Here is a 112,356-nt window from a genome sequence, read left to right as displayed (position 1 = left end):
TATAAATTTGCCAGTGTATCTGACACATCATATTATTCGAGTAATAAAAAAAATTATTCTGAGCATTATTAAAAGCATTCTTGTATTAACAAGGCTTTTTAATAAAGCACAGAATAATAAATTGATCGGTATAATCCTCGTTATTTTAATTTAAGAATAACCCGCTGAAAATGCCATTCGTCCAAATGTTATTGGTCGCAAAAACTGGCTCTTCTCCGTGAGTGAAGCAGGTGCTAATGCGAATGCCATTTGTTTGAGTTTGGCTGAAACGGCCAAAGCAAACGGAATTGATTTTTATCAGTACTTGGTAAAGCTGATGACGGAATTACCTAATATATCGTTTCATCAACACCCTGAGATTTTACATAATTACATGCCATGGTCAGAGAATATTCAAGCCACATGTGCAAAATAGCCAGCTAACTGAAAAGAATTTCAGTTAGCTGGCCGTTCGTCGTGCGTACCGTGAAGGTGCGCTATTTTTTATATTTCGGGCTTACGTAACAAATAGGAAAAAAATGTTATAAATTTAACTGAGGAAACCTTAAAAATATTTCATCGTTTAATGAAACAAAAGTAATTTAATTTCGTACTTATATTACGGTTAGGTAGGTGAAAGTATTGAGCGTTCATTTGTTTACAGGATTTCCAGGATTTATTTCGAGTCAATTAATACGTGAACTGTTTAGGAAAAATTACGCTGATCATATTTATGCCATTGTTTTACCAACACAAAAAGAAAAAGCACTCGATGAGAGTTTGAAAATAATGGAAATTTTTCCTGGTAGGAGAATAACGATTGTTGAAGGGGATATTAACTTACCTCAAATAGGAATAGCAGAAAAGACACTATCAGAATTTGCAAATAATATTAAAGTAGTTTGGCATTTGGCAGCAATTTATGATTTAGCAGTACCAAAAGAAGTTGCTTGGAAAGTAAATGTTGATGGTACGAAAAATGTAAATGATTTTGTACAAACACTTCCCAATTTAACACGTTATATATATTTTAGTACGGCATATGTTGCAGGAAAAAGAGAAGGAATAATACTAGAGAATGAATTGATTAGACCAGAAGGATTTAAAAATTATTATGAAGAAACAAAATTTGAGGCTGAACTACTTGTTGAGGATATAAAGAAAATGGTTCCAACAACCATTATTCGTCCAGGTATAGTAAGAGGGAATTCCTTAACAGGTGAAACTCAAAAATTTGATGGGCCATACTTCTTTTTAAATATGATTGATAAACTGAAATTTTTGCCTGCCATTCCGTATGTAGGTCGTTCTACTGCACTGATTAATGTTGTTCCTATAGATTTTATCATCGAAGCAAGTGCTTTTATCAGTCAGGAGGATGAAGCTATAGGTAAAACATTACATTTGACAGACCCACACCCACATCCGGTTTTAGAGGTCTATCGAATGATGGTAAAACTAATGACAAGTAAATTTCCAAAAGGAAGATTACCTCTTTCCTTAACAAGACAGTGTCTCAAAATAAAAGCTATAAGGAAGTTATTAGGAGTAGAATTTGAAACTTTAGACTACTTAACTTGGAATGCTTATTTTGATTGCAGTGAGGCAAAAAAAATATTGGCAAAAGGGAAAATTAAATGTCCTGATTTTATCAAATCAATGCCTTCCATGGTGAACTATTATAATAACAATAAACATAAAAAAGAATATCATATTGAAATTAAGTAATAGTTCTTGTGATTTGAATCATAATAACTATTGAGAATAGAATGATTTTTAATGTAGCTAACAATTTTTTCAGTAATAGTTAGCAAGTAATCCAGACTTGATAATTATTTGAAACTAAAGAGGTGCAGTTTGTTCTGTTCCTCTTTTCATATACAAACAATTTCTTATATACTGTAAAGAGTTATTTGATTATAAAAAGAAGGCGACAAAATGGCTCGAATAAAAATAGACCGGAATTATATCATTACTCCGTTCCAACTAATTGTTACATATTACTTTATTGCAATTGCGATTTCATTTTTATTATTACGAATCCCAGCTGTTTATAAAGAAGGGATAGAAGTTTCTTACATTGATAGTCTTTTTACCGCAATTAGTGGTGTAAGTGTTACGGGATTAACCGTTTTTAATTTTGCAGAAACTTTCACACCTTTTGGGATTATTGTTTTACTTTTCATTTGTCAAATTGGTGCTATTGGAATTATGTCCATTGGTACATTTATTTGGCTCTTGTTTGGTAGGAAGATTGGTATGAGGGGTCGACAATTGATTATGATTGACCACAATCAATATAATTTATCCGGTGTCGTTCATTTATTAAAAGAAATTGTTAAAATCTTATTTGTTATTGAGTTTCTTGGAGCTGTAGTTCTTACTGTTCATTTTCTACGTTATTATGATAGTTTTAGCGAGGCTTTAAAGCATGGAATTTTCACTTCCATTTCTGCAACGACTAATTCTGGTTTTACTCTAACTGGTAATAGTCTACAGCCATTTAGTTCTGATTATTTTGTTCAGTTTGTAGTGATGATTTTAATCGTTTTAGGTGCTATTGGTTTTCCTGTATTAGTTGAAATAAAAAAATATTTGTCGAGAATAGATCCATCATTTCGATTTAGTTTGTTTACAAAAATTACAACTGCTACATATGGAATTTTATTTTTAGTAGGTACCATAGGAATCTTTATCGTTGAATCATTTCAATCTTTTCAAGGAATGCCTTGGCATGAAAAAATATTTGCTTCAATGTTTCTATCTGTTTCATCCCGTTCTGGTGGGTTAGCAACATATGACATTTCCACTTTTAATGAGGCAACTGATATATTTTTAAGCTTCTTAATGTTTATCGGAGCATCACCAAGTTCGGTTGGTGGAGGAATTAGAACAACTACTTTTGCAGTAGCTATATTGTTTTTAATCAATTTTGCAAATGGGCGCCACGAGATTCAAGTGTTTGGACGTGAAATCCATTTAACTGATGTATCTCGTTCCTTTGTAGTCATTATTTTAGCAGCATTTATGGTTTTGTTTGCAACTATGCTGTTATTAATAACAGAGCCATACGCCTCTGTAAATCAAGTGATTTTTGAAATAACCTCAGCATTCGGTACGTGTGGGTTAAGTTTAGGGATTACTGAGAATTTATCAGTGGCAGGTAAAATTATTATAATGATATTAATGTTTATAGGACGTGTGGGGCTAATTTCATTCCTCTATTCCCTTGGAGGAAAAGGAAATAAACCACATTATCGCTATCCAAAAGAGCGAGTTATAATAGGATAAAAAAGTGTAGAGGAGTGGTGATAGCCATTTCTCTTTTTTTATTCTGGAATGATGAATTATCCATATATAGGAATATTATTTTATTTTCAAAGTAAATTGTCTCATTTTATGTATATTCACCCTATTCTATTTGTAGATGAACATATGATAGATCAAGGGTGATAAAAATGATAAAAGTGGGATACGATGCTGGCCACGCTGGCTTTGGTGTAACTCCAGGAAAACGTACACCTGATGGAGAGTATGAATGGGATTTTAATAATAAAGTTGCCAAAGCCTTTGCAAATGAATTGGCTCTTTATCAAGGTGTTACTACTAAAAGATTTGACGATCCAACTGGAAAACGTGATGTTCCTCTAAAAGAAAGAACAGATGGAGCAAATGAATGGAGAGCAGATTATTACATTTCTTTTCATCATAATGCGAATACCGGCTCTTGGGGAAATTGGACAGGAGTAGAGACGTATGTCTATTTAGGTAATCGAACAACTGAAAGTGGAAAATTAGCAGAAGCCATACATCCTGCAGTGGTAGAGGCGTATGGATTACGGGATCGTGGCATTAAAGAGGCTGATTTTCACATCTTACGAGAGACGAAGATGCAATCAATATTAATAGAGGGAGGTTTTATGGACTCCACAATTGATATTCATAAACTTAGAGATGATCAGGTATTAGCAAATGCAGGTAAACTAATTGCTCAAGCATTCGCTAAATATGTAGGTTTGACTAGAATAACATTTGAAAATGTAAAGGAAGTGAGTAAAGTGGAATTCTTAAATTCAACTGGTCGAAAAATGGCGAAAGAAATGATTCGGCGTGGAGTGGAAGAGAATCTATTTATCAAAAAACATGAAAATGTAGATGAATATAACGATAGAGAATTAATTAGTTATGCTTTGGCTTATGTAAATCGAAAATTAAAAAATAAATAATTAAAGTGATGATAAATATTTGTCGCAAAAAATGGGTTGGCTCGAATAGTGCCAACTTTTTCATAATTTTCAGAATATTTAGAAGTGTATTAATTGACATTATTTTTATGCTTTAATAAAATCTATATGGGTTCAATATACTAAAATGAATATATTATCTTATACATAATTACTTGCAGCAGTTGTAATTTAGTAACGGTTTATGACTCAAAATCGAAAGTTTTGTTTTGAGAAGTTTATATGAAAATTTACTTTTTATGATAAAAATTTGGATTTGGTGTCATTTTTTAAAGAATAGAATAATAGATTAGTAGTATATGTAATTTTTAATAAAATAATGAAGTACTTGTGGGAGGATTGGTATTAAAAATGGTGAAAATTAATTCTACTTATAAAGATAAATTCCAACTTGTTAACAATCCAATGTTAGTATTAAATACTTCTTGTCAAATTGAGTCATTAAATGAACAAGCTACCCAATTACTTCAGTTAAGTGAATACGACGTTCTCCGTCTGGACGAGCAGTCTGAGATGGTTTGGGAGCGGTTAGTAAAACAAATGTCACAAGATGAGTTTTATCATTGTGTACTAAATATTAAATTACAAGAAAACTTCCAGAAATTTAACTTTGTATGTCATTTTGATCGAAAAAATAGGCTAATCTATGCTCGAATCAAAAAACATCATTCATATAATAGCCCAATCAATAAAAAAATAAATCAATTAACTTCATTGTTTAAAGACCTGAATCATGGTTTGATCATTTCAACTCTTGGAGGTAAAATTATCGATTTAAATGATCAAGCTTCAAAATTCCTTGGATTAGAAAAAAACCAATTAATTAACAACTATCATGATCAAATGTTTGAAAATTTTTACGGTAAACATTTAGTAAGTCAATATTCCTTAGAATTATCAAGTAATGGACAAGCACAGTTTGAGATATCGAGAAAAGTAAACGATTGTATTAAGTGGTATAGGATTGAGTCTAAGGTAAATCTTAAAGTAGAGCATATCTATACAACGATTACAGATGAAACAGAAAAACATGAACTTAAAGAACAACTTAAGCACCAAAGTAATCTTGTAATGATTGGACAAATGGCTGCAACCGTTGCCCATGAAATACGAAATCCTATGACTTCCATTAAGGGTTTCATTGAACTACTAAACATGAATTTAACAGAAGAAAATAATAAATATTTATCTATTATGAAATCAGAGATAGAAAGAATGGATCAAATACTATCTGAAGTATTAACTTTCTCAAAACCAATGGAAAGACAAATGGATGTCTTTTCAGTTACTAAAATAGCAAAAGAATTGATAGAGATTATGAACCCACTTGCGAACAATCACAACATTACATTACAATTCGAAGTAGAAAAACCTATTAACTCCATGATTATGGGGAATGAAAATCGTATCAAACAAATGCTTATGAATCTAGTAAAAAATGCAATTGAAGAGATGGAGACCGGCGGAAAAATTACCATCTTCTTGAAAAATGTGAAAGATAAAATTCAAGTAACTGTTTGTGATGAAGGTAAAGGTATTGAAAAAGAAATGTTAGCCAAGTTGTTTGAGCCATTTTATACAACTAAAACAGCTGGGACTGGCCTTGGCTTACAATTAGTAAAACAGGTTATTGAAGAACATAATGGAACGATTCATGTGAATAGTGTCGTAAATGGGGGAACTTCATTTGTCATAGAACTACCTTTAGCATCAGAATCATTAAAACAACCAATAATATCTTATTAATTAAAAGAATTCCACTAAACTGTTTTAATTTCTGCACATAATTATGAAGGAATTTTGACAAATCTCACAAATAATAGATATAATATTCTTATTAGGAAAAAAGGATGATTTGTCATGACTTCAGAAGAAATTAAACAATCTTTAAAACTTTATATCGTTTTATCACGAGCAAATAAGGCAATTAACGAAGTGACAAATCAATTTTTTCAACAAAACAGTTTAAATCCTACTGAATTTGCAGTACTTGAATTGCTCTATCATAAAGGAAGACAGCCATTACAACAAATTGGTAATAAAATATTACTTGCAAGTGGATCGATTACATATGTAATTGATAAACTTGAAAAACGTGGTTTCTTAGCAAGAATATCTTGCCCTACTGATCGCCGTGTAACTTATGCGGAAATCACCAAAGAAGGCTCTGACTTTATGGATGAACTTTTTCCGGAACATGAAAAACATCTACATGAATTATTAAGTGCACTGACATCAGAAGAAAAAGACATAGCTATTAATTTGTTGAAAAAATTAGGTTTATCGATAAAAGATTTGTCTTATTAATTATTGTTAATATTTCTTATAGTGTCTGTCCTGGAAGTTGATTTCCGGATAGACATTTTTCTTTTTCTACAAAAAAGTGTCCTAAAATCAATTAACAATGATTTTAGGACACTTGATTTATTGTGTAATTGTTATTGAACAAGCCGTATGAGTCATACAGTTAACTAATTAGTTACTTGTAATTGTTAAACCCATTTGAATCATTGCATCTGCTAAATCAACTGATGGTTTATCAAAAATCGTTAAACGTACTAGTTGATTTTCTTTTTCAAATACGACTGAAATTACAACCTGATCTGCTAAGTCGACTTTGTATGCTGCTACGTTACTAATATTTGAATGATTCTTTACTTGTGATTGAATATCAAACTCAGTATATTGTACATTTTCATTGATGACACTCATCATATCTTCTGTGTTTTTAACTAAATCTTGAAAAGTTGTATCATTGGATGACATGTATTCAATACGCATTGAAATCGATTCATCTTCATTTAGATAAAGCAGATCTTTTCCAGGCTCTTCTGCTGTTAAAGAGAAGCCTTTAATCGCTTGAATAGCATATTGTTGTTCATCGCTTGTTAATGTTGTTGTTTCTTCTGTCTTTTCTGTGTTATTTGAAGTATAAGTGATGGTATTATCTTTTTCTGTAACTTGTTCTTCTTTTCCAGTGTTACTACCTGCATTTGTTTCTACCGTTGTAGGTGTTGTAGTTTCTTGTTGATCTGCAGTATTACAAGCAGCTAATGCAAGCATTGCACTACATAGTATTGCAATAAAAGAAATTCGTTTTGTCATGATGATTACCTCCTCAAAGTATTAAACGTTTGGTATTCCATGAAAGTTTCACCATTTTCATAAAGATTTTCTTATTCTTCATTAAGTGAATGGTATTAGTAAAAAGAATAAGATAACAAATACTTCATGCACTACGATAATTAGTGGCATACTTTTTTTCCATTCGTAAAGAGATCCTACTATCAATCCGAATACAAAAATAATCATTCCGTAAGAGAAATATCCTCCAACCATATATGCTCCAGCAAATAGAAGACTAGAAATAACGATGGAAATGAAGGGTGATGTCCAATCTTTAATCCTTTGTTGCACAAACCCTCTCCAAAATAACTCTTCTCCTACGACAACAATAAAAATTAATATTAGATAGTGCCAAATATTACTTGGCCCAAAAGTTGTGATATATTTTGTTATTGAGTGAATCCAATCCTTATTGATAGAATTTAATAGGATATAAAGTAATCGAATAATTCCATAAAGGATAACACCATATCCTAATCCAAATATGAAGCATTTCCAAATTGGCATGTCATCTTTTTGATTCATTGAAACAATGGATACAGCAACACAAATCAAAATGATAAATGGGTATAAATACCAGTAAATCTCAGGCTCTCTGAATGTGTAGGAATGAATTATGAAAAAGAAAACTAATGTAAGTAGGAGTACGATTAAATTTTTTGATATTTTCAAGATGATGACCTCCTCGTTACTATATTAACACAAAAAAAATTTCCCAATCATCTTTTACGATGTAAAGGGAAATAGAATATTAATAAACATCTTTATTGATAATTTTATATCGTTTATGATTTACTACTGTTTTTTCTTCTAGTTCCAGGTCATGAAAGTTATCCATAATAGTTAAATCAACGATTACGGAATTTTCGTTTACTTTTTCTACAATTCCTTGTAATCGTCCGTCTTTAAATTCAATAATATTTCCTACTTCAGCAATTTTCATACCAACAGCAGCTCCTTTACTGGATAATATTTAAAAATATTGCATGAAAAGTAATGAATTGTAAAGGGCTTTTTGAATAATTAATCGATAATAACTAAATTTTATTCTAGTAGAAAGGTGTTTTTATATGGAAAAATATAAAAAATTGATTGAACAGTTAAAAAATGGGGAAATTAGTAGTATAGAAATTGAAAAAGATGAATTTCTTCAATTTAGAGAAGTATTAGTTAAAGATGAGATGTTTAAGCATTTTCATGGTGAAGGTAAGCAAGGCGGAAATGTTGTTTACACTTTCTTAGAAACACCCCGAGCTTAATAAAAACTACTTTTAATATAAAAGGTGGGGTTTTGTGAAGAGTGAATTATTAAGAAAACTTGAATCGAAAAGAAAATTAATGATTCAGTCAGGTATGGAAAACGGATTACAAAATAACAAGACAATACGTTTAAGTCGTGAATTAGATCGTATTATGAATCAATATGAGCTAGAAGTGAATTTCTTAAAAAATTCGATTATAAAATAATTTGAAAATTATTTATGATTGAGTGTTTAATAATTAGATTTTTGGCTATATTATATTTGAACACAGCAACATTCTCATTTCCCCCTTTAAGAGCTGAAAACTATAGGTTTTCGGCTCTCTTTTTTTGTGCCCAAATCTCTTTTTACTAAAATAACTACATCCTTCTCACAATGATGAAATCTTAAAAAATGAATTAACCAACTCCACATTTGTAAAATTGTCGTAATATTTTTTTGAAAATTAAAACAAGTGTCCTATTATTTGTTAAACTACAAGAAAGTTATTCTAATTATTAGTTGAGGTGGTTAAAGATGTTAAAAGGTGAAAAAATCGCTTTTATCGGCACAGGTGTGATGGGGACAAGTATTGTAAAGCATTTACTTGCTGCTCAATATGAAGTAACAGTTTATACACGAACAAAAGAAAAAGCTCAAACTTTAATTGACTTAGGCGCAAAGTGGGCAGATACGCCTGCAAAAGCAACTGAAGAAAAGGATATCATTTTTACGATGGTTGGATTTCCATCCGATGTTGAAGAAGTTTACTGTGGTGAAAATGGTATTTTTCAAGCAGCAAAAGAAGGAGCTATTGTTGTAGATATGACAACATCTGAACCAATATTAGCGAAGAAACTATATTCGATAGCTAAAGAAAAAGGCCTTTCGTCTTTAGATGCACCAGTATCTGGTGGAGATATCGGAGCAAAAAATGGGACATTATCGATTATGGTTGGTGGAGACAAAGAAGCGTTTGATCAAATCCTTCCGATTTTCGAAAAGTTTGGTTCAAATATTGTTTATCAAGGTGAGTCGGGTAATGGTCAACATACAAAAATGTGTAACCAGCTTCTAATCGCTACAAATATGATTGGGGTATGTGAATCAATCGCTTATGGATTAAAAGCAGGACTTGATTTGGACAAAGTTATGCAATCTATTTCAACTGGTGCGGCAGGTTCGTGGTCATTGTCTAATCTAGGTTCAAAAATGTTGAACGGAAATTTTGATCCTGGATTTTATATAAAGCATTTTATTAAAGATATGAAAATTGCCATTGATGAGGCTGAAAGAATGAATCTTGACTTACCAGGAGTAAAGCTTTCTAAAGAGCTTTATAACACATTATTAGATCGTGGCTATGGAGAAAATGGAACCCAAGCGTTATTAAAGTATTATATTGACTGAAACTTGCATATGAAACAAAAACTATAATCATAGAATGATACAAGTCAAAATACAAGGAGCGAAAACAATGGGAAAGTCACTTAAGAAAAAACTGCCAGGTGAACGTAGTCAGCTAGCTTTATATATGTCACTTCCAATTTTGTCTTGGGCTTTTTATGATTTTGCTAATACGATCTTTTCATCAAACATTACGACAGTATTTTTTCCCTTCTATACAAATGAAGTACTAGGAACAGACGAAGTTATGAAACAAGTGGCAAGTACTTTTATTTCTTACGCTAATGCAGTTGCTAGTTTCTTTATAGTATTATTCTCTCCTTTATTTGGAGTATGGATTGATAATACCGGGTATAAAAAACGTTTCATTGTATGGTTCGCTTCTTGTTCAATTTTCTTTACATTCTTAATGGGAATCCTCGCTGAAATTGATAGTAATATTATTGTAGGTGGAATCCCTCTTAGTTTTTTATTAGTTGTTATAAGTTTTGTTATAGCGAAGTTTTTCTATAATTCGAGTTTAGTATTTTACGATGCTATGATGGGTGATCTTGGAACAAAAAAAGAAATGCCGCTCATTTCAGGGTTTGGTGTAGCATTAGGTTATTTAGGTACAATTGTTGGTTTAGTAGTGTATTTACTTGTTACTGACGGTGGATATCATCGTGCATTCATTCCTACTGCAATTCTGTTTCTATTATTCTCTTTACCATTATTTTTTATAAATAAAGATCAACCTGTACCTAAAAGTGAACGTAAGCGATTAGGATTTATAGATGGGTATAAGGAAATTTTTCATACCTTTAAAGAGATGCAAAAATACAAAGCAATTTTTATCTTTATGATTGCATATTTCTTCTTAAACGATGCGATTGCAACAACAATAGCTATGATGACAGTGTATGCAACAGCTATTGTAGGGTTTACTTCGGGAGAATTTATCATTCTATATTTAGTAAGTACTGTAGCTTCTATTATTGGTTCTTTTATATTTGGTTACATTACAAAAGCAATCGGAGCAAGAAAAGCAGTTTCAATAGTTGCTGTCATCATGATCATTGCTTTATTCATTGGGGTTTTTGCTAATGCAAAATGGATGTTCTGGATTGCAGGTAGTATGTTTGGTGTTTCTTTAGGATCGATGTGGGTAACTTCTAGAACGTTAATTGTAGAAATGACACCATACGATAAACGAGGGCAATTCTTTGGCCTATTTGCCTTTTCTGGTAAAGTATCTGCAATTATTGGTCCAGCCATTTACGGAACAATTACACTATTATTCAAGGACTATGGTTCATTAGCAAGTCGGTTAGCGTTTAGTTCTTTAATTGTTATGACAATAATTGGTCTTATCGTTCATTTATCTGCTAGACAAAGTTCAAATCAAAACCATTCAGTTTAAAGTTTTCAATTTGTAATATTTCGAATGAAACATACTTAAATTGTCCTCTATTTAGTAACAAAATAGCTTGTATGAGAAACCAAACGGCTGTGTTACAATTTATGTATTAAGTTAATAGGTATTTTCTAGAAAGGGGCAACACCATTTTGGAACCAAAAGGAATTTTACTAGAAACCGGAACAAATGAATTAGAAATTATTGAATTCCATGTTGCTAATAATCATTTCGGAATTAATGTTATAAAAGTAAAAGAAATCATCCAACCAATCCCAGTTACATTTATTCCACATGCCCATCCTCATGTTGAAGGGATTATTCAACTTCGTGGGGAAGTATTACCTGTCGTTGATATGATTAAAGTATTAGGAATACCTAATGCAACATATGGCGCACAACAAAAATATATCGTAGCGGAATTTAATAAACAAAAAGTAGTCTTTCATGTAGACAACGTAACACAAATACATCGAATTTCATGGGAAGATATTGAAAGACCATCTGATATGTATCAAGGTGGTACATCTCAAGTCATTGGGGTTATTAAACAAAACGACAATATGATTCTAATGCTAGATTTTGAAAAAATAATGGTGAACATTAACCCGAATTCTGGAATTAATGTAGATTCTGTACGTAAATTAGGGAAGCGTAATCGTTCCGAAAAACGCATTGTAATTGCTGAAGATTCTCCATTACTAAGAAAATTATTAAATGATACTTTTAATGAAGCTGGCTATGTGAATTTAGAGTTCTTTGAAAATGGTAAAGATGCCTATCATTACTTAGAAACAATTGCTAATTCAGGTTTTGATATCACTGAAACGGTCCAGTTAATTGTTACGGATATCGAAATGCCGCAAATGGATGGTCATCATTTAACGAAAAAAATTAAAACAAATTCTGATTTACAGAAACTTCCGGTTATTATTTTCTCTAGTTTAATAACAGATGATCTAAGGTTTAAAGGTGAGGAAGTAGGAGCTGATGCTCAAATTAGTAAACCTGAAATTGCAGAATTAATTATTAAAGTTGATGAACTTATTTTGTAATATAGTTCGTCATCTAGAAATGGGTATCCAATAGATATTATATTGAAAATGAAATCAAGTCGGATCCCTATTAAAGGTTTCCGACTTTTTATTTTAAATCCAACAGTTTAATTAGATTAGTATTGCTCTATTCTATACATAAAGTGTGTTTTTATAGATTTCGCAAATGTGCAATTAGAATTAATAATTTATCATCGTTACATATAATATTCTTGGCCAGCCTTCACATTCAACCTTTAAAACCCAATCTAATTTTGCAAGAAGGGAGTAGTGAATAGATGAGAAGATTAAAAACGGCAATTATTGATATAGGTTCAAATACAATTCGACTTGTACTTTATAGCTATGATAAAAATGAAGGTGTTCGTGAATTTGGAAATTTAAAAACAGTTGCGAGATTAAGAAGTTGTATTGAGTCTGACGGTGAAATGTCTGAAGCTGGAATACAACTCTTATCCAATACGTTAACTGCTTTTAAAAAAGTAATCGATGACTATGAAATAACGGACATTAAAGCTGTTGCTACAGCTGCGATTCGACAAGCAAAAAACAAAAATAAAATCATTTCAAGAATGAAAAAAGAAACTGGTTTAAAGATTGAATTGTTATCAGAAGAGGAAGAGGCTTATTTTGGTTTTTTAGCGGTCGTGCATTCAATGGACACACCATCTGCTGTCACAATTGATATAGGTGGAGGGTCTACTGAAATTACCTTATATTCAGATAAAAAACTACAAAAAACATATAGCTTTCCATTTGGAACAGTTTCACTAAAGCAAAATTTTGTAAGTGGCGAATCAATAAATGAATCCGAAAGAAAACTTCTTCGTCAATATATTAAAAATCAATTCAATAGCATTCCTTGGATTCAAAATGTTAATTTCCCAGTAATAGCAATTGGTGGAAGTGCTCGAAATATCGCTCAAGTAAACCAACATCGTGTTGATTATCCAATCTCTGGAGTTCATCATTACGAAGTTTCCAAAGATGAATTGGTAGGTTTAAATGAATTTTTCGGGAACATGTCTTTAGAACAATTGAAACAATTAGATGGGTTATCTTCAGATCGTGCAGACATCATTGGCATTGCTTTAGAAGTCTTTTTAGTGCTGATGGAAGTGGTTGGGTCAATCAAATTCCAAGTAAGTAAAAAAGGATTACGTGAAGGTGTCATTATTAATCGGGTGCTTCAAAGTAATCCAGAGGCATTTGATAAATATAATGTTTTTGAAGAAAATGCCAAAAGACTCGCATATGAATATGGCAGGGGAGAAGAAGAACTCGAAACGCTAGCCTCATTATCAGATCAATTATATAGGGAATGTTGCGAATTAAACTTCTTCGAATTAAATCTTGAAGATTATAAGCTGATTAAAAGAGCAGCATCGATTTATGCTATTGGAGAATATATTGAAATCGATTCTGCACATCAACATACGTTTTACCTGATCGCAAATCAGTCTGTAGCTGGTATCAATCATAAAGAAAAAGTAAAATTAGCTTTACTTGCATCTTTTAAAAATCGTGATTATTTTAGACGATTTGCTACTCCATTTGAATCATGGCTGTCTAAAGAAGATTTAAAGAAATTACGCGATTTTGGTGCATTATTAAAATTTGTCTACGCATTAAATGTTTCCAAACGGAACATTGTCAAAAAGATTAAACTTGTTAAAAACGAGAATGGAATAATTGTCAAATTGGCTGCCAAGAAGAGTGTTGTTGCTGAATTGTATCAAGCTGAGAGACAGAAAAAGCATTTAGAGAGGATCTTTAAGCAACCAGTAACGATTCAATTTATTGAGAAAGGGTGACCAAATGATGAATATGGAGTTTGAGAACGAAACCTTAGATCAGTTCAACGATATTACTGAACAATCTAAGGATCCAAAACAGAAAGATTTGAAGATGTTAGAAGAAATTGCAAAACCGGAATATTATAATAATCGCGAACTTAGTTGGCTAGCTTTTAATGAGCGTGTGTTAGAAGAAGCTGAAGATGAGAATAATCCACTACTTGAACGTCTAAAGTTTATCGGTATATTTAGTGCAAATTTAGATGAATTTTTCATGGTTCGTGTTGCTGGATTAAAAGATCAAGTCCGTGCAGGTTACCATAAACCAGAAAATAAAGCTGGATTAACTCCAACTGAACAATTAACGAAAATTGCAGAACGTACACAAAAACTTGTTAGAAGACAAATGGAAGTATTTCGTCATCTAATCTTTGATCTATTATCAAAGGAAAATGTTTTTTTGAAGGATTTTAAATCATTAACAAGTGAACAACAAAGATTTATTGATGAATTATTTGAAGAAACAATCTTCCCAGTTTTGACACCAGTTGCAGTCGATGCCTATCGTCCATTTCCAACATTACTTGGGAAAACATTAAATTTGTTAGTAATGCTAGAGGATCATAGTGCTGGAGCAGAGCATAGTGATCGTGTTGCAATTGTACAAGTACCTTCTGTATTAGATCGATTTATAGAAGTGCCTAGCCAAGATGGTGAAAAGGTGTACGTCTTATTAGAAGATGTCATTACGAGCCATATTGATCAATTATTCTTTGGCTATAAAGTGAAATCAACGCAAGCTTTCCGTTTAACTCGAAATGCAGACTTAACCATTCACGAAGAAGGCGCACAAGATTTACTAGTAGAAATTGAAAAAGAGTTGAAAAAGCGTAAATGGGGACTTGGAAGCCGTTTAGAAGTGCGTGACGGTGAGATGAATGATGAAGTTCTTGATTATTTATTAGAAGAGTTTGAAATTGAAGAAACGGATGTATTTAAAATTGACGGTCCATTGGATTTAACATTCCTATTTAGCTTTGTAAAAAAAATCTGTGTTGGTCGTGAACATTTAGTATATGAAAGCTTTATACCTCAACAACCGAAAGATTTGGATTCGGATGAGGATATTTTTGAAAAGGCATTAACTCAGGATCTCTTTTTCCACCATCCATACGAATCTTTTGAACCAATTGTGGATTTTGTAGCAGATGCTTCAGTTGACCCAACCGTTATGGCAATAAAACAAACATTATATCGTGTTAGCGGTAATTCACCTATTATACAAGCATTAAAACAGGCTGCTGAAAACGGAAAGCAAGTAACCGTTTTAGTTGAATTAAAAGCTCGATTCGATGAAGAAAATAATGTGCATTGGGCGAAAGAGCTTGAACAGGCTGGCTGTTTAGTCATTTATGGTATGAACAATTTAAAAACACATTCCAAAATCACATTAGTTGTTCGCCGTAGACAAGGAAAAATTGAACGATTCGTACATCTCGGAACAGGAAACTACAATGACGCTACTGCCAAAGTTTATACAGATATGGGAATTATAACAACAGATAAGGAATTTGGAATAGATGCTACTAATTTCTTTAATTATTTAAGTGGTTATACAGATAAACCAAAATTTAATCATATTGTAGTATCACCATTTGATATTCGAGATGAATTCATTAAGTTGATTGATGAAGAAATTGAATGTCATAAAAAGTATGGTAATGGTTTTATCCGTGCGAAAATGAATTCATTAACCGATAAAGATCTAATTATGAAATTTTACGAAGCATCAATTAATGGTGTACAAATTGAATTATTAGTTCGTGGTATTTGCTGTTTACGTCCAGGTATCCCAGGAATCAGTGAAAGTATTACTGTTTCAAGTATTGTTGGACGTTTTTTAGAGCATACAAGAATATATTGGTTCCATCATAATGGTGAAAACAAAGTATATCTCTCTTCTGCTGATATGATGACACGAAATATGGTAAAACGAGTGGAAATTTTATTCCCAATTTATTCAAAAGACATAAAAGAGCGCATTATGAATATTTTCTTGTTGCAATTAGCAGACAATTTAAAAGCAAGAGTACAAGATTCAACAGGAAAATACCATTATAAGAATGAACGAACAAGTGCGAATACAATTAATAGTCAAGAATTATTTATAGAAGAAGTAATGAGCGGAGTTATCGTTGAGGATTAGTTTAATGGTGGATGGTTGTGTAGTCTTTATTCTTAAAAGATTTGTGACTACACAACAATGTTTAGCTCGTCATTCGTAAATACTTGGAGGAAAATTAATGTCACAAAATCATCAAGAACAAGTGGAGCAAATCTTAAATGAAGTCATTAAACTAAATCCATTTGATGCTGTGATCATTGAAAAAAAAAAGAAAGTGGTTGCATTCGAATTGAAATGAATAATCCAAAAGCTGAAAAACTTACAAAGTTAATAATTTTGAAAGAGGAATGCTCGCAAAAGACTGGAACAAATTGACCATGAATATAAAGTACATTTTCAAACGATTTTCAATCATACATTAAATGGTTTTCCAATGGGTATGCCTAAATTGTTGATTGACCATCCTTTATTTAATAAAGAGCCTTTTATTAGTAGAACTTTTCCAACAGGCAAGGATACTTATATAATAAACCTTTACCTGTTACTCAAATTGTACAAGAATACTTCGTCAATTAAGTTAAAAGTTCAATTGACCATTCAATCACTGCATTTATCATTATAAAAAATGAAGTTGCGCTATACTCGAATAAATACAGTCCTTGGTTGAATACTATAAATACTTCAACTAAAGGAGAGTGACATGTATGGATTTGGATTTTTGGACAATACCTCTAATTATTACTGGTGTTATCATAATTGGTATTGCTTACTACATGACTGTTGCCGTTATGAAAAAAACGTCACATCGTGCAACAGTTACTGATACACCAATAAGTAAAAATGTCCGTGAACATCCAATGTTGATGAACCCAATCTTTATTATGTACATTATATTTGGTTTATTTACGGGCATCATGATCTTTTATTATTGGTCACGGTACGGGTATTAATTTAAACGTAAGATGAACGCCATTGAGGGTTGTTTTGAAACTTAGCTTTCAAAACAACCCTTATATTTAATAAATGATTATTATTGTTAGAAAACAGTTTATGCAAAAAGTTTATTAAAGAGGATAGAATTGAAAATGTTTTCAATGTATACAAATTACCCAAGGTTATTGTCATGGTCATAATTTGGTCAAATATGATATGATAATAGTGTAGTACCTGTTCTGAAATAGGGCAGAAAAGGGGCAATGGGGAATGATTTCTTTAAATACTAAAGCTTTATTAGATAGTCCGATTAGTGAATTTATTATTCCATCGGAGAAGGTTGCACATGTCCAAATTGGTAATAGTGCAGAACATGCTCTACTAGTGTTAACCAAAACAGGATATTCTTCTATTCCAGTATTAGATGTCAAATACAGGCTTCATGGATTACTTGGCATAAGGATGATCACAGAATCTATTTTAGGATTAGAACGAATTGAATATGATAAACTTGGTTCCATTAAAGTTGATGATGTTATGGATACAGATGTCGTACATTTAAAAAATACGGATACATTTCAAAGAGCATTAGATTTGGTCATTAATCACGCATTTCTTTGTGTAGTTGATGAGGAAGGTACATTTGTCGGGATATTGACTAGAAGAGTCATATTAAAACAACTAAAAAAGTATATTTATCAAGTTGATTAATAATTTGGTAGAGAAAAATTTCGACAAAATCCTAAGTAATATGGATTTTGTCGATTTTTTTAACGGATAATTAGTTAAAATCTTAAATATAGAACGAATGTGAGACGCTCACTTGTGGGAAGGAGGGTTTTGATGACAGCAACTGAAGCTGAAATTATAAAAATACTTGCAGAAGAAAAAAATATGAGAAAAGCTGCAGAAAGATTATTCCTTACACAGCCTGCATTATCACAAAGATTACAATCAATTGAAAAGGACTGGGGTGCAAAGCTTTTTCTTAGGTCACAAAAAGGGCTAACTCCAACACCGGCCGGAGAACTTGTAATTCAATATGCAATAGATACAATTATTAGAAAAGAGGAAGTCTTTGAAGCAATTCAAGCCATGAATTCAAAGGTCCATGGTACTTTAAAAATCGCCTGTGCATCGATTGTTGGCCAAAATTGGCTTCCAAAGGTATTAAAGGAGTTTGTGACGAAATATCCAGAGGCGAAAATTTCACTAATCACAGGATGGAGTTCTGAAATTATTAAAGCCCTATATGAAGGGGAAGCACATGTAGGAATCGTACGCGGACAAGCAGAGTGGAAAGGGAAAAGAATCCATCTTTTCCAAGATATGATGTATTTAGTAGATAAAGAATTAACAAAGATTGATGATATTTTAACGACAGATCGTCCATTTATTCAATTTAAGAGTGATTCGAACTACTATCAGGAAATACAACTTTGGTGGCAACGTCACTTTAATTCCAATCCAAGAAGACAAATAATTGTAGACCAAATTGAAACATGTAAACAAATGGCGATGAATGGAATCGGCTATGCTATATTACCTTCGATTACTTTAAATGGTGAAGAAAATGTTAATCGAATACCTCTATCAAATACAGAAAAAGATATAGGTTTAACACGTGATACATGGCTAATTGGTTATGAATCTGCATTTGAATTAAGACAAGTAGCAGCTTTTGTCGATGTGGTGAAAGAACATGCAGATTCAATCTATTAATAATAAATGGTAAGGTATATATTATTCAATGAAACTAATTTCGACTGCAAAAAATTATTTATTTTGTAAGAAATCGTAAGGGAATTAAAAGTTATTTCAAAAAAAACGTGCTATTTTGTTCAACTTTTTGTACAATTTTGACATGCTAAAAATTTTTAAAAGTTAGGGGAATTCTTGTGACAGAAAAATTAAATGCTCAACAAATTATTGATTTTATTGCAAATTCAAAAAAAGTAACACCTGTTAAAGTTTATGTTAAAGGTGAAAATGTAGCTAATTTATCATATGGTGAAAATACAAAAGTATTTGGAGAAGGATCAAGTGCTATCGTTTTCGGTGAATGGTCTACAATCGAAGCTGCATTAAAACAACATGAAGATCAAATTACAGACTACGTAGTAGAAAACGATCGTAGAAACTCTGGTGTACCATTACTTGATTTAAAATATCAAAATGCACGTATTGAACCAGGAGCAATTATTCGTGACCAAGTTACAATTGGGGATAATGCCGTAATTATGATGGGTGCAATTATTAACATTGGTGCCGAAATCGGTGAAAAAACAATGATCGATATGGGTGCTGTATTAGGCGGACGTGCTACAGTAGGTAAAAACTGTCATATTGGTGCCGGAACAGTATTAGCAGGTGTTGTTGAACCACCTTCAGCACAACCAGTTATTATTGAAGACGATGTTGTGATTGGTGCTAACGCAGTAGTATTAGAAGGAATTCGCGTTGGTAAAGGTGCTGTAGTAGCAGCTGGTGCAATCGTAATTTCTGATGTAGAACCTTATACAGTTGTTGGTGGAGTACCAGCAAAAGTTATCAAGAAAATTGATGAAAAAACTAAATCAAAAACTGAAATTATTGATGCTTTAAGAAATATATAAGAAGGTGCAAACCATGGATAGTATCATCCAAATTAGAAGAGACCTTCATCAAATACCCGAGCTAGGGTTTCAAGAATTTAAAACGCAAAAGTACTTATTAGAGCAACTAAACGCCGTTCCACAAGATCACCTATCTATTACAACGTGGAAAACCGGTATTGTTGTAAAAATAAGTGGAAGTAATCCTACTAAAACAATCGGATGGCGTACTGATATTGATGGCCTACCGATTGATGAAGAAACTGGCTTACCTTTTGCTTCTATACATGAAGGAAGAATGCATGCATGTGGACATGATTGCCATATGACAATCGCATTAGCACTTGTAAATGCATTTGCAACGAATCAACCGAAGCAAAATGTAATCGTATATTTTCAACCTGCTGAAGAAGGACCAGGTGGGGCAGAGCCAATGCTAGAATGGATAAAATCTGAACGACCAGATCTTCTACCAGATGAAATTTATGCACTACATATTGCTCCAGAATATCCTATTGGTACTGTAGCAACAAAACCAGGTTTATTGTTTGCTAATACCTCTGAACTTTTTATTGATTTAAAAGGTAAAGGTGGACATGCTGCTTATCCACATAAAACACGTGATATGACAGTTGCTACGGCTAATCTAATCATACAATTACAAACGATTATTAGTCGTAACGTAGACCCAATGGAAAGTGCTGTTATTACAATAGGTAAAATGACTTCGGGTACAGTCCAAAATATCATTGCTGAAAATGCAAGGTTAGAAGGTACGATTCGTACGTTAAATGCTGAAGCGATGGATGAAGTTAAACGACGTATTGAAGCAATCTGTAAGGGCATAGAAGCCTCTTTCGAGTGTTCTATTGCCATTGATTATGGTTCTACGTATTACGAAGTGAATAACGATGAAGAATGTGCACAAAAGTTATTATCTTTTGCAGAACAATTTGATAATTGTAAGGCGGTATTAAGCCCTGCTGCAATGACAGGTGAGGACTTTGGATATTTTCTTAAAGAAATACCAGGTGCATTATTTTGGGCTGGCGCAAATTGTGAGTACGGTTTACATCATGCAAAAATTTCACCAGATGAAAGTCTATTATCCGTTAATGCAAACTTTGTAGAACAATTTATTCGCTCGTTATAAAAGAAGGTGAAGAAAACGATTTTGTTTTCTTCACCTTTTATTTTATTGAACTGTGTAACCGCCGTCTAATACGACTGCTTGCCCAGTCATTCCTTTAGCTTCTTCACTTGCAATAAATAAAACCAAATTCGCAACTTCTGATACATCAAGTAAACGTTTTTGCGGTACAAGTGGGTAAATGACCTCTTCTAATACATTTTCTAAAGATACATTACGTGTTTTTGCTAAATCACTTAGCTGATTACGGACTAAAGGAGTATCTACATACCCGGGACAGATTGCATTCACTGTAATACCATCTGTGGCTGTTTCTAATGCAGCTACTTTAGTCAACCCAATAACTCCATGTTTAGCTGAATTATAGGCAGCCTTTCCAGCAAAACCGACTAAACCATTAATGGAAGCAATGTTAATGATTCGTCCGAATTTTTGTTTTCTCATATGTGGAAGAACATGCTTCGTCGTAACAAATGGAGCAGTTAGCATAATTTTAATTAATAATTCAAAGCGATCTGTTGGGAAGTCTTCAATCATTGCGACATGCTGCATGCCTGCGTTATTAATTAAAATATCGATACGTCCAAAATGTTCGATTGCCGAATTAATTGCTGTAATGATTTCTTCTTCGTTCGTAACATCACAAGAGAGTCCTATTGCACGTTCACCAAGTGAATTTGCTGCTTCCTTAACTTTTTCTTCATTTTTATCTGTTAAGACAAGACTTGCTCCCTTTGAATGAAACTCTTTTGCAATTTCGAAACCAATCCCCTGTGCTGAACCTGTAATGAACACAACTCTATTATCTACCAATTAATTCATCCCCCTAAAAGAAGAGCCATTATTCATGGCTCAGTGATTACCCCTAATGATTAAAGTTTATAGGCCTAAACCTAATGAGAATAAAATGATTGCAATTACAACACCAATTGCTGGCGTGACAACTGTTGTTGCTGCTACAGACCAGTAAGCATCTTTATGTTTTTCACCACAGACGGATTGAATCGTAGTTACAACATATCCGTTATGAGGTAATGAGTCTAATGCACCTGAAGAGATAGCAACTACTCGGTGAAGTGCTTCTGGGTTGACACCAGCATCTAAATAACCCGGTGCAATTAATGGTAATGCAATTGTTTGACCACCAGAAGCGGAACCTGTCATCCCTGCAATAACGGATACCGCAACTGCAGCACCGATTAATGGAGAACCAGGAATACTCGTCATTGCATCAACTGCAACTGTAAAGGCAGGTACCGCCTTTGCAACACCACCAAAACCAACAACTGCAGCAGTATTACCAATCGCAACAATTGCTCCAAGTGTCCCTTGTGAAACTGCTTCCCAAGGATTTTTGAAATATTTCCAGCTAACTATGAATGTTGCAATAATTCCACCTAATAATGCAAGAATAAGTGCAGATTGGGCTAAATCATGGTGGAAGATAAATGAGATGATTAATACTACTGCTAATGGAATCATTGAAACAATTGGATTTGGTAAAGAACGGTTCGAATCGATTTTTGGATCTGTATCACGAGCAATAAATCGTTCGCCTTTGTCGACAGCTTTTTTAATAATTCGCTTCAACCACCAGTAACCAAATACCGCCATGAAAACAGCAACGATCAAACTTACTTCCCATCCTGCTAAATGGTTTGTTCCTAAATATTCGATTGGAATCCAGTTTTGAATTTCTGGTGATCCTGCAGAAGTCATCGTAAATGTAACGGATCCTAAAGCTAAAGTTGCTGGAATAAAACGACGTGGTAAATCAGCCTCTTTAAATAATGAAATAGCCATTGGATACACGGCAAATGCTACTACGAAAAGTGAAACACCACCATATGTTAAGATGGCACAGGCAACAACGATTGATAGAGTTGCATATTTCATACCCATTTTATCGACTATGAATTTTGCAACAGCATCTGCTGCACCACTATCTTCCATAACTTTACCAAAAACTGCTCCTAATAGGAACATTAAATACCATGACATAATGAATCCAGTAAACCCTGTCATATAGCTCGTTACAAAGTTTGCAACACCCTCTTCTGCAAGTTGCGGAAACAGAGGCATTCCAGATAAAACAGCAACAAATAATGCCGAAAGTGGACCTACTATAATAATATTTACACCTTTCATCGTTAACCAAATAAGTAGGACAAGACCTCCAATGAGGCCAATCATACTCAAAATCGTACTTGCATCCATTTTGATACCCCCATAACTTATAATTAGTTTTAACAATCTTTTTAGATATTTAAATTAACCAAATTAAATTGCTTAATAATTTAGTAGAGAATGCTTGTCTATTGTTTTATTTTTTTAAAATTCACTCCTTTACATAGATAAAGTAATACGCTTACAATGGGACAAATTCGAAGATACCTCACTATATGCACATAGATGTTTCAAAAATGTGAACAGGAAATTGATATAGAAATCCAGAAAATCGGAAATTGTAATCGAATAGATTGATAAATAGTTCATATCAATGAAATGAAAAATTCCAACATTTCGGAATTCCGTCCGAAATATTGGAATTTAGGTCATAAGTTGTGTTTTTTTATTTTTTCATAAAGTGTGGAACGGCTTATTCCAAGCTTTTCAGCAATGATGCATTTATCTTTTTCAACCCCAAGATATTCTTTTAACACTTGTCCTTCAACATGATCTAAGATCTCCTCCAAAGTTCCGCTAGATCGATTGTAATTCGATTGCCTACGACGTATATGGTTGGGGAGAATGTCTTCAGTAATTTGTTCTCCATCGACTAAGTGGACAATTGCTTGAATAACATTTTGTAGCTCACGAATATTTCCTGGCCAGTCATAGTTTTGAAGAGCCCAATAAGCTTTCCTGTGAATTTTAATTTTACGTCTTCCTGCCTCGGTAGAAAACTTATTTACGAAAGTATCGATAAGCACCGGTAAATCTTCAATTCTTTCTCGAAGAGGAGGTAATTGTAATGTAATGGACTGAATACGATAAAACAAATCTTCTCGGAAAAGTTTTGCTTTGACTAGTTCGATTAACGACACATTTGAACTTAAGAGAACCCTAGTATTAACTGAAACCTCGTCATCTGTTCCTACAGGTTGAATAATTCCATCCTGAATAACTTTAAGTAATTTAGCTTGACTCGTCAGTGGTAATTCATTTACTTCATGGATAAACAGCGTACCGCCATCTGCTTGTGCAATTCTTCCAATTTTTATAGCAGTTCCATCCCATTTTCCAAACAGTTCAATTTCTACTAACTCCTTTGGGATTGTTGAACAATTAATGTTGATAAATGGTTTTTCGGAAAGTTCAGAGAGGCTATGAATGATTTTTGCACACATTTCTTTACCAGTACCGATTTCCCCTTCAATTAAAACAGGAAGATTCGTTTTAGCAATCAAAGAAATAGTTTCCTTTATCTTACGAATAGAGTTTGAAGTTCCAATTAAATCTGATAAACAATTGAATGTATTTTCGCCAGCATGCACGTTTCTTTCTATCTCTTCTAATGTTCTACGTACATGTGAACTTAACTTTTTCCAATCGTTCACATCTCGGAATATGACACTTCCAAATGCTCCAACAATCTCACCATCTACGTAAAGTGGTACACGATTTGCTAGCATATATGTACCCTTAATAAACTGAGGTGCTGCGATATCTGGAGTTCCTTTTTTTATTACAAGGTGCATTTCTGAGTTTTCAATTACATCTCCTACATACTTGCCTATTGCGTCTTCACGTTTCACCTCAAGAAATTGGCAATATTCTTCATTAATATAGAGAATTTTTGCATCTCGATCGACAACAACAAACCATAAAAAGGCGGTTTCAAGTATTTGCTCAATGACGGGTGTAGATAGTTTACTAATCCAATCTTCCATTCAATCACCTCGTATTTCATTCATAGTGTTCTTATTCTATTTTATGAGAGATGTGATAGAAAAGATGAATGTTGTAAAAGAAAAGGGAAGAGTAATTTTTTATGGAAGATCAATGGAGGAATCAATGAAAAAAGCAATCAGAAAAGTTTCCTTTTTTGATTGCTCTTTTAGTGTTTATTTAACTTCTGGTTGTAATATTGTTAGTGCTTTTTTTCTATTCCATCCATAGGCTAAAGCAAAACAGCCTAGTAAAATAATGGCACCTAAAATGTATGGTGAAGGTAAACTCCACTCTAGTAGAACACCTGCTAAAGCCGGGCCAACCATATTCCCTAAACTCATATATGCATTGTTCATTCCCGCTGCAAAACCTTGGTCATGGCCAGCTAATTTGGATATTAATGTGTTTACTGCTGGTCTGATAAAGATCGTTGCAATTTGGAAAAGTGTAGCAACTGCTAAAATTACAAAATATCCATTTACATAAATCATTAGGAACATTGTAATTGCTGCAACGATTAAATTTACTAAAATAACTTTCATTTCACCAAACTTTTTAAATAATATATCAACAATGAACACTTGAAGAATAACACCAACAAAGCCACCAACTGTGATGACAATGGCTATATCTGCTGGCGTATAGTCAAATTTTAATGTTAAAAACATGGAAAGTGTCGCTTGGAAATTCGCAATACCAAAACTAAATGTAAATACGACAATTAATAATATAAAATAAGGTGTTTTAACAGAACGAACTAGTTGTTGCCATAAATTTTCCCTTGGTTGATGTTTTGCCTCTAACTGTTGTTTAGTCTTAAATTCGTGTGGTTTTACATTCGGCAAAATAATAAGTGATAATAGGGCCGCAACTAAAGCTGTAACACCAGATACGTGAAATGGAAAATGTAGATTCACTTCTGCTAAAAATCCGCCAATTCCAGGTCCAATCATAAAACCGAGTGAAATGGCTGCTCCTAAAAGACCCATTCCTTTACCACGTTCTTCATCAGTAGTAATATCGGCAACATAAGCCATTACAGGAGGCATGATAAAGGCTGCACCAAGACCTGTTAAGAACCTTCCGATAAATAAAACCCACACTTCAGTAGCAAGACCAAATAATATTTGGGATATACCATAAATAATGAGACCAATTATAACAAAGATCTTTCTACCATATCGGTCTGATAAGTCACCTGCAATCGGAGAAAATAAAAACTGTGCTAAGGCAAAACTAGCAATTAAAAAGCCTAGTATTTGGCCACCTACACCAAAAATCTCAAGATATGAAGGTAAAACCGGAATAACAATTCCAATACCACCCATCGTAATAAATAGGTTGAACATTAAAATCAGTAATGCTAATTTTTTGGCCTTTTGAGTCAAGAGGCCACCTCCTTTTGTAAACACAATACGGTTTACTTTTGTTTTATCTAATTTTTGAATAGTGGGATAATCGCCCGCATTTAATACAAACTATAGCTTATCATAAGATCTTCCGCATAACTATACTTATGCAAGTGAACATGACGAAATAATCCACCCTTAAGTAGGGTGGATTATTAAACATATTATCTTAATGACATTTTGAATTCTAAAAAGTACTCGTTATATTTTCCTAACCATTCAAGGCCAAGATTTTCGTAAACTTCTAATTTCTCACGTAACTCTTCATTTGGATAGAAGCGTTCATCTTCAATAACTTCAGGATCCATTAATTCCATTGCAGCAGCGTTTGGTGTAGAGTAACCAACATAATCATTATTTTGTGCAGATACTTCAGCATCTAACATAAAGTTAATAAATGCATGAGCGCCATCAATATTAGCAGCTGTTTTTGGAATAACAAAGTTATCAAACCAAAGATTCGAACCTTCTTCTGGAACTGCAAAGTCAAGGTCTTCATTTTCCCACATCATATCAGCAGCTTGACCAGACCAAGTAAGGGCAACAGTTGCTTCATTGTTAATCATAAGTGGTGTAATTTCGTCACCAATGATTGCTTTAATATTTGGGGATAGTGAGATTAATTTATCAGTAGCTTTACGTAATAATGCGTCATCTTTTGCATTTAAAGATTCGCCTAATGAGTTTAGCCCCATTCCCATTACTTCACGAGCACCGTCCACTAAAAATACCTTTCCTTCAAGTGAAGGGTCCCATAAATCCTCCCAAGACTTAAATGTTAAGTGCTCTTCGATTTCATTTGGATTGAAAACTATCCCAACTGTACCCCAAAAATAAGGAATAGAATATTCATTTCCTGGGTCAAATGATAAGTTTAAAAAGTATGGGTCGATATTTTTCAAATTTGGAATTTTCGAATGATCGATTGGTAGTAAAAGATCATCTTCTTTCATCATTTCAATCGCATATTCAGATGGGACAGCGATATCATAAGCTGAACCACCTTGCTGAATTTTCGTCATCATCGCTTCGTTTGAATCAAATGTTTCATAAATGACCTTTATACCAGTTTCTTCTGTAAATTGATCGATTAAATCCGGATCGATATATTCTCCCCAGTTAAAAACGGTAATGGTATCATTACTACCTTGAGTTCCACCAGCTTCTAATTGGTGAGCAACAATGAAAAGAACAATACAAGATACGATAATGGCAATTGTTGCTTGAACTAATGATTTCATTGTCGCACCTCCGCATGTCTAGTTTTCGAGCGGTTCGTTACGAAGTAGTAACCAATTACAATTAGAATCGTAACGATAAAGACAATACCTGAAATAGCATTCACTGTTAATGTAATACCAGCTCTTGCCATAGAGTAAATTTCAACTGAAAGTGTAGAGAAACCATTTCCTGTTACGAAAAATGTAACTGCGAAATCATCAAGCGAATAAGTGATCGCCATGAAAAATCCTGCGAAAATGCCAGGCTTAATATAAGGAAGAATAACTCTTGTTAATACGTCTCTTTTTGAAGCCCCTAAATCTTGTGCTGCATCGATTAAGTTTGTATTCATTTCAAGTAACTTAGGTAATACCATCAATACGACAATTGGAACACTAAAAGCAATATGAGAAACTAGAACTGATGTGAAGCCAAGCTTGACCCCAATCATTGTAAATAAAATTAAGAAGCTGGCACCGATAACAACGTCAGGACTAACAATTAAGACATTGTTAAATGATAAAAGTGTATTTCTCATTTTTTTGTTTTTCACTGAAACAATTCCAATAGCACCTAATGTACCGATAATCGTTGCGATTAAACCTGAGAGTAAAGCTATGATTACTGTATTAATTAAAATAACTAATAGTCTTGAATCCTCAAACACTGCTTGATAATGTTCCCAAGTGAATGATTCGAAGCTATTCATTGTCCCACCACTATTAAAGGAATAGAAAATTAAATAGAAAATTGGCGCGTATAAAACAAAAAACACAATTACTAAATAAATCTTTGCACCAGCTGATAATTTTTTCATTTATACGCGGCCTCCTTTCGATTTTTTCTGTCCTGTAAATAGCATGATAATAACCATGAATAAAATAAGGAAGACTGCGATTGTCGAACCCATACCCCAGTTTTGTGCAACTAGGAATTGTTGTTCAATCGCTGTACCTAATGTAATCACTTGGTTACCAGCGATTAGTCGAGTAATCATGAATAGAGAAAGGGCAGGGATGAAAGTAACTTGTATTCCAGACTTAACCCCTTCAATTGTTAATGGAAATATTACACGGCGAAATGTTGTAATTCGATTTGCGCCTAAATCTCTTGCAGCATAAACAAGTGTTGGATTTAGTTTATCTAAGGCATTGAAAATTGGAATGATCATAAATGGTATAAAAATATAAACTGCGACAAAGATAAAGCTAAAATCTGTAAAGAGAATTTGTGTTGGTTCAATACCGAATACTTCTGCAAATGCGTTAATAGGACCGTACAATCCGAAAATACCGATAAACGCATACGTTTTTAATAATAAATTAATCCATGATGGAATGATGATAAATACTAACCACAGATGTTTGTGTTTTGTTTTTGTTAGTAAATAAGCAGTCGGATACGCAATGATTAATGTAAATAATGTTATTAAAAATGCGTACCAAAAACTTGTGAAAGTCATTGATAAATAGGCAGGTGAAAAGAATTTTACATAGTTTGCGATTGTAAATTGACCATTTAAATCCAGTAAAGAGTAATAGAGTACCAATAGGATTGGTGCAATTACAAAAAGAGCGATCCAGATAATATAAGGAAATAAAGAACCTTTAGATGCTTTATTTGTCATTTTCTTCTTCTCCATAAGATTCTAATCGTTTATCAAACTCTTCTTCTGTCTCATTTAATCTCATTACATGAATTGCTTCTGGATCGAAGTCTAAGCCAATTTCTTGTCCAACATCTGCTTTTTTTAATGAATGAACTAACCACTCGTTACCATCTTTATCATAAGTAGATAGTTCATAATGAACCCCACGGAATAACTGAGTATCAACTTTAACGACTAACTTTCCTTTATCTACTGTTGTAATTTCTAAGTCTTCCGGACGAATAACTACATCAATTTTTTCGTTCGGTTTCATCCCTCTATCGACACAATCGAATACTTTTCCATTGAATTGAACTTTATAATCTTCAATCATGACACCATTTACAATATTTGATTCTCCGATAAAGTCCGCAACAAAACGATTAATCGGTTCGTCATAAATATCAACTGGAGTACCAGATTGCTGAATTTCTCCTTCATTTAGGACGAAGATTTCATCTGACATCGCTAATGCTTCTTCTTGATCGTGAGTAACAAATACAAACGTTTTACCTAATCTTTGTTGTAATTCACGAAGTTCGTATTGCATCTCTGAACGTAATTTTAAGTCTAGCGCTGAAAGAGGTTCGTCTAACAAAATGATTTCTGGGTCATTGACAATTGCACGAGCAATCGCAACACGTTGGCGTTGACCTCCAGACATTTCAGATATTTCACGATTTCCAAAACCAGATAAGTTTACGAATTTTAAAGCCTCTTGTACACGTTCATTAATTTCAATTTCTTTCATTTTTTTAATACGTAACCCAAAGGCAACATTTTCATATACATTTAAATGAGGGAAAAGTGCATAGTCTTGGAATACTGTATTTACTTGTCTTTCATTGGCAGGTACATTGTTTATTTTCTTTTCGTTAAAATAGATGTTCCCAGATGTCGGTTCTGTAAATCCAGCAATCATTCGTAATATCGTTGTTTTACCACAACCTGAAGGACCTAATAACGTATAAAATTTTCCTTTTTCTAGTTCAAAATTGACATTCTTTAATACGACTTCATCATCATAAGATTTTGTTACATTTTCAAAACGGATGATTGTATTACTCAAATTTCTCGCCTCCAAGCCTCATAAGTAAGATTCTGTTGCTACTAATAACAACTCAGTTTTTCCATTGTGTGCATTGAATATTTGGTGATTACTTGATGCCTCGTAATAAACAGCATTTCCTTCACTCGCTATATATTCTTCTTCTCCAATGACAACCCGTATACGACCTTTTAATACATAAATAAATGTTTCGGCTAGAGAAGGCTCGAATAATTTATATTCTCCTCCTATTTCAAGGGATAAATAGATCGGTTCCATCTCTTTATCATTAGATGTAGGGATTAACCATTTAATTTCGTATTGTTTTTCTTCATCGTAATAAGTTGTTTGATCGTCCTCGTTATAAACAATTTTTTCTTCCTTCGTTGGATCATCAAAAAATTCTTTCGGTGTAGTTCCTAAAACTTCCAGAATACTAAATAGTGTATCGATAGACGGTGAATTTAAATCTCTTTCTAGCTGAGAAATATAGCCTTTTGTTAAATCCGTTCTTTCACCAAGTTCCTCTTGTGTTAGTCCCTTTTTAAGGCGTAAGGATTTAATTTTTCTTCCAATTTGCATTGTGTCTCTTGCTCCTTCTCAGTTTAGTCTTCATAAACTTTTAGTTTAAGAAGTTTACAAATACAAAACCTAAAGTTTACAATAACGAGTATCATTATACATAAAATATGGGAATATTCAATATGTTTTTCTAAAATATTTTACCCAATTTCGATTTCTTAGTACATATTCCGACATCAGAATTTTTCTATAGTGGATTTTAATAAAAGGATGGTCATTTTGTATGAACAGAATGAAGACAATTTGAATTTATTAATAAAGGTGAGCATGTAAATGGTTTGTTTGGGGATGAACTCATTTTTGTATGTAATAGGTTATCTTCTACAGATAACTACGACAGTTTGTTCAATGGTTAATTAATAGAAGAACATTCCGGATATGGATATCAATTAATACCTTAGAGGTAATTCATTTATTTAATGTTATAGGAGGAAAATTCGATGAGATTACGTTCACCAATGCCAACATTGGACGGTGCAACAGCGTGGTTAAACGGGGATGTTAGACGTGATGATATTATTGGCGAAAAACCGACTCTTATACATTTTTGGTCAGTTAGTTGCTATTTATGTAAAGAAGAAATGAAGGATGTAAACTACCTACTTCATCGTTATAAAGACAATCTCAACATCATCTCAGTTCATATGCCACGTTCAAGGGAAGATACAAATTTAGAAGTAGTTCAAAACATAGCAAGAAAGTTTAATATGAAACAACCGATTTACATTGATAATAACTTGAAGTTAACCAAACTTTTCGAAAACGAATATGTTCCTGGGTACTATTTATTTGATCATCATGGTCTTTTACGCCACTTCCAATCTGGTGGAGGCGGTCTAAGGATGCTTGAAACGAGATTAAATCGATTAATTAGTGAAATGTAAAGGAGATAAGATATTAAGGAGCACATGGATTCTTAATCTATGTGTTTCTTTGTTATTTTTATGGGTAATTGAAGGGTCTGTTGAAGTAGATGAAGACCGTTTTCAGGTGGGATTGTGGTTGAAGTGGTCTTCAGAGGGGTGATGAAGACCTTTTCGGAAGAATCCTCGGCTGAAGTGGTCTTCATAAAGTAGATGAAGACCACTAGCAGGTGAAACTGCTGCCGAAGTGGTCTTCATAAGGGAGATGAAGACCGTTTTCAGGTGGGATTGTAGTTGAAGTGGTCTTCAGAGGGGAGATGAAGACCGTTTTCGGAAGAATCCTCGGCTGAAATGGTCTTCATAAAGTAGATGAAGACCATTAGCAGGTGAAACTGTTGCCGAAGTGGTCTTCATAAGGGAGATGAAGACCGTTTTTGGATGAAACCACGTCAGAAGTGGTCTTCATAAAGCGAATGCCAAAAACTTTAATCAAAATTACATCAGACCAACTCTATTAGTTGAGAATAATGGATTGATCAGATCAACATGTTATAAATCAATTATTCAAAGGAATTTATGCTACTTAGAAAGGAAATATCAGCTGACGTGTTGAAAATACAATGAAGCCAATTTAATTTGATAGAGAAAATAGATTGCCGTTGATAAATGAATCCCAGAAATTGGGATAAAAGAGTGAAGTTAAGGGGGAGCAGAATATGAGACAGATTATTGCACTAGGTGGGGGAGGCTTCTCTATGGAGCCTGATAACCTTGCACTAGACCAATATATTTTAAATCAATCGAATAAAGAAACACCAAAAATTTGCTTTATACCAACTGCAAGTGGAGATGCACAAGGATATATAGAACGATTTTATCATTCATTTCAAAAGCTAAATTGTGAGCCGTCACATTTATCACTTTTTAAACCTCCGACAAGAGATTTAGAAAGTTACATACTTGATAAAGATATCCTTTATGTTGGTGGAGGAAACACTAAAAACCTCCTTGCTCTATGGAAAGAATGGGAGCTCGACAGAATTATTAAAAAGGCTTGGCAGGAAGGGGTCATTCTTTCTGGATTAAGTGCAGGTTCTATTTGTTGGTATGAAGAGGGAGTTACTGATTCATTTGGAGATGAATTAGAACCAATTTGTGGTCTAGGTTTCATTAGTGGGAGTCACTGTCCGCATTACGATGGAGAAGAAGATAGAAGACCCGCTTATCATTCATTAATTTCCTCGAAGCAATTAAAATCGGGTATTGCAGCAGATGATGGAGTCGGAATTCATTATATTAACGAAAAAATAGAAAGAATTATTAGTTCGAGACCAAATGCTAAAGCATATCAAGTAGAATTTGATGGAACAATAATAGAAACGGAGCTAGAAACCAAATTTTTAGGAAAGCTGGTCTAAAAAATTGTTTTTTTTACAAAACGAAAGACGTAAGTTAAAATGACTACAGCGCTTACTGTTTAGTTCGGAGGTAAATTATGAAAAAAGAATTTGTAGTCATTGGACTAGGACGTTTTGGTGGAAGTATTGTGCATGAACTTATTCGACTTGGAGCGGATGTTATGGCGATCGATGCTTCATCAGAACGGGTGGATGAGTATGCTAAAATTGCGACCCAAGCAATCATTGCGGATACAACTGATGAAGAGGTAATTAAATCTCTTGGTATTCGTAATTTTGAACATGTCATTGTGGCAATTGGTGAGAACATTCAAGCGAGTATTTTAACAACTTTAATCTTAAAAGAACTTGGCGTGCCGAATGTAACAGTTAAAGCTACAAATGATTATCATGCGAAAGTATTAAAAAAAATTGGTGCAGACCAAATTATCCATCCTGAACGAGACATGGGTATTCGAATTGCGAATAATTTAATGTCTAGTAATGTTCTTGATTATCTTGAATTATCCGATGAACACTCCATCATGGAGATAAAAGCTAACGATCGAATAGCGGGTAATTCAATTAAAGATTTAGATATCCGTGCGAATTATGGTATTAACATTGTTGGAATCAAACGTGATAATTCAATTATCATTTCTCCGTCCGCTGATGAGAAAATCCTCTTAGGTGATGTTTTACTTGTTATTGGGGCAGTTGTAGATATCAATCGATTTGTAAAAAAAGCAATGAGTTAGTCTATTTCTTAGAAACAAAAAAGGTTGTTAATTAGTGAGTTAAAAACTAATAAACAACCTATTTTTTATGTTTCTATTTTTGAAACTTGTGCAAACCTATTTCTTAAACTTCCATAATTATTGGTAAAATCATAGGTCTACGTTTTGTTTTCTCAAATAAATATGGACCTAATACATCATTAATATCATTTTTTAACTCAGTCCATTGAGTCGATTTTTCTTGTATCTTTTCGTTAAGGTGACTTGACAACATTTTCTGTGCTTCACTAATTAGTGAACCGGATTCACGCATATAAACAAACCCACGAGAAATGATATCTGGCCCCGCAACTAGTTTTTGTTTTTTCATATCAACACTTACTACAACAATGACTAGACCTTCTTCTGATAAAATACGACGGTCTCTTAAAACGATATTTCCAATGTCCCCGATACCGCTTCCGTCAATATAGACATCTCCAGAAGGAATACGTCCAGCAACATGGGCTTCGTTAGGACTTAATGCCAATACATCACCATTTTCCATGACGAATGTATTTTCAGCAGGAACATCACAGTCAATAGCTAAATGCGTATGCATTTTTAACATGCGGTATTCTCCGTGAATAGGCATGAAAAATTTTGGTTTGATTAAACGAAGCATTAACTTTTGTTCTTCTTGTGATCCATGTCCAGAAGTATGGATATTGTTAAGTGAACCATGAATTACTTCTGCACCAGCTCTGAACAATAAGTTAATAATTTTGTTAACACTTGTTGTATTCCCAGGAATTGGAGAAGATGAGAATACGACTGTGTCACCAGGTTGAATTTGAATTTGACGGTGTGTACCGTTTGCAATTCTTGAAAGTGCTGCCATTGGTTCCCCTTGAGAGCCTGTACATAAAATCATGACTTCATTGGCAGGAAGACGGTTAATAGCTTGTGCATCGACAAATGTTTCTTTTGGTGCTGTAATATAACCTAGTTCGCGGCCAATCGTAATGGCGTTATCCATTGAACGACCAAAAACAGCAATTTTGCGACCATATTGATGAGCAGCATCCGTTACTTGTTGTAGTCGGTGAATATTTGATGCAAAAGTAGCAAAAATAATTCGTCCTTCAACTTTTCTAAAGATATCGTGGATGCTTTCTCCAACTTTTCTTTCAGACATTGTGAAATTTGGAACTTCTGCGTTTGTACTATCCGATAGTAAACATAGCACTCCATCACGACCGATTTCTGCCATTCTAGTTAGGTTCGCTGGTTCTCCTACTGGTGTAAAGTCAAACTTAAAGTCTCCAGTATGAACAATATTACCAGGAGGCGTTTTTACAACAATACCAAACGCATCAGGAATACTGTGTGTTGTACGGAAAAAGCTTACAGAAGTTTTTCTGAATTTAATAATATCATCTTCTTTAATTTCGATTAACTTTGTTGTGCGAAGTAATCCGTGTTCTTCCAACTTATTTCGCAGTAAACCAAGTGCTAATTTTCCCCCGTAAACAGGGATATTCACTTGACGTAATAAATAAGGGATACCCCCAATGTGGTCTTCATGCCCATGGGTAATAAATAGCCCTTTAATTTTATCTGCATTTCGTACTAAATACGTATAATCAGGTATTACGTAATCAATTCCTAATAGATCATCTTCCGGAAATTTTATACCAGCATCGATAACAATAATCTCATCTTGGAATTGTACTGCATATGTGTTTTTACCAATTTCGCCCAGTCCGCCGAGTGCGAAAACGGCTGCTTGATCATTTTTTACAAATTTCATGTTGATTAAGCATTCTCCAATTTGAAGTTCGGGCTATTTTGTTCATATTCTAAATAATTGCCCTCTAGTAATTGAATGTATTCAATGTTGTAGTTACGGTCTTTTAAATATTGGCGTACTTCTCGTTCTGAAGATGCTTCAACATAAAGACTCTTTGTGTTTTCGCGAACTGGTACTTCATGTGCATTTTCTTGATAATAAACTTTGTAAATCATGTTCTCTCTCCTTTAACGAACGTTGTGCATTTTTTTGTGAATTGTTCTCAAAATTAATATCTAAAAAATGATAAATGACAGATTTGTATAAAGCAAATAAAAACATTAATACGAATCTGTTGATTCACAATTTCTATAGCTTTGTTTTGGTAAAAATATTTTACAATATCTTAAAAGAAAATTATGGACGAAATTAGTAAAATAATAAATACTGGGATTTCTTCTAAACAAAGTTAAAAATAAAATGCATTTCCTTTATATTATCATGAGGCTGATTTAAAATAAAGAAAAGGGGACGTCTGAAAAAAACCTTTTTTAGACGTCCCCTTAGCCCTAGGATGGTAATTATAAAAACGGCCATCATATGTAGATATTAATAAATCGAATATAAATTAGAAAAAACTGTCCAGAATCAACCTGGACAGTGTCTAAGCAATTGATTTTTTTCCGAGGATGCCATTTAATCGTTTCAAAATTCTCTTTTTGAGTCGTTTTAACATGGCACATCACTCCCTAATTTCATTATATTGAAGAGTAGTATATATGTAAAGTGTTTTTCATTTACATATAAATATACATGGAAAGGATTTCACAATGACAAAAATTTTATTTTTTGATATAGATGGAACGCTTTATGATAGTGAGAAAAAAATCCCACAATCAGCGAAAGAAGCTATTTTTCAAGCAAGAGCAAATGGCTACGAAATCGCAATTGCAACAGGTAGAGCACCATTTATGATTCAATCAATTATTGATGAATTAGAAATTGATACATACGTTACATTTAATGGTCAATATGTTGTTTATAAAGGAGAAGTTATCTTCACTGACGGTATACCAACGGATCAACTAACTGGAATAATTCAATATGGACATGAAAGAAACCATCCAGTTGTTTTTATCGACGATCAAAAAATGATTGCATCTGTTGAAGGGGATACTTTTATCGAAAAAAGCTTAAATACTCTAAAGTACCCTTATCCAATTATCAATCCTCAGTTTTATGAGTCCAACAATGTATATCAAACATTGATCTTTATGGAAGAGAAAGATGAACCAATATATAAAGAGCAATTTCCAAATGTTAAATTCGTACGTTGGCATCCTTTTTCTTGTGATATTCTTCCAAAAAATGGATCGAAAGCTCGTGGAATTCAAAAGATTCTTGAAAAAAATAATATTCCTTTATCGAATGTTTATGCCTTTGGTGATGGATTGAATGATATTGAGATGTTACAATTTGTTGGAATTGGAGTTGCAATGGGTAATGCACATGATCAAACAAAAGCTGTTGCTGATATAATTGCAGATCATGTTGACGAAGATGGGATTGCGAAAGTACTAAAAGAATTGAATATTATCTAAATGTTTGTTAAAGAATATGCTTGTCGTTGTTTATCCCAGTTGATTTTACATTACATCCTAATACTTCTTATTATTATAATAAGTAAGGAGATGCCTTTTGCTTAGGCATCTCCTTTATATATTTTTTTATTCCCCATAAGGTATTGCATCTGGTATTGGTGCAAATGGATTTTCTTGGTTAATATGATCGTAAAACATAATTCCATTTAAATGGTCTAATTCATGTTGGAATGCAATAGCTGGTAAGCCTTTTAAACGCATTTTTTGCTCTTGACCATCAACATTGAAGAACTTAACAGTGATTCTTGCATATCGAGGTACATAACCAGGAACTTGACGATCTACAGATAAACATCCTTCACCAGACGTTATATAAGTTTTTTCAACAGAATGGCTAACGATTTTAGGGTTGATTGCAACAAAGCTTAAAAGTTCTTGGTTTTCATCTTCTAAATGTAGTGCAAACATACGTTTTAAAGAATTCACTTGGTTTGCTGCAAGACCTATACCTGGACGTAATCCGTATTTTTCGGCTGTTTCTGGGTTTTGACTATTTATTAGATACTCTAGCATATCTTCTGCTAATTTTTTATCCTCTTCAGTTAAAGGAAATTTAACTTCTTCAGCTTTTGTGCGTAAGGTAGGATGTCCTTCGCGAATTATATTCTCCATTAAAATCATAAAATACTTCCTTTCAAAATTCATTCCATTGTAAGTATACAAAATATAAACTATTGAGTTCTATCTTTATAAAATAACATATGAAAATGAAGAAAAATTATGAAAAGTTATGAAAACTTTTTTAAATCTTACTTACAAAGGGTAATCTATTGTTGGTTTATGAATTACTTTCTATTATATAGTTTTTAAAAAATGTGTGGAAAAACGGTGGGTGTTATAACACAGATGTAAATTTATATATAACAGATTAACTTGTATAAAAGGAGAGAAAAATGATAAATATTAGAAAAATAAGTGATTGACCGATTGGAAATAATTATATATACTAATTTCCAAGATGTGTTGTACCAATGGAAAAATAAAAAATTTTGATACAGATAAAGGAGAGGTGTCTTATGGGAGAAAAACTATCGAATCAATATAATCCAAAAGCATTGTTGAATGAGATTGAAGAGAAGTTTCAAATGTTCCAAATTTTAAACGAAAAAGGGGAAATTGTTAACGAGGAATATGATCCAAAACTATCTGACGAAGAGCTAGTTGAACTGATGAGTAGAATGGTTTATACAAGAATTTTAGATCAACGTTCTATCTCTTTAAATCGTCAAGGTAGACTTGGTTTCTATGCACCAACTGCTGGGCAAGAAGCTTCCCAACTTGCATCGCACTTTGCATTAGAAAAAGAAGATTGGATTTTACCAGGATATCGTGATGTTCCTCAAATCGTATGGCATGGCTTACCATTATGGAAAGCGTTTTTATTTAGTAGAGGACATTTTGTAGGAAATCAAGCTCCTGAGGGCGTTAACGTATTAGCACCACAAATCATTATTGGTGCTCAATATATCCAAACTGCTGGAGTAGCTTTAGGTTTGAAAAAGCGTGGTAAGAAATCTGTAGCTATTACTTATACAGGTGATGGTGGTTCATCACAAGGTGATTTTTACGAAGGAATTAACTTTGCAGGGGCATTCAAAGCACCAGCTATTTTCATCATTCAAAATAACCAATATGCGATTTCTACACCTCGTGATATACAAACTGCTGGGAAAACACTTGCTCAAAAAGGTATTGCAGCTGGTATCCCTTGTATCCAAGTAGATGGAATGGATGCTTTAGCAGTTTATGTTGCTACTCGTGATGCGAGAGAACGTGCAATTAATGGTGAAGGTCCAACTTTAATTGAAACAGTTTGTTACCGTTATGGTCCGCATACAATGTCAGGTGATGATCCAACTCGATACAGAACAACTGATATTGACAATGAATGGGCAGCAAAAGACCCAATCGTTCGTTTCCGAACTTACTTAGAAGGCAAAGGTTTATGGTCTGAAGAAAAAGAAAACGAAGTGATTGAAAGAGCAAAAGAAGAAATTAAAGAAGCGATTAAAAAGGCTGACGAAACGCCGAAACAAAAAGTAACAGACCTAATTGAAAATATGTATGAAGAATTGCCAGTAAATTTACAAGAGCAATATTCAATTTATAAAGAAAAGGAGTCGAGATAACCTATGGCACAAATGACAATGATTCAAGCAATTACTGATGCGCTTCGCTGCGAATTAAAAAATGATGAAAACGTTTTAGTTTTTGGTGAAGACGTTGGTGTAAATGGTGGAGTATTCCGTGCTACTGAAGGACTTCAACAAGAGTTTGGTGTAGATCGTGTATTTGATACACCACTTGCTGAGTCTGGAATCGGTGGTTTGGCTATTGGGTTAGCTCTAGAAGGCTTCCGTCCAGTTCCAGAAATTCAATTTTTCGGATTCGTTTATGAAGTAATGGACTCTATTAGTGGTCAATTAGCTCGTATGCGTTATCGTAGTGGCGGTGTATATAGTGCACCAGTTACTATCCGCTCTCCATTTGGAGGAGGAGTTCATACACCTGAAATGCACTCCGATAGTTTAGAAGGATTAATGGCTCAACAACCTGGTTTGAAAGTAGTTATCCCTTCAACTCCATATGATGCAAAAGGATTACTAATATCTTCTATTCGAGATAATGATCCAGTTATCTTCTTAGAGCATTTAAAACTATATCGTTCTATTAAAGAAGATGTGCCAGAAGAGGCATATACAATACCTCTTGGTAAAGCAGATGTTAAACGTGAAGGAAAAGATTTATCAATCTTTGCTTATGGATTAATGGTTCACGAAAGTTTAAAAGCTGCTGAAGAGCTTGAAAAAGAAGGATATTCAGTAGAAGTGGTAGACTTACGTACAGTTCAACCACTTGATATTGAGACAATTATTGCTTCTGTTGAAAAAACAAATCGTGCAATTGTAGTTCAAGAAGCTCAAAAACAAGCTGGTATTGCTGCGAATGTTGTAGCTGAAATTACTGAACGTGCAATATTAAGTTTAGAAGCACCTGTTTTACGTGTTGCAGCACCTGATACAGTGTATCCATTCCCACAAGCGGAAAATGTTTGGTTACCAAATTACAAAGACATCATAGAAACAGCAAGAAAAGTTTTAACTTTCTAGTTAATAAATTCTTTTACTAAACTGATTTCAAATTAATTATTACATTCGAGTTGAAACTGGTATCGTAAACCAAACTAGCTGTCCGAATACGTAAGAGATTCCTTTAGGCTAAATGACCGCCACAGGAAAGGAAAGTGTATTCGGACAGCGGATTATTTCGAAACCTATAAGGCGAAAAGAAAATTTAAATTCGAAAAAGAATGAATATATAAGGTAAACTGACATTGTCCAATGAAAGGGTGAATACTATGGCGTTTGAATTCCGTATGCCTGATATCGGTGAGGGTATCCATGAAGGTGAAATTGTAAAATGGTTCGTAAAAGCTGGAGATACAGTTAAAGAAGACGACGTTTTATGTGAAATTCAAAATGATAAAGCAGTAGTTGAAATGCCTTCTCCTGTAGAAGGTAAAGTTGAGGAAATTGTTGTTGCTGAAGGTAGTGTGGCAGTTGTCGGGGATGTATTAATCCGAATTGATGCACCTGGCTACGAAAATTTAAAACTTAAAGGTGATGCTCATGCCGAGGAACGATCTGTAACACCTGAAGTAGCACCAGAAGTACAACAAAGTCATGAACAAATCAATCAAGCACCAACATCAACACCTCAGCCAGTAGCAACAACAACAGAAGAAATCGTTGATACAAATAAACGTATTATTGCAATGCCTTCTGTTCGTAAATTTGCTAGAGAAAAAAATGTAAACATCCAATTAATTAATGGATCAGGGAAAAATGGCCGCATTTTAAAAGAAGATATTGAAAACTTCTTAAAAGGTGGAAATGTAGTACCAGCAGCAGTTGAAGAGAAAGTTGAAACTGACTTAGTACAAGAAGTTGAGACAACTACACCAGCACCAATTCCAGTTTCTATTGAAGGTGAATTCCCTGAAACAAGAGAGAAAATGTCTGGTATTCGAAAAGCGATTGCAAAAGCTATGGTGCATTCAAAACAAACTGCTCCACACGTTACTTTAATGGATGAAGTAGATGTAACGGAATTAGTTGCTCACCGTAAAAAATTCAAAGACATTGCTGCAGAAAAAGGTATTAAGTTAACATATTTACCATACGTAGTAAAAGCCTTAGTTTCAACGTTACGTGAGTACCCAGAGTTTAATCGATCACTTGATGACGCAACTAGTGAAATTATTCAGAAACATTATTATAATATAGGTATTGCTGCAGATACTGAAAGAGGTTTGTTAGTACCAGTTATTAAACATGCTGATCGTAAATCAGTTTTCAATATTTCAGCAGAAATCAATGAACTTGCAACAAAAGCACGAGAAGGAAAGCTTACTCCGAACGAGATGAAAGGAGCTTCTTGCTCAATTACGAACATCGGCTCTGCTGGTGGTCAATGGTTTACTCCAGTAATTAATCATCCAGAGGTTGCTATTTTAGGAATTGGTCGAATTTCAGAAAAACCAATAATAAAAAATGGTGAAATTGTAGCTGCACCTGTGTTAGCATTATCATTGAGCTTTGATCATCGAATGATCGACGGTGCGACTGCGCAATACGCTTTAAATCATTTAAAACGTTTGCTAGCCGAACCGGAACTTTTATTAATGGAGGCGTAATATAAAATGGTAGTTGGAGATTTTGCAATTGAGATTGATACACTCGTAGTAGGCGCTGGCCCTGGCGGTTATGTTGCGGCTATTCGTGCAGCACAAACAGGACAAAAAGTAACTGTTGTAGAAAGAGCTGAAGTTGGAGGCGTTTGCTTAAACGTAGGATGTATTCCTTCAAAAGCATTAATTTCAGTAGGTCACCGTTTTGAACAAGCAAAACATTCAGAAGATATGGGGGTTTTCGCTTCTGAAGTTAAACTTGATTTCACTAAAGTTCAAGAATTTAAAAATAGTGTTGTTAAAAAATTAACTGGCGGTGTAGCTGGTTTACTTAAAGGAAATAAAATTGAAACTGTTAAAGGTGAAGCATATTTTGTAGATGCTAACACTGTTCGTGTTGTAAATGGCGATTCAGCTCAAACTTACACGTTCAAAAATGCAATTTTAGCAACAGGTTCTCGTCCTGTTGAAATTCCTACATTTAAATTCTCAAAACGTGTTCTTAGTTCAACAGGCGCATTAAATTTAACTGAGTTACCAGGAAAATTAGTTGTAATCGGTGGAGGATACATCGGTACTGAGCTTGGTTCAGCATTTGCTAACTTTGGTTCAGAAGTAACGATTATCGAAGGCGGTAAAGACATTTTAGCTGGTTTCGAGAAAGCAATGACTCAAATTGTTAAAAAAGGCCTTAAGAAAAAAGGTGTTACAATCGAAGTAAATGCATCTGCAAAAGGTGTAGAAGAAACTGACAACGGTGTTGTCGTAACTTATGAAGTTGGTGGCGAAGAGAAAAAAGTAGAAGCAGATTACGTATTAGTAACTGTTGGTCGCCGCCCTAATACTGATGAGTTAGGTTTAGAGCAAATTGGTGTTGAATTTGCTGAACGTGGACTTCTTAAAGTAGACAAACAATGTCGTACAAATATTCCGAACATCTATGCAATTGGTGATATTGTTGCTGGTCCACAACTTGCTCATAAAGCATCTTATGAAGGAAAAGTAGCAGCAGAAGCAATCGCAGGTGAAAAATCTGTTGTTGATTATTTAGCAATTCCTGCTGTATGTTTCACAGATCCAGAAATGGCAACTGTAGGTTATAGCGAAGAACAAGCAAAAGCAGAAGGACTAGAAGTAAATGCTGCTAAATTCCCATTCGCAGCGAATGGTCGTGCTCTAGCACTAAACCAAACAGAAGGTTTTGTAAAACTTGTTGCTCGTAAAGAAGATGGTCTTTTAGTAGGTGCACAAATCGTTGGAGCAGGCGCTTCTGATATGATTTCAGAAATGGCTTTAGCAATTGAAGGTGGCATGACTGCAGAAGACGTTGCTTTAACAATCCACCCTCACCCAACTTTAGGTGAAATTACAATGGAAACTGCTGAAGTTTTACTTGGCAATCCAATCCATATTATTTCTAAATAATTCAATATTAAAAGAGACTCTTTCATTGCGAAGGGTCTCTTTTTATTTGTAGTAAGCTTTCATTTATCGCATAGACATTATTTTATAACAAGAGTAAAATGGCTTTATCAAGGAGGTGACCGGCATATTTAGGGGAGTCCTTATGCCCAAAATGATGAGAATAATACGTACTGTCTTACAAATTATCATATTATATATCTTTCATTACATAGGAGTTTTTATTGTAGAATTTACGAATTTACCACTACCACCAAGTGTAGTAGGGTTTATTTTATTATTTATATGCTTGTTGATGAACTGGATTAAGGTCGAGATGATCCGTGACGGGGCAAGTTTTTTAATTGGTTTCATGTTGCTTTTTTACATTCCTCCGGTAATCGGTATAATCGAATACCCGCAACTAATATCGGTGAACGGAATGATTCTGATAGGTGCTGTAATTATTAGTACTTTATTTACGATTTACTTAACTAGTATGTTGAGTCAAATCATTGAGAAAAAAGAGATTAATAGTAGAAATAAAAAAATAAGTGAAGCAAAGGAGGAAGTGGAAAATGTTTAATATCATCATTTCCATTGTTAGTACAATTATTGTGTATTTAATAATGGCAGAAGTTTATAAACGATTTCATCACCCTCTTTTAATGCCTGTAATTACAGCTTCCGTTTTTCTAATTGCTTGTCTTTTATTACTTAATATCCCATATGAAGTCTATATGGAAGGTGGAAAATGGTTGCAGCATTTATTAGGGCCAGCTGTTGTAGGTCTAGCTTACCCTCTCTACAATCAAAGACATTTAATCGTAAAATATAAGTATAGTATTCTTTCTGGATTACTTATAGCGATGATTAGTGGGTTAATAAGTGTTTTTGTATTATTAGTTCTATTTAATGTAGAAAAAGAATGGATTTTAACTGCCCTACCAAAATCCATTACAACACCAATTGCGATGCAAGTGAGTGAAACAATTGGGGCAATCCCATCTTTAACAGCTGTATTGGTTATGATTGCTGGTTTTACAGGTGCAATTCTAGGTCCATATATTTATAAATTAGCCAAAATAGATTCACCGATTAGTAGAGGTGTTTCTATGGGAAGTGCTAGTCATGGTGTTGGAATATCTAAATTAAATGAGTACGGAGAAGAAGATTTATCGATTGGCTCAGTATCGATGAGTCTTAGCGCTGTGATTGGCGCAATTATTTGTCCGATTTTTGCGTATCTAATCTTATAGAATCATAGTTTTGCCAATTTATTAATAGCAATTCTATCTAAAAATTTTCCTATTAAAATGTGTCAAATCGTTGAATTAGACCCTATTAAATTCCAAATATGGTAAAATACTAATGGAAAAATTTACATATAAGAGGTTTGATGATGCGAATACGATCATTAGGGAAACTAGGGAAAAGTGTATTTTATACTTTAACTGTATCTACAGTTTTTATTATCATAACTGTGATTTTATCGGTCATGGCAATACGTTCATACTTAAATGAAAATATTTTAGGTCAACGTGCACTCGATCATATTGAGGAGTCTTCAAACCACCTTTATCGGTCGTTAATCGATCAAGAGACGGGAGTTAGAGGTTATCACTTAACAAATGATGAAACCTTTTTAGAACCTTTTTATTACGGTTTAGAAGAGTTTGAAGTTAGTAAAAGTGAACTAACGCAATATATTGGGAAATTTCCTTCATTGAGTGATAATGTGAAGTTGTTTATCGAAAAAGGGGAGAGTTGGGAAAATCTATATGGCGTTTCTCTTATTGAAATGATAAATAGCGGAAATCAACCAACATTACAACAAATAAGAGAAGGTAAAGTAGCTCTGGATGAATTCCGTACCAATTTCTCAGATTTTAATGAACAAATTGAAGCGGAAAGAACGATAGTACGAAATAAAATGCAAAATGGGATAAAAAATACCCTAATTACTTTAGTTTCTGTCATCGTTGTGATTGTAATCTGTATTCTCTTTTTACACATCCAATTATTAAAATCAGTTATTAATCCTATTATTCGATTAAATAGTTGTGTAAAAAGCTATACAGAACATGATTTTTCTACAAATGTTCCGGAGTATAAAATACAATCCATTGCTTGCGAACCAAATTGCTTTGTAGCAAGATACGGTGGAGAAGAATTTTCAATCATTATGCTTCATGAAAAAGAGGAAGAAGCTCTAGTAATTGCAGAACGAATTAGAAAGGCAATAGAACAATTAGAGATCAGACATGAAACTTCATTAATCCATAATGTTGTTACGGTCAGTTCTGGTGTTGTTACACTAGTACCAAAAGGAGAACTTCAGTTAGAAGAGGTGTTTTCCAAGGCGGATAAAGCTTTATATGAATCTAAACAAAAGGGTAGAAATCAAGTTATTAAATATATTCTCGCTTGAACTCTATAATTTAATTAAACTAAAAAAGCCAACTTTCTTAGTTTTGTATCCTAAAAAGAAAGTTGGCTTATAAACGTTAAATTTACTAAAAAATAGGTTTACGTTCTTTAATAACTCGAATTGTTCTTAAAGAAGGATCTTCAGGTCCTTGTACAGGTAGACCAGCGTCGATATTCATTTGAATATATTTAATGTTTTCTTCAGTTATTATTTCCCCGGGAATGAATATGGGTATTCCAGGAGGATAAACCATAATAAATTCTGAACAAATGTATCCAGCAGAATCTTTTAAAGGCATCATTTCAGTTTGAGAGTAAAATGCATTTCGAGGTGACATTGCAAGTGCTGGAATATCAGGAACTCGAACCAATGATTCTACTATCGAAGCTTCTGAATCAAATGCTTGTGACATACGTTGTAATGCATTAATCAGTAGGTTAACTTCTTTTTTTGTATCACCTAATGTAATAATACAAAGTATATTGTACAAGTCAGATAATTCAACTTCAATATTTGCATTTTGGCGTAACCATTCTTCAGCTTGGTGACCAGAAATCCCTAAATCTTTTACACTAATAAGTAATTTAGTTGGATCCATATCATACGTAGCTGATGAATTCAGTTTTTCACGCCCTGCACATTTCAAATGCGGGATCTTATTAATTCGTTTTCTAGCATCTTTTGCCAAACGTATCGACTCATCAATTAACTCATGTCCGTTTACTGCTAATTGGCGTCGTGCACAATCTAATGAAGCTAAAATCGGGTATGATGTTGATGTAGTCGTTAACATCGAAAATACGGATTGAATACGATTAATGGATACAAGACCTTCTCGAACATTTAATACAGAACTTTGTGTCATGGAACCACCAAGCTTATGAACACTAGTAGCAGCCATATCTGCACCAGCTTCCATAGCTGAAATTGGAAGTTCGTCATGAAATTTTATATGAACACCATGTGCTTCATCCACAATAACTGGTACGCTGCGCTCATGTGCAACATCAACAATTTTTTTCAAATCAGCCGCAAATCCATAATAAGTAGGATTTATGACAAGTACTGCTTTTGCATCAGGATACGTATTTAATGCTCTTTCAACAGATTCTGCTGAAATTCCATGTGAGATACCATATTCAGTATCAATTTCTGGAGCAATAAATATTGGGATGGCACCTGCTAATACAATAGCTGACATCGTTGATTTATGAACATTTCGTGGTACGATTATTTTATCTCCAGGACCAACCACTGTGAGAATCATAGTCATGATAGCGCCACTTGTACCTTGGATGGAGAAGAATGTATGGTCAGCACCAAAGGCTTCAGCAGCTAATTTTTGCGCTTCCTTAATTACACCTTTTGGTGAGTGTAAATCATCTAGAGGAGCAATATTTATTAAATCAATTGATAAAACGTTGTCGCCGACGAACTCACGAAAAGCCGGATCCATTCCTTGACCTTTTTTATGTCCAGGGATATGAAATTGGATTGGTTGTCTATTTCGATGTTTGAGTAAAGCGTCGAACAAAGGAGTTTCTAACTGTGACAACGTAGGTACCACCTCACTTAAGTAAATTTCAAAAAACAACTAAAAAATCAAAACAAGAAGAATTATAGCACCTCTTGACCTTCATGACTATAAAAAAGTATGAGAAATTTATTTTCCTTTAGTTTAAAATAATAGAAAAGGGTAGAATGGGGGAATATTTCATGAATTGGGAAACTCGTGTAACAAAATTATTAGGTATCAAATATCCGATCATTCAAGGGGGATTAGCTTACTTAGCCTATTCTGATTTAGCTGCTGCAGTATCAAATGCTGGAGGGCTTGGTCAAATAACTGCATTAAGTTTAGAATCTCCTGAATTACTAAAAGAAGAAATAAGAAAAGTACGTGAAAAAACGGATAAGCCATTTGGTGTGAATTTTGCATTTGGTAATCATGGGAAAGGGTACGAATCAATGGTTCAAGTCGCTATTGAAGAAGAAGTACCAGTGATTACAATGACAGGTGGAAATCCAACTCCTATGTTTGAATTACTGAAGAGAAGTAATGCCAAGAAGCTAGTACTTGTAGCTGCACGTAGACAAGCACAGAAAGCTGAGGAATTAGGAGCCGATGCTGTAATGGTAGTAGGTCAAGAAGGTGGTGGACACCTTGGACGTGATGATGTTGGTACAATGGTTCTCGTTCCACAAGTAGTAGATAGTGTTTCGATTCCTGTTATCGCTTCAGGCGGAATTGGTGATGGTCGAGGATGGATGGCTGCACATGCATTAGGAGCAGAAGGAATTGAAATGGGAACACGTTTTATTGCAACAAAGGAATGTGTTCACGCGTCAAATGCTTATCTTGAGGCTTTACTTCAAAGTAGTGAAACAGATACGACGATTATCAAACGTTCGATTGGTGCCCCTGCTCGTGCATTAAAAAATCCATTTACAGAAAAAATATTAAATATAGAAAATGAAACGCCTACATATGAAGCGTTAAAAACATATATAAGTGGGGAAGCTAACAAAAAATTTATATATGATGGTGATCCTACAAGTGGCTTCGGTTGGGCAGGACAAGTAACTGGACTGATAAAAGATGTTCCCACAGTTTCTGATCTTATTAATAGAATGGTTGCCGAAGCTACAGAAATACGAGTAAAATGGGGACAATAAAAGAAAAAGGCAGGGCTTTCTATGGAATATTCTTATCCATTTTCTACTGATTGGACGACTGAAGAAATTATCGCGGTAGTTCAATTTTTTGAAGGTGTCGAAAAAGCTTATGAAAAAGGTATCAAACGTGAAGAAATGTTAGCACTATACAGACGTTTTAAAGAAATTGTACCATCACAGGCGGAAGAAAAATCGGTGTTTCGCGAATTTGAGGAAGAAAGTGGTTATGTCAGTTACCCAGTAGTGAAACAAGCGAAAGAGCTAGATAACGGACAAATTATTCGAATAACAAGAAAGTAATGTAAATAATGAATTAATGTCTATGTTTAATTAGAATTAGAAAAAACAACTCGAGCCAACTGAATATAAATGGACTCGAGTTGTTTTTTAATTAATGAACAGACGTTAGATTCTTATAAAGTACATAAGAACAGTGTATTACTTCTCACGTTATTTACTAAATGGTTACAAAACTATCAATAAATTGAGAATAAAAATAAATCATGAAAATGAGTAGAAATAATGTAATGTTTCCTATTCATTCGTGCATATTAATTATACAACACAAAAATTTATGCAATATCCTTTTATCATTTACCAACCATTACGTTGTAAATTGGTATAAGTTCCTCAAATGTTTCTTCAGCAAGTCTCATGAATTCATCAGAAGACAGTTGAACAACCTCATCACGTGGGATATAACGACCAACCAAAAAATCATATTTTTTGACATCGCGACATTTCATGAGAGTTTGTTCTAATTGACTTTCTCGTCCTACATTTAAAGGTATTACTTCTTGAGACATATGATTACCTGAAAAAACAAAATGATTTGGCAATTTATCGAACAAATCTATTTTTTCTAGTAGACGATTTGCCATTACAGATTTTTGTGGTGCTTCATAAATAATTGCAACAATAATGAATAAATATGAATCCCATAGACCAATTTGAAAATGAGGAAGTGATTTGTAACCGCGTTTATAAGGCGAAAAAGCTACCCAAGAATCTTTAGGAGGGTTAACAGTTCTTCTCGCATGTTTTGCTATATGTGGGAAAAATTCCTCACCTAAATGACTACTTAAATAATCAGCATATCGTTCACCTAGTAGTTGAAACTTAGGTCGAACTATGGAGGTTAAAGCTTCCATTCGTTGCTCAAGTCCATCTATTTTAAACACGTCAAAATCTTTGTTTGACCATTGAAATTTATTTAGCAAAATAGTTCCACCTTTCGTAAAATGATGTTTATTTTCTAACGTTTTTGGGAAAAATCTTGTAACAATAGCTTTTCGTGAAATAGTTTTTTAATTAGGAAAGGGAAGTGATTCATATGAAACAGATGATTAAAATTATACGTAAAGTCGACATTGAAAAGCAATACGAACATGTTTTACGTTTAGAACTTGATTATGAATTAGCCTCACTTTATTCCGCTATGCAAGGTAATGACGAAAAAGAGATGGAAAAGTGTAAAAAACGTCTAAAGGAGATTCAAGACGAGCTAGATGGTCTACATGCTTATGTGTGATTAGAATAACACGCAATAAAAATCACTTGCAAATTAAAAAATGCAAGTGATTTTTTGTTATAATAAAAAGAGTCGGTATTTTGAAAAGATTCGACATAGGAATCTGTTTTATCTGACTTAACTGAATGATTATAGGGGATATTTACATTGAAGGGCTAGGTGGGGCGTATGGATTTACATCAAATCGATCAATTTGCAAAAGGTATCATATATGAAGCTGGTAAACGAATTCGTAATTCATTTTCTTATGATTTAATTGTTGAAACAAAATCTGATCCGAATGATTTAGTAACGAATATCGATCGTGAAACTGAATTATTTTTCATTGAAAAAATCAAAGAGTTCGATAAGAATCACAGAATTTTAGGTGAAGAAGGCATGGGTGAAAAAATCGATAGTCTAGAAGGTCCAGTATGGATTATTGACCCAATCGATGGGACGATGAATTTTGTAAAACAACATCGTCACTTTATGATTACTATTGGTTTTTACGTAGATGGTGTAGGAAAGTTAGGTTACATATATGACGTGATGAGAGAGGATTTATTCCATGCAATTGCTGGCGAAGGGGCATGGTACAATGACTCACCATTACGTAAATTAAAACCATTAAGTATAAATGAAGCGGTCATCGGAATTAATGCTAGTTGGATTATTCCAAATCGAAGAGTCAATCATGAAAAGATGATAGAGTTAGTTAGATCTGTCCGTGGTACCCGCTCATATGGCTCTGCTGCGATGGAAATTGCTTTTGTCGTTAGTGGGAAATTAGATGCTTACATATCAATGAGACTATCACCATGGGATATAGCTGGTGGAATTGTTATTGCAAAAGAAGTTGGTGCTATAGCTACTAACTTTGAAGGGAATCAATTCAGTTTACTATCTAATGATACTTTCATAATTGCTAATCCTACCCTTCATCAAATCATTTTAAATAACTATATTGAAGAAAAGTAAAAAATCCACGATTACTTTAGGTCTCCCTTTAGTAATTGTGGATTTTATCTTTTGAAAAAATGAATTATTGTCTCTATTTTGCTTAACCTAAGGTCATACTTTGATATGCAAATTCTTTTATAAAAGACCTTGCTCACGGAATTTGCGTTTCATCTTAAATCCTAAGAAGAATACAAGGCATAATGCAACAATAGCTAGAATAGAGACCCAAACACTTTTAATCGCTATTGCATAACCAATGGAAACCATTGATAGAATTGCTGCTAATGCAAAAATAAACATGACAAATTTTGCTACGTTCATTATATTTTCCTCCTATATAAATGGAATAACTACATTTTATGAAAATATTAAATTGGAAATAAACTTACTAAGACAATTACATCTTCTTGTGCTATAATAACACAGTTAATCATACGAAAAAAGAATGTGGAGTGGAATAATGACAAAGTTACGTCAAGATTTACGCAATATAGCAATTATTGCGCACGTTGACCATGGTAAAACAACATTAGTTGACCAATTATTAAAACAATCTGGAACATTTCGTTCAAATGAGCATGTTGAAGAACGTGCTATGGACTCAAATGATATCGAACGTGAACGTGGAATTACAATTTTAGCTAAAAATACAGCAGTTAATTACAATGGTACACGTATAAATATTTTAGATACACCAGGACACGCTGACTTCGGTGGAGAAGTTGAACGTATCTTAAAAATGGTTGATGGTGTATGTCTAGTAGTTGACTCTTATGAAGGTTGTATGCCTCAAACACGTTTTGTGTTGAAAAAAGCATTAGAACAACAATTAAAAGTAATCGTAGTTGTAAATAAAGTAGATAAAGATGCAGCTCGTCCTCTAGAAGTTGTAGATGAAGTTCTTGATTTACTAATTGAACTAGGAGCAGATGAAGATCAGCTAGACTTCCCTGTAGTTTACGCTTCAGGTGTAAATGGTACAGCTTCTCTTGATCCAGATCCATCTACTCAACAAGAAAACATGCAAGTGTTATTCGAGTCAATTATTGAGAACGTTCCTGCACCAGTAGACTCAAGAGAAGAACCGTTACAATTCCAAGTTGCATTACTTGATTATAACGATTTCGTTGGTCGTATTGGAATTGGACGTGTATTCCGTGGAACAATTCACGTAGGACAACAAGTTGCTTTAATGAAACTTGATGGCTCAGTAAAACAATTCCGTGTAACAAAATTATTTGGTTTCTTCGGTTTAAAACGTGAAGAAATTCAAGAAGCATACGCTGGGGATTTAATCGCTGTTTCTGGTATGGAAGAAATTAATGTAGGGGAAACAGTTTGTCCTATAGACCATCAAGATGCACTTCCTCCATTACGAATTGATGAGCCGACTTTACAAATGACTTTCTTAGTAAACAATTCTCCTTTTGCAGGTCGTGAAGGAAAATGGATTACTTCAAGAAAAATCGAAGAACGTCTTCGTGCACAATTACAAACTGACGTATCATTACGTGTAGAAGATACAGACTCTCCTGATGCATGGACAGTTTCAGGTCGTGGAGAACTTCATTTATCTATCTTAATTGAGAATATGCGTCGTGAAGGTTATGAATTACAAGTGTCTAAACCACAAGTAATTATTCGTGAAATTGATGGTGTGAAATGTGAACCGATTGAACGAGTACAAATTGACGTTCCTGAAGATAGTGTGGGTTCAATTATTGAATCATTAGGTAACCGTAAAGGTGAAATGTTAGACATGATCAACGAAGGTAATGGACAAGTTCGTTTAATCTTTATGGTTCCTGCTCGTGGACTTATTGGTTACACAACAGAATTCATGTCATTAACAAAAGGTTTCGGTATTATCAACCATACGTTTGATTCATATCAACCAGTTGTTCCAGGTCGTGTTGGTGGTCGTCACCAAGGTGCACTTGTATCTATGGAAACTGGTAAAGCGACAACTTATGGTATGATGCAAGTTGAAGACCGTGGTACACTATTTGTTGAACCAGGTACTGAAATTTACGAAGGTATGATTGTTGGTGAAAACACTCGTGACAATGATATCACTGTAAACATTACGAAAATGAAACAAAAAACAAACATCCGTTCAGCAACGAAAGACCAAACAAATGTCATTAAAAAGCCAAAAATTATGACTCTTGAAGAAGCATTAGAGTTTTTAAATGATGATGAGTACTTAGAAGTAACTCCACAATCTATACGTTTACGTAAACAAATTTTAGATAAAAATGAACGTGAAAAGGTTGCGAAAAAGAAGAAACTTGCTGAACAGCAATAAGCTTGATTTAGCATAACTTCTTCTGGGAATAGTGAAAGGTGTTGTGGGAGATGAACGTGTTAGGTACGCTTAATTTAATTCAAGCATCTACACCTACGATTTGGACAGAGGGTAAAGCATTTGGCATGATGTCTGGAACAACTCGATATATTTATGAGCATATGCCATCTTACCAAAGTGCTGGTTATGTTGTATTTATCTTAGTTTTTATATTATCCGCGATAGTATTTAAGCTAGGATTTGCAAAAAACGATCTTAGCTTAGGAAAAAATATTATTATTTATATATTCTTATTCTTAGGTTGTATCGTGCTAACGTTTTTAGCGTTGTTCTTACCGATGATTGAAGGTTTAGTCGTTGCAGCGTTAATCTTGATTATTTATAAAACTAGATTATGGCGTGAAAAACGTGAACAAAGAATTCGTGAGCGCGATAAAGATAGTGTAAATTAATAATGAATTTAAGGTCGATTCTCTTTGAGAGGATCGGCTTTTTTGTTTTATTTTTTGAGCGGAGTTGGGGTATATGTGGAGCGTATTTGGAGCGCGGCTGGGTATGAGACATTTGAAGGTTTATTTCCTGTGGAAATGTCCCATAACCGACTGATATGGGACATTTCAGGTTCTATTTTCTTAAGAAATGTCCCATTACCGATTGAAATGAGACATTTGAGATTTTCTTTCCAAAAGAAATGTCTCAAAACCTGCTGAAATGAGACATTTGAGGTTTGATTTCCGATAAAAATGTCTCATAACTGGCAAATATGAGACATTTGAAGCTCTCACAGCAACTGAAATGTCTCATAACCTGCTGAAATTAGACATTTGAGATTTGATTTCCGATAGAAATGTCTCATAACCGGTAAGTACGAGACATTTGAAAAATTTTTCAAATAGAAATGTCCCATAACCTAACACTACATCAACAACATCCAAACTTGAAAACGTATACGAAAGTCCTAGAGTTATTAAATAGGTATTAACACATTTTCCTTGCTTCGCATACGCTACTCTAGATAAAAAACATCTTATTAATGAGGAGGAAAGTGTGCGTGAAAAGATGGTTAAAACCTAGTCTACTTGTTTTCTTTTCCACTTTAATGGTTCTGATCCTTGCAGCATGTGGTGGGAAAGAAGAACTTAAGACAGTAAAGGTTGGGGAAGTAACTCGTTCTATTTTCTATGCACCATTATACGTAGCTATTGAGAAAGGGTATTTTGAAGAAGAAGGGTTGAAAATCGATTTATCGACAATTCCTGGTGGAGATAAAACGATGACTGCTCTTTTATCAGATGGTATCGATATAGCGCTAGTTGGAGCTGAAACATCGATTTATGTATCAGCACAAGGTGCAAACGACCCAATTAAAAACTTTGCTCAGTTAACGCAAACTGATGGTACGTTTTTAGTTTCTCGTGAACCAATTGAAAACTTTACTTGGGATATGTTAAAAGATTCAACATTCCTTGGCCAACGTAAAGGTGGTATGCCACAAATGGTTGGGGAGTATGTATTAAAACAACATGGTATAGACCCACATAATGATTTAGAGCTAATTCAAAATATCGATTTCGCAAATATTTCTACTGCATTTGCTTCAGGTACTGGAGATTTCGTTCAATTATTTGAACCAACAGCAAGTTTATTTGAAGCAGAAGGTGTAGGTTATATTGTTGCATCGTTTGGTACAGAATCAGGTCATGTACCTTACACAGTATTTATGGCGAAGGATAGTATGATTTTATCAGATCCTGAAACAATTGAAGCCTTTACTAGAGCGATTAAGAAAGCTCAAGATTTTGTATATTCAAGCTCTGCTGAAGAAGTAGCAAAAGTGATTGTTCCTTTCTTCGAAAATACAGAGGTTGATTTAATTGCTACGGTTGTTGATCGTTATCGTTCTCAAGAATCTTATGCAAAAGATCCAATTCTAGATGAAGAAGAATGGGATAACTTACAAAATATTATGGATGAAGCTGGGGAATTACCAAAACGAATTCCGTATGAAGAATTAGTAAATACGAATTTCGCTGAAAAGGTAACGAAGTAAAATGAGTTTTCTTACTGTCAGCAAAGTTCATCATACGTATTTCTCTAGCAAAACTGCAACCGAAGCATTAAACGATATTAATTTGACGATTGAAAAAGGTGAGTTTGTTTCTTTTATCGGTCCAAGTGGCTGTGGAAAAACTACTCTTTTATCAATACTTGCAGGATTGTTTCCACCTGCAGCTGGTAAAGTACTAATAGAAGAACAAGATGTCTTTGCAAATGCTGACTTGTCGATTGGCTACATGTTACAGCAAGATTATTTGTTCCCTTGGAAAACAATCGAGGAGAACGTTACACTAGGCTTAAAACTAGTAAATGCAAATAAAGAAGAATCCAACCAATTAGCATCAAAATTATTAAAAGACGTTGGATTACCACCCATTGAAAAAAAATATCCTAGAGAGTTATCTGGTGGGATGAGACAAAGGGTAGCGTTAGCAAGAACATTAGCTGTAGACCCAAAAATTTTGCTTCTAGATGAACCATTTTCAGCACTTGATTATCAATCAAAACTAAAACTTGAAGATTTAGTTCATAAGCTAATGAAAGAGTATGGTAAAACAGCGGTTCTTGTTACGCATGATATCGGAGAAGCCATTGCAATGAGTGATCGAATTTTCTTATTTTCAGCTAGACCAGGTCGTCTATATAAAACGTTTGAAGTTCCAGAAGAGGTAAGAAATATAACGCCTTTTGAATCACGAGCACATCCGAGTTATTCTTCGCTATTCCAGACTATTTGGAAGGAGCTGGAAAGCCTTGAACATCAACCAACTTCATGAACAATTTAAGGCTAATTTACGGAAAGAACAAAGATGGGTTCGATTCTATCAAATATTAATACTCATTCTATTTTTTGCACTTTGGGAAGTAGCTTCCTCTTTACGATGGATAGACCAATTAATATTTAGTTCTCCATCAAAGATTGGAAATTTATTTGTTGAGAAAGTTACAGATTTTTCTCTAATCTATCATTCGGGTTATACACTATTTGAAACAATACTTGGATTTATACTAGGTACACTAGTAGGAACGATACTAGCAGCTATTTTATGGTGGTCCCCGTTCCTATCAAAAGTATTGGACCCATATTTAGTCGTATTAAACTCGATGCCTAAAGTAGCTCTAGGTCCAATATTAATCGTAGCATTAGGACCAGGGATGAGTTCTATTGTAACAATGGGTGCGTTAATTTCGGTAATTATTTCCACAATAGTTATCTATACAGCCTTTAGAACGGTCGATTCAAACTATTTGAAAGTATTACAAACGTTTAACGCAACACGAGTTCAAATGTTTAAAGAGGCTATTTTACCAGCCTCATTTCCAACCATTATCTCAACATTAAAAGTTAATGTAGGTTTATCATGGGTTGGGGTAATCGTAGGTGAATTTCTCGTATCATCCCAAGGTCTAGGATATTTAATCATCTATGGATTCCAAGTATTTAACTTTAACCTTGTATTATTGTCACTGCTTGTCATTGCAATATTTGCAACGATCATGTATCAATTAGTTGAATTACTAGAAAAAAAGTTAATCAAAAACGAATAGTTTACACATTTGACACATAAAAATCCTTGAACAGTAAAAAAGTTCAAGGATTTTTCTTAAATAAGTTATTTAAAATTTTGATGTGAAAATGCGATAGTACAGAATAGAATAGGACAACTTATTCTAAATAATCTTCAGCACTTTTTGGAGAATCTCGATAAAAACGAAACTTCCCTGTCGCAATTCGTTCTTCTGTTTTTATGGCAATTCGTTCGTTACATGATGGGCACATGTAAGTGTGGATAGGACGATTACGCAACTTTTTAGTAAGTGGCAAATCATCATCTAAATTAGATATGGCATCACAAATCACACATTTGACGCGCATTATGTTCCTCCTATTGAACGCGAATAGCACGAATATTTTTTATTGGATTGTCTACATTCGATCCATCAGCAAATAATAAATGTACTGGCCCATCTTCTAATAATGGCTTTCCATCCTGACTGAATTTGAAGATAAGTGTATTTGCTTCTTCGATTGAAAATACATGTTCTTCACCATTTTCGCAAATGAACACAACACTTGTAGCACCTTCTTGAATTTCAGCGTTTTTTAAGAAATGTTTAATTTCCATTCCAAACGTACCAGTTTTCATGCCTTGGCGGTCGAATTTTCTTTCAGTTTTTAAAGTAGGAGGGAAAGTTGCTCCTTCCATTATTTCACGGGACCAATGTTTCCCCATGGCGTCTAAGTATTTTAACTCACCAGATTCTTCTTCAACCGTTTGTGTAAAATATGTTTTTAAGTCAAGGCGACGGTCATCAAAAATCCAAACAGTTGGATCAATAGTTATTTTATATGTAACAGCACCTGTAATAGGAATGATAGTTTCCATTTAAGATGAATCCCCCTTTATTAATTCTCATAATACAGTATACCGCTACTTTACCGAATTAATAAAGAAATATCGTTTAAGGTGCTTAATTCATATGTAAATTCTCTTGCATTTTTACTTTGTAAAAGATAAACTTTATTAAGATAAGATAGAATAGAAGAAATATCAAATTAATGGGGGCGTCCTCATGGATACGAAATCACCTGCTTCCTTTAGCGAGAAAGCGTTAGAATTATTACTTGCAGATGCAGATAAAATAGCAAAATTAATTAAAGTTCAGATGGATCATTTAACGATGCCATCATGTCCATTATATGAAGAAGTTCTAGATACACAAATGTTTGGTTTATCACGTGAGATTGATTTTGCTGTAAAGCTTGGTTTATTATCACGTGAAAAAGGGAAAGAAATCTTAGATACATTAGAAAAAGAACTTTCTTTGTTACATGAAGCATATACAAACAAATAACAGAATCAACTCAAACGCATTGACGCGATTTGAGTTTTTTTTCTAAGAAGAGGTTTTTGGTATGAGAAAATATATCGCTTACTATGCTAGAAATTTTGATTATCCATTGTTTATTACATATGTTTTTTTATGTTTGTTTGGACTTATCATGATTTACAGTTCAAGTATGATGGTAGCAATTGTTCAAGAAGGTGAAGCACCAGATTATTTCTATAAAAAGCAATTAGTAAATTTACTTGTTTCAACAGTTCCATTTTTTGTTGGAGCTTTTTTCCCATACAAACACTTTAGCAATAAAAGATTAATGGTATTTATGACATTCGGTATGATCGCATTGCTAATTTGGTTATGGATGTTTGGGGTTGGACTTGAACAAACAGGGTCAAAAAGTTGGATTGACCTTGGTGTCATGAACTTTCAACCTTCCGAAGTTGCGAAACTATTTATAATTTTATATTTTGCTGGAGCGTTCTATCGTAAAAGTATCAACAATCCGATGGAAAACTTAGAACCGAACCATATTATTTATCCAATTATTATTTGGATATTCGTTATCTTCTGTGTCGGTAGTGAACCGGATATTGGTGCAGTAATAATACTTTCAGGAATTGCATTTGCTATTATTGCTGCCAGTGGTATGAGTTTTAAAGCATATATAAAGTTTTTCTCCGTTTTTGCAATACTTGGAGTACTTTTAGTTGGTGTTCTATTACTAGTTAAAGGTGACACAATTTTTACAGACAATCGTTTAGGACGATTGAAAGCGTTCTTAAATCCTTTTGAGTACGAGTCTGGTTCGGGACATCAAATCATTAATGGTTATATTGCGATTGGTTCAGGTGGATTAGAAGGGGTAGGTTTGGGACAATCCGTTCAAAAGCTAGGATACCTTCCAGAACCACATAATGATTTCATCATGGCGATTATTGCGGAAGAACTTGGAGTGTTAGGCGTAATTCTTGTTCTTGGTGGATTAGGATTTATTGTTTTTAGAGGATTACACATTGCTATGAAAACGAAAGACCCACTTGCTAGAATGATAGCAGCAGGAATTTCAAGTTGGATTGCGATACAAACTTTTATCAATTTAGGGGGGGTGTCAGGTTTAATTCCGTTAACGGGGGTAACATTGCCATATATTAGTTATGGTGGTTCGTCCATTATCATGCTGTCTTTAGCAATGGGTATATTAATAAACGTATCTATGTATGTAAAACTAGAGTCAAAGAAAAAATTAAGGGGTGGCTGACTTGAAAAAAATTAATAAAATACTTGTAGCAAATAGAGGGGAAATTGCAATTCGAATTTTTCGTGCATGTAACGAGTTAAATATTAAAACAGTCGCGATTTATTCGAGAGAAGATAGTGGTTCGCATCACCGTTACAAATCGGATGAATCTTATCTAGTTGGAGTAGGTAAGAAACCAATTGATGCATACTTAGACATTGAGGGAATTATCGAAATTGCAAAGCATGCAGAGGTTGATGCGATTCATCCTGGATATGGTTTTTTATCTGAAAATGTTCATTTTGCTAGACGTTGCGAAGAAGAGGGGATCATTTTTATCGGCCCAACTTCTGAACATTTAGATATGTTTGGTGACAAAGTAAAAGCAAGACAACAAGCAATTAATGCCAATATACCGGTCATTCCAGGTAGTGATGGACCGGTTCAATCATTAGAAGAGTTAGAAGCATTCGGGGACGAATATGGTTATCCATTAATGATTAAAGCAGCACTTGGTGGTGGGGGACGTGGTATGCGTCTTGTTCAATCAAAAAGTGAACTTGCTTCAAGCTATGAGCGTGCAAAATCAGAAGCAAATGCCGCTTTTGGTTCAGACGAAGTATATGTTGAGAAAGCGATTATTAAACCGAAACATATCGAGGTTCAAATACTTGGAGATTATTCAGGGAACATATTACACCTTTATGAACGAGACTGTTCTATCCAACGTAGACATCAGAAGGTTGTTGAAATTGCACCATCAAATGCATTAAGTAAGGAATTACGTAATCGTATTTGCGATGCTGCTGTTCAATTGATGCAAAACGTAAACTATGTGAATGCTGGTACTGTTGAATTTTTAGTTTCTGGCGATGATTTTTATTTCATTGAAGTAAATCCACGTATTCAAGTAGAGCATACGATTACAGAAATGATTACTGGTATTGATATTGTACATGCTCAAATTAAAATCGCAGAAGGACATCATTTACATTCTGACTATATTAATATACCAAAACAAAATGAAATACCATTATTTGGCTATGCAATTCAATCACGTGTAACAACAGAAGATCCTTCGAATAATTTTATGCCAGATACTGGGAAGTTAATGGTATATCGTTCAAGTGGTGGATTTGGAGTACGTTTAGATGCAGGAAATGGATTCCAAGGTGCTGTAGTATCACCTTATTACGATTCTCTATTAGTTAAAATATCTACGTGGGGAAGAACTTTTAGCGAAGCTGCGGCTAAAATGGACAGAAATTTGCGAGAATTCCGAATTCGAGGGGTAAAAACAAATATTCCGTTTCTCGAAAATGTTGTACTTCATGAGAAGTTTATATCTGGGGATTTTGATACAAGTTTTATCGATTCAACACCTGAATTGTTTGAATTCCCTTTAAGAAGAGACCGTGGTACAAAACTATTAAACTATATCGGAAACGTAACGTTAAATGGATTCCCTGGAATTGAAAAACAGAAAAAACCAATTTTCGTTAAACCGACGAAGCCAAAATTAGATTTACGTTCCGAAATTCCAGCTGGAACAAAGCAAATACTAGACAGTAAAGGTGCTGACGGTTTAGTTAAATGGATTAAGGAACAACAAAATGTTTTACTAACTGATACGACATTCCGAGATGCGCATCAATCTTTACTTGCTACTCGAGTTCGTTCTGCCGATATGTCTCAAATTGCTGATTACAATGCACGAATGATGCACAATTTCTTCTCATTTGAACTATGGGGTGGAGCTACATTTGATGTGGCGTACCGTTTCTTAAAAGAAGATCCATGGGCACGTTTAGAAAAATTACGTCAGCAAATGCCGAATGTATTATTCCAAATGTTACTTAGAGGTGCCAATGCTGTTGGGTATAAAAACTATCCGGATAATTTAATACGTGAATTTATTAAAGAATCAGCTGAATCCGGAATTGATGTATTCCGTATATTTGATAGCTTAAACTGGATTAAAGGTATGGAAGTCGCTATTGACGAAGTGCGTAATACAGGAAAAATAGCTGAAGCGGCAGTTTGTTACACTGGCGATATATTAGATGATTCAAGAGCAAAATATTCTGTTCAATACTACAAAGAAATGGCGAAACAATTAGAAGCTGCAGGTGCACATATTTTAGCCATTAAAGATATGGCTGGATTATTAAAACCGGAAGCTGCCTACCGCTTAATTTCTGAATTAAAAGACACAACGGATTTACCAATCCATCTTCATACACATGATACTAGTGGAAATGGAATTTATACTTATGCGAAAGCAATTGAAGCTGGAGTTGATATTATCGACACAGCACTAGGTTCAATGTCTGGTTTAACTTCACAACCAAGTATCAATTCACTTTATTATGCTATGAAAGGTAGTAAAAACGAGATAGACGTAGATATCAATGCACTTGAAGAACTATCATCTTACTGGGAAGATGTGAGAAGTTTCTATAGTGATTTTGAAAGTGGTATGAAAAGTCCACATTCTGAAATATATGTCCATGAGATGCCGGGTGGACAATATAGTAATCTACAACAACAAGCAAAAGCTGTAGGTTTAGGGGATCGTTTTGATGAAGTTAAGAAAATGTATTCCGTTGTAAATTTAATGTTTGGAGATATCGTGAAAGTAACTCCTTCATCAAAAGTTGTTGGGGATATGGCACTATTTATGGTACAAAATGATTTGACTGAAGAAAATATCTACATAAAAGGTCAAACTATTGATTTCCCAGATTCTGTTGTAGAATTTTTCCAAGGCTATATTGGCCAAGTTCATGGAGGATTCCCAAAAGAATTACAAAAGGTTATTTTAAAAGACAAAGAAGCTATTACAGTTCGTCCAGGAGAATTACTTGAGCCTGTTAATTTCGACGATATTGAAAACATGTTAGCTACTAAATACAATCGAACTATAACAAAGAAAGACGTTTTAGCCTATGCACTATATCCTAAAGTTTTTGAAGAATATTTAGTTGCAAATGACGCATTCGGTGATATTTCAGTATTAGATACACCTACTTTCATTTACGGTTTAAAACTGGGTGAAGAAATTGAAGTTGAAATTGAAAAAGGAAAAACGTTAATCATTAAGCTTATTGAAATCGGTGAACCGCAACACGATGGTACACGCGTCATTTACTTTGAGTTAAACGGTCAATCTCGTGAGTTAGTCATTCAAGATTTAACCGTGGAAGTAGATGGTAAAATTACGTTAAAAGCTGACCCAAGTAATCCAAATCAAATTGGAGCAACAATGCCTGGTACTGTACTAAAAGTTGTTGTTTCAAAAGGAAGCCCTGTAAAAAGAGGCGATCATTTAATGATCACTGAAGCTATGAAAATGGAAACAACTGTGCAATCACCAAAAGATGGTGTTGTCAAAGAAGTTTATGCACAAGCGGGAGATGCAATCTCTACAGGAGATTTATTAATAGAAATTGAATAAGTATAAAAAGAGTGTAAGCATTGTTATTATTACGATGCTTACACTCTTTTATTTACTAATAAAGTAGAGTGAATTTATGATTCTTTGTAAGAATAATATAAATAACCATATTAAAATGAAAAAAATTGGGGAACCTAATTATAATAGGTTCCCCAATCAATTTATTTGTTATTTTTTTGGTTTTGATTGCTACGCGCAATTAAAAGAATCATGTAACAGAATAAGCCAAACAATAAAGTGATAAACAATGAATGCAGTAAAGAAACGATTAAATCTAGTTTTGTGAGGACAACTAACATACCAGCTAAAATTTGTAGAACTACTAGTATGAATGCAGTGATCCATCCCCAATAGATAACAAGTTGATCTTTATAATGTTTTACTGCATGCCATGTAATATATGCCATCCAAATGAAAATTAGCAGTACGGCTATACGGTGTCCCATCTGTATCCATTGGTACATACTGATTGGTAATACGAATGGTTGACTGTTATTACAAAACGGCCAATCTGAACAACTTAAACTAGAGCCTGTATGTCGGACAAGTGCACCTGTGTAAATAACAAGATATGAATATAATGTTACTCCAATTGTATGCCATTTTAATTTTGGTCCAATATGTACTTTATCCGCATCAAACTTTGTATCTACCTCAAAGACAATCATAGCGAGTAACATAATGGAAGCAAAGGAGATTAATGAAATTCCAAAATGTAGGGCTAAAATAAAGTCACCTTGCCCCCACAACACTTGTGCAGCACCGATTAATGCTTGAGCTAAAAGGAAGAAAATTGCTAAGACTCCCAAAAATTTAACTTCACGTTTGTGACCTAATGTTCTCCACGTCCAAACGACTAAAATTAAAACTAGAATGGATACAGAACCAGTTGTTAAACGGTGTGAAAATTCAATTAAAACTTCTGGTGTGATGACAGATGGAATTAGTTCTCCATTACAACCCGGCCAGTGCCTACCACAGCCTAATCCACTATCAGTTTTCGTTACGAGTGCTCCGCCCAATAGAATTAACAACATTCCAAGAGTAGTGAGAACAGCAATCCATTTTAATATTTTACTGTGTTTATATTGCATGTAATGCGCACCTACTTTATCCCTGTGTAACGTCCGTAATATACCCACCTCATAACAAGTAGAAACAATTCCGTATTGAATGGGGGGATCGGCGTTAACATCCCTATTGGTTAAACAAACAATCGTTAGGATTGCAGAGAAAATGTTTCACATTATTTCGACCAGTTTATGAACTTATGTCGGAATGTCCTGCAAATGTACTTATTCATAGTACTAATAATCCATTGATTGAAGTTTTCATATATCTGTCAACACTATAAAAGTGTCTCTGCTTTTAGATGATATCGAATTAAAAGAGAATTGACAACTTCAAACGAATGATACTTATTTGAAAGTGAGTCTTTTTCACAAATTGTTCACAACTTTGTAAGGTTACCATCACAAATCCAATTATGAAATGAGTTAATATATAAGTGCTGTGTGATGAAATGCATATTTAAATATGCGTTTATCTCGTTGACATTCTATTTCGACTTATTCTTCTAAATTTCACTTTAATATCTAGAAATCATAGAAGAATTTCGATATAGTAATTGTTAGCGGAATATGCTTACAAAATTGAAAGGAGGGAATAAATGTCAAACGGTCAGATAGTTGATTCTACTAGAAAAACAAGCCCTGAGACTGATTCAATAATTAAAGATTTTCTTGCACTCATAAAGATTGGTATAGTAAATTCTAATTTAGTCACAACGTTTACAGGAATGTGGTTAGCGTTTCAGTTTACAGGCGGTCACTTTTTATTGCACCTCGATTTAATCGCTTTCACGATGATTGGTGCTGCATTTATTATTGCCGGATCTGCCTCGATGAATAATTTACTTGACAGAGATATTGATCCAATAATGAAACGCACAAGCAAGAGGCCTACAGTTACTGGTAGATTTAAACCGAATGTCGTTCTGGCAATTTCCCTTAGTAGTTTATTTGTAGGTGAAATTTTGTTATTTACGGCATCTTTTGCTGCCGGCATGTGGGGACTTTTTGGTATTTTAGCTTATGTAGTTCTTTATACTATTTGGGCTAAAAGAAGATTTGTAAGCAACACTGTAATTGGAAGTATTTCTGGTGCAATTCCTCCTGTTATAGGGTGGGCAGCAGTAGACCCTTCCTTAAGTTTTGGTGAAGGTGCAGTAGCATTGTTCTTAATAATGTTTGCATGGCAACCTCCGCATTTTTATGCTCTTGCAATGAAAAGAAAAAATGAATACGGTGCAGCAAATATTCCAATGCTACCTGTTGTAAAGGGTTTTAAGCGCACAAAAGTATCTATTTTGTTGTGGATACTATTGTTGTTCCCATTACCATTTCTATTAAGGGATTTAGGTATAGCATTTATAACCTTAGTTACATTGTTAAATTTCGGCTGGTTATTCCTTGCATTTCAAGGATTTAAAGCTAATGATGATATTAAATGGGCAAATAAAATGTTCTTTTATTCATTAAATTATTTAACAATTACCTTTGTATTAATGATTATTTTTGCGATTTTTATGTAAAAGTTTTTATGTAAGAATATTTAGGATTAGTTTGCCTTACTAAGTTGAAGTTGATCTAACTTCAGGTTGATCACTCAAATTTATCTAGGAGTAATTGTTAGGGGATTCTTCTTATAATAGAATTCACATATATGCAAATACCAAGTCCAAAGTTACACATGAAAATACAACAAAGAAAGAGGGGTTTAATTAAGCTATGATGAAAGGGCTTAAAAAATGGCGTTTGTTCTCGCTATTAGCTGTTATGACAGTTTTCCTTTCTGCTTGTGGTGAAGAGTATATTTCTACGCTTACACCAGCTGGTGCGGTAGGGAAAGAACAATTTAATTTACTGCTGTTCTCTATTACGATAATGGCATTAGTAGTAGTCGTGGTTTCAGTATTATATATATACGCTTTCCTTAAGTTCCGCCGTTCTAAACAAGGTGAGGACTATATGCCAAAGCAAGTTGAAGGTAGCCACGTGCTTGAAACTATTTGGACAGTAATTCCAATTGTACTTTTATTAATTTTAGCTGTTCCAACACTAATCTCTACTTACAAATTAGGTGATGTAGCTGCTATGGAGCAAGTTGATGAAAATGGTAATAAAACAGAATTAATCGTTGATGTTACTGCAAAATTATACTGGTGGGAGTTTTCATATCCAGACCTTGGAATTGTGACTTCTCAAGAACTTGTAGTTCCTACTGGTCAAAAAGTGTACTTTAATTTAAAAGCTGCTGATGTAAAGCACTCATTCTGGATTCCATCTATCGGCGGTAAAATGGACACTAACGTAGAAAACATTAACAAATTCTATTTGGTATTTGATGAAGAATCAGAAGGTTTAAAAGATGGAGTATTCTATGGTAAATGTGCAGAGCTTTGCGGTCCATCACATGCTTTAATGGACTTTAAAGTAAAAACTTTAGCTCCTGAAGCGTTTGATGCTTGGGTTGCTGCAATGCAAGCTACAGAAGGTCAAACTGCATCTAAAGATTCTACAGATCTAGGTGAAGCAACATTTGCTGCAAACTGCTTAATGTGTCATGCTGTTACTTCAGTTACTGGTGTACCTGGAGGTGCTGCTATGGGTCCTAACTTAACAACATTTGGTGATCGTAGCCATATCGCTGGTTTCTTAGAGCATAACAAAGAAAATTTAGTTAGCTGGATTAAAAATCCTGAAAAATATAAACCAGGTAACTTAATGAGCGGTAATTATAAAGTTGGTAATGATGGATTATCTGATGAAGAAATTAGTGCACTTGCTGATTACATTATGAGCTTATCTGTAGAAAAATAATTTGATTTTTGTATTGAAACATAGAGGAGGTTAAAGTTGTGAGCTCTGTTGCAATTGGTAAGAAGGGCTTTGGGGCAACACTTTGGGACTATTTAACAACTGTTGACCATAAAAAACTAGGGAATATGTATTTCTTTGCAGGATTATTATTCTTTGCAATCGCTGGTTTTGAAGCATTATTAATGCGTATACAGTTAATGGTACCAAACAATGATTTTGTTTCCGCAGGTCTTTTTAATGAATTACTTACAATGCATGGTACGACAATGCTATTCTTAGCTGCGACACCATTGCTATTTGGTTTTATGAACGCTGTTGTACCTTTACAAATTGGTGCACGTGACGTTGCATTCCCATTCCTAAACTCTTTAGGATTCTGGTTATTCTTCTTAGGTGCTGTTTTCTTACACCTTTCATTCTTTATGGGTGGGGCACCTGATGCTGGATGGACATCTTATGCATCATTATCTTTATATTCACCAGGTCATGGTATTGATTTCTATGTACTTGGTTTACAAATTTCTGGTGCTGGTACGTTAATCTCTGGTATTAACTTCATTGTAACGATTATTACAATGCGTGCACCTGGTATGACGTTTATGCGTATGCCATTATTTACTTGGACAACATTACTTTCAAGTGCATTAATTTTATTCGCTTTCCCTCCACTGACAGTTGGTTTATTCTTCATGTTAGTTGACCGTATGTTTGGAGCTAATTTCTTCGATCATACTATGGGTGGTAACACAATTATTTGGGAACACTTATTCTGGATTTTCGGACACCCAGAAGTTTATATCTTAGTTTTACCTGCATTCGGTTTATTCTCTGAAATCATTCCGGTATTTGCTCGTAAACGTTTATTCGGATACTCTTCAATGGTATTCGCAACAATTTTAATCGGTTTCTTAGGATTCATGGTTTGGGCTCACCACATGTTTACTACAGGTCTTGGGCCAACAGCAAACGCAATTTTCGCTGTTGCAACAATGGCGATTGGTGTACCAACTGGTATGAAGGTATTTAACTGGATTCTGACAATTTGGGGCGGTTCGGTTAAAGTAACAGTTCCGATGATTTATGCTTTAGGATTTATTCCTTCATTTGTAGCTGGTGGTGTAACAGGTGTAATGCAGGCCACTGCTCCACTTGACTACCAATTACATGATTCATATTTCATCGTTGCTCACTTCCACTACGTAATCGTTGGTGGTATCGTAACTGCAATTTTTGGTGCAACTCATTTCTATTGGCCAATTATGTTTAACCGCGTGTTAAACGAAAAATTAGGTTTTGTTGTATTCTGGGTATTCTTCATTGGATTCCATTTAACATTCTTTATCCAACATTTCCTTGGTTTAATGGGTATGCCACGTCGTGTATTCACTTACCAAGCAGATCAAGGTTGGGATTTATACAACTTCATCTCATCTATCGGTGCAATCATGATGGGTATTGGGGTATTACTACTAGTACTTAACATGTTATTATCGATTAAAGGTAAACCAGTAAACCAACGCGACTACTGGGGAGATGGACGTTCACTTGAATGGGCTATTAAAACACCAGTTCCATTCTATAATTTTAAACAAACTCCACTTGTACGTGGTTACGATCCATATTGGATTGAAAAACAAGAAGGTAATAAAGAAGGTATGACATATGCTGAACCTCTTGGCGATATCCATATGCCAAATGGATCAATCTTACCTTTAATCATGTCAATCGGTTTATTTATCGCAGCATTTGGTGCTTTATATCATCCAGATGGCGTATCATGGTCTGTACCTGTAATTATTATAGGTTTAGGTATTACAGTTGGATGTATGATTTTACGTTCATTTAAAGATGATTTAGGTTTCCATGTTCATAAAGAAGAAATCATCGCAATTGAAGAAGATTTATATGGAAAAGGGGGTAACAAATAATGGATTTAAATACTAAATTCACCCCAAAATCTTGGCCGGATCATGCTGAACAAGCTACTATGGAAGGGAAAAATAAATTCGTCGGAATCTGGATTTTCATCTGTAGTGATATCGTATTATTTGCCAGTGTATTTGCTACTTACCTTTCTTTAAAAGATAGTGGTCCAGCTGGAATGGATATTAAAGCTTCTGAATTATTTGGTTTAGAATTAGCATTTGTTATGACAATGTTACTTTTAACATCTTCTTTAACAAGTGTATATGCTATGTACCATATGAAAAACTATAACGCTAAAGGCGTTCTACTTTGGATGGGAATCACAGTACTATTAGGTCTTGGATTCTTAGGTTTAGAAATTTTTGAGTTCTATGAGTATACAGTTCACGAAGGATTTGGATTTACTCATTCAGCATTCTCATCATCATTCTACGTACTTGTTGGTACACACGGACTACACGTAATTATTGGTTTAGTTTGGATTACAGGTTTAATTATCCGTAATGCAAAACGCGGATTAAACTTATACAATGCACCTAAATTCTTCGCTGCATCAATTTATTGGCACTTTATCGACGTTGTTTGGGTGTTCATCTTCACTGTAGTTTACTTAATGGGGGTGCTAGGATAAGATGGGACACGATACACATGTTCAAGAAAAATCTGTTGCACAGTACGATTATGACCGTAAGAAAAACGCGGTTGAAATGCGTAAACAAGTTGTAAACTTCGCGATTATGATTTTCTTCACTTTCATAGCATTTGCTGTGGTAGTTGCAGACTTTTCACCTTACTTCATTAAGCCAGTAATTCTTTTATTGGCTGGTGTACAAGTTGTACTACAACTGTATTCATTCATGCATATGGGTGAGAAAAAAGCTCCTTTTATCGGTGTAATTAACACATTCGTTTGGTTAGGAGCAATTATTGCATTTACTTTCTTCCTTGCGTTCTTAACGATTATTTGGTGGTAAGAAAGTAAAATTCTATAAGTGTAGGTAGGTTGCTTTGCAACTTATCTACACTTATTTTTTTTGGAATTGTTGAATTAATTGTCATAGTTCGTTCATTGATGTTAAGATGTAAGCGTTCTATAATTAAATTAGTGAAATTTAAAGGAGCGTTATAAAATGCCGTTAAGTATCTTTGGTTTTCAAGCATTATGGAGCCCTTACTTAATAGGAGTCATCGTATTTTTAACGGTTGTATACTTCTTAGTTACCGTAAAATGGAGAAAAGACTTTAAAGTAAGTGAACCTCTGAAAAAGAGTGAAGCAATATATTTTCTATTATCCATGATTACGCTCTATATTGTGGTTGGATCTCCAATCGATTTATTGTCACATATACTATTTTCAATGCACATGGTGCAAATGGCATTCCTCTTATTACTATTACCGCTATTAATAATAAAAGGTATTCCTTGGTGGATATGGAGTATCGTTGTGAATGCACCTGTTGTGCGGAAAATATTTAAAGTCTTTACACAACCGGTTGTTGCAGTTTTTGTTTTTGCTATGATGTTCTCGCTTTATCATATACCGGGTATTTTTGATACGATTAAATTGGATGAAACATTCCATGGAATATTCACGTTCATCTTATTTTTATCTGCATTTTTCATGACCTGGCCATTAATGAATCCAGTGAATGAAATGCCTAAAATGAAGAGCCTTTATAAAATAGGATATATCATTGCGAATGCTGTTTTAATAACACCAGCTTGTGCTCTTATTATTTTCGCAGACCAACCATTATACGCAACGTATTATGATGGGGAAATGTGGTTGAAAGCAATGGAACTTTGTGTCCCAATTGGAACCCTATCCGGATTAAATCTATCTGGGCCTGAACTGTTTTTCCCAGGATATATGACTTTAGTTGGGGATCAACAAACTGGTGGAGTGCTAATGAAAATCATTCAAGAAATTATTTTTGGTGTTATTTTATGGAAAGTGTTCCGTCAATGGTGGAAAGAAGAACACTCAAATAATGAAGATGAAATAACACAAAAAGCGTTGAAAGACTTCCAAAAATTAAAACAAAGTCAACAACACTAAATATAGAAAGAACTTCAGTTAGGAGAATGTTTGAATGTCGTCATTATTTTATGTTTTACCGACAATTAGTACCTCATTTATCGTCATTAGCGCTGTATTAGTAGCAATTGGTTGGGTTCAAATAGCTAAACGAAATATTGATGGTCACAAAAAAGTAATGATTGCTGCTGGTGTATCAGCACTAATTTTCTTTTTAATTTACGCATCAAGAACGGTATTCATCGGAAACACAGCTTTTGGTGGGCCAGATAGCTTAAAAGGGTATTACACATTCTTTTTAGTATTCCATATTATTTTAGCAACTACTGGGGCAGTATTTGGGATTGTTAGTTTACTTACTGGATTTAAAAATAAACTATCAATTCATAAAAAACTAGGGCCGATTACAAGTGTTATTTGGTTTTTTGTTGCGATCACAGGAGTAATGGTTTATTTACTTCTATATATTTTATTTGAACCTGGTGAAACAACATCAGTCATAAAAGCAATATTTGGTTTCTAAGAGAATATAGAAAATGAAAGAGGAGTGTCTTTAAAAGACACTCTTTTTTAGAAAAAATAAAAAAATGAAGAATTCGTCAAAAGATGACTAATTCTTCAATTTCTTATACATATTAAGTTATATAAAATTATGCTTCTACGCCATATGTAGCAAATAATTTTTTAACGTTTTCAAGAATTCCTTCACATTCTTTAACTAAATGTGTTGGGAATACTTCTTCATTTTCATCATACTCTACACCGTGTGGATAGTAGTATTTACCAAGTGCTGGTTTTTGGATTTTTAAAATCGCTGTATTGTTTCCTACATCGCCAGAAACAGCTTTGCAAAATACGCGTAAATAGAAACGACCTTCTTTTAAATCGAAGCGTTTGTCGAAAGTCATACGGTCATAATCCCATCCGCCGTGACATTCTAATCCATTTTTTTTCATAACACTAACAAGTAGTTCTTGTTCAGCCGTTATATTTTCAAGAGTTTTGTTTTCAAAATACATTCGATAAATCCTCCTTTAGCAATTCGTACATAGTATACGCTCATTATTAATAATAGAGCAAATTATAATTCCATGCAATGACAACATTGTGTCAAGAATTAGTGTATTAAAAAAGTTTCATTACTCTCTTCTTAAGTTTTATTGATAACTTATTATTGGTTTGTAACCTTCATATTATTACAAAAGGACATTTTTTGTTGAAAAGTCACCGGAATTCATTCTTATTCTTGTAGATTTAGTGTCATGATTTCAAGCTGGGCATACTATAAGGAAAAGAAGGAGTGACACATTGCAACTAGCAGAGCTTTTAAAAGACTGGCCGTGTACAGTTAAAGGTGGTTCCATTCGAATAGAAGTTCTTGGAATAGAAGATTACGCTCAAGATGTTAAAGATGGAGATTTATTCGTCGTGCGTAAAGGGACGAATGATGACGGAGTTAAATATGTTGAAATTGCCATACAAAATGGGGCAATTGGTGTTGTAGTAGAAGACGAAAAATTACTAGATAAATTAAGTATACCTGTTCCACTCATTTGGGTTCCAAATTGTTTAAAATTCATGTCATATGGTGCTGCTAAACTTCACAGATTTCCTGCTGAGGCAATGCAAGTAATTGCTATCACGGGTACAAATGGGAAAACGACAGTAAGTCATTTCATTGGTCAAATCTTAAACTCGCTACATAAAAAAGTAATGGTTATCGGAACGAACGGAGTCTATATAAATGGCAAAGATGTTGATCTTCCATTTGAACGTTTAACAACATTACAACCAAAACATCTTCATAAAATATTCCAGCATGGGGTAGGTCAAGGAGTTCAATATGCCGTTTTAGAAGCTTCTTCCATGGGACTTGCAAAACATCGACTTGATGATTGTGCGATTAACGTTGGAGTATTTCTTAATTTGGCTGAAGATCATATTGAAGATCACGGTTCTTATGAAAAATACAAAGCAGCAAAACAGCTATTAGCTACTTTATCAGAACGAGTTATATTAAATGGTGACGATTCGTTTTGTCGAACAGTAGGGTTACAGGCAAAGAAACCGAAAGTGTATTTTGGTTTAGGTAATCGTGTAGACTATCAATTACAACTATTAGCAGAAGCCAATAACTCCTCCACATGTTGCTTACAGAGTAAAAAGGGGCAAAAAGTATTTACATTACCCTTTGTAGGAGATCACCACCTACAAAACTCGATAGCCGCAATTACTACTGTTGCAGAACTTGGTTTTAATATTGAAGAAGTATGCCAGGCTGCTGAATATCTTAGTTTGCCAAAAGGTAGATTACAATATATTAAAAATAACTTAGATTTAGATATTTATATAGATTATGCACATACTGAAGCTGCGTTAAGAGCGGTTTTACAAACATTATATAAAACAACTAGAGGGGAACTAATTGTTGTATTTAGTTGTGGTGGAAACCGAGATAAACATAAGCGTATAAAAATGGGCGCGGTTGCATCGAAGTATGCAGATTTAATTTATTTAACCACTGATAATCCACGCAATGAAGACCCGGAAGTGATCAATTCTCAAATAGCTGCAGGTTTTTTATCCAATCAAAAGTACGAAACTATATTAAACCGAGAAGAGGCTATTTCAAAAGCAATCCTTTCTGCAAAAAAAGGAGATACGATATTAATAGCAGGGAAAGGCCATGAGAATACACAAACGATTGGCAAAACCCAAATCCATTTTTCAGATATTGAATGTGTTCAGTCTGTTCTTGAATCCAATTTAAATATGGGTTAAATACATTTCCCATTCAACTAAATTGATTGGCATGAACAAAAATGGTAAGTTTTCAAACTACCAAGCAATATGAAAATCTGCTATCATATAGTTGAATGGAGGAATAAGATGTTAATAACTTCTGAATGGGTAACAATACTTGATGAAACGGATATATTAAGTTCTATGGTCCTTTCCTCTGAACAAGCACAAAAACTACGGATTGCATATCAAAACGTTTATAGTGATCCTGCACTTGTGCATAAAATTGCCACTTTTACAAGAATGAAAGAGCAGTACGAGGATGTGCAAAGATTCGGGAAATATCATCCCGATTACAATAAAATTATGAAAGAAATTCGTAAACAGAAACGTGAATTAGATTTAGATGAACGTGTTGCGAATTTAAAAATTGCAGAAAATGATTACCAAGATTTATTAGACGAGATTAGTTTAATTGTTGGAAAATCTGTTTCTGAATCGGTTAAAGTTCCTGTAAGTAATCCATTTTTTGCTACAAGTTCATCTTGTGGAAGTGGTTGTGGTACAGGTGGGGGCTGTTCTTGCTCAGCTTAAATATTCATATCAAAAAAAGTCTCCAAGGAAATGATTCCATTGGAGACTTTTTTTGATTGTTATTTTTGTTCATTATTTCAAATGGCAGCTTCATGTAATTGACGTACTAATGGAACAGCAATATCCGGGCGATCCGTAACAATTCCTTTGGCACCACGTTTAATAAGGCGTTCGATTAAATCTGGGTCATTAATTGTCCAATAATGGACTGGAATATTTAAATTACCTAAATAGGAGATGAATTTCGGCATATCTAAGGCGATAACACCTAATTTAGGTGGAATTTGAAACACATCTACTTTAGGGTGATATAAGTGCCCAAATTGACTTGTAAATGCTGCGAAAGCTTTTCTTACGTCCGTTTCACCTGCACCTAGTGCCACTCGATTTTGTGCATATAGATTAAAACGATCTACTTGTTCACTATAGAAACTCGTCACAACTACACGATCTTGAGCTTGTAGTTCTTCGATTAAACGCCATAGTTTTGATGGCATTAAACTCCCTTCGTACGTATCAGGTGAATCTTTAATGTCGATATTAATATAAGTAGTTGGAAAATCCTCTAATAATTCCTTTAATGTAACGACAGATAATTTTTCTTGTTCATATGGGGAGTTCCCATCTAAATCTAAAAATCTATAACCATGATTCAATTCTTTTAATTCTTGTAGAGTGTAATCTTTTACAAAACCTGTACCATCAGTTGTACGATCAACTGTATCATCATGGAATACAATAATTTCTTCATCTTTTGTTAAACGTATATCCACTTCAAAACCATCAACACCTAGCTCATAAGCCATCTCGAATGCAGGTCTCGTATGTTCTGGAGCTAATTGAGCTCCTCCTCTATGAGCAAGAACAATTGGACGATCGAATTGTAATACTTTTTTACTTTCACGCTTCTGCGGTTTTAAAACAGCTTTACTCCCTGCCCAAGCAGCTGCACTAGCAGCTGCAATTGCAAGCGCCAACTTTGTCTTTTTTCCCATGAAAGTCCTCCTCAACAAATTCGAATGATTAAACTGTTGTCAATTACATTCATTTGCTATCTACGTTTAATAATTACTTATGATATAGATTCTTATAAAAATGATTATAACGGAAAATCTATCATCCTGTCAGCTAAACTCTGTTGCTATAAAAAATAACTCTATGGTATGCTTTAAGTTAAGAAATGAGGGAATTGAAATGAAAGAAAGACAAGGTCTGATCGTCTATGTAAACCAACTTAAACATGCAAAAAGTTTAAGAAAATACGGTAATGTTCATTATATTTCTCGGAAGTTAAAATATGTTGTGATCTATTGTAATCGTGACGAAATTGAAATAGCGATGGGTAAAATACAACGCCTTCCATTTGTGAAAGACGTTGTAGAATCGTATCGTCCATTCTTAAAAACTGAATTCGAAAATGCGAAGCCTGATAAAGCAAAAGAATACGATTATAAAATTGGTTTGTAGTGAAATAAAATTATTGCATTGGCGGTATAAAGTGATTCATTCGTAAAATTCCAACTAAATGGTTATAAAATAATTCTTTTTCTGGGTAAAAAGAAGAATGTTTTACATCCATAGGAATTGCTTTCTTGCCAATGCGCTCTAATGCTTGTTCAAATAATTCGATTCGTTTAGAAGGCTTATCTGTATCAAAAGGAATCCCTTCTCGACAAATATAAATTGGCATGAATTTACTTTCACCTACTGGCTTAAAAACTACAGCAAGTGAAGCAAATTTTTTATCATCTTTATTTGAAATAATTAAAAATGCATTATGAAATCTTTTTTCATTTGTTTCGATTAATTCGCAAAGTTCATAAACATCCCCATAACCTTGTCCTAGTTCAATAAATTGTTGAATCATACAATACACATCCTTTCTCGTACCAATAGTACCATGAAGGAGGAGGTTAGAGCACATGAAATATTCAGTTAGCTTTTTTATCGTTTTATTGTTTATTGTTAGTGGGTTATTATTTTTCCAATATCAAGTATACTCGGACAAGCTTGAAACTGGACAAGGTGAATTTACATATACACAGGAAATTGAAATTGAATATCGAAATCAAAGTTTAGATATTAGACAACATTTTCGAAATCTTCCGAATCAAACAATCGAAATTAATTGGCCACAACTTGCAACCAATCCTGATTGTTTCTTAGAAAGTGAACAAACTTGCGAACGATTAAGTGAAGATAAAACAAAGTTTAACGTTGGTGAATCTAGATCCCAATCACTTTCTTATGTCATTCCACTTGATGGAGGATTGAAATCAAGTCAGCTATTAAAAGATATATTTGCCTCTTTAAACAATGGAACAGTTTCTTATTCTATCATACATATTTCCACGGATAGTCAAATAGGTGGTCAATGGGTAACAGGATTACCGTTAATCGGTCAACAGTCCTTAACTCTCGTTAACTATGTCATGTTTAGTGGACAAGGTGATGTAAATGAAATTTACTACCAATCGGATGGTTTGACATTACAGCATAAGACTGATGAAATTTCGATTTATTCAAATACTACGATTGATGAAAGTTTAAGTGAACAGATTAAAAATATTCAATTCTTAAACGATGAACATATTTCAATTGTGAACGGGGATAATCTTTCTGGTGATCAAGGGGAACGTATTTTATTTTTAAAAGATTTAACATTAGCAGGATTAAACCAAAGAGTGATTTTATCCCAAATTGATACTTTATATACCTTTGAAAATCAACCTAATTGGATGAAAGAAGTAGTTGCTGCTTTTGTAACAGGAACTATATCTGAAGACAATAAGTCAGCTCAAATTGTAAATGAATTACTAAGTAATATGTCTGACAAACAATTAGATAATTGGGTGACAAAGTTAGAACAACTAAAAGGTACAAAAATCACTGCAACTACTTTAGATGAAAAGCTATCTGAAGTGTTTAATATGTATACGGAATTCTTTGCTTTAAATGTAGATGGAGAAGAACTTCAACCACTGCAATTTTCAGACCCAAGAAAACTTATGGTGAATGAAAAATACACTGAAGAAGTTCAACGCGTTTTTCAGAACGGTTTGATATATTATTCAGCGGACGAATTGTTAGCTCTATTAGGATATGAAGTTTCAGAAGGACCAAATGGATATTATGTAGATAGCGAACTAAGGAAGTTTAGATTCCCTGAAAACTTTAATTTTTATGTATTTAATCAACGAAGATATGATACGATATCAAATCCAATTATTAAAATAATGGATAAAAGATATATTGAGGAATCATGGCTTCAACGATTATTTTTAGTAGAAATTGAAAAAAATGAAAACGATATAATCATATCACCAATAACAACACTACAATAACGAAGAGTGGTGAAACAAATGAGAGTTGTTGCAGGTGAAAGAAAAGGAATGCCCTTAAAAGCAATAGCAGGCACAACAACTAGACCTACAACCGATAAAGTGAAAGAATCGATATTTAATATGATTGGACCATTTTTTGATGGTGGTATTGCAGTAGATTTATTTGCTGGTAGTGGAGGACTAGGGATTGAAGCTTTAAGTAGAGGTTGCGAAAAAGGAATTTTTGTTGAAAAAGACGGTAAAGCATTTCAAGTTCTTCAAGAAAATATTAAGAAATGTCGGTATGAGGAACATTCGGAATTATATAGAACAGATGCAACACGTGCTGTAAAGGCATTATTAAAACGTGATATACAAATTGATTATTTGTTTTTAGATCCGCCATATAAAAAAGTAGAGTATTATCAATTAGTCAATAACCTAATTGATGGCGGTAAACTTTCAGAACAAGCCATCATTGTATGCGAACATGCTACAGAAGTTAGCCTACCAGATGCATATGGTGATTATACGTTAAAGAAAGAAGAAACTTATGGAAGTTCTATTGTTTCAATTTATTCGAAATAACAAATGTTTGGGAAGAGGGAGAAAGTATTGACTGACAAAATAGCAGTTGTACCCGGGAGCTTTGATCCAATAACAAATGGCCATCTCGACATTATTAAACGAGCTGCAGATGTATTTGATATAGTGTATGTTGCAGTATTAAATAATTCTTCTAAAAATCCATTATTTACTTTACAAGAAAGAATGGCACTGATTGAAGAAGTGACAAAATCGATGCCAAATGTAAGAATTGATTCATCTTCTGGATTATTAATTGACTATGCGAGATCGAAAAAGGCAAAGGCGATTGTGCGCGGTCTTAGAGCAGTATCTGATTTCGAATATGAAATGCAAATTACATCTATGAACCGTTATTTAGATGAATCCATTGAAACATTTTTCATCATGACGAAAAATCAATATTCTTTTTTAAGTTCAAGTATTGTTAAAGAAGTAGCTCGATATGGTGGTAAAGTGGAAGGTCTGGTTCCGCCACATGTAGAGCAAGCTTTAATTAAAAAATTCAATAATCTATAAGGTACGAATAAAAAATCGACGAAATGTAAAAATCATTTCGCCGATTTTTTTAAACTTCTCATAGTAAAAACAAAAGATAATACAATGTGGGAATTAAAATAACTAGGAATATCCTTAGTGCAGCGTATGGTCTTAAAGATATTTTTTCAGATTTTGCGAGTACTGCTACTTGCATATGAATACTAAGACTTTGTATCGTTAAAAAGGCTGCTAATAGAAGATAGAGTAATGTAGATTCGTTTGAGAATAGTTGTGAAGCAATTTTAAGCCCATTAGTCATCTCAAGGGAAGCTGCAGTTAATAGGATGATACTATTATGTATATTTGGGAAAAATGTTGAGATAGAGTGCATAACTACTGTGTAAATCGTTGTAAAGAAGATTAACGTTGACCCAACGACTAATACCGTTGGAACACTGTCCTTAATACTACTAGTAAATGGATTTTGAATTTTTGTGCGTTGTTGTTCTATAGGAACGATATTCGCATGAAATGGATCATTTTTGGAAGCATTATAAAAAATGAACAAAATGATTAAGGATACAATATGGTACAAAATTAAAAAACGCCAACTAAACATAGTGTCATTCAATAGATCATACCCTACAAACCCAATAACGAATAGAGGGCTTGGACTATGACAAATACTTAAGAGGCCTTTTGCTTCTTTAGCAGATATTTGTCTATTTTTTTTAAGGAAGGCAATCGTCGCAGCTCCAGTAGGGAATCCACCTAAAGCACTAATACCATAGGTTTTTAAATATAACTGTAACCTTGATGTGGAATCTTGATGACTTGGTGTCAATCGAATGAACCATTGTGTGAGAATTAAGTATGGCAATAAATACGGAAACAAAGCTTCCATAAACAAAGATACACCTAAATCCGTACCTTCATGTGCCACACCAGGGAAAAGTAAAAGTAAAATAATTAGGCTAATACAAATAAATAGATATAGTAGAGGAATATACACCAACTCTTTTCATATTTTGTCCAAATATAATGCGTCTGGGGTGGGAATACTTTACCGGACTTGTCCGAAATTCCATACTAAAAAAACGAGTGGCCAGACGAAACCATTCATTCAATCGTATAACTCACTTAGCTGAATATTAACTGTATGTATTCAACTGACTCATACGAAATAAAAGTACTGAATGCTGTGAAAAGAAATGCTAAACTAATATATGCAATTGTTAAAAATTTTAGTCTTGCTTTGGAACTTGGGGGGTGCCAAACAATATGAAAAAGATCATTAGTATGATCGTAATTTTTCTTCTAGCGATGTTCTTTTGCTTTTATCGAGTAGATTATTATGTGATGAAACCAGGTAGCGCCTATGATGTTAACCAATTTGTTAAAGTGCAAGACGGAGATTTTGATGATAAAGGTACATTTAACTTAATGACAGTATCCATGTTTCAAGCAACACCGCTAGCTTTAACCATCGCTTATTTTAACGATTATCAAGACATTCTAGAATTGGATTCTGTACGTCATGAAGAGGAAAGCGAAGAAGAATATAATGTACGTCAGTTGAAGCTTATGACTGATTCTCAATTTAATGCACTCCATGTAGCATTCCAAAAAGCTGATCTTCCATTTACAATTACATATAACGGGATTACCGTATTAAATGTTTTGTCCGGTGGTGCAGCGGACGGTAAAATTCAACCAGGGGATGAAATTGTTGAGATAGATGGACAAATCATTCACAAATCAGAAGACTTAACTGCAAAATTAAGTGCTAAGAAGGAAAATGAAGAAGTACAGTTAGTACTTAATCGGGATGATCAATTAATAGACGTGACTCTAACATTAAAAGAAATACCGGGTAGTGAACCAAAGAAAATTGGGATTGGTATTACATATTCTCAAAGTAAAACTATTAAAACAGAGCCAAATGTAAATGTGGATGCGGAAGAAATAGGAGGTCCTTCTGCCGGTCTTATGTTTACATTAGAAATCTTAAATCAACTGTTAGATGAAGATTTAACAAAAGGCTATGCGGTTGCAGGAACAGGTGAGATGAACGAAGATGGAACAGTTGGAAGAATCGGCGGGATTGACAAGAAAGTCGTTGCGGCACATGAAGATGGAATGGAAATCTTCTTTGCTCCAGACGATGAAATTACTGAAGCAATGTTAAGTGTAAATCCCGACATTAAATCCAATTATGAAGTTGCTGTACAAACGGCAGAAAAAATAGGTACGAGTATGAAAATCGTACCTGTGAAGACCATTGACGATGCGCTTAACTATTTAGAACAACTTCCTGAAAAATAGCACTACGCGTTTTATATTCGAATGGGCGGAGTCTGATAATCTCCGTCTATTTTTTTGTTTGAGAATAATTGAATCCCTTGCCCATAAATTTCAGTAGCTCGAATATCGATTTGGAGTAATGGATCTTTTGTTTGAGCTACACGACTTATTAGTGGTAATTCAAACTCTTTTTTCTTTAATCCTAAGAATTGTTGACCTTTATTTGTCATCCCGAGTAATCGAATATATGTTGGGGATTCAAATTGGTGTAGTTGCTCTTTAGTTACACCTGTGAAAATATGTGTTAACATCCTTTGTAGTCGAGTCCATGTGTAACGCTTTGATTTAATATGATTCATAAAAGTTTGGAAAGAATCACTCATTTTTGCGTATTTAATTAATGCAAATTCGATCCCTTCTGAGACATCTGCAAATTGAGTTAAATCCTTTGGTAAATAGCGAGCAATGGTAAAACGTAATAACGGCCAAAATGATTCCCATTGGACAAATTGTTGATGATTTTGTGCCCATAGTTGTAATTGTTCATATGAATGGGGAGGAACAAATTGAAGAACATCAGATAATTCTCCACTTTCAAAGAGTGCCTTTCGTATCCCTGTAGCACTAGCAATTGATGAATCCTGTTTAACGTCATCATGATAACCAGCTTTTACCCTTTGAATGGTTACTGGTTGAATTGAACTCTTAATTTGATGTACTGCCTCAATATAATGATACCCGAGAATATTATTGGGTTGGGATAAATCGATGTATAATTGTGGTCGTTTTTGTTTAAGTTGTTCATATGCTTCATATAAACTTTTTGGGTAACTATTCCCTTTTGAAATATAATACTTGATCAAGTCATTGTACTCAGTACGTTCATCATGAAGTAGCATCAATGTATTAAGAAAAGGTTCAATATTCCCATCTTCACTACCAAAAGCAAATGTGTCGCACTTCATAGCAGTAAGAATTTGAATAGCACCTCTAGCAAATTGTTCTGCTTTACTAGTGGCAAATACGTAAGGTAGTTCAATAACCATATCAACACCACTTAAGAGTGCCATTTTTGTTCGGTGCCATTTATCTACAAGTGCGGGTTCTCCTCTTTGGAGAAAGTTACCGCTCATTACTGCAACTACAACATCAGCATCTGTTTTCTTTTTAGATTCTTTGATATGATAATGGTGACCGTTATGAAAAGGATTATATTCGACAACAACGCCAACTGCTTGCATAAATTTTCGCACTCCTAATAGTTAATCATCAAATTCGACTGTACGAATTTGTGCAATATACATTTGAAATTTAGTATAGTTTTGAATGAAGTTAGTAAAAGTATAGTATAGGTTTTATGATGGTGACAAGAAAATAACTTGACATCTATATTTTCACATTATATAATCAACATTGTTGTCTCGAGGTGATGAATGAATGAAATGGTCTATTCATGAATTATCAAAGTATCGCCAAAAAGGGATGCCTATTGATACAGAAGTACAGTTAGATGAAGTAAAAAAACGAAACACTGAGATTCGTAATATTTCACCTGTACATGTTAAAGGGCACTGTACATTCGGTGCATCGCAAATGACTTGTCAATTTACTATGACTGCAACTCTTACACTACCATGTGCAAGAACATGGGAGGATGTTGAATATCCAATCAACGTAGATACGGTGGAAGTCTTTAGTTGGATTGACCCGGAACTTCGTGGTAGTGAAGATGAAGATATCCATTATATAGATGGTGAAGTAATCGACATGAAGCCAGTACTAGAGGAGTTAATTCTCCTTTCCATTCCTATGCAAGTGTTCAAAGAAGGTTCTGAAGGCCAAGTGCAAGGCGGGAAGTACTGGAGTTATTCAACAGATGAAGATGTTGCTCGTCAACAGGAAACTGGCGAACAAAAAGTAGATCCGAGACTAGCTGATTTAGCTAAGTATTTTGATCAAACAGATGAATAATTATCTGTAAGGAGGTGCCAATAATGGCTGTACCATTTAGAAGAACTTCTAAAACTGCTAAAAGAAAGCGTCGTACGCATTTCAAATTATCTGTACCTGGTATGGTAGCTTGCCCAAACTGTGGTGAAGCAACTTTATCTCACCACGTTTGCAAATCTTGCGGACACTACAAAGGTAAAGAAGTAGTTAGCAAATAATTTATTGAGCTTGTTCGAAAAAGCTCTAAAACAAAAAGGCTAATAGAGAGGCCATGGCTCTCTATTAGCCTTTTTTTATTTTTTAAATAATACAGTGTTGAAGTATTTATACACTAGAGGCTAGTTGCGTGACAAAATTGATGGGGACTTCGGGAAAGTGTCACGAAAAGAGGGTTTCATTTAGACAACTTCGAATGGATTTACGGAATTCTGTCTAAAAGAGGGCTTCATTTAGACAAATTCGAATGGATTTACGGAATTCTGTCTAAAAGAGGGCTATATTTAGACAACTTCGAATGGATTCAAGGAATTCTGTCTAAAAGAGGGCTTCATTTAGACAACTTCGAATGGATTTACAGAATTCTGTCTAAAAGAGGGCTATATTTTGACAACTTCGAATGGATTTACAGAATTCTGTCTAATAGAGGGCTATATTTTGACAACTTCGAATAGATTCAAGGAATTCTGTCTAAAAGAGGGCTATATTTTGACAACTTCGAATGGATTTACGGAATTCTGTCTAAATACGGGCTTCATTTAGACAACTCCGAATGGATTTAAGGAATTCTGTCTAAAAGAGGGTTATATTTTGACAACTTCGAATGGATTTACGGAATTCTGTCTAAAAGAGGGCTATATTTTGACAACTCCGAATAGATTCAAGGAATTCTGTCTAGATCAGGTGACAAAAAATTAGAAAACCCAACAAGAGTATCACGCAACGAAAAACACTTCTTAGAAATAAAACCAAAGCTAAAACATTTGAAAAATTTCCACCTATGCTTACTATATAACTAGACAATTTATTAGCTTTCGAATACTTATAGAACTTGTCAAAACATTCACTCTGCTTTACTATGAAACCAAATGATAGGAACTAGTGACAGATGAAGGGGATGTGTTGTGGATGTCATATAAGATCGACCTAATAGATGGAATATTAACCTTTACAATCGACAGAGAAGAGAAAAGAAACGCTGTCAATGATGAAGTAATGAACGGATTTAAAGAAGTTGTTACTTATATAAATGAAAACAACGATGTTCGTTTTTTAATCATAACAGGCGCTGGTGATAAGGCGTTTTGTTCAGGAGGAGACTTATCGGAGTTTCACAAACTGCGAACTGAACAAGAAGCCTTTGGTATGTTAAGCAAGATGGGGAAAATATTATATGAGATATCAACATTACCTGTACCAACAATTGCATTAATCAATGGAACTGCAGTTGGTGGAGGATGTGAGATTGCAACAGCGTGTGATTTCAGATTAGTAGCAAAAGATGCGAAATGTGGATTTATCCAAGGAACTTTAGGAATCACGAGCGGCTGGGGTGGAGGTACATACTTAATCGAAAGTGGTTTAAAACAAGACTTCGCTTTAAAGATGTTAGTAGACTCTTGCACATACGATTCGGACAAATTGTATGAAATTGGTTGGGCTACCAGAGTATTCGATCGGCCAAAAGAACAAGCTATAGAAGAATTCATCTCCAACATGAAAAAAGTCCATCCAGATGTCCATCATGCCTATAAAGAAATGAAACTTAGAAGCTGGAGAGAAAAAAATATGTTCGGTCGGGTAATGGAAGAAATAAAATTGTGTGCAAAACTTTGGGAAAGTGATGCACATATTCAAGCAGTAAACCGTTTTTTAAACAAATCTAATAATTAACCTATATATTAGTGGTTATTCTTTACTTTTTCATGCAAGTTAAAAAATGAAAATAGGTAGTAACATTAAAAATGTTACTACCTATTTTTTATAAGTACTTCTATTCTATTTTATCTCATAAGGTGCATATAGTAGTAAAAAATGTGAGGTGATAGAAAGTGGAAGGGAAAAGAAGAAAAGACCAATGGACTGCAGATGATGATGAAAAATTAGCAGAAATCGTCATCCAAGCTGTTCAAAATGGAAAAACACAATTAGAAGCCTTTGCTGAGGCAGCGAATGTTTTAAATCGTACGAAACAAGCTTGTGGTTTTCGTTGGAATAAAACATTACGCACTCAATATGGCCAAATGTTAAACAGTGTTAGAAAACGTCCAAAACAACTAATGAGAAGCCATTTAAAACTAGCACTCAATAGTTTTGATGAATTAACTGAAGCTTATAACGAATTAGAGATTAAATATAGAGAGCTACAATCTGAGCATGACAAACTCATTAAATGGTTAAATCAAGGTGTCAATTTTCTTGAACACCAAAAGTAATAAATAATACAAACTATCAAACACATTTTAACATCAGTCTGCATTCATGTTCACTTGTATTACGGGTGAGATGAATGCACTACTTACTTTATTTCTTGAATGGTTCCATGCAAATAAAGGGGAGAAATGTAGACTATTGAAACAATATAATGAGATATTAGCTGAAAAAGTGGCAAAGATTAAAGCCGGTGGACATCAGAAATATCATGATAAGTTAAAGGAAACAAATAAATTATTTGTCCGTGATCGACTTTCTCTACTATTTGATGAGGGTAAGTATGAGGAAGATGGTAAATTTGCCAATTGTTCTTCAAGTGATTTACCTGCTGATGGTGTAATCTGTGCTATAGGAAAAGTGCACAATCAAACCGTCTGTGTGATGGCTAATGATTCAACTGTAAAGGCGGGTTCTTGGGGTGTTCATACAGTTGAGAAAATTATAAGGATACAAGAAACCGCTGAAAAACTCCAAGTCCCCTTACTATATTTAGTTGATTCAGCAGGTGCTAGAATAACAGATCAACTAGCCATGTTTCCGGGTAGACGTGGTGCTGGACGAATATTTTATAATCAAGTCAATTTAAGCGGTGTCATTCCGCAAATCTGTTTGCTATTCGGTCCTTCAGCAGCGGGCGGGGCATATATTCCAGCTTTTTGTGATATTGTCATAATGGTTGATGGAAATGCCTCAATGTATTTAGGATCGCCACGAATGGCTGAAAAAGTAATTGGTGAAAAAGTCTCACTTGAAGAAATGGGTGGGGCAAGAATGCACTGTACTATTAGTGGTTGTGGTGATGTGCTTGCAGAAAATGAAGAGCAAGCAATTGAGCTAGCTAAAAACTATTTAAATTACTTTGGTGCCAATTTTAAAGAAACACCAAAAGTAATTGAAAGTAAATTACCAAAACAAATTCGGGAAATAGAAGACATCATTCCTGAAAATCAAAATGTTCCTTTTGATATGTATGAATTACTTGATCATATCGTTGATGAAGGAAGTATATTTGAAATAAAAAAATTATTTGCACCTGAAATAATTACTTGTTTAGCAAGAATCGATGGCAGAGTAGTAGGGATTATAGCAAATCAACCAAGAGTTAAAGGCGGTGTATTATTCGTCGATTCATCGGATAAAGCGGCAAAATTTATACAATTATGCGATGCCTTTTCAATTCCACTTTTATTCTTGGCGGATGTACCAGGGTTTATGATTGGAACTAAAGTTGAAAGAGCAGGCATTATCCGTCATGGTGCAAAGTTTATTTCTGCAATGACAAGTGCAACCGTCCCAAAAATTTCTGTTATTATACGTAAAGCTTACGGGGCAGGTTTGTATGCAATGTGTGGGCCAGCGTTTGAGCCAGATGTTTGTATAGCGCTTCCAACTGCTCAAATTGCGGTAATGGGTCCTGAAGCTGCTGTTAATGCAGTTTATTCGAATAAAATTGAACAAATAGAAGATCTGAAGAAAAGAATGCAATTTGTAAAGGAAAAAATTGATGAGTATAAAGAGGAAATCGATATTTACAAATTAGCTTCTGAGTTAGTAATCGATGATATTATTGAGCCAAGCAAATTACGTGATACATTGTCAGAGAGACTGAAAATGTATTCTACAAAACAAATTCCAATACCTACTCGTAAACATCCGGTTTATCCAGTATAATAATGTTAAAAATGGGTGCGTTTGAAAATAGACGCACCCTTTATGTTGGTTATTAGCTGGTGAAAAGGTAACTCCATCAACAATGTAATTCGTACAAACAGATAATCTGTAAAAAGTGCAAATACTTCATGGCGCATTTATAATTGTTATCATCACTAATAAAATCTTAGGGGTTGCCTTGAATGTGTAATTTCAAGACAACCCCTTCAACTAGTTGAAAAGGAGGGTGTTTTGTGGAGGTTATTGTTATTGGTGCTGGAGCTGTCGGAATGTTAGTAGCTAGCTTCTTATCAAAAATACATAATGTTACTCTCGTTACAAGAAGGCCAGAACAAGCAGAAGCGTTTAATCGTGAAGGGCTAAAACGTATTAATCTAGATGGAACAATTGAACATTCAATGGTCAGAGGATTAACGGCACTACCGTCTATTCAAGAAGACACGATGATTATCGTCGCGGTGAAATACGGCCAATTAAAAACAATATATCCACAACTCTCTTTATTACCTGAAAATACGCCTTTACTCTTTTTACAAAATGGGTTAGCACATTTTGATGAAGTACTATCCTTATCTCATAAAAATATCGCATTTGGTTCATGTCAATTTGGAGCCCAAAAACAAGATGATTATACAGTAATCCATAGAGGTTTCGGTGCGCTAAAAATCGCAATTGAACGTGGTAATAAGGAACTTTATACTGTTTTAAAAGCGGAAGATAAATCCGATTTCCAGCTGGAATTTGCCCCTAATGCGGAACAAATGCTGTTTGAAAAAGCATTACTTAATTGTTTTGTAAACCCATTAACAGCATTATTAAAAGTGAAAAATGGTTACTTAATTCAACATCAAACTACGCTTCATTTATTGGAACAATTATTCGTTGAGTTAAAAAGTGTTTTCTCAGAAGAGATGGAGAAGTTCAATTTTGAAGATGTGATTTCTTTATGTGAAAAAACAGCTTCAAATACATCGTCTATGCTTTCAGATGTTTTGAACGATCGACAAACAGAAATTGATACGATTGCATTAGCGATGATCAAAAAAGCACATAAGAGAGGCAAAAATTTACCGACATTATCAACATTATATTATTTAATAAAAGCTACAGAGGAGAAAAGAGTTGAGAAAATGTGAGCATATTATTATATGTAATAAGCTTTATTATTCTATTTCCAATAATCCTTTTCGCAGTCATATACTTTATTTGTAGAAAGGGAAAAGTAAGTAAAGTTAAATCATTTGGTTTTGCCTCTGACGTAACAACCTTTGTATTGTTTTTATCTGTCCCCCTCATTATTAATAGTTTGTGGGAAGTAAAATTAGGTGTTTACGTAATCTGTATTGCTATATTAATAGCTATTATATTTACATATATTGAATGGAAAACGAAGAAAGAGATTGAAATTATAGCCTTGCTGAAAAAAATATGGAGAGTCTTGTTTTTAATATTGATAATCCTATACATACTCTTATGGATTGTAGGCATTGTTTATAAAATCATTACATATATCTTCTATTCCTAAGCATATTCATTTGCAGGTGTGCAACAAACGTTTACAATATATTAAGAATTCAAAATGATATATATAAAAGTTCGATAAAGATTTAACCAATAGTAGAGGAGATTTAGGAATGAAGCTGGATCAGGTTACTTTGCCAGTTAACAATAATTTGTTATCTGCGTATTGGTCAGGTAGCGAAATGTTACATAATTTCTATGAATACCAGTTACGTGAAGAATCCTATTTGAAGCGTGCTGAATATTTAAAAAGCAAACAATATGATACTAAACAATTAAGTGATATTATCCTGAAGTTTATGGAACCTTATGGGATAACTGAAAAAATCACTGAGAATCTAGCTTATTTGGCAGATGGTTCTCCTGTCATTGTTGGAGGACAACAAGCTGGAATTTTAACTGGACCACTTTATTCGATTCATAAAGCAATTTCTGTCATTCTTCTAGCGAAAAAACAAACAGAGAAGTTAGGTGTAAAAGTAATTCCGTTATTTTGGATCGCTGGAGAAGATCATGATATTGAAGAGATCAATCATACGTATACCATTTACCAAACTGAACCAAAAAAACGTGTATATAGAGAACGAAACAATCGTAAAACAATGGCATCTACAACTGAGATAAATAAAGTTCAATTGAAAAAAACAATTGATGAAATTTTTAAAGATTTTGGAGAAACAGCATATACACAAGAACTTTACCAATTTGTATTAAGTTCTATCAATGACAGTGAGACATTTACAGATTTCTTCGTAAGATGCATGAACTCATTTTTCAAAGACGAAGGATTACTTATGATCGATGCGGCATATCCACCATTTCGTCGTTACGAATCAGATTTTTTCAAAAAAATCATTGAAAAGAATGAAAAAATCGCTGAAGTAGTGGTGAATAAAGAACAGTTATTAAATGATGCAGGTTTCGGTAAACCGATTGAAGCAACCTTAGAAAATGCCAATCTGTTTTTTGTTCAAGATGGGGAACGTTTTTTACTAGAACGTGTTGGAAATTTATTTATTAATGAAACTTCCAATATAAAATTTGCAAAAGATGAATTACTTGAGATCGCTTTAAATAATCCTGAGAAGCTTAGTAATAATGTCGTTACTCGTCCATTAATGCAAGAAATGACTATACCTGTACTTGCATTTGTTGGTGGGCCTGGTGAATTAGCTTATTGGGCAACATTGAAAGATGCTTTCGAAGTAATGGATTTACAAATGCCGATTATTGTACCTCGTTTAAATATCACATTAATTTCTCGTAAAGTGGAGCAATTATTAGAAGAGTATAAGTTAACGGTGGAAGATGTATTTGTCGGTAAAGTAAAAGAATTAAAAAATAAATTTTTAGAAAGCATTCAAGATGAAGAAGCAAAGGAACAAATTAATCAATTGCAAAGGCTTCTTGAAAATCAATATCAAAAGTTATCAACACATCTAAACGAACAACAATTACATTTAGATTTTATAATTGAGAAAAACATCAATTATCATGCTCAACAATTTGAATATTTAAAAAGTAAAATAGAGCAGCAAGTTTTATTAAAACATGATAAAATCATCCGTCAATTTAACACGTTGTCATCTGAACTTTATCCAAATGATAACTATCAGGAGAGAGTCTTTAACCCATATCAATACTTAAATATTTATGGTCCAACACTTATTTCTGAATTATTGGAATTACCATTTGATTTTTCAAATTCCCATTATATAGTTCGAATGTAGTAGGGACAATTGAGTTATCTCTTATGAGATAGCTCTTTTTTTATGCCTTTTTTCATATCGAAAAAAGTTGCATCTTGGACTAAATGCACGAATTGCAAAAAGTTGTCAACATTTTTTTGAAAGTTGTGGAGGAAAGTGGGGGAATGTGGTACATTATTTACTAAAGTGGGGTGAGTAGCATGTTCATGGGAGAATATCAACATTCCGTTGATGCAAAAGGGCGACTAATTGTACCTTCTAAATTTCGGGAGGATTTAGGCAATACTTTTGTTATTACACGCGGACTTGATAACTGTCTATTTGGCTATCCTATGGATGAATGGCGAAAACTCGAAGAAAAGTTAAAACAATTGCCCATGACGAAAAAGGATGCGAGAGCATTTACTAGATTCTTTTTCTCAGGTGCAACAGAAGTTGAAATAGATAAACAAGGGCGTATTAATATCCCCACTTCACTAGCTAATTACGCCAAACTAGAAAAAGAATGCGTTGTAATCGGTGTTTCAAGCAAAATAGAGATTTGGGCGAAAGAAGCATGGGATGCTTATGTGGGAGACGCTGAAGATTCTTTCAATGATATAGCAGAAAATTTAATTGGCTTTGACTTCTAGTTAATATAGCGCCAAAAAGGAGTATTTATAATGTTCGATCATACAACCGTATTACTAAGAGAAACAGTTGACGGATTGAACATCAAATCTGATGGGATTTATGTGGATTGTACTTTAGGTGGTGCAGGGCACAGTGAATATTTAGTGCAACAGCTTTCATCTAATGGACGATTAATCTGTTTCGATCAAGATATAACAGCGATAGAACATGCAAAAGTACGATTAGCAGATTATTTAGATCGTGTGACATTTGTTCATGCCAATTTCCGTTATATCAAAGAGGAACTAGAGAAGATAAATATCCATAAGGTTGATGGGATTCTATATGACTTAGGAGTTTCTTCCCCACAACTAGATACACCTGAACGTGGATTTAGTTATCACCACGATGCACCTCTTGATATGCGTATGGACCAACACGCAGAACTTAGTGCATTTCATGTAGTAAACGAATGGGCATATGAGGATTTAGTTCGTATCTTTTTCCGATACGGAGAGGAAAAGTTCTCAAAACAAGTTGCCAGAAAAATAGAGGAAGCAAGAAAAGTTGCTCCAATTGAAACGACTGGTCAATTAGTCGAATTAATCAAAGAAGGTATACCTGCTCCAGCCCGCAGAAAAGGTGGGCATCCAGCAAAACGCATATTCCAAGCAATAAGAATCGCAGTAAATGATGAGCTTGGAGCAGCTGAAGATTCGTTAGTTGATGCAATTGATCTATTAAAAATCGGTGGGCGAATTAGTGTCATCACATTCCATTCGCTAGAAGACCGTTTAACTAAAACAATATTTAAAGAAGCTTCATCTTTACCTGATTTACCACCTGGATTACCAGTAGTGCCTGATGAGTACAAACCGACACTACAATTAGTTACAAGAAAACCAATCCTACCTTCAGAAGAAGAGCTGGAAAAAAACAATCGTTCTAGGTCTGCGAAACTTAGAATTGCTGAAAAAATAAACGAAAAAAGGGAGTGATTAAATGGCTGTAAGAGCAAGGCAATTCCAAACCTATGTAGAACAACCGACCGTTGTACAACGACAACAAAAAACGACCATTAAACAAGCTAAGAAGAAACGAATTACTGCAAAAGAGAAACTACTTTATTTTGCATTTATTGTAGTCGTAGCGATCATGGCCGTTACAGTATTACATAAGCAAAGTTCAATCCAACAATCGACGATCGAAATTCAACAAATTAATAGTGAAATATCAGAAATATCTAAGGAAAATGTTGATTTAAAAGTTAAAGTCGGAGAACTATCACGATACGATCGAATTATGGAAAAAGCAAAAGCACTCGGTTTCACTCTAAATGAGAAAAATGTAAAGGTAGTGCCGGGAGAATGAAAAAGAAAAAGTTTCGATTCCAATGGGGAGCCTTTCTAATGTTAGTTATATATGGAGGGCTCTTTTTTGCATTATTCGTAAAAATTGTTCATATACAAGCGACAGGGGTCGTCAATGGTCAAGTATTAGAGGCTCGAGCTGCAGCGTTGTACGAAAAAGAAGCAGTGCTGACGGCAGAAAGAGGGAAAATTTTAGACCGAGGTGGCAGTGTCATTGCGGAGGATACATTAAGTTATCGATTGATCGCAGTTGTTAGCCCGATCGCCACTACTAATCCTGAAAAACCAAGGCATGTAGTAGATCCAGAAAAAACGGCTGAAATACTTGCGAAATATATTGAAATGGATGAAGCAAATATTTATAAAAATTTAACAAAGAAAATAACAGATAGTAAAACAGGAGAGTTAAAACAGCCATACCAAGTAGAATTTGGTACAGCAGGTAGAAGTATAAGTCATGAAATCAAAACAGCAATAGAAGCGGAAAATCTACCAGGTATTCTATTTACCAGCGATTCAAAAAGATACTATCCGAACGGACCATTTGCTTCACATTTAATCGGATTTGCTTTAAAAGAAAAACAAGATGATGGGGAAACCTATAAAACTGTCGGAAAGATGGGATTAGAACTTTTTTATAATAAAGAGCTTACAGGTGTAGATGGCAGTATGCAATATAAAAGTGATGCTTTTCACTACTTGCTGCCTAATAGTGAGCAAATGATTAAACCAGCTCAAAATGGTAGTGATATTTATTTAACCATTGATAAAACTATTCAAAACTTTTTAGAAGAATCAATGACTTCAGTATTTAATGAGTACGACCCAAAATCCATGGTTGCAATCATTGCTGATCCTAAAACCGGTGAAATATTAGCAATGAGCCAACGCCCAACATTCAATCCAGAAAATAGAATTGGTTTAGAAGATTGGTTGAATACAGCAACACAAAAAATATTAGAGCCTGGCTCGACTATGAAAGTTTTCACACTCGCAACAGCTATTGAAACAGGTAATTGGCATCCAGGTGCAACATTCCAATCAGGTTCTTATACTTTGTTAGATAGAACGATCCGAGATCATAACTATGTTGGTTGGGGACCAATTACATTCTTAGAAGGAATACAACGTTCCTCTAACACGGCCATGGCGTATCTATTAGAGGATATTGGAAATGATACTTTCATAGAGTATTTAGATAAATTTGGATTTGGCAAACCAACAGGTATTGATTTACCCGGTGAAGTTAACGGGAAAATATTAACGGATTATCCAATTGACTATGTAACAACTTCTTATGGTCAAGGTTCAACAGTAACCCCTATTCAACTTGTACAAGCGATGACAGCGATTGCAAATGATGGACAAATGATGCAACCTTACTTGATTAAGAAAATCGTAGATTCAAATGGTGAAGTGGTACAAAAACATGAGCCAAAAGTAAAAGGTAACCCTGTCTCATCAAGTACAGCTGAACAAGTTCGTGAAATTTTAGCTTCTACAGTTACTTCAGAAAAAGGAACAGCCCAAAAATTTGCAATTGAAGGATATGAAGTGGCAGGTAAAACTGGTACTGCCTACATTGCAGATTCCGATGGTTCAGGAAAATATTTAACGGGTCAAAATAACTATTTATACTCCTTTTTAGGTATGGCTCCAGCTGATGATCCTCAACTTATCATGTATGTTGCAGTAAAACAACCACAGTTAGAAGCTGGAGAATTCGGTTCAGACCCGGTTTCTAAAGTGTTTACTTCTGTAATGGAAAACAGTTTAAAATATTTAAATATTGATCCGGAAAATGTGGCAGAAGTAGATACTTATAAAATAGAAAACTATGTTTCTAAAAATGCAGCTGATGTGGAACAAAATTTACTTAGTGCAGGTTTTAAGCCTGTCATCATTGGTGAAGGTGGAAAAATAGTAGAACAATATCCAAGTGAAGGATTGCAATTAACAAAAGGTAGTTTAGTATATTTAAAAACCGAGGGAAGCATAACAGTCCCTGATTTTACTAATTGGTCATTACGTAATTTGCTTATCTATAAAAATATGTCTGGACTAGAAATTGAAATTTCTGGGGAAGGATATGTTGAAAGTCAGAGTGTTTCAAAAGGTGCGATAATAACAGATTCTTCACCAATCGTAGTGAATTTAAAAACACCTGAACAAATCTACTTATCACCTAAAGATAACGAAACATTGGAAGAGGAAGATTTACCACAAGACTAATAAATTTTCTTCCATCTACTTTAAAACAGAATTGATTTTGTATGTATCCGCAATCTATCAGAATACAAGTCCAATTTTTTTCATACCTTGTTAAAAACGAGGTGTGAATGTCGAATGAAGTGGATTTCGAGCGTATCGAAAAAACGATTGAGACTAATAGTATATGCCTTTATGTTATTCGGGCTTGCTGTCGTCATTCGATTGTTTTATGTACAGGTTCTCAAACACGATGAATTTACGGAACTAGCAAAACAGAACTGGGATAGAGAAGTACCTTTTGCGTCAGAACGCGGTGAAATTACAGATCGTAATGGAGAAGTAATTGTAACAAACAAATTAGCACCCACCCTTTATTTTATGCCTGCACAAAACGATAATATTGAAGAAGCAGCAAGAAAAATAGCAGAAGTATTAGATTTAGATGAAAAAAAGTTATATGAAAAAATGAATTCAAAATCTTATCTAGTTAAGCTTGCACCAGAAGCAAAAAATATTACTTATGAACAGGCAGTACAAATTCAAGGTCTAAAAATAGACGGGCTATATAGTGGTGTCGACTACGTTAGACATTATCCATATGGTTCCCTATTATCTCGATTCCTTGGATTTACGGGATATGATACACAGGGGCTTGCTGGTATCGAATATCAATATGACAAGCTATTAACCTCTAAATCTGCAGCAATTCGTTTATATACAGATGCTGCAGGGAATGCGCTTCCTCATGTAGATGATGAATGGAGAGATGGAGAACAAGGAGCTACTGTTGAACTAACTATAGACTTGGAAGTACAAAAGGTAGTGGAACGAGAATTATCTCAAGCAATGGAGAAGTATGATGCAGATCAAGCCTTAGCCATTGCGATGAACCCTAAAACAGGTGAAATTTTGGGACTCGCCTCATATCCGACTTACAATCCAGCGAATTTTACAGAAGTGGATCAATCAATCTACAATAGGAATTTACCGGTATGGATGACATATGAACCGGGTTCTACATTTAAAATCATCACACTTAGTGCTGCACTTGAAGAGGGCGTAGTGGATTTAGAAAAAGATCGTTTTTATGACCCGGGCTATACGATGGTAGAGGGTGCTAGACTCCGCTGTTGGAAGCGAGAAGGTCATAAAGATGAAACATTCCTACAAGTTGTGGAAAATTCATGTAACCCAGGCTTTATAGAATTAGGACAACGTGTTGGTGCTGACAAATTAATGGAGTATATTAAGGATTTTGGGTTTGGTGAAGCTACTGGATCTAATATTCCAGGTGAAGCTAAAGGGATTTTATTCTCTAAAGAAAATTTCGGTCCTGTAGAACACGCCACAACCTCCTTTGGTCAGGGTATTTCGGTAACCCCAATACAACAAATTACAGCAGTAGCAGCAGCTGTAAATGGTGGGAAATTATTCACACCATATGTTGTATCGAAAGTCTATGATTCAGAAACAGGGAAAGTTATACTTGAAAATACTCCTACATTGAAGAAACAAGTTATTAGTGAAGAAACGTCAGCTCAAGTCCGCAGTGCACTAGAATCGGTAGTGGCAAACGGATCAGGTCGACAAGCCTACCGTGACGGTCTTCGTATTGGTGGAAAAACTGGTACTGCTCAAAAAGTACAAGACCGAAGATACATGGAAGGTAACTATATTGTTTCCTTCATCGGTTTTGCTCCAGCAGATGATCCAGAAATTATCGTTTATGTAGCGGTAGATAATCCAAAAAGCGCAACTGTATTTGGTAGTACAATTGCTGCACCAATTGTTGGTCAAATTATTGAAGATATCGCTCCAACAATCGGACTTGAAGTTGACCGTGAAGGACAATTGGAAAAGGAGTACCGTTGGGGGGATCCAATTACAGACCGCGTACCGAATTTAGTAGGTCTATCAGTTGATGAAATTATGAAATTACAATACCCTTATCGTATTGAAACACATGGTGAAGGGAAACTTGTTATTAACCAATTACCAGAACCAGAAAATATTCTTGAAGTTGATGGTACCATTCATCTATATTTGGGTAATGAATCAGTAGGTACAAATACGAATTCAGAAAATAGTGCCGATTCGAATAAGGATACGTCAAAGAAACCAAGTGATGAACCGAACTAATTCGTGTATTAACTATTGAATCGTATAAAAAGTTAGTATGATAGAACATGATTTAAAGGAGATTTAACATGACAATCGCAACAACAATAACCATTTTAGCAATTTCATTCTTCATTTCAGTGATTCTTGCACCATTTTTAATTCCTATTTTACGTAGGTTAAAGTTTGGGCAAAGCATCCGTGAAGAGGGCCCTAAGTCTCATATGAAAAAAGCAGGAACCCCGACGATGGGTGGTATCATCTTTATAATATCAATTATTGCTACAACGGTCATTGTTGGTAATTATAATAATGTATTCACTACCCATACGGTCGTTCTACTTCTTGTTTTATGTGGTTTTGGTTTAATCGGCTTTTTAGATGATGGTATTAAAGTAATATTTAAACGCAATTTAGGGCTTACTTCACTTCAAAAGTTAGTAGGACAAATTATTATTTCCATTCTTTCTTACTTACTTTTACGTGCACGTATAGTTGACTTTGATACAAGTATAAATATACCTTTTGTAGATTGGTCATTTGATTTAGGTATTTTTTATGTTGGTTTCTTAATTTTCTGGTTAGTAGGTTTCTCAAATGCTGTGAATTTAACAGATGGTCTAGATGGTCTTGTAGCAGGAACAGCATCCATTGCATTTACAGCATTCGGTGTAATTGCTTTATTTAACGATCAAGTTGATGTAGCGATTTTTACTTTTGCAATTACTGGAGCGCTTCTAGGGTTTTTACTGTTTAATGCAAATCCAGCAAAAGTATTTATGGGTGATACGGGATCCTTAGCGCTTGGAGGATCCCTTGCGTTGGTATCAATACTCGTTAAGCAAGAGCTACTATTATTACTAATCGGATTAATCTTTGTTATAGAAACATTATCAGTTATGCTTCAAGTGGCTTATTTTAAGTTAACTGGAGGTAAACGAATCTTTAAAATGACCCCGATTCATCATCACTTTGAATTATCTGGTTGGTCTGAAAGAAAAGTTGTTCTTGTGTTTTGGTTTACTGCACTGATTGTGGCATTAATAGGAGTTTTATCGGAGGCATTACTATGATACAATATGCTAATTTTCAACATAAAAAAGTATTGGTTTTAGGTTTGGCTAAAAGTGGTGTGGCTGCAGCGGAGCTTTTGCATGAATTAGGAGCTTTCGTGACAGTAAATGATTCAAAGCCATTTGAAGAAAATCCACAAGCACAAAGCTTATTGCAAAAGGGAATAACGGTCATATGTGGCAGACATCCAGAAGACTTACTGGATGAAGGATTTGAAGTCATTGTTAAAAATCCTGGAATTCCATATACTAATCCGATTATTCAGGATGCATTAAATCGACAACTGCCTGTCATCACGGAAGTTGAGCTTGCTTATCTAATAAGTGAGGCACCTTTTATCGGTATTACAGGTACAAATGGGAAAACAACAACAACCACATTAGTATATGAGATGTTGAAAAACGGAAATCGAAATCCTCTAATAGCTGGAAATATTGGTACGGTTGCTTGTGGTGTTGCTAAAGAGGCGTCAAAAGATGATTGTATCGTAATTGAATTATCTTCGTTTCAATTAATGGGAATCCAAACCTTTAAACCGAAAATTGCTATATTAACAAATCTATATGATGCCCATTTAGATTATCATGGAACATTTGATGAATATGCAAAGGCCAAACTTAACATTACGAAAAATCAAGATGAATCCGATTGGTTAATTTATAATGCAAATCAGCAAATTGTAGAAGAGTATGTGAAGAATTCAAAAGCTAAAAAAATTCCTTTTCAATCTACAAAAAGAACAGAGGAAGGGATTAGTGCAGATGATCAAATGATTTATTGGGAAGGGCAACCATTTATCGACCGATCAATCATTGCACTTCCCGGGAAACATAATCTAGAGAATATATTAGCTGCGGTTGCTGCATGTATTCTTTATGGATGTGACAAAGAGAAAATTGAAGAAGTGTTACAAACTTTTTCTGGTGTTCGTCATCGTACACAATTTGTTAGAAATTGGCAAGGCAGAAAAATCTATAACGATTCTAAAGCGACGAATTGTCTAGCAACAAAAGTAGCCCTAGATGCTTTTAAAGAATCGACGATACTAATTGCTGGCGGCTTAGAACGCGGTCATTCATTTGAAGAATTGCGTGATTCGATGAAAAACGTTATTGGTGTCGTTGCATTTGGACAAACGAAATCACGTTTCATCGAATTTGCGAAATCCTGTGGTGTAGATACTACAATTGAAGCTGAAAACGTAGAAGATGCTGTTGAAAAAGCAGCGGCGATTTCAAACACAGGAAATGTTATTTTATTATCGCCTGCATGTGCAAGCTGGGATCAATATCCGAATTTTGAAGTGCGTGGTGATTTGTTTATAGAGGCTGTTATGAAGCTAAATTAAGTAATAGAAGAAAGGATGCCTTAACTGAAGTTTACTTTTAAGAGGCTATTTATTATCTCTGCAATATTGTTATCAGTTGTTGGGGTCTTGTTTGTTTACTCTGCTGGTACATATTGGAGCTCGATTCATTATGAAGGGGATATGCCCTTCTATATTCGACAATCCATTTTTCTAGTCATTGCATTAATTGTATTTATGTTCATAACAAATATGCCAATATTTACAGAAGAAAAAACGTGGGTCATATTATACGTTATTTCATTAGTCTTATTAGTATTAGTTTTAATACCTGGGATTGGTCTTTCAAGAAATGGTTCACAAAGTTGGATAGGACTTGGTCCACTAACAATGCAACCAGCGGAATTAGTAAAAATTACAACTCTAATGTATTTAAGCTTTTTGTTGAGTAAAGTGAAAAATAGTGAAAGAGTTGTACAATTCAAGCACTTTTTAATACTAATTATCCCAAGTGCTCTCATTATGTTACAGCCCGATTTTGGTTCAGTATTTATCTTAGTTGTTTCTGCTTTCATATTACTCTTCGTGGCGCGATATCCTGTTAAGCTGTATGTGGGAGTCATTGCACTTGGTGTAATAGGATTAGTAGGATTAATCATCTCGGCTCCATATCGATTACAGCGAATATTTGCGTTTATCGATCCATGGGGCGACCCATTAGGTGCAGGATTCCAAGGAGTTCAATCTATGCTTGCCATTGGGCCGGCTGGATTATTGGGCCATGGATTTGGAGATAGTCGTCAAAAATTTCTTTACTTACCTGAGCCTCAAAATGATTTTATTTTTTCAATCATATTAGAGGAAATTGGTTTATTGGGTGGATGTTTAGTTCTATTCCTATTTGGAATGTTCATCTATTCAGGAGTTGGACTTGCTATGCAATCAACTCAAAGCTCTCAATTTTATGCAATTGTTTCACTCGTTAGTATGATTGGATTCCAAGCTTGTTTAAATATTGGAGTTGTAATCGGAATTATCCCTGTAACAGGTGTAACACTACCATTTATCAGTTATGGTGGAACTTCACTAATGATCATTTGGTTTATAGTAGCTATAGTAGTAAGTTTTTCAAATCGAACCGAAACAGTTAAATAATTAGGAAGGAGGAGTAAAAATGGAGAAAATAATAGACATTGAAGATCGCATACCAACACTTAGAGAAAAAAGAAGAAAAAGAACGAATAAAAAATTTATATTTCTCATTACATTATTTTTTATTACCTTATTTTTACTCCTTTATTTCCAATCTCCGTATAGTGACTTAAAAACCATCCAAATTAAAGGGGCAAACCTAGTTGATGAGAATGTATACATAGAACAATCGAAATTAGAGGTTGGACAATCTATGTGGAGTTTTAGGGAAAAAGAGATTGAGGAAAACTTAAAAACATTAGATTGGGTTAAAAATATAGAGGTTAACAAAAAGTGGCTAACTTCAGTAGAAATAAAGATAGAGGAATGGCAGAAAGTAGCATACATCTCCGAACAAAATGTGTTTTATCCAATTTTAGAAAATGGAGTCATTTTTAAGGAATCAAGCACTACTGCACCGATCGATGCACCTATTTTTTTATCCTTTGAGGATAGTGAATTGAGAAAGAAACTACTAAAAGAATTAGCCGACTTGAAACCAACAGTTTCAGCATTAATCTCACAAATTAATGCAACGCCAACAGAATCTGATCCATACGCTATCACGTTATTTATGAATGATGGTTATGAAGTGAGGGCTGAAATCACTTCATTAGCAGAGAAACTAAACTATTATCCATCTATAGTTGCTCAAATCGAAAATGCTGGAGAATTTGAAAAAGGTATTATTGATATTGAAGTTGGAACATACTATAGGTCTTACACTAAAGAATATGCATATAAATATTCAGATGATCTAGACATTACAAATGCTGATGAAATGATCGAAGTCGATGCCTCGACTACTGATAATAATGCTGATACAGACGAAAAGGAAGTTTTAGCAGATGAGTAGAAACAAATATATGAAAACACCTTCTCGAAAAAGTATGATTATGTTAATTGTATGCATCGTAACAGGATTTATTATCGGATATTCTTACAATTTAACAAAAGATAATAAAAAAATTTCTAGTCCGTATGTTGACCCTAATGAATCTTATCGTGAAGATTTAATAGAGCAAAAAGAAAGAAATAAAGAACTCACAGAAGAATTAAACCAACTTACAACGACGATTCGTGATTACGAAAAGTCCTTTGCTTCAAACAAAAACGAATATGAAGTTCTTCTTGAAGAAGCGGAAAGATTACGATTGATGTTGGGTGACATACCTGCAGTTGGAAAAGGAATCCGTATCACGCTTAATGACGCAGAATACAATCCAAACAATACAAATCCAAATGATTATATCGTTCATGAAAGTCACATATTTAAAGTCATCAATGAATTAAAAATATCAGGTGCTGAAGCAATAGCCATTAACGGTCAGAGATTAAAAACAAATTCGTATATTAATTGTACTGGCCCTGTTATTACGATAGATGGGAAACAATATCCTGCACCTTTCGTCATTGAAGCTGTAGGCAATCCAGAAGTCTTAATACCATCTTTACAAATTGTAGGTGGTGTCTTTGACCAATTAATAAATGATCAAATCGTCGTAACGATAGAACAAGCTGAACAAATTGAAATGCCTACAATAAACGAAAACCAAAGTTAGGACACGACTGGGGGGAACAGACATGATGAACAAACAAGTGGTGACCCGAATTACAATTGTGTCGTTTATAGTAGGACTGATGGTTGCTGTTCAATATAATACAGTAAAAGAGCCATCTGAACGAGATACACGAGATTCTTGGGAAATTAGACAGGAATTATCAGAAGAAAAGAAAAGACACTCCCAATTGCTTTCAGAAATATTGTCTTTAAATGAAATTGTGAATGAATACAAAAATACTGGAACTGAGGACCAAGGAGAAATTCTTTCAAATACTGTAGAGCAATTAAAGAAAGAAGCAGGACTTTTAGATGTAACTGGCCCTGGTGTAGAACTTACGATAAAACCTGCTATGGAATTAGTTCAGGCAGGATTTCCAATAAAACCAATTTCCCCGGAATTATTATATCGTTTAGTCAATGAAATAAACCGATTCGATGGTCAATATATAGAAATTGATGGGCAAAGGATTGTTCATACAACGGCAATCCGTGATATTAATGGCGCGACAACAGTCAATGGTATTCCAATTAGTGAAACTTATGTAGAAATTAAAATTATCACTGAAACCTTTGAAAAAGCAGAGAAACTAAATAACTATTTAAACGTTTCTTCATTTAAAGATACTTTTTATATTGATAATCTAAATTTAGACATAGGTAAACCAGTGAGAAGCTTGACGATTTCTGAATATGATGGCTCTTTATCAAATGAATTTTTGCTTCATAAAACAGAAATTTCTAATTAGTATAAATATATTCGTTTAAATCGAACAACCAAAGGGGAATAAACTATGTGGTTGCCATTTTTAGGATTAATATTAGGACTAGCCTTTGGACTTTTAACCGATATACAAATTCCTACAATGTATGAAAACTATTTATCCATCGCTGTATTAGCGGCACTAGATACATTATTCGGTGGTATCCGTGCTTACTTACAACAAGTTTACGATGATAAAGTATTCATTTCAGGATTTTTCTTCAATATTGTGTTAGCAGCTAGTCTTGCTTTTTTAGGTGTTCATCTAGGTGTTGATTTGTATTTAGCTGCCATTTTTGCATTTGGTGTCCGCCTATTCCAAAATATTGCAGTAATTCGACGAATTTTGATACAAAAATGGGATGAAAGACATTTAAAAAAGAGTGAAAAAACAGTAGAATAGCTGTAAAATCTAATAGTAGGTAGATATTACTTTAGACAATAGTGATCATTTACAATAGAATGAGTGTAAGAGTAATCGAAGGAGGTGCGGTGAAGTTGAAAAACCAAGAAATTTATATTTCACTAGACATAGGCTCATCTTCAATAAAAGTATTGATCGGAGAAGTTAATAACGAACAATTACATGTCATCGGGGTCGGAAATGTGAAATCAAGTGGCGTTCGAAAAGGAGCGATTGTTGATATTGATGCAACAGTACAATCTATTCGAAAAGCGATTGATGAAGCAGAACGAATGACAGGCATTACCATAAATGAAGTAGTGTTAGGTATTCCGGCAAATCAAACTGCATTACAATCTGTAAAAGGTGTTGTGGCAGTTAACAGCGATAATCGTGAAATCACGGATGATGATTTAGAAAGAGTTATTGAATCCGCACAAGTAATGTCGATTCCCCCTGAACGAGAAGTTGTAAATCTTTTACCAAAACAATTTATAGTTGATAATCTAGACGAAATCAAAGACCCTCGTGGTATGATTGGTATCCGTTTGGAAATGGATGCTACTATGATTACAACATCAAAAACCTTATTACATAACGTTTTACGTTGCGTAGAACGTTCAGGGTTGAAAATTAGAGAAATCTATTTGCAACCTTTAGCTGCTGGTTACTTTGCTCTAACAGAAGATGAAAAGAATCAAGGTACAGCATTTATTGATCTAGGTGGAGGTTCTACAACGATCTCAGTCTTTGAAGATGGCCTCTTAACTCATGCTGGTGTAGTACCAGTTGGAGGAGAACATATAACAAAAGATTTAGCTATCATATTAAAAACAACAACAGAATATGCAGAGAAAATTAAGAAACAATTTGGACATGCCTTTTATGATGACGCATCAGAAGATGAAATTTTTGAAGTTCCTGTATCTGGAACAGATATGGTTGACCAATACAACCAAAAATTTATCTCTGAAATTATCGGAGTTAGATTAGAAGAAATGTTTGAATTAGTATTGGACGAGCTTGCTAGATTAGGAGTTCGAGATTTACCTGGTGGTATCGTAATCTCTGGTGGTGTTGCGCAATTAGAAGGTGTTGCACAATTAGCTCGTCAAGTAATGCAAACTCGTGTTAGAGTGTATACACCGGATTATATTGGTGTACGTGAACCAGCTTATACAACAGCTGTGGGATTAATTAAATATGCTAGTATGGAAGATGAGTATTATGGCAGAAGTCATTCAACTCAAGTTACGTATGCACAAGTTGGAGCAAGTAGTACTACTCCTCCTAAAAAGCATTCAAATTCTGGTGAAAAAACCGATAACAGTAATAAGACAAGTGTCATCAACAAAGCTAAGAAACTATTCGATAAATTCTTTGAATAGTACGCGAAATATACGACTAGTATGGTAGGAGGAAAAACAATGTTGGAATTTGATACTACTATCGACCAGCTAGCTAACATCAAGGTAATTGGAGTTGGTGGCGGCGGTAACAACGCAGTTAATAGAATGATTGAACATGGAGTACAAGGTGTTGACTTTATTGCAGTTAATACAGATGCTCAAGCTTTAAATCTATCAAAAGCAGAATATAGATTACAGATTGGTAATAAACTAACTCGCGGTCTTGGTGCTGGAGCGAATCCTGAAGTAGGAAAAAAAGCAGCTGAAGAAAGCCGTGAGCAAATTGAAGAAGTACTTCGCGGTGCAGATATGGTCTTCGTAACTGCTGGAATGGGTGGAGGTACTGGAACTGGTGCTGCGCCTGTAATTGCTTCTATTGCACGTGATTTAGGTGCATTAACAGTTGGTGTAGTAACTCGTCCTTTCTCCTTTGAAGGAAAGAAACGCCAAACACAAGCAATTGGTGGTATTGCAGCTATGAAAGAGGCTGTAGACACACTAATAGTCATTCCTAATGATAAACTTCTACAAATTGTAGATAAAAATACACCAATGCTTGAAGCATTCCGTGAAGCTGATAATGTTTTACGTCAAGGTGTACAAGGTATCTCCGATTTAATCGCAACACCAGGATTAATCAACCTTGACTTTGCTGACGTAAAAACTATCATGTCTGATAAAGGTTCTGCATTAATGGGTATCGGTATCGCTACTGGTGAAAATCGTGCAACTGAAGCTGCTAAAAAAGCGATTTCAAGTCCATTATTAGAAACTTCAATCGATGGTGCTAAAGGTGTTATCATGAACATCACGGGTGGATCTAATTTAAGTTTATTTGAAGTGCAAGAAGCTGCTGATATCGTAGCATCTGCGTCAGATGAAGAAGTAAATATGATCTTTGGTTCCGTGATTAACGAAAACTTAAATGACGAAATTATCGTTACAGTAATTGCGACAGGATTTACTGAAGAAGTTTTATCACAACAACCAAAAGCTCGTAGTTTAAATGGTGCAGTTCGTAATACACAAGCACAACCAACAACTACTAATCGTGATCGTTTTGAACAAGCTCCACATGAACAACCAGTTCGTACGAGCAATCAAGTAAACCAAGCGCAAGAAGATGTGTTAGATATTCCAACATTTTTACGCAACCGTAATCGCAATCGATAAATTCTTCTTAACATTATAAAATCGGAAAAGATGGAGTCTGTATTTTACAGGCACCATCTTTTTTTTGACAATTTTATAAATTCATCTTATTAAAAAATTTCAAAAATTTAGTTGTTTTTTTATACACAGTATAATAAAATAACTTAAAACATACAAAACCTAGTAAATTAGTTAGTTTAATTGGTTAAAGGGAGAGGGAATGATTGAGTAATATCCTTATTTCTGTGAATCATGTTTCCAAACGCTATGGAAAGTCCGAGCATGATGAATTAATTCTTAATGATATATCTTTTAATGTAAAAAAAGGTGAAGTAGTTGCATTACTTGGAAAAAGTGGGTGTGGAAAAAGTACGCTATTAAACTTAATTGGTGGATTTGAACCGATTACCAAAGGTGACATCAAATTAGATGGAGAGGCTATTCGTAAACCTAGTAAACGGTGTATCATGCTCATGCAAAACTATGGGTTATTACCATGGCGGTCTGTACTTAAAAATGTGGAATTTGCACTTGAGAATATCAATATTTCAAAAGAAGAAAGAAGAGAAAAAGCCATTCATTTTTTGACAATGGTTGGTTTAGAAAATCGAATAAACGTACTACCCAGTGAGTTATCTGGAGGAATGCAACAGCGTGTAGCTATTGCAAGAGCGTTAGCCATTCAACCAGAAGTCATATTGATGGATGAACCATTTGCAGCTCTTGATACATTTACACGTTATTACTTACAACAAGAATTGCTGAACATTCAAATGAAAGAGAAAACAACGATTATTCTAGTCACGCATGATATCGATGAGGCGATTTTCCTTGCAGATCGAGTTCTAATTTTAAATGCAAACCCTGGTCGAATTCATAAAGCGATTGACATTAAGTTAATGAAACCAAGAGATCGTTCTAGTGCAGATTTTCAGCATTACCGTGAACTCATATTTAAAGAATTCGAATTTACAAACCAAGTTGAAATAGAATATAGCATTTAGGGATGGAGAATATCTATGAAAAAGAAACTGGTCTTTTTATTTACTATTTTATCGTTACTACTCGTCGTTGCAGCATGTGGCACGAACGAGCAAGCTGGAACAACTGAATCAGCTGAGGAAAAGAAAGTCATTAAAATTGGTTACTTACCAATAACGCACGCTGCACCTTTATTTTTACAAAATGAAAAAGAATATGAGGATTATGAAATTGAACTTGTGAAATTTGGGTCATGGCCAGAATTAATGGATGCCTTAAATACTGGGAGAGTTGATGGTGCTTCGGTTTTAATTCAATTAGCAATGAAAGCAAAAGAAAACGGAGTTGATTTAAAAGCTGTTGCACTTGGTCATCGTGATGGAAATGTTGTTGTTGTATCTCCTGAGATTAATAGTGTACAAGATTTAAAAGGTCAAACATTCGCCATTCCTAATCGATTCTCTACACATAATGTATTACTTTACCAAATGCTTAAAAAAGAAGGTATACAGTATGAAGAAGTAAATGTCATTGAACTTCCACCAGCTGAAATGCCAGCAGCACTTGCTGAAGGTCGAATAGCGGGTTATGTAGTAGCAGAACCATTTGGTGCAATTTCAGTATCACTTGAAAAAGGAAAAGTATTATACCAATCAGAAGATATTTGGGAAAACTCTATTGATTGTGGATTAGTATTACGTGGTCAATTCATTAATGAAAATGAAGAAATTGCTAAAAAATTCGTCCAAGATTATGTATCAGGTGGAGAACTTGCTCAAGCAAATGACGAATATGCACACGAAACAATTGGAAATTACATTAACGTTGAAGATGAAGTATTAGATTTATCATTACAGTGGATTTCTTATGATGATTTAAAAATAAACGAAGATGCATATGCAATATTAACAGATGCATTAGTGGAAATGAACTTATCAGAAGCACCACCAACTTATGAAGACTTTGTTAATACAACATTAATTGAAGAAGAATAGACTGGAGGTTGGAGTCAAAGTGAAATTAAAACATTTAGCACCAGCATTCATTGGCTTTATACTACTAATAATCTTTTGGCAATTAATTGTTGTTATTGGAAACTATGAAGCAGCACTTTTTCCCCCACCGCTTCAAGTAGGTGAGGCAATTATTGAATTATTTGCAGAAGGAACAATCTGGAGTCATATTCAAATTAGTTTATTCCGATTCTTTGTTGGCTATTTAGTGGCGGTTGTTATCGCAATTATTCTAGGGCTAATTTTAGGACGCATGACAAAAATATGGTCGATTATAGATCCGATTGCACAAGTGTTAAGACCAGTATCGCCGATTGCTTGGTCGCCATTTATCGTACTTTGGTTTGGAATAGGAGATATGCCAGCCATTGTCATTATCTTTATTGCTGCATTTTTCCCAGTATTGTTATCTACAGTGGCTGCTGTCAATAAGGTCGACAAAGTATACTTGCAAGTTGGGGCAAATTTTGAATTATCCCGCTCGCAACTGCTGACTAGGATTGTATTTCCAGCGTCATTCCCGATTATTGCAAACGGTCTACGTATGGCCATTGGATCAGCATGGATTTTCTTAGTAGCAGGGGAAATGGTTGGGGCGCAATCTGGACTAGGTTATTTAATAATTGATTCGAGAAACTCGTTAAGTTTAGATGTTGTGTTAGCATGCATTATCTTTATTGGTATTTTAGGATTCATTTTAGATAAAGCGATTCGCATGTTTGAAAATTGGGTCTCACGGGTTTGGGGAGGAAATGTGTCGGTATAGTAAGTTGATGTTTACTAAAACGTCAACTTACTATGAAAGCTATTATTTCGTTTCAATCGGTTGTATTCGAATTGTATTGACCCTTTTTCCACTTTTTTTAGAATAATAGCCAATCTCAACTCGTTCATTTGTTTCTGGATCGACAATTTCCTTATAACAAGGTTGCAAGTGTTCACTACCCCAAATAATTATGGAATTAAATACCATTTCCAACGCTTTTCCTTTTTCCGTTAACGAGTAGGAATAACGCGGTGGATGAGCGGAATAAAGCTCAGAATTAACGAGGCCAGACTCTTCAAGTGTCTTTAATCGTTCAGATAATAAATTTGCAGAAAGACCAGGTAGGTTAATTTTTATATCATTAAAATATGTTTTGCCAGTTAGCAATTCATGTAAGATAAGTAATGTCCAACGATCACCAATAATATTTAACGTTTGGGCGATGTTACAGCGTAAGTCGTAGCGCGTTTTCAATATTCCTTCCTCCTTATGCAATAATTTTAGCATAATGGGAATAATTAGTTCAATTAAGTTGTTTTTTAGTACTGAGTATAATAAAATAACTTTGTAAGAAAACAAACAATTCGGAGGGATTTACTATGAGTTTATTTTTAGCAGAAATTACAATAAGTGGTGTAACAAACAAGGAGCAATTTAACGAGTTAATAGTAAAAGTGCAAGCTTACGAAAATGTGTCTGTTATTGAGGTTCAAGTTGCAAAAAATTTCAACCGTGCGTATTTCATTTTAGAAACAAACAACGAAGAAAATGCTAGAAAAGCATTGCAAAACATAGGGGTTCAAGCAGACTTAGTGAAAGAAGTTCGTTTAGTCGGTAAAGAACTTGAAGATGTAAAAAATAACAATGAAGCAGTGAACTACTTAGTAGAATGGGAAATCCCTTCTGAAATTACTATGGATCAATATTTAGCTCGAAAAAAGAAAAACTCTGTTCATTATGAAGAAGTGCCAGAAGTAAAATTCTCACGTACTTACGTGTGTGAAGACATGACAAAATGTTTATGTTTCTATGACGCTCCAGACGAGGCTGCTGTAAAACGTGCTCGTGAAGCTGTTCAAACACCAATTACTTCATTAACTGAATTAGCAGATTAAACTGAAATTGAAAGGGTGGCTCCTATGGCTATTAATGCAGAAAAATTACATGCAATACTAAATAGAAAATTAAAGCCTTTAGTGAAAAAGGTGGATGAAGAAGCCTTTTATGCTTCAGAATATTTATATGAACTTGGAAAAGCAGGCTTTTTTGACTCATTTCACAAAACGAAAGAGGAAATCTTACTAGACGAGTTATTGTTAGTGAGAGAAACTGCAAAAGTTTGTATGACCACTGCATTTTGCCTTTGGTGCCACCTTGCTTCACTTACATATATTCGTCAAACGGAGAATAAAGCATTGCGTGAAAAGCTTCTGCCGAAATTAGAAAATGGCGAAGTTCTTGGGGCAACTGGTCTTTCAAATCCAATGAAGTTTTATGCTGATTTAGAGAAGCTTCTTTTAAAGGCAGAAAAAGTAGATGGTGGATATATCATTAATGGAATCTTACCTGCTGTTTCAAACTTAGGTGACAATCACTGGTTTGGCGCCATAGCATCATTAAATGACGAGCAAGAAGTAATGGTCTTTGTGAATACGAATAATGAAAACATTAAGTTAAAAGAAAAAGTAAGCTTTGTTGGTTTAAATGGAAGTGCAACGTATAGCTGTCGTTTTGAAAACACTTTTGTAAAAGATGACTTTGTTATTTCGCATAATGCACACCAGTTTGCAGATCAAATTCGTCCAACATTTGTTTTATATCAAATTCCTCTAGGGCTTGGGGTTATGGAAGCTTCCGTAAAAGGAATTAAAAAGGTAAGTGCAAAACAAAAAGGTTGTAATAGCTATTTAAGAGTGCAGGCAGAAGACATATCAAATAACATAGAAGAACTCGATCAACAATTAAAGAAAGCTTTGAAATCTATGAATCTAAAAGAAATTTGCGAGCTACGCTTGCAATCTGTGTATGAAACATTAAATGCGACTCAAGCAAATATGTTACATAATGGTTCAGCAGGGTATATTGAAGGTAGTGTACCTTCTAGAATTTTACGGGAATCCTACTTCTTTGCAAATTTAACACCAACTGTTCGTCAGTTAGAAAAAATGGTAAAACATTTACAATAAGAGTAAAAAACAACTTTGATTATTTGGTTGTAATAAAAAAGTAATTCTATCATCAATAGTAAACGGTAATCGATAACATAAGGTGACAAAATGGTTAATAACATTAGCCATTTTGTCACCTTTAGTTTTATTTTTTATTAATTCAAAAGAAGAACTTGTCGATTTTATATTTATTATGAAAAGTATTGTCTAAAAGATTTTACGTTTATGTACGACCGTTTGACATATTCTACAACTCCCAAATGATAATCTATCAATAGGAGGACGCTAAAATGATTGGAGAATTACTCGTACTATACAATACGTTGTTCAATTACTTTTTATTAAAATTTACACAAGAAATAACGGGATTGTATGTGAAGCGGAGTAGGTTGATCTTTAGTGCATTTTGTAGCGGACTGATCGCGAGTATTTTGCATCACTCTTTACTTGGAGCTGTGCTTAGTTTCGTCATACTAATTGGGGTAGCGTTTTCATTTAACATTCAAACATTATTAAAACAAGGAACAGTCCTATTTATCGCAACATTTTTCCTAGGTGGTTTATTAACTAGTTTATTGCCCTTTTTATTAAATCAATCTGATATTCTTTTTTTCATTTTCTCTACGTCTATCGCATTCATAAGTTTATCTTCTCTTCATCTTAAATGGAGAAAAATGAAACAAGAAAAGATTCAGACTTCCTTTGTTGTTGATTGTGAACTAACACTTTTACAACAATCCTATCACTTAAGAGGTTTTATCGATACAGGGAATGAATGTGTAGAACCAATGAGTCAAAAACCAGTGCATTTCCTCTCGTATAATGCAGTATCCAAAAACTTACCTAGTGAATTTCATGATGCATTACTGAAATGGGATGAAAAAAATCCTTATCAGTTAGGAATGTTTCCGACCGAAGTTTACCCCAAAATACGTATGTTAACACTCTCCACTGTGCAAAAAGAAAAGTCCACAGTACTTGCATTTCGATTTGATCGACTGAAAATAAGTGGAACTACAAATAAAGAAATTCATGATGAATATGTTGTATTTACTCGTAATGATGCGAAATACCCACAAGATGCACAAATGATTTTACACGTTTTAGCGCTATGACAAAGACTTCAGCCTCCAGCAGAAAGCGCACAATTGAACTGATTCATAAAGGGGGAAAATGATTGTTTAAAACCGTAATCGCCTTTTTTCAAAAATTATGGAGTAAGTTTCGTACTAAGGGAACGTACTATATAGGGGGGCACGATTCATTGCCAGTACCATTAACTAGAGAAGAAGAAATGACAGTTATTGAAGCCTTTATGAATGGAGATTTACGAGCTCGAGATACTCTAATCGAAAGAAATCTACGTCTAGTTGTTTACATTGCTAGAAGATTTGATAATACGGGTACACCAATTGAGGATTTAATTAGTATCGGCTCCATTGGTCTTATAAAGGCAATCGAAACATTTAACACAGAAAAAAATATAAAACTTGCTACGTATGCTTCGCGCTGTATAGAAAACGAAATTCTTATGCACTTAAGAAAAACGAGTCGTATGAAAGGTGAAGTATCTCTAGACGAACCACTAAACTCTGATCCTGATGGCAATGAGCTGCTTTTATCGGATATTTTAGGGACAGAAGAAGAGATTATTATGAACGATGTTGAGAAAAAAATCGAACGCGCTACGATGTTCCAAGCAATTAATGGACTTAGCGAACGAGAAAGATACATTATGGAGTGTCGTTTTGGATTAAATGGTAAACAAGAAATGACACAAAAAGAAGTAGCAGATCACTTAGGAATTTCTCAATCTTATATCTCTCGTCTTGAGAAAAAAATTATTTTAGATTTACGCGAACATTTAAATCAACCAATTTCGTAACCTTGGAATTGATTAAAACTTGCTCGAATTACATGATAATTGCCAAAGTTTTTTCCATCTATAATATGCACGATTTCCGTATATATCATCTTTTAACTTGAATAATAATTATGAAGTTATTCAAAATCATTGGATGAAATTGGACGGGTTAATTGTGCATATTCTTTTTTATTCCGGACAAACTTAAAAAACAGTTCAGAGAAATAAATATAGTTCGGAGGAAAAGAAGATGGTGCGAACAAAAGTAGAGCTTTGTGGTGTTGATACAGCTTCTTTGCCAGTACTAAAACATGAAGCAATGAGAGAGTTGTTTGTTCGATTACAAAACGGAGAAGAATGGGTTAGAGATGAACTGGTCATTTG

111 protein-coding genes and 1 pseudogene (1 of these 112 running past the window's edge) are annotated in these 112,356 nt (G+C 34.2%); 85 read left to right on the top strand and 27 right to left on the bottom strand.

What is annotated here, in order from left to right; translation table 11 throughout:
• Positions 1 to 160: 160 nt before the first annotated feature.
• The 6 genes and pseudogenes from ACOQFO_RS18130 to ACOQFO_RS18105 all read left to right on the top strand — a co-directional run.
• A pseudogene (locus tag ACOQFO_RS18130) lies at positions 161 to 415 on the top strand (transposase domain-containing protein); the annotation flags it as partial.
• A 206-nt stretch (positions 416 to 621) separates the two neighbouring features.
• Positions 622 to 1,707 carry an SDR family oxidoreductase gene (locus ACOQFO_RS18125; RefSeq protein ID WP_421691082.1) on the top strand — a complete coding sequence of 362 codons (1,086 nt, stop codon included), beginning with the start codon at positions 622 to 624 and terminating at the stop codon, positions 1,705 to 1,707.
• A 210-nt stretch (positions 1,708 to 1,917) separates the two neighbouring features.
• Positions 1,918 to 3,270 carry a TrkH family potassium uptake protein gene (locus tag ACOQFO_RS18120; protein WP_421691081.1) on the top strand — a complete coding sequence of 451 codons (1,353 nt, stop codon included), beginning with the start codon at positions 1,918 to 1,920 and terminating at the stop codon, positions 3,268 to 3,270.
• Positions 3,271 to 3,437: 167 nt separating this feature from the next.
• Positions 3,438 to 4,205: an N-acetylmuramoyl-L-alanine amidase family protein gene (locus tag ACOQFO_RS18115; protein ID WP_421691080.1), complete on the top strand. Its 768-nt coding sequence runs from the start codon at positions 3,438 to 3,440 to the stop codon at positions 4,203 to 4,205.
• A gap of 369 nt (positions 4,206 to 4,574) precedes the next feature.
• Positions 4,575 to 5,969: an ATP-binding protein gene (locus ACOQFO_RS18110; protein ID WP_421691079.1), complete on the top strand. Its 1,395-nt coding sequence runs from the start codon at positions 4,575 to 4,577 to the stop codon at positions 5,967 to 5,969.
• A 114-nt stretch (positions 5,970 to 6,083) separates the two neighbouring features.
• Positions 6,084 to 6,530, top strand: a complete 447-nt coding sequence (locus tag ACOQFO_RS18105) for a MarR family winged helix-turn-helix transcriptional regulator (RefSeq protein ID WP_421691078.1) — start codon at positions 6,084 to 6,086, stop codon at positions 6,528 to 6,530.
• A 168-nt stretch (positions 6,531 to 6,698) separates the two neighbouring features.
• On the opposite strand, the gene ACOQFO_RS18100 is transcribed toward ACOQFO_RS18105, so the two are convergent.
• The 3 genes from ACOQFO_RS18100 to ACOQFO_RS18090 form a co-directional block, all read right to left on the bottom strand.
• Positions 6,699 to 7,328 carry a hypothetical protein gene (locus ACOQFO_RS18100; protein ID WP_421691077.1) on the bottom strand — a complete coding sequence of 210 codons (630 nt, stop codon included), beginning with the start codon at positions 7,326 to 7,328 and terminating at the stop codon, positions 6,699 to 6,701.
• An 81-nt stretch (positions 7,329 to 7,409) separates the two neighbouring features.
• On the bottom strand, positions 7,410 to 8,021 hold the full coding sequence (locus tag ACOQFO_RS18095) for a CPBP family intramembrane glutamic endopeptidase (protein ID WP_421691076.1): 612 nt from the start codon (positions 8,019 to 8,021) through the stop codon (positions 7,410 to 7,412).
• 79 nt (positions 8,022 to 8,100) lie between these two features.
• Positions 8,101 to 8,292, bottom strand: coding sequence for a YkvS family protein (locus ACOQFO_RS18090; protein WP_421691075.1), 192 nt, complete (start codon positions 8,290 to 8,292; stop codon positions 8,101 to 8,103).
• Between the two features lie 127 nt (positions 8,293 to 8,419).
• Here ACOQFO_RS18090 and ACOQFO_RS18085 point away from each other — a divergent pair, with 127 nt between their 5' ends.
• The 12 genes from ACOQFO_RS18085 to ACOQFO_RS18030 all read left to right on the top strand — a co-directional run bounded on the left by ACOQFO_RS18085 (position 8,420) and on the right by ACOQFO_RS18030 (position 21,049).
• On the top strand, positions 8,420 to 8,608 hold the full coding sequence (locus tag ACOQFO_RS18085) for a hypothetical protein (protein WP_421691074.1): 189 nt from the start codon (positions 8,420 to 8,422) through the stop codon (positions 8,606 to 8,608).
• A gap of 34 nt (positions 8,609 to 8,642) precedes the next feature.
• Complete coding sequence (locus tag ACOQFO_RS18080; protein ID WP_421691073.1) at positions 8,643 to 8,816, top strand: aspartyl-phosphate phosphatase Spo0E family protein; 174 nt, start codon at positions 8,643 to 8,645, stop codon at positions 8,814 to 8,816.
• A 311-nt stretch (positions 8,817 to 9,127) separates the two neighbouring features.
• Positions 9,128 to 10,000 carry an NAD(P)-dependent oxidoreductase gene (locus ACOQFO_RS18075; RefSeq protein WP_421691072.1) on the top strand — a complete coding sequence of 291 codons (873 nt, stop codon included), beginning with the start codon at positions 9,128 to 9,130 and terminating at the stop codon, positions 9,998 to 10,000.
• A gap of 67 nt (positions 10,001 to 10,067) precedes the next feature.
• Positions 10,068 to 11,399 (top strand): MFS transporter, encoded by a 1,332-nt coding sequence (locus tag ACOQFO_RS18070; RefSeq protein ID WP_421691071.1) that lies wholly within the window; start codon positions 10,068 to 10,070, stop codon positions 11,397 to 11,399.
• 146 nt (positions 11,400 to 11,545) lie between these two features.
• A complete protein-coding gene (locus tag ACOQFO_RS18065; RefSeq protein ID WP_421691070.1) occupies positions 11,546 to 12,448 on the top strand; it encodes a chemotaxis protein in 903 nt (300 codons plus the stop codon).
• Positions 12,449 to 12,726: 278 nt separating this feature from the next.
• Complete coding sequence (locus tag ACOQFO_RS18060; protein ID WP_421691068.1) at positions 12,727 to 14,262, top strand: Ppx/GppA family phosphatase; 1,536 nt, start codon at positions 12,727 to 12,729, stop codon at positions 14,260 to 14,262.
• Between the two features lie 7 nt (positions 14,263 to 14,269).
• Positions 14,270 to 16,450: an RNA degradosome polyphosphate kinase gene (locus tag ACOQFO_RS18055; RefSeq protein ID WP_421691067.1), complete on the top strand. Its 2,181-nt coding sequence runs from the start codon at positions 14,270 to 14,272 to the stop codon at positions 16,448 to 16,450.
• Positions 16,451 to 17,073: 623 nt separating this feature from the next.
• Positions 17,074 to 17,319: a short-chain dehydrogenase gene (locus ACOQFO_RS18050; protein ID WP_421691066.1), complete on the top strand. Its 246-nt coding sequence runs from the start codon at positions 17,074 to 17,076 to the stop codon at positions 17,317 to 17,319.
• 253 nt (positions 17,320 to 17,572) lie between these two features.
• Complete coding sequence (cbpB, locus tag ACOQFO_RS18045; RefSeq protein ID WP_421691065.1) at positions 17,573 to 18,013, top strand: cyclic-di-AMP-binding protein CbpB; 441 nt, start codon at positions 17,573 to 17,575, stop codon at positions 18,011 to 18,013.
• A 132-nt stretch (positions 18,014 to 18,145) separates the two neighbouring features.
• Complete coding sequence (locus ACOQFO_RS18040; RefSeq protein ID WP_421691064.1) at positions 18,146 to 19,024, top strand: LysR family transcriptional regulator; 879 nt, start codon at positions 18,146 to 18,148, stop codon at positions 19,022 to 19,024.
• Between the two features lie 176 nt (positions 19,025 to 19,200).
• Positions 19,201 to 19,917: a 2,3,4,5-tetrahydropyridine-2,6-dicarboxylate N-acetyltransferase gene (dapD, locus tag ACOQFO_RS18035; protein WP_421691063.1), complete on the top strand. Its 717-nt coding sequence runs from the start codon at positions 19,201 to 19,203 to the stop codon at positions 19,915 to 19,917.
• A gap of 13 nt (positions 19,918 to 19,930) precedes the next feature.
• Positions 19,931 to 21,049, top strand: a complete 1,119-nt coding sequence (locus ACOQFO_RS18030; protein WP_421691062.1) for an N-acetyldiaminopimelate deacetylase — start codon at positions 19,931 to 19,933, stop codon at positions 21,047 to 21,049.
• A gap of 42 nt (positions 21,050 to 21,091) precedes the next feature.
• Here ACOQFO_RS18030 and ACOQFO_RS18025 read toward each other — a convergent pair whose 3' ends face one another.
• From ACOQFO_RS18025 to ACOQFO_RS17985, 9 genes are all read right to left on the bottom strand, one after another.
• The gene (locus tag ACOQFO_RS18025) at positions 21,092 to 21,859 is read right to left on the bottom strand and encodes a 3-hydroxybutyrate dehydrogenase (protein ID WP_421691061.1); all 768 of its coding nucleotides are present in this window, start codon (positions 21,857 to 21,859) and stop codon (positions 21,092 to 21,094) included.
• 66 nt (positions 21,860 to 21,925) lie between these two features.
• Positions 21,926 to 23,248 (bottom strand): GntP family permease, encoded by a 1,323-nt coding sequence (locus ACOQFO_RS18020; protein WP_421691090.1) that lies wholly within the window; start codon positions 23,246 to 23,248, stop codon positions 21,926 to 21,928.
• Positions 23,249 to 23,601: 353 nt separating this feature from the next.
• Positions 23,602 to 24,939 carry a sigma-54 interaction domain-containing protein gene (locus tag ACOQFO_RS18015; protein ID WP_421691060.1) on the bottom strand — a complete coding sequence of 446 codons (1,338 nt, stop codon included), beginning with the start codon at positions 24,937 to 24,939 and terminating at the stop codon, positions 23,602 to 23,604.
• A gap of 174 nt (positions 24,940 to 25,113) precedes the next feature.
• Complete coding sequence (locus tag ACOQFO_RS18010; protein ID WP_421691059.1) at positions 25,114 to 26,328, bottom strand: MFS transporter; 1,215 nt, start codon at positions 26,326 to 26,328, stop codon at positions 25,114 to 25,116.
• A gap of 185 nt (positions 26,329 to 26,513) precedes the next feature.
• Entirely contained in the window at positions 26,514 to 27,590 is a 1,077-nt protein-coding gene (locus ACOQFO_RS18005; RefSeq protein ID WP_421691058.1) for an ABC transporter substrate-binding protein, read from the bottom strand.
• On the bottom strand, positions 27,587 to 28,387 hold the full coding sequence (locus tag ACOQFO_RS18000; protein WP_421691057.1) for an ABC transporter permease: 801 nt from the start codon (positions 28,385 to 28,387) through the stop codon (positions 27,587 to 27,589). The genes ACOQFO_RS18005 and ACOQFO_RS18000 overlap by 4 nt, the downstream gene beginning before the upstream one ends.
• The gene (locus ACOQFO_RS17995) at positions 28,388 to 29,197 is read right to left on the bottom strand and encodes an ABC transporter permease (protein ID WP_421691056.1); all 810 of its coding nucleotides are present in this window, start codon (positions 29,195 to 29,197) and stop codon (positions 28,388 to 28,390) included. It abuts the gene before it with no gap.
• The gene (locus ACOQFO_RS17990) at positions 29,187 to 30,287 is read right to left on the bottom strand and encodes an ABC transporter ATP-binding protein (RefSeq protein ID WP_421691055.1); all 1,101 of its coding nucleotides are present in this window, start codon (positions 30,285 to 30,287) and stop codon (positions 29,187 to 29,189) included. Before ACOQFO_RS17990 ends, ACOQFO_RS17995 begins: the two co-directional genes overlap by 11 nt.
• Before the next feature lie 18 nt (positions 30,288 to 30,305).
• Positions 30,306 to 30,848 carry a helix-turn-helix domain-containing protein gene (locus ACOQFO_RS17985; protein ID WP_421691054.1) on the bottom strand — a complete coding sequence of 181 codons (543 nt, stop codon included), beginning with the start codon at positions 30,846 to 30,848 and terminating at the stop codon, positions 30,306 to 30,308.
• A 440-nt stretch (positions 30,849 to 31,288) separates the two neighbouring features.
• Here ACOQFO_RS17985 and ACOQFO_RS17980 point away from each other — a divergent pair, with 440 nt between their 5' ends.
• The 3 genes from ACOQFO_RS17980 (at position 31,289) to ACOQFO_RS17970 (ending at position 33,866) form a co-directional block, all read left to right on the top strand.
• Complete coding sequence (locus tag ACOQFO_RS17980; protein WP_421691053.1) at positions 31,289 to 31,732, top strand: TlpA family protein disulfide reductase; 444 nt, start codon at positions 31,289 to 31,291, stop codon at positions 31,730 to 31,732.
• Between the two features lie 695 nt (positions 31,733 to 32,427).
• A complete protein-coding gene (locus tag ACOQFO_RS17975) occupies positions 32,428 to 33,129 on the top strand; it encodes a Type 1 glutamine amidotransferase-like domain-containing protein (protein WP_421691052.1) in 702 nt (233 codons plus the stop codon).
• A gap of 77 nt (positions 33,130 to 33,206) precedes the next feature.
• Entirely contained in the window at positions 33,207 to 33,866 is a 660-nt protein-coding gene (locus ACOQFO_RS17970; protein ID WP_421691051.1) for a potassium channel family protein, read from the top strand.
• A gap of 103 nt (positions 33,867 to 33,969) precedes the next feature.
• Here the strand turns inward: ACOQFO_RS17970 and rnjA are convergent, their stop codons facing one another.
• Both rnjA and ACOQFO_RS17960 read right to left on the bottom strand, forming a co-directional pair.
• A complete protein-coding gene (gene rnjA / locus ACOQFO_RS17965; protein WP_421691050.1) occupies positions 33,970 to 35,637 on the bottom strand; it encodes a ribonuclease J1 in 1,668 nt (555 codons plus the stop codon).
• Positions 35,638 to 35,642: 5 nt separating this feature from the next.
• Positions 35,643 to 35,852, bottom strand: coding sequence for a DNA-dependent RNA polymerase subunit epsilon (locus ACOQFO_RS17960; RefSeq protein ID WP_421691049.1), 210 nt, complete (start codon positions 35,850 to 35,852; stop codon positions 35,643 to 35,645).
• Between the two features lie 594 nt (positions 35,853 to 36,446).
• Here ACOQFO_RS17960 and ACOQFO_RS17955 point away from each other — a divergent pair.
• Complete coding sequence (locus ACOQFO_RS17955) at positions 36,447 to 37,217, top strand: Cof-type HAD-IIB family hydrolase (protein WP_421691048.1); 771 nt, start codon at positions 36,447 to 36,449, stop codon at positions 37,215 to 37,217.
• A gap of 126 nt (positions 37,218 to 37,343) precedes the next feature.
• Here ACOQFO_RS17955 and def read toward each other — a convergent pair whose 3' ends face one another.
• Entirely contained in the window at positions 37,344 to 37,898 is a 555-nt protein-coding gene (def, locus tag ACOQFO_RS17950) for a peptide deformylase (RefSeq protein ID WP_421691047.1), read from the bottom strand.
• Positions 37,899 to 38,293: 395 nt separating this feature from the next.
• On the opposite strand from def, the gene pdhA reads away from it, so the two are divergent.
• The 7 genes from pdhA (at position 38,294) to ACOQFO_RS17915 (ending at position 45,799) form a co-directional block, all read left to right on the top strand.
• On the top strand, positions 38,294 to 39,406 hold the full coding sequence (pdhA, locus tag ACOQFO_RS17945; RefSeq protein ID WP_421691046.1) for a pyruvate dehydrogenase (acetyl-transferring) E1 component subunit alpha: 1,113 nt from the start codon (positions 38,294 to 38,296) through the stop codon (positions 39,404 to 39,406).
• A gap of 3 nt (positions 39,407 to 39,409) precedes the next feature.
• Positions 39,410 to 40,387, top strand: coding sequence for an alpha-ketoacid dehydrogenase subunit beta (locus tag ACOQFO_RS17940; protein WP_421691045.1), 978 nt, complete (start codon positions 39,410 to 39,412; stop codon positions 40,385 to 40,387).
• Positions 40,388 to 40,635: 248 nt separating this feature from the next.
• Positions 40,636 to 41,973, top strand: coding sequence for a dihydrolipoamide acetyltransferase family protein (locus tag ACOQFO_RS17935; RefSeq protein ID WP_421691044.1), 1,338 nt, complete (start codon positions 40,636 to 40,638; stop codon positions 41,971 to 41,973).
• A 6-nt stretch (positions 41,974 to 41,979) separates the two neighbouring features.
• Positions 41,980 to 43,392: a dihydrolipoyl dehydrogenase gene (gene lpdA / locus ACOQFO_RS17930; RefSeq protein ID WP_421691043.1), complete on the top strand. Its 1,413-nt coding sequence runs from the start codon at positions 41,980 to 41,982 to the stop codon at positions 43,390 to 43,392.
• Positions 43,393 to 43,543: 151 nt separating this feature from the next.
• A complete protein-coding gene (locus ACOQFO_RS17925; RefSeq protein ID WP_421691042.1) occupies positions 43,544 to 43,954 on the top strand; it encodes a CidA/LrgA family protein in 411 nt (136 codons plus the stop codon).
• The gene (locus tag ACOQFO_RS17920) at positions 43,947 to 44,627 is read left to right on the top strand and encodes an LrgB family protein (protein WP_421691041.1); all 681 of its coding nucleotides are present in this window, start codon (positions 43,947 to 43,949) and stop codon (positions 44,625 to 44,627) included. Before ACOQFO_RS17925 ends, ACOQFO_RS17920 begins: the two co-directional genes overlap by 8 nt.
• Before the next feature lie 143 nt (positions 44,628 to 44,770).
• Entirely contained in the window at positions 44,771 to 45,799 is a 1,029-nt protein-coding gene (locus ACOQFO_RS17915) for a diguanylate cyclase (protein ID WP_421691040.1), read from the top strand.
• Between the two features lie 85 nt (positions 45,800 to 45,884).
• Here ACOQFO_RS17915 and ACOQFO_RS17910 read toward each other — a convergent pair whose 3' ends face one another.
• Positions 45,885 to 47,354 carry an aminotransferase class I/II-fold pyridoxal phosphate-dependent enzyme gene (locus ACOQFO_RS17910; RefSeq protein ID WP_421691039.1) on the bottom strand — a complete coding sequence of 490 codons (1,470 nt, stop codon included), beginning with the start codon at positions 47,352 to 47,354 and terminating at the stop codon, positions 45,885 to 45,887.
• 161 nt (positions 47,355 to 47,515) lie between these two features.
• Here ACOQFO_RS17910 and ACOQFO_RS17905 point away from each other — a divergent pair, with 161 nt between their 5' ends.
• Both ACOQFO_RS17905 and ACOQFO_RS17900 read left to right on the top strand, forming a co-directional pair.
• Complete coding sequence (locus ACOQFO_RS17905) at positions 47,516 to 48,475, top strand: NAD(P)H-dependent flavin oxidoreductase (protein ID WP_421691038.1); 960 nt, start codon at positions 47,516 to 47,518, stop codon at positions 48,473 to 48,475.
• A 21-nt stretch (positions 48,476 to 48,496) separates the two neighbouring features.
• Positions 48,497 to 48,775: a UPF0223 family protein gene (locus tag ACOQFO_RS17900; protein WP_421691037.1), complete on the top strand. Its 279-nt coding sequence runs from the start codon at positions 48,497 to 48,499 to the stop codon at positions 48,773 to 48,775.
• 290 nt (positions 48,776 to 49,065) lie between these two features.
• Here the strand turns inward: ACOQFO_RS17900 and ACOQFO_RS17895 are convergent, their stop codons facing one another.
• Positions 49,066 to 49,695 (bottom strand): YktB family protein, encoded by a 630-nt coding sequence (locus tag ACOQFO_RS17895; protein ID WP_421691036.1) that lies wholly within the window; start codon positions 49,693 to 49,695, stop codon positions 49,066 to 49,068.
• 113 nt (positions 49,696 to 49,808) lie between these two features.
• On the opposite strand from ACOQFO_RS17895, the gene ACOQFO_RS17890 reads away from it, so the two are divergent.
• Positions 49,809 to 50,006, top strand: a complete 198-nt coding sequence (locus ACOQFO_RS17890; RefSeq protein WP_036181882.1) for a hypothetical protein — start codon at positions 49,809 to 49,811, stop codon at positions 50,004 to 50,006.
• Between the two features lie 168 nt (positions 50,007 to 50,174).
• Positions 50,175 to 50,966, top strand: coding sequence for an inositol monophosphatase family protein (locus ACOQFO_RS17885; protein ID WP_421691035.1), 792 nt, complete (start codon positions 50,175 to 50,177; stop codon positions 50,964 to 50,966).
• Positions 50,967 to 51,083: 117 nt separating this feature from the next.
• On the opposite strand, the gene ACOQFO_RS17880 is transcribed toward ACOQFO_RS17885, so the two are convergent.
• Entirely contained in the window at positions 51,084 to 51,269 is a 186-nt protein-coding gene (locus ACOQFO_RS17880) for a DUF5325 family protein (protein ID WP_421691034.1), read from the bottom strand.
• 139 nt (positions 51,270 to 51,408) lie between these two features.
• Here ACOQFO_RS17880 and typA point away from each other — a divergent pair, with 139 nt between their 5' ends.
• From typA to ACOQFO_RS17855, 5 genes are all read left to right on the top strand, one after another.
• Positions 51,409 to 53,256: a translational GTPase TypA gene (gene typA / locus ACOQFO_RS17875; RefSeq protein ID WP_421691033.1), complete on the top strand. Its 1,848-nt coding sequence runs from the start codon at positions 51,409 to 51,411 to the stop codon at positions 53,254 to 53,256.
• A 50-nt stretch (positions 53,257 to 53,306) separates the two neighbouring features.
• Entirely contained in the window at positions 53,307 to 53,708 is a 402-nt protein-coding gene (locus tag ACOQFO_RS17870) for a YlaH-like family protein (RefSeq protein WP_421691032.1), read from the top strand.
• A 647-nt stretch (positions 53,709 to 54,355) separates the two neighbouring features.
• Positions 54,356 to 55,306, top strand: a complete 951-nt coding sequence (locus tag ACOQFO_RS17865; RefSeq protein ID WP_421691089.1) for an ABC transporter substrate-binding protein — start codon at positions 54,356 to 54,358, stop codon at positions 55,304 to 55,306.
• Between the two features lies 1 nt (position 55,307).
• Positions 55,308 to 56,090, top strand: a complete 783-nt coding sequence (locus ACOQFO_RS17860) for an ABC transporter ATP-binding protein (RefSeq protein ID WP_421691031.1) — start codon at positions 55,308 to 55,310, stop codon at positions 56,088 to 56,090.
• Positions 56,068 to 56,862: an ABC transporter permease gene (locus ACOQFO_RS17855; protein WP_421691030.1), complete on the top strand. Its 795-nt coding sequence runs from the start codon at positions 56,068 to 56,070 to the stop codon at positions 56,860 to 56,862. Before ACOQFO_RS17860 ends, ACOQFO_RS17855 begins: the two co-directional genes overlap by 23 nt.
• A 118-nt stretch (positions 56,863 to 56,980) precedes the next feature.
• Here the strand turns inward: ACOQFO_RS17855 and ACOQFO_RS17850 are convergent, their stop codons facing one another.
• A complete protein-coding gene (locus ACOQFO_RS17850) occupies positions 56,981 to 57,190 on the bottom strand; it encodes a YlaI family protein (RefSeq protein ID WP_421691029.1) in 210 nt (69 codons plus the stop codon).
• A gap of 10 nt (positions 57,191 to 57,200) precedes the next feature.
• Positions 57,201 to 57,701, bottom strand: coding sequence for a peptidyl-prolyl cis-trans isomerase (locus tag ACOQFO_RS17845; RefSeq protein ID WP_421691028.1), 501 nt, complete (start codon positions 57,699 to 57,701; stop codon positions 57,201 to 57,203).
• 187 nt (positions 57,702 to 57,888) lie between these two features.
• Between ACOQFO_RS17845 and ACOQFO_RS17840 the strand changes: the two genes are divergently transcribed.
• The 3 genes from ACOQFO_RS17840 to pyc all read left to right on the top strand — a co-directional run bounded on the left by ACOQFO_RS17840 (position 57,889) and on the right by pyc (position 62,855).
• Entirely contained in the window at positions 57,889 to 58,170 is a 282-nt protein-coding gene (locus ACOQFO_RS17840) for a DUF1507 family protein (protein WP_421691027.1), read from the top strand.
• A gap of 61 nt (positions 58,171 to 58,231) precedes the next feature.
• Positions 58,232 to 59,419, top strand: a complete 1,188-nt coding sequence (locus tag ACOQFO_RS17835; RefSeq protein ID WP_421691026.1) for an FtsW/RodA/SpoVE family cell cycle protein — start codon at positions 58,232 to 58,234, stop codon at positions 59,417 to 59,419.
• Position 59,420: 1 nt separating this feature from the next.
• Positions 59,421 to 62,855: a pyruvate carboxylase gene (pyc, locus tag ACOQFO_RS17830; RefSeq protein ID WP_421691025.1), complete on the top strand. Its 3,435-nt coding sequence runs from the start codon at positions 59,421 to 59,423 to the stop codon at positions 62,853 to 62,855.
• Between the two features lie 161 nt (positions 62,856 to 63,016).
• On the opposite strand, the gene ACOQFO_RS17825 is transcribed toward pyc, so the two are convergent.
• Entirely contained in the window at positions 63,017 to 63,949 is a 933-nt protein-coding gene (locus ACOQFO_RS17825; protein ID WP_421691024.1) for a COX15/CtaA family protein, read from the bottom strand.
• Positions 63,950 to 64,524: 575 nt separating this feature from the next.
• On the opposite strand from ACOQFO_RS17825, the gene cyoE reads away from it, so the two are divergent.
• The 7 genes from cyoE to ACOQFO_RS17790 all read left to right on the top strand — a co-directional run bounded on the left by cyoE (position 64,525) and on the right by ACOQFO_RS17790 (position 71,224).
• Positions 64,525 to 65,448: a heme o synthase gene (cyoE, locus tag ACOQFO_RS17820; protein ID WP_421691023.1), complete on the top strand. Its 924-nt coding sequence runs from the start codon at positions 64,525 to 64,527 to the stop codon at positions 65,446 to 65,448.
• 196 nt (positions 65,449 to 65,644) lie between these two features.
• The gene (coxB, locus tag ACOQFO_RS17815) at positions 65,645 to 66,736 is read left to right on the top strand and encodes a cytochrome c oxidase subunit II (RefSeq protein ID WP_421691022.1); all 1,092 of its coding nucleotides are present in this window, start codon (positions 65,645 to 65,647) and stop codon (positions 66,734 to 66,736) included.
• Positions 66,737 to 66,774: 38 nt separating this feature from the next.
• Complete coding sequence (locus ACOQFO_RS17810) at positions 66,775 to 68,664, top strand: cytochrome c oxidase subunit I (protein WP_421691021.1); 1,890 nt, start codon at positions 66,775 to 66,777, stop codon at positions 68,662 to 68,664.
• A complete protein-coding gene (locus ACOQFO_RS17805; RefSeq protein WP_421691020.1) occupies positions 68,664 to 69,293 on the top strand; it encodes a cytochrome c oxidase subunit 3 in 630 nt (209 codons plus the stop codon). The genes ACOQFO_RS17810 and ACOQFO_RS17805 overlap by 1 nt, the downstream gene beginning before the upstream one ends.
• 1 nt (position 69,294) lies before the next feature.
• A complete protein-coding gene (locus tag ACOQFO_RS17800) occupies positions 69,295 to 69,636 on the top strand; it encodes a cytochrome C oxidase subunit IV family protein (protein WP_421691019.1) in 342 nt (113 codons plus the stop codon).
• A 156-nt stretch (positions 69,637 to 69,792) separates the two neighbouring features.
• Positions 69,793 to 70,722: a cytochrome c oxidase assembly factor CtaG gene (ctaG, locus tag ACOQFO_RS17795; RefSeq protein ID WP_421691018.1), complete on the top strand. Its 930-nt coding sequence runs from the start codon at positions 69,793 to 69,795 to the stop codon at positions 70,720 to 70,722.
• Between the two features lie 34 nt (positions 70,723 to 70,756).
• Positions 70,757 to 71,224 carry a DUF420 domain-containing protein gene (locus ACOQFO_RS17790; RefSeq protein ID WP_421691017.1) on the top strand — a complete coding sequence of 156 codons (468 nt, stop codon included), beginning with the start codon at positions 70,757 to 70,759 and terminating at the stop codon, positions 71,222 to 71,224.
• A 127-nt stretch (positions 71,225 to 71,351) separates the two neighbouring features.
• Here ACOQFO_RS17790 and ACOQFO_RS17785 read toward each other — a convergent pair whose 3' ends face one another.
• Positions 71,352 to 71,720 carry a YugN family protein gene (locus tag ACOQFO_RS17785; protein WP_421691016.1) on the bottom strand — a complete coding sequence of 123 codons (369 nt, stop codon included), beginning with the start codon at positions 71,718 to 71,720 and terminating at the stop codon, positions 71,352 to 71,354.
• 289 nt (positions 71,721 to 72,009) lie between these two features.
• On the opposite strand from ACOQFO_RS17785, the gene ACOQFO_RS17780 reads away from it, so the two are divergent.
• Positions 72,010 to 73,482 (top strand): UDP-N-acetylmuramoyl-L-alanyl-D-glutamate--2,6-diaminopimelate ligase, encoded by a 1,473-nt coding sequence (locus tag ACOQFO_RS17780; RefSeq protein WP_421691015.1) that lies wholly within the window; start codon positions 72,010 to 72,012, stop codon positions 73,480 to 73,482.
• A 108-nt stretch (positions 73,483 to 73,590) separates the two neighbouring features.
• Complete coding sequence (locus ACOQFO_RS17775; protein WP_421691014.1) at positions 73,591 to 74,037, top strand: YlbF family regulator; 447 nt, start codon at positions 73,591 to 73,593, stop codon at positions 74,035 to 74,037.
• A gap of 77 nt (positions 74,038 to 74,114) precedes the next feature.
• Here the strand turns inward: ACOQFO_RS17775 and ACOQFO_RS17770 are convergent, their stop codons facing one another.
• The gene (locus ACOQFO_RS17770; RefSeq protein ID WP_421691013.1) at positions 74,115 to 75,032 is read right to left on the bottom strand and encodes a glycerophosphodiester phosphodiesterase; all 918 of its coding nucleotides are present in this window, start codon (positions 75,030 to 75,032) and stop codon (positions 74,115 to 74,117) included.
• A gap of 199 nt (positions 75,033 to 75,231) precedes the next feature.
• Here ACOQFO_RS17770 and ACOQFO_RS17765 point away from each other — a divergent pair, with 199 nt between their 5' ends.
• A complete protein-coding gene (locus ACOQFO_RS17765) occupies positions 75,232 to 75,504 on the top strand; it encodes a YlbG family protein (protein WP_421691012.1) in 273 nt (90 codons plus the stop codon).
• A gap of 10 nt (positions 75,505 to 75,514) precedes the next feature.
• Here ACOQFO_RS17765 and ACOQFO_RS17760 read toward each other — a convergent pair whose 3' ends face one another.
• Positions 75,515 to 75,904, bottom strand: a complete 390-nt coding sequence (locus ACOQFO_RS17760) for a DUF7147 family protein (RefSeq protein ID WP_421691011.1) — start codon at positions 75,902 to 75,904, stop codon at positions 75,515 to 75,517.
• Between the two features lie 55 nt (positions 75,905 to 75,959).
• On the opposite strand from ACOQFO_RS17760, the gene ACOQFO_RS17755 reads away from it, so the two are divergent.
• From ACOQFO_RS17755 to coaD, 3 genes are read left to right on the top strand one after another with little or no spacing between them, the layout of a single operon-like run.
• A complete protein-coding gene (locus ACOQFO_RS17755) occupies positions 75,960 to 77,381 on the top strand; it encodes an RNA polymerase II (RefSeq protein WP_421691010.1) in 1,422 nt (473 codons plus the stop codon).
• Between the two features lie 18 nt (positions 77,382 to 77,399).
• Positions 77,400 to 77,948, top strand: coding sequence for a 16S rRNA (guanine(966)-N(2))-methyltransferase RsmD (rsmD, locus tag ACOQFO_RS17750; RefSeq protein WP_421691009.1), 549 nt, complete (start codon positions 77,400 to 77,402; stop codon positions 77,946 to 77,948).
• A gap of 27 nt (positions 77,949 to 77,975) precedes the next feature.
• The gene (gene coaD / locus ACOQFO_RS17745; RefSeq protein WP_421691008.1) at positions 77,976 to 78,464 is read left to right on the top strand and encodes a pantetheine-phosphate adenylyltransferase; all 489 of its coding nucleotides are present in this window, start codon (positions 77,976 to 77,978) and stop codon (positions 78,462 to 78,464) included.
• Positions 78,465 to 78,522: 58 nt separating this feature from the next.
• Here the strand turns inward: coaD and ACOQFO_RS17740 are convergent, their stop codons facing one another.
• Positions 78,523 to 79,329, bottom strand: a complete 807-nt coding sequence (locus ACOQFO_RS17740) for a hypothetical protein (protein ID WP_421691007.1) — start codon at positions 79,327 to 79,329, stop codon at positions 78,523 to 78,525.
• Positions 79,330 to 79,706: 377 nt separating this feature from the next.
• Here ACOQFO_RS17740 and ACOQFO_RS17735 point away from each other — a divergent pair, with 377 nt between their 5' ends.
• Positions 79,707 to 80,750, top strand: coding sequence for a SepM family pheromone-processing serine protease (locus ACOQFO_RS17735; RefSeq protein ID WP_421691006.1), 1,044 nt, complete (start codon positions 79,707 to 79,709; stop codon positions 80,748 to 80,750).
• A gap of 11 nt (positions 80,751 to 80,761) precedes the next feature.
• Here the strand turns inward: ACOQFO_RS17735 and ACOQFO_RS17730 are convergent, their stop codons facing one another.
• The gene (locus ACOQFO_RS17730; RefSeq protein WP_421691005.1) at positions 80,762 to 81,970 is read right to left on the bottom strand and encodes a nucleotidyltransferase; all 1,209 of its coding nucleotides are present in this window, start codon (positions 81,968 to 81,970) and stop codon (positions 80,762 to 80,764) included.
• Positions 81,971 to 82,166: 196 nt separating this feature from the next.
• On the opposite strand from ACOQFO_RS17730, the gene ACOQFO_RS17725 reads away from it, so the two are divergent.
• The 25 genes from ACOQFO_RS17725 (at position 82,167) to ACOQFO_RS17605 (ending at position 107,940) form a co-directional block, all read left to right on the top strand.
• Entirely contained in the window at positions 82,167 to 82,700 is a 534-nt protein-coding gene (locus ACOQFO_RS17725; RefSeq protein ID WP_421691004.1) for a YceD family protein, read from the top strand.
• A gap of 23 nt (positions 82,701 to 82,723) precedes the next feature.
• Positions 82,724 to 82,897, top strand: coding sequence for a 50S ribosomal protein L32 (gene rpmF / locus ACOQFO_RS17720; protein WP_036171914.1), 174 nt, complete (start codon positions 82,724 to 82,726; stop codon positions 82,895 to 82,897).
• Positions 82,898 to 83,804: 907 nt separating this feature from the next.
• Positions 83,805 to 84,569, top strand: a complete 765-nt coding sequence (locus tag ACOQFO_RS17715; protein WP_421691003.1) for an enoyl-CoA hydratase/isomerase family protein — start codon at positions 83,805 to 83,807, stop codon at positions 84,567 to 84,569.
• A gap of 158 nt (positions 84,570 to 84,727) precedes the next feature.
• Entirely contained in the window at positions 84,728 to 85,111 is a 384-nt protein-coding gene (locus ACOQFO_RS17710; RefSeq protein ID WP_421691002.1) for a transcriptional regulator, read from the top strand.
• 70 nt (positions 85,112 to 85,181) lie between these two features.
• Positions 85,182 to 86,780: an acyl-CoA carboxylase subunit beta gene (locus ACOQFO_RS17705; RefSeq protein WP_421691001.1), complete on the top strand. Its 1,599-nt coding sequence runs from the start codon at positions 85,182 to 85,184 to the stop codon at positions 86,778 to 86,780.
• A gap of 233 nt (positions 86,781 to 87,013) precedes the next feature.
• A complete protein-coding gene (locus ACOQFO_RS17700) occupies positions 87,014 to 87,916 on the top strand; it encodes a 2-dehydropantoate 2-reductase (RefSeq protein WP_421691000.1) in 903 nt (300 codons plus the stop codon).
• Entirely contained in the window at positions 87,913 to 88,305 is a 393-nt protein-coding gene (locus tag ACOQFO_RS17695) for a DUF3397 family protein (protein ID WP_421690999.1), read from the top strand. Before ACOQFO_RS17700 ends, ACOQFO_RS17695 begins: the two co-directional genes overlap by 4 nt.
• Positions 88,306 to 88,414: 109 nt before the next feature.
• Positions 88,415 to 90,031 carry a bacillithiol biosynthesis cysteine-adding enzyme BshC gene (bshC, locus tag ACOQFO_RS17690; RefSeq protein WP_421690998.1) on the top strand — a complete coding sequence of 539 codons (1,617 nt, stop codon included), beginning with the start codon at positions 88,415 to 88,417 and terminating at the stop codon, positions 90,029 to 90,031.
• Between the two features lie 179 nt (positions 90,032 to 90,210).
• Positions 90,211 to 90,642 (top strand): division/cell wall cluster transcriptional repressor MraZ, encoded by a 432-nt coding sequence (gene mraZ, locus ACOQFO_RS17685; protein WP_421690997.1) that lies wholly within the window; start codon positions 90,211 to 90,213, stop codon positions 90,640 to 90,642.
• A 30-nt stretch (positions 90,643 to 90,672) separates the two neighbouring features.
• Complete coding sequence (gene rsmH, locus ACOQFO_RS17680) at positions 90,673 to 91,620, top strand: 16S rRNA (cytosine(1402)-N(4))-methyltransferase RsmH (protein ID WP_421690996.1); 948 nt, start codon at positions 90,673 to 90,675, stop codon at positions 91,618 to 91,620.
• A gap of 4 nt (positions 91,621 to 91,624) precedes the next feature.
• Positions 91,625 to 91,993, top strand: coding sequence for a cell division protein FtsL (ftsL, locus tag ACOQFO_RS17675; RefSeq protein WP_421690995.1), 369 nt, complete (start codon positions 91,625 to 91,627; stop codon positions 91,991 to 91,993).
• Between the two features lie 38 nt (positions 91,994 to 92,031).
• Positions 92,032 to 94,224 carry a penicillin-binding protein gene (locus tag ACOQFO_RS17670; protein WP_421690994.1) on the top strand — a complete coding sequence of 731 codons (2,193 nt, stop codon included), beginning with the start codon at positions 92,032 to 92,034 and terminating at the stop codon, positions 94,222 to 94,224.
• A gap of 114 nt (positions 94,225 to 94,338) precedes the next feature.
• Positions 94,339 to 96,342 (top strand): stage V sporulation protein D, encoded by a 2,004-nt coding sequence (locus tag ACOQFO_RS17665; RefSeq protein ID WP_421690993.1) that lies wholly within the window; start codon positions 94,339 to 94,341, stop codon positions 96,340 to 96,342.
• Between the two features lie 68 nt (positions 96,343 to 96,410).
• A complete protein-coding gene (mraY, locus tag ACOQFO_RS17660; RefSeq protein ID WP_421690992.1) occupies positions 96,411 to 97,394 on the top strand; it encodes a phospho-N-acetylmuramoyl-pentapeptide-transferase in 984 nt (327 codons plus the stop codon).
• On the top strand, positions 97,391 to 98,743 hold the full coding sequence (murD, locus tag ACOQFO_RS17655) for a UDP-N-acetylmuramoyl-L-alanine--D-glutamate ligase (RefSeq protein WP_421690991.1): 1,353 nt from the start codon (positions 97,391 to 97,393) through the stop codon (positions 98,741 to 98,743). Before mraY ends, murD begins: the two co-directional genes overlap by 4 nt.
• Positions 98,744 to 98,767: 24 nt before the next feature.
• On the top strand, positions 98,768 to 99,856 hold the full coding sequence (locus tag ACOQFO_RS17650) for an FtsW/RodA/SpoVE family cell cycle protein (protein ID WP_421691088.1): 1,089 nt from the start codon (positions 98,768 to 98,770) through the stop codon (positions 99,854 to 99,856).
• 19 nt (positions 99,857 to 99,875) lie between these two features.
• On the top strand, positions 99,876 to 100,748 hold the full coding sequence (locus ACOQFO_RS17645) for a cell division protein FtsQ/DivIB (RefSeq protein ID WP_421690990.1): 873 nt from the start codon (positions 99,876 to 99,878) through the stop codon (positions 100,746 to 100,748).
• A complete protein-coding gene (locus ACOQFO_RS17640; protein WP_421690989.1) occupies positions 100,741 to 101,454 on the top strand; it encodes a DUF881 domain-containing protein in 714 nt (237 codons plus the stop codon). Before ACOQFO_RS17645 ends, ACOQFO_RS17640 begins: the two co-directional genes overlap by 8 nt.
• A gap of 22 nt (positions 101,455 to 101,476) precedes the next feature.
• The gene (locus tag ACOQFO_RS17635; RefSeq protein WP_421690988.1) at positions 101,477 to 102,202 is read left to right on the top strand and encodes a DUF881 domain-containing protein; all 726 of its coding nucleotides are present in this window, start codon (positions 101,477 to 101,479) and stop codon (positions 102,200 to 102,202) included.
• A 45-nt stretch (positions 102,203 to 102,247) separates the two neighbouring features.
• The gene (locus ACOQFO_RS17630; RefSeq protein WP_421690987.1) at positions 102,248 to 102,619 is read left to right on the top strand and encodes a small basic family protein; all 372 of its coding nucleotides are present in this window, start codon (positions 102,248 to 102,250) and stop codon (positions 102,617 to 102,619) included.
• Between the two features lie 95 nt (positions 102,620 to 102,714).
• On the top strand, positions 102,715 to 104,007 hold the full coding sequence (gene ftsA / locus ACOQFO_RS17625; RefSeq protein ID WP_421690986.1) for a cell division protein FtsA: 1,293 nt from the start codon (positions 102,715 to 102,717) through the stop codon (positions 104,005 to 104,007).
• 39 nt (positions 104,008 to 104,046) lie between these two features.
• Positions 104,047 to 105,201: a cell division protein FtsZ gene (ftsZ, locus tag ACOQFO_RS17620; protein ID WP_421690985.1), complete on the top strand. Its 1,155-nt coding sequence runs from the start codon at positions 104,047 to 104,049 to the stop codon at positions 105,199 to 105,201.
• 203 nt (positions 105,202 to 105,404) lie between these two features.
• Positions 105,405 to 106,184, top strand: coding sequence for an ABC transporter ATP-binding protein (locus ACOQFO_RS17615; protein ID WP_421690984.1), 780 nt, complete (start codon positions 105,405 to 105,407; stop codon positions 106,182 to 106,184).
• 15 nt (positions 106,185 to 106,199) lie between these two features.
• Positions 106,200 to 107,156, top strand: a complete 957-nt coding sequence (locus ACOQFO_RS17610) for an ABC transporter substrate-binding protein (RefSeq protein WP_421690983.1) — start codon at positions 106,200 to 106,202, stop codon at positions 107,154 to 107,156.
• A 19-nt stretch (positions 107,157 to 107,175) separates the two neighbouring features.
• Positions 107,176 to 107,940: an ABC transporter permease gene (locus tag ACOQFO_RS17605; RefSeq protein ID WP_421690982.1), complete on the top strand. Its 765-nt coding sequence runs from the start codon at positions 107,176 to 107,178 to the stop codon at positions 107,938 to 107,940.
• Positions 107,941 to 107,982: 42 nt separating this feature from the next.
• On the opposite strand, the gene ACOQFO_RS17600 is transcribed toward ACOQFO_RS17605, so the two are convergent.
• A complete protein-coding gene (locus ACOQFO_RS17600) occupies positions 107,983 to 108,414 on the bottom strand; it encodes a winged helix-turn-helix transcriptional regulator (RefSeq protein WP_421690981.1) in 432 nt (143 codons plus the stop codon).
• A gap of 125 nt (positions 108,415 to 108,539) precedes the next feature.
• On the opposite strand from ACOQFO_RS17600, the gene ACOQFO_RS17595 reads away from it, so the two are divergent.
• The 5 genes from ACOQFO_RS17595 to sigG all read left to right on the top strand — a co-directional run.
• Complete coding sequence (locus tag ACOQFO_RS17595; protein WP_421690980.1) at positions 108,540 to 109,055, top strand: DUF4242 domain-containing protein; 516 nt, start codon at positions 108,540 to 108,542, stop codon at positions 109,053 to 109,055.
• A gap of 24 nt (positions 109,056 to 109,079) precedes the next feature.
• Positions 109,080 to 110,126: an acyl-CoA dehydrogenase family protein gene (locus ACOQFO_RS17590; RefSeq protein WP_421690979.1), complete on the top strand. Its 1,047-nt coding sequence runs from the start codon at positions 109,080 to 109,082 to the stop codon at positions 110,124 to 110,126.
• Between the two features lie 272 nt (positions 110,127 to 110,398).
• Positions 110,399 to 111,223 (top strand): sigma-E processing peptidase SpoIIGA, encoded by an 825-nt coding sequence (locus ACOQFO_RS17585; RefSeq protein ID WP_421690977.1) that lies wholly within the window; start codon positions 110,399 to 110,401, stop codon positions 111,221 to 111,223.
• A gap of 62 nt (positions 111,224 to 111,285) precedes the next feature.
• The gene (sigE, locus tag ACOQFO_RS17580) at positions 111,286 to 111,993 is read left to right on the top strand and encodes an RNA polymerase sporulation sigma factor SigE (protein WP_421690976.1); all 708 of its coding nucleotides are present in this window, start codon (positions 111,286 to 111,288) and stop codon (positions 111,991 to 111,993) included.
• A 232-nt stretch (positions 111,994 to 112,225) separates the two neighbouring features.
• Positions 112,226 to 112,356: the 5' end (the start) of an RNA polymerase sporulation sigma factor SigG gene (sigG, locus tag ACOQFO_RS17575; RefSeq protein ID WP_421691087.1), read on the top strand. It continues 649 nt past the right edge of the window; the window shows 131 of its 780 coding nt (coding positions 1-131); it begins with the start codon at positions 112,226 to 112,228; its stop codon lies off the right edge, out of view.

The organism is Ureibacillus sp. MALMAid1270 (assembly GCF_049202975.1).
GTDB lineage: Bacteria > Bacillota > Bacilli > Bacillales_A > Planococcaceae > Ureibacillus.
Note: the sequence above shows the minus strand (reverse complement) of the source record. Positions and strands in the feature narration are given on the sequence as shown.

What these genes read in the sequence shown, in the direction of transcription:
- ACOQFO_RS17715 (WP_421691003.1), top strand. Translation starts at nt 83,805, where the DNA reads ATGTCATATAAGATCGACCTAATAGATGGAATATTAACCTTTACAATC.
- ACOQFO_RS17905 (WP_421691038.1), top strand. Translation starts at nt 47,516, where the DNA reads ATGAATTGGGAAACTCGTGTAACAAAATTATTAGGTATCAAATATCCG.
- ACOQFO_RS17635 (WP_421690988.1), top strand. Translation starts at nt 101,477, where the DNA reads ATGATGAACAAACAAGTGGTGACCCGAATTACAATTGTGTCGTTTATA.
- coxB (WP_421691022.1), top strand. Translation starts at nt 65,645, where the DNA reads ATGATGAAAGGGCTTAAAAAATGGCGTTTGTTCTCGCTATTAGCTGTT.
- ACOQFO_RS18105 (WP_421691078.1), top strand. Translation starts at nt 6,084, where the DNA reads ATGACTTCAGAAGAAATTAAACAATCTTTAAAACTTTATATCGTTTTA.
- cbpB (WP_421691065.1), top strand. Translation starts at nt 17,573, where the DNA reads ATGATTTCTTTAAATACTAAAGCTTTATTAGATAGTCCGATTAGTGAA.
- rnjA (WP_421691050.1), bottom strand. Translation starts at nt 35,637, where the DNA reads ATGAAATTTGTAAAAAATGATCAAGCAGCCGTTTTCGCACTCGGCGGA.
- ftsL (WP_421690995.1), top strand. Translation starts at nt 91,625, where the DNA reads ATGGCTGTAAGAGCAAGGCAATTCCAAACCTATGTAGAACAACCGACC.
- ACOQFO_RS17595 (WP_421690980.1), top strand. Translation starts at nt 108,540, where the DNA reads ATGAGTTTATTTTTAGCAGAAATTACAATAAGTGGTGTAACAAACAAG.
- ACOQFO_RS17840 (WP_421691027.1), top strand. Translation starts at nt 57,889, where the DNA reads ATGGATACGAAATCACCTGCTTCCTTTAGCGAGAAAGCGTTAGAATTA.
- def (WP_421691047.1), bottom strand. Translation starts at nt 37,898, where the DNA reads ATGATTTTAATGGAGAATATAATTCGCGAAGGACATCCTACCTTACGC.
- ACOQFO_RS17845 (WP_421691028.1), bottom strand. Translation starts at nt 57,701, where the DNA reads ATGGAAACTATCATTCCTATTACAGGTGCTGTTACATATAAAATAACT.
- ACOQFO_RS18120 (WP_421691081.1), top strand. Translation starts at nt 1,918, where the DNA reads ATGGCTCGAATAAAAATAGACCGGAATTATATCATTACTCCGTTCCAA.
- ACOQFO_RS18085 (WP_421691074.1), top strand. Translation starts at nt 8,420, where the DNA reads ATGGAAAAATATAAAAAATTGATTGAACAGTTAAAAAATGGGGAAATT.
- ACOQFO_RS17850 (WP_421691029.1), bottom strand. Translation starts at nt 57,190, where the DNA reads ATGCGCGTCAAATGTGTGATTTGTGATGCCATATCTAATTTAGATGAT.
- cyoE (WP_421691023.1), top strand. Translation starts at nt 64,525, where the DNA reads ATGTCAAACGGTCAGATAGTTGATTCTACTAGAAAAACAAGCCCTGAG.
- bshC (WP_421690998.1), top strand. Translation starts at nt 88,415, where the DNA reads ATGAAGCTGGATCAGGTTACTTTGCCAGTTAACAATAATTTGTTATCT.
- ACOQFO_RS17885 (WP_421691035.1), top strand. Translation starts at nt 50,175, where the DNA reads ATGGATTTACATCAAATCGATCAATTTGCAAAAGGTATCATATATGAA.
- typA (WP_421691033.1), top strand. Translation starts at nt 51,409, where the DNA reads ATGACAAAGTTACGTCAAGATTTACGCAATATAGCAATTATTGCGCAC.
- mraY (WP_421690992.1), top strand. Translation starts at nt 96,411, where the DNA reads ATGACAATCGCAACAACAATAACCATTTTAGCAATTTCATTCTTCATT.
- ACOQFO_RS17730 (WP_421691005.1), bottom strand. Translation starts at nt 81,970, where the DNA reads ATGCAAGCAGTTGGCGTTGTTGTCGAATATAATCCTTTTCATAACGGT.
- ACOQFO_RS18100 (WP_421691077.1), bottom strand. Translation starts at nt 7,328, where the DNA reads ATGACAAAACGAATTTCTTTTATTGCAATACTATGTAGTGCAATGCTT.
- ACOQFO_RS17900 (WP_421691037.1), top strand. Translation starts at nt 48,497, where the DNA reads ATGGAATATTCTTATCCATTTTCTACTGATTGGACGACTGAAGAAATT.
- ACOQFO_RS17955 (WP_421691048.1), top strand. Translation starts at nt 36,447, where the DNA reads ATGACAAAAATTTTATTTTTTGATATAGATGGAACGCTTTATGATAGT.
- ACOQFO_RS17865 (WP_421691089.1), top strand. Translation starts at nt 54,356, where the DNA reads ATGGTTCTGATCCTTGCAGCATGTGGTGGGAAAGAAGAACTTAAGACA.
- ACOQFO_RS17940 (WP_421691045.1), top strand. Translation starts at nt 39,410, where the DNA reads ATGGCACAAATGACAATGATTCAAGCAATTACTGATGCGCTTCGCTGC.
- ACOQFO_RS18075 (WP_421691072.1), top strand. Translation starts at nt 9,128, where the DNA reads ATGTTAAAAGGTGAAAAAATCGCTTTTATCGGCACAGGTGTGATGGGG.
- ACOQFO_RS18005 (WP_421691058.1), bottom strand. Translation starts at nt 27,590, where the DNA reads ATGAAATCATTAGTTCAAGCAACAATTGCCATTATCGTATCTTGTATT.
- ACOQFO_RS17785 (WP_421691016.1), bottom strand. Translation starts at nt 71,720, where the DNA reads ATGTATTTTGAAAACAAAACTCTTGAAAATATAACGGCTGAACAAGAA.
- ACOQFO_RS18055 (WP_421691067.1), top strand. Translation starts at nt 14,270, where the DNA reads ATGAATATGGAGTTTGAGAACGAAACCTTAGATCAGTTCAACGATATT.
- ACOQFO_RS17980 (WP_421691053.1), top strand. Translation starts at nt 31,289, where the DNA reads ATGAGATTACGTTCACCAATGCCAACATTGGACGGTGCAACAGCGTGG.
- ACOQFO_RS18090 (WP_421691075.1), bottom strand. Translation starts at nt 8,292, where the DNA reads ATGAAAATTGCTGAAGTAGGAAATATTATTGAATTTAAAGACGGACGA.
- ACOQFO_RS18040 (WP_421691064.1), top strand. Translation starts at nt 18,146, where the DNA reads ATGACAGCAACTGAAGCTGAAATTATAAAAATACTTGCAGAAGAAAAA.
- ACOQFO_RS17735 (WP_421691006.1), top strand. Translation starts at nt 79,707, where the DNA reads ATGAAAAAGATCATTAGTATGATCGTAATTTTTCTTCTAGCGATGTTC.
- ACOQFO_RS17915 (WP_421691040.1), top strand. Translation starts at nt 44,771, where the DNA reads ATGCGAATACGATCATTAGGGAAACTAGGGAAAAGTGTATTTTATACT.
- ACOQFO_RS18110 (WP_421691079.1), top strand. Translation starts at nt 4,575, where the DNA reads ATGGTGAAAATTAATTCTACTTATAAAGATAAATTCCAACTTGTTAAC.
- ctaG (WP_421691018.1), top strand. Translation starts at nt 69,793, where the DNA reads ATGCCGTTAAGTATCTTTGGTTTTCAAGCATTATGGAGCCCTTACTTA.
- rsmD (WP_421691009.1), top strand. Translation starts at nt 77,400, where the DNA reads ATGAGAGTTGTTGCAGGTGAAAGAAAAGGAATGCCCTTAAAAGCAATA.
- ACOQFO_RS17935 (WP_421691044.1), top strand. Translation starts at nt 40,636, where the DNA reads ATGGCGTTTGAATTCCGTATGCCTGATATCGGTGAGGGTATCCATGAA.
- ACOQFO_RS17770 (WP_421691013.1), bottom strand. Translation starts at nt 75,032, where the DNA reads ATGGGAAAAAAGACAAAGTTGGCGCTTGCAATTGCAGCTGCTAGTGCA.
- ACOQFO_RS17775 (WP_421691014.1), top strand. Translation starts at nt 73,591, where the DNA reads ATGTTAATAACTTCTGAATGGGTAACAATACTTGATGAAACGGATATA.
- ACOQFO_RS17640 (WP_421690989.1), top strand. Translation starts at nt 100,741, where the DNA reads ATGAGTAGAAACAAATATATGAAAACACCTTCTCGAAAAAGTATGATT.
- lpdA (WP_421691043.1), top strand. Translation starts at nt 41,980, where the DNA reads ATGGTAGTTGGAGATTTTGCAATTGAGATTGATACACTCGTAGTAGGC.
- ftsZ (WP_421690985.1), top strand. Translation starts at nt 104,047, where the DNA reads ATGTTGGAATTTGATACTACTATCGACCAGCTAGCTAACATCAAGGTA.
- ACOQFO_RS17665 (WP_421690993.1), top strand. Translation starts at nt 94,339, where the DNA reads ATGAAGTGGATTTCGAGCGTATCGAAAAAACGATTGAGACTAATAGTA.
- ACOQFO_RS17920 (WP_421691041.1), top strand. Translation starts at nt 43,947, where the DNA reads ATGTTTAATATCATCATTTCCATTGTTAGTACAATTATTGTGTATTTA.
- ACOQFO_RS18000 (WP_421691057.1), bottom strand. Translation starts at nt 28,387, where the DNA reads ATGAAAAAATTATCAGCTGGTGCAAAGATTTATTTAGTAATTGTGTTT.
- ACOQFO_RS17960 (WP_421691049.1), bottom strand. Translation starts at nt 35,852, where the DNA reads ATGATTTACAAAGTTTATTATCAAGAAAATGCACATGAAGTACCAGTT.
- ACOQFO_RS17725 (WP_421691004.1), top strand. Translation starts at nt 82,167, where the DNA reads ATGAAATGGTCTATTCATGAATTATCAAAGTATCGCCAAAAAGGGATG.
- ACOQFO_RS17670 (WP_421690994.1), top strand. Translation starts at nt 92,032, where the DNA reads ATGTTAGTTATATATGGAGGGCTCTTTTTTGCATTATTCGTAAAAATT.
- ACOQFO_RS17860 (WP_421691031.1), top strand. Translation starts at nt 55,308, where the DNA reads ATGAGTTTTCTTACTGTCAGCAAAGTTCATCATACGTATTTCTCTAGC.
- ACOQFO_RS18030 (WP_421691062.1), top strand. Translation starts at nt 19,931, where the DNA reads ATGGATAGTATCATCCAAATTAGAAGAGACCTTCATCAAATACCCGAG.
- ACOQFO_RS17995 (WP_421691056.1), bottom strand. Translation starts at nt 29,197, where the DNA reads ATGACAAATAAAGCATCTAAAGGTTCTTTATTTCCTTATATTATCTGG.
- ACOQFO_RS17825 (WP_421691024.1), bottom strand. Translation starts at nt 63,949, where the DNA reads ATGCAATATAAACACAGTAAAATATTAAAATGGATTGCTGTTCTCACT.
- rsmH (WP_421690996.1), top strand. Translation starts at nt 90,673, where the DNA reads ATGTTCGATCATACAACCGTATTACTAAGAGAAACAGTTGACGGATTG.
- ACOQFO_RS17585 (WP_421690977.1), top strand. Translation starts at nt 110,399, where the DNA reads ATGATTGGAGAATTACTCGTACTATACAATACGTTGTTCAATTACTTT.
- pdhA (WP_421691046.1), top strand. Translation starts at nt 38,294, where the DNA reads ATGGGAGAAAAACTATCGAATCAATATAATCCAAAAGCATTGTTGAAT.
- ACOQFO_RS17870 (WP_421691032.1), top strand. Translation starts at nt 53,307, where the DNA reads ATGAACGTGTTAGGTACGCTTAATTTAATTCAAGCATCTACACCTACG.
- ACOQFO_RS17975 (WP_421691052.1), top strand. Translation starts at nt 32,428, where the DNA reads ATGAGACAGATTATTGCACTAGGTGGGGGAGGCTTCTCTATGGAGCCT.
- ACOQFO_RS17790 (WP_421691017.1), top strand. Translation starts at nt 70,757, where the DNA reads ATGTCGTCATTATTTTATGTTTTACCGACAATTAGTACCTCATTTATC.
- ACOQFO_RS17985 (WP_421691054.1), bottom strand. Translation starts at nt 30,848, where the DNA reads ATGCAAATTGGAAGAAAAATTAAATCCTTACGCCTTAAAAAGGGACTA.
- ACOQFO_RS17805 (WP_421691020.1), top strand. Translation starts at nt 68,664, where the DNA reads ATGGATTTAAATACTAAATTCACCCCAAAATCTTGGCCGGATCATGCT.
- ACOQFO_RS17760 (WP_421691011.1), bottom strand. Translation starts at nt 75,904, where the DNA reads ATGATTCAACAATTTATTGAACTAGGACAAGGTTATGGGGATGTTTAT.
- murD (WP_421690991.1), top strand. Translation starts at nt 97,391, where the DNA reads ATGATACAATATGCTAATTTTCAACATAAAAAAGTATTGGTTTTAGGT.
- ACOQFO_RS17890 (WP_036181882.1), top strand. Translation starts at nt 49,809, where the DNA reads ATGAAACAGATGATTAAAATTATACGTAAAGTCGACATTGAAAAGCAA.
- ACOQFO_RS17645 (WP_421690990.1), top strand. Translation starts at nt 99,876, where the DNA reads ATGGAGAAAATAATAGACATTGAAGATCGCATACCAACACTTAGAGAA.
- ACOQFO_RS18050 (WP_421691066.1), top strand. Translation starts at nt 17,074, where the DNA reads ATGGATTTGGATTTTTGGACAATACCTCTAATTATTACTGGTGTTATC.
- ACOQFO_RS17800 (WP_421691019.1), top strand. Translation starts at nt 69,295, where the DNA reads ATGGGACACGATACACATGTTCAAGAAAAATCTGTTGCACAGTACGAT.
- ACOQFO_RS17630 (WP_421690987.1), top strand. Translation starts at nt 102,248, where the DNA reads ATGTGGTTGCCATTTTTAGGATTAATATTAGGACTAGCCTTTGGACTT.
- ACOQFO_RS18060 (WP_421691068.1), top strand. Translation starts at nt 12,727, where the DNA reads ATGAGAAGATTAAAAACGGCAATTATTGATATAGGTTCAAATACAATT.
- ACOQFO_RS17970 (WP_421691051.1), top strand. Translation starts at nt 33,207, where the DNA reads ATGAAAAAAGAATTTGTAGTCATTGGACTAGGACGTTTTGGTGGAAGT.
- ACOQFO_RS18070 (WP_421691071.1), top strand. Translation starts at nt 10,068, where the DNA reads ATGGGAAAGTCACTTAAGAAAAAACTGCCAGGTGAACGTAGTCAGCTA.
- ACOQFO_RS17755 (WP_421691010.1), top strand. Translation starts at nt 75,960, where the DNA reads ATGAAATATTCAGTTAGCTTTTTTATCGTTTTATTGTTTATTGTTAGT.
- ACOQFO_RS18015 (WP_421691060.1), bottom strand. Translation starts at nt 24,939, where the DNA reads ATGGAAGATTGGATTAGTAAACTATCTACACCCGTCATTGAGCAAATA.
- ACOQFO_RS18115 (WP_421691080.1), top strand. Translation starts at nt 3,438, where the DNA reads ATGATAAAAGTGGGATACGATGCTGGCCACGCTGGCTTTGGTGTAACT.
- ACOQFO_RS17880 (WP_421691034.1), bottom strand. Translation starts at nt 51,269, where the DNA reads ATGAACGTAGCAAAATTTGTCATGTTTATTTTTGCATTAGCAGCAATT.
- ACOQFO_RS17835 (WP_421691026.1), top strand. Translation starts at nt 58,232, where the DNA reads ATGAGAAAATATATCGCTTACTATGCTAGAAATTTTGATTATCCATTG.
- rpmF (WP_036171914.1), top strand. Translation starts at nt 82,724, where the DNA reads ATGGCTGTACCATTTAGAAGAACTTCTAAAACTGCTAAAAGAAAGCGT.
- ACOQFO_RS17590 (WP_421690979.1), top strand. Translation starts at nt 109,080, where the DNA reads ATGGCTATTAATGCAGAAAAATTACATGCAATACTAAATAGAAAATTA.
- ACOQFO_RS17925 (WP_421691042.1), top strand. Translation starts at nt 43,544, where the DNA reads ATGATGAGAATAATACGTACTGTCTTACAAATTATCATATTATATATC.
- mraZ (WP_421690997.1), top strand. Translation starts at nt 90,211, where the DNA reads ATGTTCATGGGAGAATATCAACATTCCGTTGATGCAAAAGGGCGACTA.
- ACOQFO_RS17705 (WP_421691001.1), top strand. Translation starts at nt 85,182, where the DNA reads ATGAATGCACTACTTACTTTATTTCTTGAATGGTTCCATGCAAATAAA.
- ACOQFO_RS17765 (WP_421691012.1), top strand. Translation starts at nt 75,232, where the DNA reads ATGAAAGAAAGACAAGGTCTGATCGTCTATGTAAACCAACTTAAACAT.
- ACOQFO_RS17740 (WP_421691007.1), bottom strand. Translation starts at nt 79,329, where the DNA reads ATGGAAGCTTTGTTTCCGTATTTATTGCCATACTTAATTCTCACACAA.
- ACOQFO_RS17610 (WP_421690983.1), top strand. Translation starts at nt 106,200, where the DNA reads ATGAAAAAGAAACTGGTCTTTTTATTTACTATTTTATCGTTACTACTC.